Consider the following 109,962-nt stretch of genomic DNA (forward strand, 5'->3'; position numbering starts at 1 on the left):
CGCACCTCCAGCACGTCGCCGGGCTGGGCGTCCTTGACCGCGACCGGCCCAGTGCAGATGTGGACGCCGAATCCCTCGCCCGCGCCGCGGCCGAACACGCTGGCATCCATGGGACCGGCACCGCGGCGATCGACGTTCTTCTTGTCGGCCGTCCAGCCGAACACGCTTTCGGCGCCGGCATCGCCCGCGATCATCATCTCCGGCGCGTCGGAGGCGTGCTGGGTCAGCGTTTCGATGGTGATGGTATCGCCGGAGGCAATCTCGATCTGCGGCGACAGCGAGCGGCTGAAATAACCCCAATGGACGCGGCGGGCCTCGACCGGGAGGTGATGATGCCTCCGCTCCGACGTGGTTCGCTCCTCGCTGCCGGCACAAGTGACGCTGCTGCGGACCTCCACGCTCTGATGCGTGCGGAGCTGTGCCAGCGCCTCCTGTGGCCAGCCGCGCTGGCCGGCGACGCCATGCTGCGAGGTCGCCCGCTCCGCCTCCTGCTGGCGAAACTCGCGCGGCGGCAATCCGAAGCGATGACGGAAGGCGCGGCTGAAATGCGCGGAGTCGCCGAAGCCATAGGCGTAGGCGATCTCCGAGATCGAGCGATGCGCCTCGGCCGGATTGGAGAGATCGGCAAAGGCGCGCTGGAGTCGGCGCTCGCGAACGTAATGGGTAAAATTGTCGCCGACGGTTTCGAACAGCTTTTGCAAATAACGTTCGGAGATGCCCTCGGCCTGCGCGACGCGCGCCGGCACCAGATCGGGATCGTCGAGGCGGCGCTCGATGGTCTGACAGATTCTGTGGAGCAGCGCGGCCTGCGTCGCGCTCGATCCGGCATCGGAGGCCGATGATGCCAGCCGATGCGCGAGCGTCAGGAGAAGATCGACCAGAGACTGCGCGACCGAATTCCATTCGGCGTCGCTCAGGGTGTCGAGGATCCGTGCGGTCGTGTCGAGCAGACGGGAGAATACATCGGCAAAGCCGCCGGGTGGAACGACGCGGGGCCCACCGAGCCGTGGCTTGACCGAGAGTCGCCCGTGCAGCGCCTCCGAGGTCACCGACAGCGCGATGGCGCGCATGTCGCGCTGAAATACGACGCTCCAGTCGCCGGCTCGCGGCAGCAGCACGAGGTGGCCGACGGGAACGATGCGATGACCGCCGGCGCTTTTCAGCACCATACCGTCCTCGACCGGCAACAGCGCGATCGGAAGATCTTCACTCGCTTGCGCGAGAGGCCCGACACTCTGCGCGCCTGCGGCCATGCGGGTCAGTGCAACACCTGCGGTGTGGCGATGGGATGCGGTCGCGTGTCCGTCGAAAATGCCGTGACCGCCCGCTGGTTGCAGGCCGACCGCAGCCAGCACGTCCCGCCATGCTTCGGGGCGGTCGTCTTGCGCGTAGGACTCGCTCGTGAACGGGCGGAAGCTCATCGGATCGACCCAGATTGCAGTCGATCGAAGCAACCTCTGTGCCAGACGCACGCGATCCTCCGTCACAGCGACGGGCCGCAAATGAGGTTTGTCCTTCACGCGTTCATCCGGAATATTGAATGCACTTCAATGCATTAGTCGCACCGGAAGATGTTCTTGCGGATCGTGCCGTGAACGCCCCAATTGGCATCGACCACCTGGGTGACGCCGAAATCGGCGCCGACCGACATCAGCGAGATCGCCTCGTCCTCGCTGAGGCGATGCACGGTCATCAGGAACCGGCGCAGTTTTCTGAATGCGTCGCGCATCGCACGGTCGAGACTGGAGTGATTGGCAATCTCGGTTTGTGCGTCAGTGCCGAGGGCTGCGAGGTAGTTCGGATAGGTGAAGCCGTAGAACGACCAGGCGTGGTCAGTCTCGAGCATGGGATGGTCGAGGCCTTCGAGGCTGGTGCCGCCAAGGTCGACCTTCTTGTGCAGGATGAATTCGAAATCGCCGGTCAGCGAGGTCTCGATCGCGGTGCCGCCGAGCTCGCTGTCGCCTTGCGCGGCATGGGGGTCGCCGACCGAGAAATAGGCGCCGGGGACCGCGACCGGATAGAACATCCGCGCCCCCTTGCCGATGCGCCAGTCGTCGATGTTGCCGCCGGTATAGCTCGGCGGTATCGAGCTGACGAAATCGGCTTCCGACGGTGCGAGGCCCATGGTGCCGAAATGCAGCCGCGCCGGCACCCTCACGCTGGAGAGGATGTTCTCGCGCTTCCTGATCGTGGCGTGGTCCACGCGCACGCCGGGATAGTCGATGGTCGGATGCACGATACCGTCCGGGTCGATCTGCGGCGTCCACACGTAATTGTAGACGGCCTTCGCGTAAGGCTCACCCGAGGTGTCGAGCTCGAAGATGGTGACGACCTCGCGCGGCTTCGGCTCCTCGACCAGATCGTGGTAGTGAAAGCCCCAGTTTGCCGCGACGTTGGAGCCGAAGCAGCGGCCGGCATGGCAGGCGCTGCAGCTCGGCCGCGGTCGGACGTCGAGAATGCGAACCTCCAGAATGTCGCCGGGCTCGGCGCCTTCGATCGCGACGGGACCGGTAAGAAGATGCACGCCGATCCCCTCGCCTGCGCCGCGGATGAAGGGGCCCTCGACGGGGCCGGAGCCGCGGCGCGCCACGGCCTTGTGCTCGCGCGTCCACTGGAACACGCTCTCGGCGCCGGGATCGCCCTGGATCATGCGCTCGTAATCATCATTGGCATGATGGGTCAGCGTTTCGATGGTGGCGCGGTCTCCGGAACGTAGCGTCAGGGCCGGCGCGACGGTCTTGGAGAAATAGCCCCAGTGGACGGTCTTCGGCGAAACCGGCAGCGTGACATGCTTCATGAGGTGGCCTCTTCGGGGAACGCGGTCGTGAACCTTGTGGAGACAGTGCTCATCGCACGGTCTCCGGAGTCTTCTCGGCTTCCATCACGCTGAGGAAACGCGCCGTCAGCGGATTGCGGGGATTGGAGAGCACCTCGTGCGCCGGTCCGTCCTCGATGATCGCCCCGCCGCTCAGGAAAGCGACACGATCGGCGACCTCGTCAGCGAAACGGATCTGGTGCGTCGAGATGATCATGGTGAGGCCGTCGTCGATGGCGAGACGGCGGATCACCTCCAGCACCTCATTGACGAGCTCGGGATCGAGCGCCGAGGTCGGCTCGTCCAGCAGCAGCACGCTCGGATTCGGCGCGAGCGCGCGGGCGATGGCAACGCGCTGCTGCTGGCCGCCGGAGAGATGCCGCGGCAACGCGTCGGCGCGATGCGAGAGCCCAACGCGGTCGAGCAGCTCGGCGGCCCGACGATCGGCATCGATCCGGCTCATCCCGTGGACCCAGCGCAACGGGCCGGCGATGTTCTCCTTTGCCGACAGATGCGCGAACAGATTGAACTGCTGGAACACCATGCCGACGCCGACGCTGGCGCGTTCATTGGCAATCGCCCGCGGCGACAGCGGCTTGCCGTTCTCGCCAAAGCCGAGGCGGCGGCCGCCGACGCGCACGGTGCCGGCGTCCCAGTTTTCGAGATGGTTGATGCAGCGGAGCAGCGTGCTCTTGCCGGAGCCGCTGGGACCGAGCAGCGCGACGACCTCACCCACGCGCACCGTGAGGTCGAGGCTGTCGAGCACCTTCTGCGGGCCGTAGCTCTTGGTGAGATCGTTGGCATCGACCGCGACATTGTTGCGCGCGATCGTCGCGGCGCGGCGGCCGCGTTCCTCGCGCGTCAACGCCAGGGGCGCCGTGTCGGTGAGCGAGGGCTGTGCGGGCTCTCGATCGGTGACGGCCGCAGCGGCAAGCTCGAGCTTGGTGGCGAGATCCACGCGGCGCCAGGGCAGGTAATCGGCGAGCTTGCGCTCGCGGCGCGTCGTACGGTCGAGATCGAGCAGCCATTCGACGAAGAGCTGGATGGCGCTGATGGTTGCGCTCAGCACGAGATACAGAAGACCTGAGGCAAAGAAGATCGAGAAGAAGTCGAAGGTCGAGGACGCGAGCTGGGTCGAGCGCAAGGTCAGCTCCTGGACCGCGACGACGGAGGCGAGCGAGGAATTTTTCAGCGCACTCACTGCCTCGTTGCCGAAGGCCGGGATCATGGTGCGGATGGCCTGCGGCGCGATGACCCGGTGCATCAGCACCGACGGCGTCATGCCGAGCGCCTGCCCCGCCGTCAGCTGCCCGCGGTCGACGCCGAGCACGCCGGCGCGCAGCATCTCCGCGATGAATGGCGCCTCGTTGCAGGCGAGCGCGAGGCCGGCGGCGAGCACGGCCGGAAGCTTGATACCGATATGGGGCAGCGCGTCGTAGGCGAACACCATCTGCAGGATTAGCGGCGTGCCGCGGAAGATCACGGTGTAGGCCCTGGCGATCGCCGCCAGCGGCCAGAAGCGGGAGAGCTGCATGCCGGCGAGGATCAATCCGAGGATCAATCCGCCGCCGAGCCCGAGGGCTGTCACCTCCAGGGTGAGCTCGATGCCCTCGAGCAGATACGGCATGCTCAGATAATGGAGGAACAGCGACATCAGTCAGCCGTCAGGATGTCCGGCTCCTTGAAATTGTTCACGTCGAGCCCCCACTTCTTCAGAAGCTCCATATGCGTGCCGGCCTTCTGCACCTCGATCAGCGCGGCTAGCACCGCGTCACGGAATTTCGGCTTGTCCTTGGGCACGGCGATGCCGACGGAGTACGGGATGGTCACTGCGATCGCCTTCTCCAGCTTGTCCGGATAGGCCTTCACCGCGCTGTCGACGGTGTTGACGTCGTTGACATAGGTGTCGGCGCGGCCGGCGAGGATCGCCTGGATGCAGTTGGCGTTGTTGTCGTAGAGCTGGATGGTCGGCTCCGGCTTGCCGGCCTTCTTGCACTCCGGGATCAGTGCCTGGATCAGGGGCACCTCGACATAGCCGGTGTTTTCGGCGGCGGCGGCGCCGCACATCGACAGGTTGATGCCGTTGATGCCCTTCGGATTGCCCTTGGCGACCAGCACGCCGTCGAACACTTTCGAGTAGGTGATGAAGTCGGCGGCCTTGGCGCGCTCCTTGGTGGCGTAGATGTCGGAGATGACGATGTCCGCTTGCCCCGCGGCGAGCGTGGTGAGGAGCGCTGCGAACACGACCGGCTTGTAAGTCAGCTTGAAGCCGAGGCATTCGCCGATGGCTTCGCCGAGATCGATGTCGAAACCGATATATTTGCTGGGGTCCTTGGGATCGATGGTCTCATAACCCGGCGTGTGCGGGTTGATGGCATTGACGAGTGTCTTGCCCTTCCAGTCCGGGTACTTTTCCTGGAGCGCGGTGCAGGCGGGCGCTGCGGCCTGCGCACTCAGCGGTGCGGCGGCAACCATGCCGAATGCGATCGCTGCGCCAAGCATGAGCTTGCGCCACGGCAATGATGCGCGCGCCATTCCTTGCCGCGCCTGGGGCCAAACCGATTTCTCCATCTCGCCAGTTCCTCCGAAATGTCATGGCGCCTGCCATGGTCCAGTGATCGGGGAGGAAACGTGAGGGAGTGCGCCGAGAAAAGCTTGTCTGCAGGCGTACAAAAAATTGGATGGAGGCGCCCGGCATTTGGGCAAGCGGTTGCACAAAAACTGTTCGCCCGGTCGCCAACCGACGCAGGCGCCAATTCCGAATTCGGGAGAACGCAGCAATCTGCCGACCAGAGAATCATTCGGTAAAGCCGTTTGACAGAGATATGACGGCCCGCCGATGGAAATGTGACGCCAGAGTGGAGCATCTAGGGCCGCCTTCCCCAGCAAATCAACCGGACCTCCACAGTCTGTCCGCAGCATATTCACAAGTTGACCGTGCCGGATTCGTGAGCCTGTGCAAGCCACTTGCTGCGCACAAATCCACAGGACTACCCGCCGGCCTGGTCGAACACGCTGCGGAGGCTTCGCTCAGGCTGGCCCGGTTGCGCCGCAGGCACGCGGTGATGGCACGGACGTTGGGGATTTCGCCGGCGCAGAGGCGGTAGACGTCGGGCGTGCAGGCCCGGCGCTGCGCTGGTGTTCCCTGCGCATGGGCGGCGGAGGCAAACAGCGTCAGAAACAGCCCGACGGTCGAGGCGCGGCGCGCCCGGTTCTTCACACCTGCAAATCGCAAGAACCTCGCCTTCATGACTGCTCTCCCGTTCTGCCCTGCCCGCCCGGCTGCGTTGGCCGGCGTCGCAACAGACGGTGCGAGAAATAAACCTGCGGGGATGTGAGTTTATTCACAGTCCTCGCAAGCGGAGGAACCTAGAGTTCCTAAGGGGTCTCAGGAATCGCTAACCAATCGGGACCCGATTGCCGGATCGTTAAAATGCGAACGATCGGGTCAATCAGGAAACAAACCGGCTTTGCGACATTGCGCCATCCGCGTTCCGGAGGGTGTGATGAGCGAAGCCGAATTCAACTTGCTGCTGGATGCCGTCCGGGACGTCATGATTCACGAAGATTTCGCGCCCGCGCCGGAGGAGGAATTCGTGCCCCGCTCGTGGTCGTACGCCGCAACGCCCAAAGCCGCCAATGACAATGAGGGCGCTTGGCCCCTCCTGCCCTTTCCGGACGGCTGGTACGCAGCCTGCTGAGCCACCTTCGCTGAGAGTGGAAGCGCCCGCCTCGCGGGCGTTTTGCTATAGGCATGCGCAGCAAACCCGGCACAGCGACGATCAAGTCTTGACGCGCTCCTCACCGTCCTGCGGCACTCGGTCGGATGCGACCGGCGGAAAAATGCTGTCATAGATTGCGCGCGCCTCGCGAATGAGGCGAGCCCGTTCCAGCTCGGATTTCGGGACAAATCGGACGATGTCGCCCACGGCTTCTCCAACGCTCGGTTGATCGGATATCCCGCCCAACCGATGCGAACTCTATGCCAACGGGCCTGAATCGCGGGTTCCCAGCGGGCCCCGGGCAAAGCCGGTAGCAAGCCGCGCGAAAGCAATACTTGCGGAACCTGAGCCGAGGTGAGTTTATGCTGAAGAATCAGAGGCTTGATGGAGGCCACGACCAGAATTGAACTGGTGTACACGGTTTTGCAGACCGTTGCGTAACCACTCCGCCACGTGGCCCCGTAAGGGCGGAGCAATATAGGGGATGAAGGGTTTAGGCAACCGCCTTCGTCCCACTTTCCAGGCGACTTCCAACTCCTTGACAGAGACCTCGAGCGCTATGCTTTTGCTCCAGCCTGTCAGGCTCGCTTGCGACGCCGGAAGTCGCGGCGGCCGCGCTTCGGGGCAGGTCTGGGCGCCAATTCCGGCATCTCGGCCTGGACCTCGCGATAGCGCGCCAACAGTCGCTCAAAACTGGCGTGCAGGGTGTCAGCGATATCAGGACGCCGCTCGAGGCCCGCGAGGATCGTCGCCGCCGCCTCGATGGTCGAGAGGCCGTCGCGGCGTGGCTCCTTGCGCAGGCGCCCGTAGCGCGACGGGTGCGCCGGGTTCAGGATCACGCGCTGGCATTTCAGCATCCAGGGATTGCGCCACCACAGCGCCTTGGCCTGGCTCCAGGTGCCGTCGAGCAGCACCACGCCTTCGAGCTTGCCGAGGATCGCCCGCTGATTTTCTGCGATCTCGCCCTTGCGGTTGAGCGCGACGATCTCGCCTTCGGCGTCGAGAGCGGCGGCGCGGGCCGAGCCGAGATAGAGCACGGCCCAACGCGCGGCATTCTCGACCGGCCGGCCCAGCGCCTTGGACAGGCTCGGCCAGGACAGGCCGACGCGCACCGTGGCATCGGCGAAATGCTTCGCGAGCAGCCGGGCGGTGCCGAGCGCCCTGTCCTGCTCCTGCGGATGCTGGAGGATCAGGAGCGACAGCCGATTTTCAATGGGCGTGACGCTGTCGCAGATGCACAGCGGCATCGGCTTCTGGCAGTGCGGGCATTCGGGGATCGGCTCGGCCGGCGCGGCGGCGGTGTCGGGCGCGTTGGACATGGCGCCGCTATACGCTCGATGCGGCGCCTCAACAACCTATTCCGCCGGCGCGGCCAGCGGGCGCGGCGCGGTTCGCCGCCGCAGACGGTCGATCAGGAGGTAGATCACCGGCGTCGTGTAGAGCGTCAGGATCTGCGAGACGAACAGACCGCCGATGATGGTGATGCCGAGCGGACGCCGCAGTTCCGTGCCGGGGCCGGTCGCGACCACCAGCGGAATGCCGGCGAACAACGCCGCCATCGTCGTCATCAGGATCGGGCGGAAGCGCGCCTGGCAGGCCTCGAAGATCGCTTCCGCCGAGGACAGCCCGCGCTGGCGCTCGGCATCGAGCGCGAAGTCGACCATCATGATGCCGTTCTTCTTGACGATGCCGATCAGCAGGATGATGCCGACGAAGGCGATCACCGTCAGCGGCGTGTTGGTCAATTGAAGCGCAAGCAGCGCGCCGAGTCCGGCCGACGGCAGCGTCGAGATGATCGTGAGCGGATGGGCGAGGCTCTCATAGAGCACGCCGAGCACGATATACATCGCGACCAGCGCGCCGAGGATCAAGAGCGGCTGACGGCCACTGGTCCTGGCGAAATCACCCGCATTGCCGTCAAAGCTGCCGCGGATGCCTTCCGGCATGTGCAATTCCTCGACCGCACGCTGGATGTTCTGCGTCGCGGCCTGGAGCGGCACGTCGGGCAAGAGGTTGAACGACACCGTGGTCGAAGGGAACGACTGCGAGTGATAGACGGCGAGTGCGGCGAGGCCTCGCGTCGCATGGACCACGGCGGACAGCGGTACCTGCGCGTCGCCCGCGCCCGCGACATAGATGCGTTCGAGGTTGGAGGGATCAACCTGGAATTTCGGGTCGATCTCCAGCACGGTCATGTACTGGTTGCGCTGGGTGTAAATAATTCCGATCTGCCGCTGCGCGAAAGCATTGTTCAGCGCATTGTCGATGTCCTGCACCTTGACGCCGAGCGCCGAGGCCTTCTGGCGGTCGATCGACAAGGTCAGCTGAAGCCCGCCGGGATCGCGATCGCTGGAAATGTCGGTGATGCCTTCGACGCTCTCCATGCGTTTGGCCACGATCGGCGCCCATTTCTGCAGCAGGCCGAGATCTGTGCTGGTCAGCGTGTACTGGTAGTCGGAATCGCTTTGTCGTCCGCCGGCGCGCACGTCCTGGGCGGCGAACATGAAGAGGCGGATGCCGGGCACGGGATACAATGCGCGCCTGAGACGGTCGATGACGACCTGCGTCGAGACGTGGTCGCGCTCCTCCGGCGGCTTCAGGCTGATGAACATGGTGCCGCGGTTCGAGGTGGCGCCGCCGGGGCCGACGCCGCTGCCGACGGTCGAGCCGATGCCAGCCACGGCAGGATCCTGCATCACGATGTCGGCGAGCCGCTGCTGCAGGCCGAGCATCGACTGAAACGAGATGTCGGCCGAGGCGCGCGTCGCCCCGATCACGAAGCCGGAATCGTCGGTCGGGAAATAGCCCTTGGGGACCTTGATGTAGAGCGTCACGGTGAGAGCGATGGTGGCGAAGAACACCAGCAACGTCAGCAGCGGGAATTCCAGCGCGGTGCGCAGGGTGCGGGTATAGAAGGCGACGATGCGCGACAGTGAGCCCTCGATCAGGCGATCGAACAAGGTCGCGGTGCCGGACGTGGTCTGCCGGATGTAATGGGCGCAGATCATCGGCGTCACCGTGAGCGACACCAGCGTCGAGACCAGGATCGCGAAGGTCAGCGTCAGCGAGAATTCGCGGAGCAGCCGGCCGACGATGCCGTCCATGAAGATCAGCGGCGTGAACGCCGCGATCAGCGACAGGCTGATCGAGACCACGGTGAAGCCGATCTGCTTCGCGCCCTCCTGCGCCGCTCGGAACGGCCGCATGCCGTGCTCGAGATTGCGGAACATATTCTCGATCATGACGATGGCGTCGTCGACCACGAAGCCGACGGAGATCGCCAGCGCCATCAGCGACAGATTGTCGATCGAGAAGCCCGCGATCCACATGCCGGCACAGGTGCCAGCCAGCGCCAGCGGCACCGAGATGCCCGCCGCGATCGTCGGCGTCAGCCGCCGCAGGAACACGAACACCACGATCATGACGAGGAACGCGGTCGCCAGCAACGTCCATTGCATGTCCAGGACACTGGCGCGGATCGTGCCGGTGCGATCGACCAGCGTGGAGATCTCGACGCCGGCCGGGATCCACTGCTTCAGCGCGGGGATCAGCGCCTTGACCCTGTTGACGGTGTCGATGACGTTGGCGTCGCCCTGCTTGGTGATCTGGATCAGCACCGCCGGCTGCTTGTTGAACCAGGCGATCGAGCGGGCGTTGCGGACGGAATCCTCGATGTCGGCGACGTCGGAGAGCCGGACGAAATGGCCGTTCGAGCTCTTGATGACGATATCGCGAAACTCTTTCGCCGTGCGCATCTGCCGATTGAGCGCCAGCGTCTCGCTCTGGCGCTCGCCGTTGAAGATGCCGACGGGACCGAGCGGGTTGGCATTGATGATCGCGGTCCTGACGTCGTCGGTGGCGATGCCTGCGTTCGACAGCGCGACGGGATTGAGCTGCACTCGCACGGCCGGCTGATCGGCGCCGGAGACAGTGACGTCGCCGACCCCCGGCACCTGCGAGATGCGCTGCGCGATGACCGTGTCGGCGACGTCGTAGATCGCGCTGGCCGACAGCGTCTTCGAGGTCAGCGCCAGCACGAAGACGGGCGCGCCGGCCGTGTTGGCTTTGCGGAAGCGTGGCAGTGTCGGCAGGTCGCTCGGCAGATCGATGAGCGAGGCGTTGATGGCCGCCTGCACGTCGCGGGCGGCCTTGTCGATGTTGCGGCCGATGTCGAACTGGAGCTGGATGTTGGTCGTGCCGAGCGAACTCGTGGACGTGATCTGGTTGATGCCGGCGATCTCACCTAAGCGCCGCTCCAGCGGCGAGGCCACCGTCGCGGCCATCACGGACGGATCGGCGCCGGGCCGGCTGGCCGAGACGAAGATGGCGGGAAAGTCGACATTCGGGACCGAGGCGACGGGGAGGAACTCGTAGGCGACGACACCAAGCAGGAACAACCCGATCGACAGCAGCGTGGTCGCAACCGGGCGGCGGATGAAGGGCTCCGAGATCGACGCCATCACTGCATCCCCTCGGTCGCGCCCGCGACCGGCGGGCCGCCGGATTCGGCCGGCGGCAGCGCCTGCTCGAGGCGGCGGTTGATGCGGTCTAGTGCGAGGTAGATCACGGGGGTGGTGTAGAGAGTAAGCAATTGGCTCAGCAGCAGGCCGCCGATGATGGAGATGCCAAGCGGGAAGCGCAGCTCGGCGCCGGTACCGCTCTCGATCGCGAGCGGCAGCGCGCCGAACAGGGCCGCCAGCGTCGTCATCATGATCGGACGGAAGCGCAACAGGCAGGCCTGCACGATCGCCTCGTTCGGCGACATGCCCTGCCCGCGTTCGGCCTCCAGCGCGAAGTCGATCATCATGATCGCGTTCTTCTTGACGATGCCCATCAGCAGGATGATGCCGATCAGGCCGATCACCGAGAGATCCTGCCCGCACAGCACCAGGGCCACGATGGCGCCGACGCCGGCCGAGGGCAGCGTCGACAGGATCGTGATCGGGTGGATGTAGCTCTCATAGAGCACACCCAGCACGATGTAGATCGTGATGACGGCGGCGAGCAGCAGCCAGGGCTGGCCGGCCAGCGCCTTGGCGAACTCGGCGGCGTCACCGGCATAGACGCCGACAATGCTGTTGGGCATGCCGATCCGGGTCTCGATCGTCTTGACCGCCTCGACGGCATCGCCGAGCGCCGCGCCGGGCGCCAGGTTGAAGCTGAGCGACACGGAGGGGAATTGCGCCTGGTGCGAGATCGCAAGCGGCGCCGTGGTGCGCTTCAGCGTCGCCACGGCCGACAGCGGCACCTGGGCGCTCGGCGCACCGACGGTGCTGCTCGCGGCGCCCGGCAGATAGAGCTTCGACAGGATCGAGGGGTCGCGCTGGTACATCGGCAGCGCCTCCAGCACGACGCGGTACTGGTTGGCCTGGCCGTAGATGGTCGAGATCTGCCGCTGTGCAAACGCATCGTTCAGCGTGTCGGTAATTCCTTGCAGACTCACGCCGAGCTGACCGGCGCGGGTACGGTCGACATCGAGCTGTGCCCGCAGGCCGCCTTCCTGCGCCTCCGAGGAGACGTCGCGGAACAGCGGGTCGCGCCGCATCTCCGCCACCAGCTTGCCGGCCCATTCCGAGACCAGCGTCGCATCGGTGCCGGTCAGCGTGTACTGGTATTGCGAGCGGCTCGACTGGGTCGAGATCTGCACGTCCTGCACCGGCTGGAAATAGACGGTCATGCCGGGGATGCCTGACACCCTCTCCTTCAGGCGGATCACGACCGCCGCGACATCGTCACGCCGTTCACCGCGTGGTTTCAGGGTCATGACGAGGCGCCCGACATTGGTGGTCGGGTTGACCGAGCCGGCGCCGATGACTGAGACCACGCCGACCACATCGGGATCAGCCTTGATGGCAGCGGCGGCCTCGGCCTGCCGCTTCTGCATCTCCGCGAACGACACGTCGGGTCCGGCTTCCGTCACCGCCGTGATCGAGGCGGTGTCCTGAAGCGGCAGGAAGCCTTTTGGCGCGACGACATAGAGGACGAGGGTCGCAGCCAGCGTGGCGAAGGTCACGAGCAGTGTGGCGCGCTGACGCTCCAGCACCCACAAAAGCGTGCGGTGATAGAACTCGACGGTGCGGTCGATGAAGCGGCTGATCGCAGCGAGTCCAGGAACCGCCAGCTCCTCATGGGCGTGCTTGAGCAGCCGCGAGCACATCATCGGCGTCAGCGTCAGCGAGACCACCGCCGAGGTGACGACCGCGATGGTCAGCGTCAGCGCGAATTCGCGGAACATGCGCCCGACGAGGCCCGACATGAACAGAAGCGGGATGAACACCGCGATCAGCGACACCGTCAGCGAGATCACGGTGAAGCCGATTTCGCTCGCGCCCTTGAGCGAGGCTTCCATCGCACTCTCGCCATTCTCCATGTGGCGGACGATGTTCTCGATCATGACGATGGCGTCGTCGACGACGAAGCCGGTGCCGATCGTGAGCGCCATCAGCGACAGATTGTCGAGGCTGAAGCCGGCAAAATACATGATGCCGAAGCTCGTGATCAGCGACAGCGGCAGTGCCACGCCCGCGATCAGCGTGGCGCGCAGCGAACGCAGGAACAACAGCACCACCAGGGTCACCAGCACGACGCTCAGGATCAGCGTGAACTGGACGTCATGGACCGAGGCACGAATGGTGACGGTGCGGTCGGAGACGATGGTGAGGTTCACGCCGGCCGGAATCGCGCGCTGCACCTTGGGGATCTCGGCGCGGATCTGGCTGACGACGTCGATGACGTTGGCACCGGGCTGGCGCTGGATGTCGATGATGACCGCCGGCGTGCCCTGGTACCAGCCGCCGGTGCGGTCGTTCTCGAGACCGTCGACGATCTGCGCGACGTCGGCAATGGTGACGGGCGAGCCGTTGCGGTAGGCAATGATAACGGGCTTGTAGGCGTCCGCCGCGGCGATCTGGTCATTGGCCGCGATGATGTAGGATTGCTGCGCGCCGTCGAGCGAGCCCTTCGGCCCCGAGACGTTGGCATTGGCGATTGCGGTGCGCAGGTCCTCCATGGCGATGCCGTAGGCGGCGAGTCGCGCCAGGTCAGCCTGGATGCGCACGGCCGGCTTCAGCCCGCCGAGCACCGAGACCCGTCCGACGCCGGAAATCTGGCTCAAACGCTGCGCCAGAATGGTGTCGGCAATGTCGCTCATCACGCGCAGCGAGATGGTGTCCGAGCGCAGCGCCAGCGTCATCACCGGCGCGTCCGCCGGGTTCACCTTGGCGTAAGTTGGCGGATAAGGCAGCGTCTTGGGCAGCACGCCGGCCGCCGCGTTGATCGCAGCCTGCACGTCCTGGGTCGCGCCGTCGATGTCGCGGTTGAGGTCGAACTGGAGCGAGATCTGGCTGACGCCGAACGAGCTCGTCGAATTCATCGCCGACAGCGACGGGATCTGGCCAAGCTGCCGCTCCAGCGGCGCGGTGATCAGCGAGGCGATCACATCGGGGCTCGCACCCGGAAGCTGGGTCGTCACCTGCACGGTCGGGAAATCGACCTGCGGCAGCGCCGAGACAGGGAGCGCGAAGTAGCCGAGCGCGCCGCCGATCAGCAGCGCGATGCCGAGCAGCGAGGTTGCGATCGGTCGTCGGATGAAGGGTTCGGAGACACCCATGGGTTACGCCTGCCGCGTCAAGCGGCTGTTGTCGGGATCATGGCTGCTTGGCTCCACTTCCCGTTGCCCCCGGCCCCGGTGCTGGCCCGGTCTGTCCCTTCTGGTCGCCCTCGCTGCTCTTGCGCTTGGCGCGGAACTCGCCGTCTTTGCCCTGTCCGTCCTTCTGGCCTTCCTTGGCACCATCCTTCTTCTGACCGTCCGGCCCGCGTGAGCGCTTGCGCGGGGCAAGATCGGCCGAGGGGGTCTGGTCGTCGCGGCCGACCGTCACCTTGGAGCCGTCGGACAAATTGGCAAAGCCCGTGGTGACGACCTTGTCGTTCGGCGACAGGCCGCTGGCGATGACGGCGTCATGCTCGTTCTGCTGCGTGACCGTCACGGGCTTGGCCGAGACGATGTTGTCCTCGCCGATGACATAGCTGAAGGTCCCGATCGGACCACGCTGCACCGCAGAGGTCGGCACCACCAGCGCCTGCGTCAAGGTCTCGACCTTGAGGCGGACATTGACGAACTGGCCCGGCCAGAGCTGGTAGTTGGCGTTGGGGAATTCCGCCTTGAGCCTGAGCGTGCCAGTGGTCTGGTCGACCTGGTTGTCAATCCCAGTGAGCTTGCCGGTATCGATCACCGTGATGCCGTTATTGCCGAACACGTCGACAGCGAGCGCACCCTTCGCCGCCGCGGCATTGACGCGCATGATCTGCTGCTGCGGCAGGCTGAACCACACTGCGATCGGCTGCAACTGGGTGATGACGACAAGGCCGGTGGTGTCGGAGGCGTGGATGATGTTGCCCTGGTCGACCTGGCGCAGGCCGACGCGGCCCGAGAGCGGCGCCACGATCTTGGTGTAGCTCAGCGTCGCCGCCGCATTGTCGATCGCGGCCTGATCCGCCTTTATCAGGGCCTCGGTCTGCGCCACCAGGGCCCGCTGGGTGTCGGCCTGCTGCTTGGAGCCGGCATTGGTGGCGGCGAGCTGCTCGTAACGCGTAAGGTCGATGCGCTGGTTGGCGAGTTGGGCCTGATCCTGCGCCTTCTTGGCCACCGCCTGCTCGTACTGCGCCTGATAAATCGCCGGATCGATCTCGCCGAGCACGTCGCCCTTCTTGACGTCCTGACCTTCGGTGAAATTGACCGCGATCAACTTGCCGTCCACCTGCGAGCGCACGGTCACGGTATTGAGCGCGCGGATCGCACCGACGCCGTCGAGATAAACCGGCACGTCCTGGACGCGCGGGCTCGCCGCCAGCACGGGCACCGGCAGATCGGGCCGCTGGTTGCGGTTGTTCGCCTGCTGCTGATGCGTGACGGTCCAGCCGAGATAACCAAGGCCGCCGAGGATCGCGAGCGTGATCAGGGTCATGACCAGGCCGCGGCCGCGCGATTTTTTCGCCGTCCCCTCCTTCGCGCCTTGCTTCGTCTCCGGCTTAAAGAGCATTGACCGGTTTCTCCATCCTCGGCTCCCAACCGCCGCCGAGCGCCTGGTACAGGCTGACGATGGCGAGAAGCCGTGCGAGTTGGGCCTGCGACAGCGCGTCTTCGGCCTGGAACAGGGTCAGTTGGGTGTTGAGCACGGTCACGATGTCGGCAGTGCCGGCGCGCAATTGCTGCTCGGAGAGATCGAAGGCGCGGCGCGAGGCGGCGACGACATCGCGCTGCAATTGCAGCTTGATCGTGGTCTGCTTGATCGAGAACAGCGCGTTGTCGACGTCGGCAAAGGCCTGGACGATGGTCTTGCGGTAGGTCTGGAGCAGCTCGTCCTGTCGCGCCTTGGCAAGTTCGAAATTGCCGAGGATCCTGCCGCCGTCGAAGATCGGCTGCGTGGCGCTGCCGACGAGCTGGAAGAAGGCGGCATGCGGCTGGAACAGCGAGACCAGCGCCGAGCTCTGATAGCCGCCATTGCCAGTCAGCTGGATCGTCGGAAAGAACTGCGCGCGGGCATTCCCGATGTTTGCGGTGGCCGAGGCGAGCTGCGCCTCCTGCCGGCGGATGTCCGGCCGCTGCGTCAGGATCTCGGACGGCAGGCCGGGCGTGACGCGCGGGATCGCGATCCGGTCCAGCGAGCCGCCGAGCACGCGCACACTCTCCGGCGGGCGCGATACCAACACAGCCAGCACGTTGATGTTCTGGTCGAGCGTCTGGCGCAGTGGCGGCACCAAGGCCTTCTGGTTCGCGACCAGGCTCTCCTGCTGGGCGACGTCAAGATCGCTTCCGGTGCCGGCCTTACGCCGCTCCTTGACCGCATCGAGGATGCGTTGCGCGCTCGCGATGTTGCGCTGAGAGGTCCTGATGCGGTCCTGCGAGGCCAGTACCTGGAAATAGGCATTGGCGACGGCCGCCAGCGTCGTCAGCGCGACCGTGTCGCGATCGAAGCGGTTGGCGTTCGCCGTCTCCTCGGCCGTTTGCAGTGCATCGCGGTTCTGGCCCCAGAAGTCGAGCTGGTAGCTCGCGCTCAGCGAGGCCGAATAGTTGACGACCTCGCGTCCGCCGATGGACAGGCCCGAGGCGCTCGAGCCCGAGGTACGTGAATAGGTTTCCGATCCGGCCGTGGACAGGCTCGGCAGCAGCGCCGCGCCCGCCTGCCGCGCCTGGGCGTCGGCCTGGACGATGCGCGCCACCGCAGCGGCGATGTCGAGGTTGACGGTCTGCGCCTCCTGCATCAGCTGCGTCAGCTCCGCGGAGCGGAAACCGCGCCACCAATCCAGCGGCGGCGGCGCATCCCCTTTGCCGGCGTATTTGTACTGCGTGGGAACATCGAGCGCGGGATCGGGAAGATCCTGCGTCAGCACGCAAGCGCCCGAACTGGCCGCGAGGCACAGCGCCGCAAGCCAGCGCGCCGCGTGCCGCGTCCTGGACGCAGACCCCGGAGACCGCCGCATGGCGATCGCAGGAACAACTTGTGTCACATCCACCCCCCGCCGGGCAGATCGAGCCGCCACCGCGAAGCCGGATTAACCGATTCGCGGCGGCGCAGTCGGGGGGCGTTGGACGACTCGTTCACAGCTGTGATGCTTTCTGCGGAACCTGAGACCCATATTAGCCGGGCGCGGAACTGCGGGACAGTCCCGCAGGTGCGAGAGGCGCGCCGGAACGGACCGACATGAGGACCGCGCAAATGCAAGATGTCCTTGTCTTGCAGCGGCTTCTTGCATTTCAGCGCCGCACTGACACGTGCTCAAGCTTACTAAGATTTCATGTGATATTGCCGCAACACCGGGGCGGCTAGATCCTATCGCACGGCTTATCAGCACCCACGCGGCTTCAGCTCGATCTCGAGGTCCGGCCGGACCACTCTCACGAGATCGTCAATTGCCGAACACGAACGCGCCTCGCTCAGATATGCCTTCAAACTTCCAGGCGCCTTTCACCCAGCTCGACATCGAGACATGCCGCCGAAGGCGAAGATTGTCGCGAGGACCGCCCACGACGATCGTTATCTTCCGTGCTCGGACGAAGATCGCCCATATTCTCCTACCGATATCCCGCCTCGCGGCCAGCACATCATCGCCGGGTCTGTGCTCTCAAAAATATCCCTGCTGCGGCGGGGGCTTCGACCGGTTTCGCCGCAGCGCAAAAGCCTTCCCCTTTTGTCTTGCAAGCACTAGGTTCTGGCCAAGCTGATCAACCCCTTTGCCAGTGATTTCCCCCGATATGACCATCAAGAATGACGTTGTCGAAGCCATCGGCAACACCCCGCTCATCAAGCTCAAGCGCGCCTCGGAATTGACCGGTTGCACCATCCTGGGCAAGGCCGAGTTCATGAATCCCGGCCAGTCGGTGAAGGACCGGGCCGGCAAATGGATGATCCTGGAGGCCGAAAAGCGCGGCGAGCTGAAGCCGGGTGGTCTCGTGGTCGAAGCGACGGCCGGCAATACCGGCATCGGGCTTGCGGTCGTTGCGAGCGCGCGCGGCTATCGCACCCTGATCGTGATCCCTGAGACGCAGAGCCAGGAGAAGAAGGATTTCTTGAAGCTGTGCGGCGCCGAGCTGATCGAGGTGCCGGCCCTGCCCTATGCCAACCCCAACAGCTACCAGCATGTCGGCCGGCGCCTCGCCGACGAGCTGCGCAAGACCGAACCCAATGGCATGCTCTTCGCCGACCAGTGGAACAATCTCGACAACGCCAAGGCGCATTACGAATCCACCGGACCCGAGATCTGGGAGCAGACCGGCGGCAAGGTCGACGGCTTCGTCTGCTCGGTCGGCAGCGGCGGCACGCTAGCCGGCGTCAGCCGCTATCTCAAAGAGAAGAACAAGAACATCCGCATCGCCTGCGCCGATCCGCACGGCGCCGGCATGTACGAATATTTCAGGACCGGCGATCCCAAGGCTACGCCCGGCGGCTCGATCACCGAGGGCATCGGCCTCAACCGCGCGACCGCGATCGTCGAGACGGCCAAGGTCGATGACGCCTATCTCATTCCCGACGCTGAAGCCGTCAGCGCGATCTATGAGCTGCTCCAGCACGAAGGCCTGTGCCTCGGCGGCTCCACCGGCATCAATATCGTCGGCGCGATACGCCTTGCGAAGCAGCTCGGACCCGGCAAGACGATCGTCACCGTGCTCTGCGATTCCGGCAGCCGCTATCAGTCGAAGCTGTTCAACGCGGACTTCATGCGCGCCAAGAACCTTCCCGTGCCGGAGTGGCTGGAGAAGCGCAGCAACATCAAGCCGCCATTCGTCTGACTGCCGTAGGCTTCCTCACATCCGGAAAGCGCGCGCCCAAGGGGCCCGCGCGGCCGGCTGTTTACGCGACGTCGCCGCGCTCGGAGGCCGCGGCACAATGGTCGCGCCAGAACTGGCGATAGCCCGCCTCGACCCCGCGCGTATAGATCTCGACATTGCCGGCCGGGGAAGCTGCGATCCGAGCCGGCAACTCCGCGCGCAACTTCGCCAGCTGCGCAGGCTGCGCCGCATATTTGCACGCGATTGCGGCGTAGCCCTCGTCGTCCTCGGCGACCCAGTCGTCGAGCCCGACGGCAGCCACGATGGCGCCACCGGCGCGCGACGATGCGCCGTTGCCGAGCTTTGCGACGACCGGAACCCCCGCATAGAGGGATTCCCAGGTGCTGACGCCGCCATTTTGCGGGAACGTATCGAGGGAGATGTCGACCTGCGCGAAGGCCAACAGGTGCTCGTGGCGTGGGGTCGAGCCCATGCAGATGACGTTCTCTTTGGCGATACCCTGCGCCACGAACCGCGCGATCAGACTGTCGCGCAGCAAGGAATCATCGAGCAAAGTATGTTTGATGATGATCTTCGATCCGGTCGCCTCGCGCAACACTTTCGCCCATACGCGGATTGCCTGGTCCGAGATCTTGTAGATGCGGTTGAACACGCCGAAGGTGACATAGCCGTTGCGGAGCATGGGAAGCTCCGAAGGCGGCACATCCAGGATGGGATCGGTCGTGATCAGGCACGGCAGATCGTGAACCTTTTCGGCGAGCAGATGGCGCGCCGATTGCGGAATGAAGACCGGATCGGCGAGCACGTAGTCCATGGTCTGAAGGCCCGTGCCGGTCGCGTGGCCGAAGCCCGTGACCTGGATGGGAGCCGGCTTGCGGGCGAATACGGGCAGCCTGTTGCCGGTCGAATGCCCGGACACGTCGATCAGGATATCGACATTGTCGGCCTGGATACGATCGGCCAGCTCGTCGTCCGTAAGCTGCCAGGCGTCCACCCAGATATCCGCCGACGACTTGAATTCGGCGGTCATCTCGTCTCGTCGTGGCGAGCACGAATAGCAGACGATTTCGAATTTGGTGTGATCATGATGGCGCAGCACTGGCAGCAGGCCGAACGCCGCCGAATGGTACCAGAACTCGGCAGCGACATAACCGATCACGATCCGCCTGTCAGGATCGAGTTGCCGGGGTGAGAGCTTCCGTTGCGGCAACCTGGCGCCGATCGCGTCCCACCAATATTTTCGCGCGGCCTGCTGGACCGCGAAATCGGCGTCGGAAAGAAAATCCAGAAAGTGGATCTTCCGCGCGATCAAGTCCGCATGGTCCGGCGCGAGTGCCAGCGCGGCGTCGAGATGTTCGATCGCGGATGCGATCTCGCCCTGGTTTGCAAAACAGGCGCTGAGCAGCGTCATTGCGATCGCGGAGCGCGGATTTTCCTCGAGCAAGGTCTTGACGGCCGCAATCGCCTGCGCCGTGTTGCCCATGGCAAGCGCGACCTGCGCCTTTCCCTGCAAGGCCACCTCGAGCCTGGGCGAAAGCGCCAGCGCTGCATCAAAATCCGCTGCCGCCCGCTCCGACCGCGACAGCTCGAGATGGAGCCGTCCGCGGTGTGCCAGGGCCTTGGCCGAATTGGGCCTGATCGTCAGCGCCGCGCCGAGCGCGGCTTCCGCCTCATCGTAGTGCTTGAGCTCGATACTGACCACGGCTTTGCCGACGAGCGCTTCCACGTGACGCGACTGAAACACCAATGCGCGCTCGAAACTTTGCTTGGCGCGATCAAACTGGCGCAGCGTCAGCTCCGCCAAGCCTCGATTGCAAAGCGCATCGGCATGGTCCGGCTTCAGCCGAATGGCGCGGTCGTACGCTTCGATGGCCTGTTCGGGCAGGTTCAGGTGGAGCAGGGTATTACCGAGGCTGGTCAGGGCCTGCGGAAAATTCGGCTTCAGCGCGATCGCCTTCTCCTGACATGCGCGGGCGGCCTCAAATTGCCCGAGACCGGAGTGTACGGTCGCGAGATTGTTATAGGCCTCATGCGAACGCGGCTCGAGCGCGATCGCGCGCGCGAGCAGCTGTTGCGCCTCCTCCAGGCGGCCGCCTTGATGCGCGCACAGGCCGAGCAGGTGCGTGGCGTCGAAATGATCGGGAACGGCTTGCAGGATCTGACGGCACAGCGCCTCGCTCTCTGCATATCGTCCCTGGCCATGAGCACTTGCCGCGGCGGAGATGATGGCGTCCGCCTGCTTCTTCAATTTCTTCTGCAATCGCGCGTTCTGGAACGCGCGCGCGCCGGCGCCGCTGCTCTGCAAGGTGTCTCTCCGGAGAATGGCCCGGAAAGAGTCTAACTGATTCGCGGCCGGCGCCGCCCCGTGAGCTGGACCAGTAACGCCCTGGGGCGCAACCGACCTGCTTATGCCAGCTCGCCGCCGTCCGAGGCGGCGGCACAATAATCGCGCCAGAACTGGCGGTAACCCGCCTCGAGCTCACGCGTGTAGATCTCGACATTGCCGGCGGGCGAGGCTGCAATCTGAGCCGGCAACTGCGCGCGCAACTTCGCGAGATGATCGGGCTGCGTCGCAAATTTGCGCGCGATCTCGATATAGCCCTCGTCATCCTCGGCGACCCAGTCGCCGAGACCGACGGCGGCCACGATGGAGGCGCCGGCGCGCGACGACGCCCCGTTGCCGAGCTTGGCCACCACGGGAACACCCTTGTAGAGCGATTCCCAGGTGCTGATGCCGCCATTTTGCGGGAACGTATCGAGGGAAATATCGACCTGGGCAAAAGCCGCCAGGTGGTCGTTGCGCGAGGTGGTGCCCAGGCAGGTGATGTTCTCCTCGGCAACGCCCTGCGCCACGAAGCGCGCGACCAGGCTATCGCGCAGCAATTGGTCATCGAGCAGACCATGCTTGAGGATGATTTTCGATCCCGGCAGCTCTCGCATCAAACGCGACCACACCCGGATCGCATCGTCCGATATCTTGTAGATGCGGTTGAACACGCCGAAGGTGACGTAGCCGTTGCGGAGCATCGGCAGCTCGGAAGGCGCCAGATCCGAGACGGGCTCCATCGTGATCAGGCACGGCAGATCGTGGATCTTTTCGGCAAACAAATGCCGAACCGATGGCGGAATGAAAATGGGATCCGCGAGCACATAGTCCATGGTCTGCATGCCCGTGCCCGTCGCGTGTCCGAAGCCGGTGGCCTGGATCGGGGCCGGCTTCCGCGCGAAGACCTGCAGCCTGTTACCGGTCGTGTGGCCCGAAACGTCGATGAGGATGTCGACATTGTCGGCCTGAATGCGATCGGCGAGTTCGTCGTCCGATAGCTGCCAGGCGTCGACCCAGACGTCCGCCATTTGCTTGAACTTGGCGGTGTACTCGTCCTCTCCCGGCCAAGAGTCGTAGCAGATGATTTCAAATCTGGCGTGATCATGATGGCGCAGCACCGGCAGCAAAGTGAGCCCCGCCGAGTGCTGCCGGAATTCGGCAGCGACATAGCCGACCACGATCCGCTTTTCCGGATCAAGCGGCCGCTTCGGCAGCTCCCTTCGCGGCAGCTTGGAACCGATCAAGTCCCACCAGTCTCGTCGGACCGCCTGCTGGACCACGAAATCGGCCTCGGCACGGTAGTCCTGCAAGAAGATCTTGCCCCTGATCGCATCGCCATAGTCCGGTCGGATCGCCAGCGCGCGATCGAGATATTCGATCGCGGCGTCCATGTCCCCCTGGTTCGAATAAGCGAAGCCCATCAGCGCCAACCCCATCTCGGAGCGCGGATTTCGCTCGATCAAGGTCGTCGCGGCCGCCATCGCCTGCGCGGTCTTTCCCATGACGAGGCAGGCCTGCGCCTTCCCCCGGAGCGCCAGTTCGAGCTTGGGCGAAATCGCAAGCGCCGCCTCGAAATCCGCAAGCGCGGGCTCCAGGCGCTGCAGCTCGTAACTGAGGCGCCCGCGCTGGGCCAGGATCCTCGGCGCGCCGGGCTTGATCGCGAGCGCCATGGCAAACTTGGCTGCTGCTTCCTCGTGGTGCCGCAGCTCCATGCTGACCATGCCGCTGCCGACGATGGCCTCGGCGTGACGCGGCTGAAACAGCAGGGCGCGATCGAAACTTTCCTTGGCGCGAGTGACCTGTCCAAGCAAGATCTCGACCATGCCGCGATTGCAGAACGCATCGGCGTAATCCGGCTTCAACTTGATGGCGCGTTCGTGCAGCTCGAGCGCCTGTCCGTACAGCCCTAAATGCATCAGCGTGTTGCCGAGGTTGGTCAGCGCGACCGCGAAATTCGGCTTCAGCGCGATGGCCCTCTCCTGACACCGCCGCGCCTCCTCGTAATTGCCGAGGTCGAAATGCACGGTGGCGAGATTGTTATGGGCATCGTGCAGGCGCGGATCGAGCTCGATCACGCGCTCAAGCAGTTGTTGCGCCTCCTCCAGGCGCCGGCCGTCATGCGCGCACATGCCGAACAGGTGCATGGCGTCGACATGATCCGGAATCGCTTTCAGGATCTCACGGCAGAGCGCCTCGGTCTCGGCAAATCTGCCCTGGCCATACGCGGCGGCCGCGGCGGAGAGGATGGCATCCGCCTGCTTCATCAATTTTTTCTGCAATCGCGCGTTCTGGAATGCGCGCGCGCCGCCGCTGCTCTGCAAAGTGTCTCTCCGGAGGATTGCCCGGAAAGAGTTCTAACTGATTCGCGACCGGAGCCGGCCGATCAGCTGGAGCGGGGACGCCCCCGGGATTTCCCGGGGCTCAGCGCAGGATCTGGCTCAGGAAAAGCTTGGTGCGGGCGTGCTGCGGGGCGGCGAAGAATTCTTTCGGCGTGTTGGCCTCGATGATCTGGCCGGCGTCCATGAATACGACGCGGTTGGCGACCTCGCGGGCAAAGCCCATCTCGTGGGTGACGACCAGCATGGTCATGCCCTCCTCGGCGAGATCGACCATGGTGTCGAGCACTTCCTTGACCATTTCGGGGTCGAGCGCCGAGGTCGGCTCGTCGAACAGCATCACCTTCGGGTTCATGGTCAGCGCACGGGCGATCGCGACGCGCTGCTGCTGGCCGCCGGACATCTGGCCGGGAAACTTGTTGGCCTGGTGCGGGATCTTGACTCGCTCCAGGAATTTCATGGCGGCCTCCTCGGCATCCTTCTTGGGGATGTTGCGCACCCAGATCGGCGCCAGCGTGCAATTATCGAGGACCGTGAGATGCGGGAACAGATTGAAGCTCTGAAACACCATGCCGACTTCGCGTCGCACCGAATCGATACGCTTGAGGTTCGGACCGAGCTCGATGCCGTCGACGACGATCTCGCCCTCCTGGAATTCCTCGAGCGCGTTGATGCAGCGGATCAGCGTCGACTTGCCCGAACCCGACGGCCCGCAGATCACGATGCGCTCGCCCTTGTGGACCTCGAGGTCGATGTCGCGCAGGACGTGAAAGTCGCCGTACCATTTGTTGAGGCCGGAAATCTTGACGATGGGGTCGGACATGGTGAGCTCCATCAGTTGCGGCGGTGAACGTTGAGGCGGTGCTCGACGAACAGCGAGTAGCGCGACATTCCAAAGCAGAAGATGAAATAGATGACGCCGGCGAAGGCAAAGCCGGTGAACGCGGTCGACGGCGTCGACCATTTCGGATCCGAGAACGAGGCGCGCAGCGAGCCGAGGAGATCGAACAGCGCCACGATCGAGACCAGCGAGGTGTCCTTGAACAGCGAGATGAAGCTGTTGACGAGGTTCGGAATGACGTGGCGCAGCGCCTGCGGCAGCACGATCAGCGAGGTCGTCTTCCACCAGGATAGCCCCAGGGCCGCGGCCGCCTCGCCCTGCCCGCGCGGAATCGCGGCTAAGCCGCCGCGGACGTTCTCGGCCTGATAGGCGCCCGTGAACAGCGCAATCCCGATCAGGGCGCGCACGAGCCCGTCGACGGTGAAATTGCCGGGCAGGAACAAAGGCAGCATGTAGGTGGCGAAGAACAGCACGGTGATCAGCGGCACGCCGCGCCAGAATTCGATGAAGGCGATCGAGAAGATCCGGATCAGTGGAATGGTCGAGCGGCGGCCGAGCGCCAGCGCGACACCGATCGGCAGCGAGGTGACGATGCCGGTGACCGAGACCACCAGCGTCACCAGAAGGCCACCCCAGAGATTGGTTGCGACAACCGGCAATCCCCCACGGTCGAGGCCCATCAGATTGATGACGATCGCGATGCCGATGAAGGCGGCGATGCTGGATGCCAGAGCCCGCCCCCCGGTGCGAATGCCACCACCAAGCACGAAGGCGATCAGGCAGACAATCGCGGCCGTGATGGCGAAATCGGCCCAGACCGGCTGCCCCGTCTCCTGGATCTGATCGCGCAGCCAGGTGAGCGGAAAGATCAGCCAGGAGATCGCCGTGCCGACCAGCAGGATGAGGCTTCCGACGGCCCACAGCAGCGGTGCGATGGTTGACGTCTTGCTGAGATTGAGCAGCGCCTGCCCGGCACCGATGATGCTCTCGTCGAACAATTGCAGCAGGCCGGCCGTCCAGCTCAGGCCCAATCCCTTGATGCCGCCGCCGTGCAACAGGAAGAATGCCACCACCGGAAGGGCGATGAAGAACAGGCTGGCATTCAGCCCCTTCGCGGGCAGCCTGGGAATGAGCATCGGCGCCAGCAGGACCACCGCCAAGACGAACGTGAGATTGACCCGCCAGCGCTCGGCCTCGGGATAGAAGCCATAGATCAGTTGCGGCAGCTTGGCCTGGATGTAGGGCCAGCAGGCCCCGACCGCAAAGCCGGCGTTCTCGGCGAGGCAAGCCGTGCGATCCTTGCCGGTCCAGACCGCATCGACCATCAGGAACTTGACCGAGGGAACGATGGTGAACCAGAGCAGCAGCGCGCCCACGATCGTGAGCAGGATGTTGGTCGGCGAGTTGAACAGGCGGGTGCGCAGCACGCCGATGAAGCCCGTGGTCTTGACCGGCGCGGGACGCTCGGCGACCAGGTCCCGACGGACGAAGGCGGACGTCGCAATATCGCTCATGCGCCGAGGCTCCGGCTGACGCGCCAACCGTAGACGCTCATGATCGCGCTGGTGACGAGGGAGATCAGGAGGTAGACGCCCATCGTCATAGCGATGATCTCGATCGCCTGCCCGGTCTGGCTCAGCGAGGTGCCGGCGAATACCGACACCAGGTCAGGATAGCCGATCGCCACGGCCAGCGAGGAATTTTTCGTGAGGTTGAGGTATTGGTTGGTCAGCGGCGGCACGATGACGCGCATGGCCTGCGGCACGACGATCAGCCGGAGCGTGGTGCCGCGGCTGAGACCCAGCGAGGACCCCGCCTCCATCTGCCCCTTGTGGACGGACAGGATGCCGGCGCGCACGATCTCGGCGATGAAGGCGGCGGTATAGGTCGATAGCGCCAAGGTCAGCGCCACGAACTCCGGGATGATGCGCGAGCCGCCGGCGAAATTGAACCCTTTGAGCTGCGGCAACTCGACGGTGAAAGGTAAACCGAACACCAAGATGGTGACGAGCGGCAGCCCGAACAGCAGACCCAGCACATAGGGCCAGATCCGGATCATCCGCCCTTCCTGAAACAGCGCGCGCCGCGCATAGATGCGCAAGGCCAGCGCCGCGACGATGCCGAGCGCCAGCATCGCCAGGAACGGCTCGAGACCGCTCTCGCCGATCGGGCTGGGAACCACGAGGCCGCGATTGCTAAGGAAGGCAATGCCGAGCAGCGAAATGCTCTGCCGCGGATTGGGCAACGCCGCGAGCACCGCGAGGTACCAGAACAGGATCTGGAATAGCAGCGGCAGGTTGCGGATGATCTCGACATAGATCTCGCCGACGCGCGACAAGAGCCAGTTCGGCGACAGCCGGCACAGCGCGACGATGAAGCCGATCACGGTGGCGAAGACGATGCCGACCACCGAGACCACGAGCGTGTTCAGAAGCCCGACTACGAACACGCGCAGGAACGTGTCCGAGCCGGTGTAGGGAATCAGGGTCTGATTGACGTCGAAGCCGGCATTGTTGCGGAGGAAGCCGAACCCGGCGGCGATGTGCTGGTTTTCGAGGTTGGCGCGGGCGTTGGAGACGATCTCATAGCCGATCCAGCCCAAGATCGCCGCGAAGGCAAACTGGACGGCAATGCCGTTCCAGCCTGCCTTGCCGCCCAGCACACGCCTGATCTTCAGCGCGATCTGGGGCGGCGGTTTACGGGCCTCGGTGCTCATCGCCGCGAGCTGCGGATCAGGGTGATCAGCGGATCGGCGGCGCGTACTGGAGACCGCCCTTGTTCCAGAGATTGTTGAGCCCGCGATTGATGGCCAGCGGCGAGCCCGAGCCGACGTTGCGGTCGAACACCTCGCCGTAATTGCCGACCGCCTTCACGATCCGCACAACCCAGTCCTTGGTCAGGCCGAGCTGTTCACCGAAATTACCGTCGCTGCCGAGCACGCGCTTCAGCTCCGGGCTTTCCAGCTTCGCCTTCTCGTCGACGTTCTTCGAGGTCACGCCGAGCTCTTCAGCCGTGATCATCGCAAACAGCGTCCATTTCACGATGTCGAACCACTGGTCGTCGCCGTGGCGCACCATCGGCCCGAGCGGCTCCTTCGAGATGATTTCGGGGAGCACCATATGGTCGTTGGGATTGGCGAGCTTGAGGCGGTTGGCGTACAGGCCCGACTGGTCGGTGGTGAAGACGTCGCAGCGGCCGGCTTCATAGGCCTTGACCGTTTCGTCATTGGTGCCGAACGCGATCACCTCGTACTTCATGTTGTTGGCCTTGAAGTAGTCGGCGAGATTTTGCTCGGTGGTGGTGCCGGTCTGCACGCAGACCGATGCGCTATTGAGCTCGAGCGCGGAATTCACCTTGAGGGACTTCTTCACCATGAAGCCCTGCCCGTCATAATAGGTCACGCCGGTGAAGTTGGCACCGAGCGAGGTGTCGCGCGAGATGGTCCAGGTGGTGTTGCGCGAGAGCACGTCGATCTCGCCGGATTGCAGGGCCGTGAAGCGGTCCTTAGCGGACAGCGGCACGTATTTGACCTTGGTAGGATCGTTGAAGATCGCCCCGGCGATGGCGCGGCAGACGTCGACGTCGAGCCCGGTCCAGTTGCCCTTGTCGTCGGGCGATGAGAAGCCCGGCAGGCCCTGGCTGACGCCGCAGGACAGCATGCCCCGGTCCTTGACGGTCTTGAGCGTTTGCGCATCGGCGGCCTGCGCGGTGAGGCCCGTGGCGAGAGCCAGAGTGAGAGCCAGGGTTACGCGTTTCATGGGCTTTGGGCCTTTCAAAATCGTCTCAAGTGTCGGGAACGTTGTCTTTGGGGTCATCTCTGCCAGGGTCAATCGTACCAAGGCTAGCCTTGCAAGACTCATGCTGGCAAACCTAGCCGAACACCCGCCGATCTCGGGAGGCCATACCTTCATCCCCGCCGAAAGGCGCCCGCCGTTATGGCTGTAGCGCAAAGTCCGGTCAGGCGATGGATCGAAGGTCGCGGCAGGCCCCTCAACATGCGGCGACTGAATAGCACCTGCGCATCACAGAACGACTGGCGTGCCGGGTCAAGGGGTTGACGGGACTCTTCTGTGTTCTGTTATTAACGACAGCGGCCTTTCGGCCAGCCCGCGGGCGCGACGCGCCCGCTGCAAACGCGGTTTTGAAAGCAGACGCATGGATTCCTCGCACCCCTCCCAGCAGCAGGCCGAGACCCGGCTGGTCACCTCCGGCCGCGACACCAAGGCGCAGAAGGGGTTCGTCAATCCGCCGGTGTTTCACGGCTCGACCGTGCTCTATCCGACCGCCGAGGACCTGCACGCCCATCGCGGCGAGTTCACGTATGGCCGCCACGGTTCCCCCACCACGAAGGCCTTCCAGGAGACGCTGATGGCGCTGGAGGGGCCGCAATGTGCCGGCGTCGGCATCGTGCCGTCGGGACTGTCGGCGATCTCGACCACCCTGCTCTCGGTGCTGAAGGCCGGCGACCATCTCCTGGTCTGCGACAACGTCTATCGGCCCTCGCGCAATTTCTGCAACGGCATGCTCACCCGCTATGGCATCGAGACCACCTATTTCGATCCGCTGATCGGCGCCGGCATCGATAAGCTGTTCAAGCCCAACACCCGTGCCGTCCTGGTGGAGGCGCCAGGCTCGCAGTCGTTCGAGATGCCCGACATCCGCGCCATCGCCGAGGTCGCCCATGGTCGCGGCGCGATCGTCATCGACGACAACACCTGGGCGACGCCGCTCTATCACCGCTCGCTTGAACAGGGCGTCGACATCAGCATGCAGGCGGCCACCAAATATATCGGTGGCCATTCCGACATCATGTTCGGCACCATCTCGGCCAACGCCAAGGCCTGGCCGATGGTCGCCGAAGGCATCCGCCTGCTCGGCGTCTGTGCCGGCCCCGACGACGTCTTCCTGGCGCTGCGCGGTCTGCGCACGCTGTCGGTGCGGCTGGCCCAGCATCATCGTTCGGGGCTCGACATGGCGCGTTGGCTCGCCGCCAGACCCGAGGTTGCGCGCGTGCTGCATCCGGCACTCGAGACGGATCCCGGCCATGCGATCTGGAAGCGTGACTTCACCGGCGCGTCCGGCCTGTTCAGCATCGTGCTGAAGCCGGCGCCGCAGAAGGCGGTCGACACCATGCTCGACACGCTCAAGCTGTTCGGCATGGGCTTCTCCTGGGGCGGCTTCGAGAGCCTCGTGATTCCCTTCGACTGCGACAGCTATCGCACCGCGACCAAATGGGCGCCGGGCGGCCCGACTCTGCGCCTGCACATCGGGCTCGAGAGCGTCGACGACCTCAAGGCCGATCTCGACCGCGGCTTCGCTGCTCTCAAGGCGGCAACGTGAGCCTGCTCACAGGGCATCGTGCGCGAGGACGCGGCATCGCGCGCCGCGGGAACGTGCACGCGCCGTAAACGTTAACGGCGACGCGCCAACAAATGATTTGATCCGCCGACGTTTGGCGCTAGCCTCACCAATCGACTCCAATCCGGACACGGAGCATGGGAACGTTGGTTCTGCTTGATCTCATGGGCGGCGTTGCGCTGTTGTTGTGGGGCCTGCACATGGTCCACAGCGGGATCTTGCGCGCCTTCGGTCCCGACCTGCGGCGCCTGCTCGGCAAGGCGCTGAGCAACCGCGTCAGCGCCTTCGCCGCCGGCCTCGGGCTCACCGCCCTGCTCCAGAGCAGCACGGCGACCGCCCTGATCACCAGCTCGTTCGCCGCTGAGGGTCTCGTCAGCCTCGCCGCCGCGCTCGCCATCATGCTCGGGGCCAACGTCGGCACGACGCTGATCGTGCAGGTGCTGTCGTTCAACATCGCAGCCGTTGCGCCGGTGCTGTTCGTGCTCGGCCTCGTCGCCTTCCGCTCAGGCCCGCGATCGCGGATCAAGGACATCGGCCGTGTCTGCATCGGCCTCGGCCTGATGCTGCTCTCGCTGCACATTCTGCTCGACACGCTGGCGCCGGCGGAGAACGCGCCCGGCGTCCGCGTCGTGATGTCGGCCATAACAGGCGATCCCATTCTGTGCATCGTCATCGCGGCTCTCATCACCTGGGCGGTGCATTCGAGCGTCGCCAGCGTCCTGCTGATCATGTCGCTGGCCTATTCGCAGTTCGTGGCGCCTTATGCGGCCCTCGCACTGGTGCTCGGAGCCAATCTCGGCAGCGCCATCAATCCCGTGTTCGAGGGCGCCAGGCGCGACGATCCCGCGAGCTACCGCCTGCCGGTCGGCAATCTCGTCAACCGCGTGATCGGGATTGCCCTGGTCCTGCCCTTCCTGGGCGTGATCGCCGAGCACATGCACGCCTGGCAGCCCGATCTCGCCCGGATGACAGCCGCCTTCCACATCGCCTTCAACGTCGGCACCGCCGTCCTCTTCATCGGCCTGCTCGATATCATGTCGCGGCTGTTGACCCGGCTGCTGCCCGATCGCGTCAAGGAGGCCGATCCGGCCCGCCCCCGCTATCTCGATGAGACCGCGCTGGAGACGCCGTCACTGGCGCTCGCCGACGCCGCCCGCGAAACCTTGCGCATGGGCGATCTCGTCGAGGTCATGCTGCGCAAGGTGATGGCCGCGATGATGACCGGCGACCGCGCGCTGGTCGATCAGGTCTCGAAAACGGACAATCTTGTCGACGGTCTCGACGAGGCCATCAAGCTCTACGTGACCAAGCTCATGCGGGGCAGCCTCGACGAGAGCGAAGGACGGCGCGCGATGGAGATCATCTCCTTCGCCATCAACCTCGAGCATATCGGCGATATCATCGACAAGAGCCTGAGCGAGCTCGCCACCAAGAAGATCAAACGGCGCTTCCAGTTCTCGGCCGAGGGGGCCGAGGAGCTCGCCGCCTTCCACAAGCGCACGATGGATTCGCTGCGGATCGCCTTCGGCGTCTTCATGTCGGGTGACGCAAATGAGGCGCGCAAGCTGCTGGTGGAGAAGACGGCGCTGCGCAATACCGAGCTTGCCGCCGTCGAGCGCCATCTGGATCGGCTGCGCGAGGGCCGCCCCGAGACCATCGAGACCACGTCGCTGCATCTGGACGTGCTGCGTGATCTGCGCCGCATCCACTCGCATATCTGCTCGGTCGCCTACCCCGTGCTGGATGCGGCCGGCGAACCCTATCGCCGGCACGAGGCCGATCAAGCCGCCGTGCCGGCGTCAGGCGCGGCGTCGGCGTTGCCGCGCTAATCCAGCGCGAACGAGAACCGCGCCTCCCGAAAGCAGCAGGCCGGCGGCGCACAGCAGGGTCGGACTGATCCATAGCGTCAGGAACGATACGAGCCGCGCCTCTTCCGGCCACCGAGGATCGTAGGCGATCTTGACCCGCTCGCCGTCGGAATAGGGCTGATCGGTCGATCCTGACGAGGAGGTGAACGTCATCGAGCGGCCGTCGGTCGTCTGGAATCGAAACGTCGGATAGAGGAACGTTCCTCCGTGATTTCTGCCGCGTCGCGCGACCGCCCCTACAAAACGCGCTTCCGTCTGCTCGGCCCGCGCGAGGAATGCGATCGTGCTGCCGAGTTCGAGAACGCCGCGCGAGAGCAGCAGCAGGCCGGCCGCAACGACTGACACGAACAGAACAGTCGATAATTTGCGCATGCCGATCGGGGAGTCGGAGGGCCCGGGGCGCTGCCCCCCGCTCAGCGGTCCAGCGTCTTCGAGGCGCTGCCGCGGTTCTTCACGATCAGCATGATGTTGCGGATATAGATGATGGTCGCGAGCGCCTGTCCGAGGATGATGACCGGCTCGCGCTTCACGACGCCGTAGACCAGCGTCATCAGCCCACCGCCCATGGAGCAGAACCAGAACGCCATCGGCACCACGCTGTTGCCGGCGCGTTCGCTCGCGATCCACTGCACCAGAAAGCGCGCGGTGAAGAACAATTGCGCGACGAGGCCGAACGCGAGCCAGAAATCGAACTTGGCGACGAAGACGTCGTAGAGATAGTTGCTCAGCGCCTGACCGTATTGGATGATCATGCGTTCACCTCGGTCACATCTGGCGTCGTCTTCTTGCGGCGGATCAGCCACCACACGCCGGCGAGATCCATGATGCCGATCCACAGCCGGTCGAAGAAGCCATAATTCGACACGCCGGAACGGCGCGGCCGGTCGATCACGTCGACGTAGGCGATGTCGTAGCCTTCGCGGCGGACCAGCGCCGGGAGGAAGCGATGCAGCCCGTCGAAATAGGGCAGCATCAGGAACACGTCGCGCCGGAACGCCTTCAGACCGCAGCCGGTGTCGCGCGTGCCATCCTTCAGGATCGCGTTGCGAACGCCGTTCGCCACGCGCGACTGTAACTTCTTGAAGCCGGTGTCCTTGCGCCCGATCCGCTGGCCGGCGGCGAGCCCGACGCGCCCCGCTCCTTTTTCGACCGCCGCGATCAGGTCCGGCAGGAACGCCGGATTGTTCTGGCCGTCGCCGTCGAGCGTGGCCACGATCACCCCGCGCGCCGCACGCACACCACTGCGCACGGCTGCCGATTGGCCGCCTGATCTCGCATGGCGGAGCTGACGCAGATTGTCCCGCTGCTTCATGATGCCGGCAAGCCGCTCGCCGGTCGCATCCGTCGAGCCGTCGTTGACGTAGATGATCTCATAGGCCCAGCGGCCATCGAGCGCCGCCGTGATCTCCTCGATCAGGGGCGCGATGTTGTCGGCTTCGTTGCGCACGGGAACGACGATGGAAACCGATGGCTGGGACGTCGACAAATCAAGGCTCGTGGTTGGAATTGGCCTGCCTCCAAGGAACCGGCGCCCCGGCAGGCAGCCGCTTTTATGGGGCGGATGCCCCGTGGGCAACCCTTTTGAGACGGCTCGATACTGCCCCTGGAAGGGGCACGATCGTGCCGTCGGCGCGGATGGCAAAGCCCAGCCTTCGGGCCGCGAACCAATAGCGGACGGCCAAGGCGCCGACCGTGCCGACCATGGCGCCGGCCACGACGTCGCTCGGGTGATGCGCGAGCAGCACCAAGCGCGTCAAGAGGATCACGATTGCGTATGTGAACATGAACACGCGCAGGCGCGGCCACAATGCTGACACCGCAAACGCCAAGGCGAACGCTGCCACTGCATGGCCCGACGGCAGGCTGGTATAAGCCCCCGTCCCCTCGAACGGGATGAAGTTGAACGGGTTGGCTTGTCCGCCGACGAATGGACGTCCGCGTCCGATGAGATATTTCAGGATCTCGGCGACCAACGCTGATACGGCAACCGACAGAAACATGAATTGCAGCCGCGTGCCGAGGGCAAGCAGCAGCGCGCGGCGAGTCCCGTGCAGCCCTGCCGCAACGAATGCCACAGCCACGAGCGCAGCCCCCAGCACCAACAGCACATACTCGTCCTTGCCGAAATCGGTGAGGATGCGGATTGGCCACAGGCTTGGCGTGCCCCGCGCCGGCATCAGCTGGATCTCGGTCAGATCGAACGCGACCATCAGCACGATGACCAGGGCTGCGCCCGTTGCACTGAGCCAGAGCGAATGCCGCGCCAGCTTTCGGGCGGCCTCGGCGCGGCGCGAATGCGAGGGCGTGCGCACGAGCTGCGCCAGCGCATGCCAGGACACGGCGAGCAATTGCGCGGGATAGCCTGCTGGCGGCCCAATGTCGTTCGGGGCCCGCATCTATTCGGTGCCTTCCGAGCGGAAGATCGAGATCGCGATCGCGCGCCCTTGCGAAAAATTATAGCCCTCGATGCGCGTACCGACCTTGTAGCGCAGCCCGATCGCCTCGGCGCGCTGCACGAAGCTGCGCTCCGAGCGTTGCTCGATCAGCGCGAAGCGACAGCTGCCCTGCCGCAGGAAGTCGGCCGCGCCCGAGCCGTCGGTGAGCAGCGTCTGCGTGCCCGTCAGGAACACGAGGCTCGGTTCGTGATAGCCGGCAGCCGCCGCCTTCGGTCCGACGCAGGTGACGTTGCGAAGCGCGCGCGCGATCTCGATGCTCGGAAACAGCGGGGTCAGCGACGGCAGCACGATGCCATAGACCGTCACCGCCAGCATCAGCGCGGCGACCAGCGCGTTCAGCAGCGAGCGCTCGGCGCGATTGTTGTCGTAGAGCCACCAGGCGAACAGGCCGAAGATCAGCGACGCCGCGATGAACGGCCAGGCCACGAAGGCCGGCTGGCGCGTCAGCATCACCGCGCCGACCACCGCGATGACCGAGGCGGCCGCGGGGATCGCGAACCACCAGGCCGAGCCGCGCATCAGCCAGGACCGCGACAGCACACGCCGCTCCACCGCCCCCGCGGTGAGGATCGCAATCGCGGGATACAGCGGCAGCACATAGTGCGGCAGCTTGGTCAGCACGGCCTCGAACACGATCCAGGAGGGAACCAGCCAGGCCAGCAGGAACTGCGCGCCGGGCTCGCGGCGCGCCCGCCACACCGCGGGCGCCGCCATGGCCGCGAGCGGCGCGCCCGGCCAGAAGGTGATCCAGAACAGCGCGAGATAAAGCCCGGGCGGCGCGCCGTGGGATTCCTGGGCGCCTATCTTGCTCAGCATGTCGCCGCCGACGGAATCGGCGAAGAAGGCATCGCCCGCACGCCAGAAGATCGCGACGAACCAGGGCAGCACCAGCACCAGCATCCACATCAGGCCCCAGACCGGACGCAGCCGCCACAGCCAGGAGGCATCGCGGTCCTGGATCGCGAGCGCGACGATGGTCAGGCCCGCAAACATCAGGATCAGCGGACCTTTGATCAGGATACCGATGGCGAGCGCGCTCCAGAAGATCGCCGGCCAGCTCCAGGGCGGATGGGTCTCATCTTCCGCGCGCTGCCAGGACAGATAGGCCCGTGCCATCGCGCCCATCGCGGCGACCACGCAGAACAGCAGCATCGCATCGGTCTTGGCGAGACGCGCCTCGACACCGAGCAGCACCGAGGCGCACATCATCAGCGCCGCCAGCACCGCGGCGCGCCGCGTGACGAAGCCAAGCGCGGCCCAATAGGTCATGAGCACGGCGCCGATCGCTCCTAACAGCGACGGCAGCCGGTAGACCCAGATGCGCAATTCGGCCTTCGGCAATTTGAGCGCCGCTGCGGTTTCGACCGCGGCCGATTGCAGCCAGTAGATGCCGACCGGCTTCTTGTAGCGGACGTCCTCCTGGAAGCGGATGTCGACATAGTCGCCGCTCTCGACCATCTGCTTGGTGGCCTGGGCAAAGCGCGCTTCGTCGCGGTCGATCGGCGGGATGGTGAAGAAGCCCGGCAGGAATAGCAGCAGCGCGCACAGCACCAGGAAGCCGACCGCACGGGCGTGGCTGGCCGTGACGATATCGAGCATGCGCACGAGCCCGCTGCCTGGATTGACGGGCGATTTCGGCTCGCGGGGGGCTCCAAAACGGGGCGTTGGGTAGGTCTCGGCCATTGGTTCCGCTTACGCTGAAACCGCCATCGCCACAACCGCTTAAGCCGGCCTCATTGAATTCGAATGACAACTGTGTCCGCCGCGCCCGTGGCATCGATCACGGTGAGCCGCGCAAAGCCCGGGCCGGGCGGATCGATCAGCCGCTGGCGACGGCCGTCGATCTCGCCGAGCGCGGTTCCATTAACCATGACGGTCATGGGCAGAACGCCGCCGGCGACTTTGACCGGCATGGCTGCGCTCTCCCGACCACTCGATCGATCGACGTCGATCCGCGAGCCGTTGAGCGGAAACTGAATGTGCAGCGCCTGCTCGCCGCCGGTGCGCACCAGTTCCCCGACCGGACGGAACCTCTTCAGCGGCAGCGGCAACTTGCTGTTGCTGGCCACCAGGGTTCCCCTCGGGGGCTTCGGCAATGGAGCCAGCGTCTTGCCGGTCCGGGCGAAGGCGTCGAACAGGATCGGCGCGGCAGCGACGCGCCCGATCAGGCCGGGAACCGGCGCGCCGTCGGGCCGGCCGACCCAGACGCCGATGGTCATGCGGCCGTCGAAACCCATCGACCAGGCATCGCGATAGCCGTAGGAGGTGCCGGTCTTGAAGGCGATCCGGTTATGGGCGGCGTTCTCCGGGGGCGGGGTGCCCAAGAGCACATTGCCGACCTGCCAGGCCGCAACCTGATCCAGCAGCCGCAACGGCTCGCGGTCATCCCTGTCAGCCATGATCTCGCGCAGCGGCTTGGTGGTGCCGAGCCGGGCGAAACCCGTATAGAGCTGGACGAGGTCCTGGAGCGAGACGCCGACGCCGCCGAGACCCATGGCGAGCCCCGGCGCCTCGTCCTTGGGCAACACGAGATTGCCGCCAGCCTGCCGCAACCGCGAGGCCAGCCGGCTGGAGCCGACGCGATCGAGCAGCACGATGGCAGGCACGTTCAGCGACAATTGCAGCGCCTTCCTCACCGGCACCGTGCCCTGGAACGTCATGTCGAAATTTTCCGGCGCGTAGGAGCCGAAGCGGACCGGTCGGTCGTCGATCAGGCTCTCCGGATGGACGAAGCCATCCTCGAAGGCGAGGCCGTAGATGAAAGGTTTCAGCGTCGAGCCCGGCGAGCGGATGGCGCGGGTCATGTCGACCTGCCCTGCCCGGCTCTCGTCGAAATAATCGGCCGAGCCGACGCGGGCGAGCACGTCGCCGCTCTCATTGTCGACCACGATGATGCCGACCGAGATATTTGGCCCGAGCGCGATGGCACGATCACGCGCCAGCGGCTCCAGCACCTTTTGCAAGTTCGCATCCAGCGTCAGCTTGATGACCGGCGTGTCCTTCACGATCGAAAGCGCGGTGTCGGAGGCATGCGGCGCCAGGATCGGCATCGGTTTGCGCAGCTTCTGAATGGCAACGGCCTTGGCCTGCTTCGCATCTTCCGCGCTGACCTGATGCTCGGAGACCATGCGGTCGAGCACGCGGTCGCGCGCGATGCGGGCTGCCTCGGGATGGCGGTCAAGCCGCCGCGTCTCCGGCGATTGCGGCAGAGCCACCAGCAGCGCGGCCTCCGCCAATGACAGCCGCTTCGGCTCCTTGCCGAGATAGGCGATCGAGGCGGCCCGGATGCCTTCGAGATTGCCGCCGTAAGGGGCGAGCGCGAGATAGAGGTCGAGGATCTGCTCCTTGCTCAAGCTTCGCTCGATCTCGATGGCCCGCACCATCTGCCGCAGCTTGGCATAAAGCGAACGCTGCCGCCGCGGCTCCATCAGCCGCGCCAGCTGCATGGTGATGGTCGAGCCGCCCGACACGATGTGGCCGCGCGTTGCAAGCTGCAATGCGGCCCGGCCCAACGCCAGCGGGTCGATGCCGTCATGGGCGTAGAAGCGCTGGTCCTCATAGGCGAACAGCAGTTTTAGATAGGTCGGATCGACATTCGTCCTGGCATCGACCGGGAGCCGCCACCGCCCGTCCGCCATGGCATAGGCGCGCAGCAGCTTGCCATTGCGGTCGACGATGGTGGTGGAGACCTGCCGCGCCTCGTCGAGCGGCAAAGGACCGAGGGAGTAGACCCAGGCGACGAACCCGACGATGGCGAGGATGAGCATCAGCGCGAGGGCGGGGAGGACTTGAAAGCCCCTGCCCCCTGCTCCGTCATGGCCGGGCTTGTCCCGCCTGTGCGGCCGAAGCCGCTTCGGCGAGGCGGAGGCCCGGCCATCCACGTTCTTGCTCGCGGGGCCAAAGTCCGTGGATGCCCGGGACAAGCCCGGGCATGACGACGGAGGTTGTGGCCCGTTCGGAGCGTCAGTCATTCCAAACACTCACTTCGCCGCCCGCACCTCGACGGTCCCCGTCCCAGTGCGGCCGTAGCGCGAGGGATTATACATGTCCTCGACATAGGCCTGCGGCAGCACGTATTTGCCGGGCGAGACCGCGCGCACGACATAGGCGACGGTGAAGACCGATTTGGAATCCGAGGCCCGGTCGACCGCCGCGGTGAAGCGGTCGTCGCGGAATTCGGTGTCTTCAGGCTCCTCGCCATCCTCGATCCAGTCCAGCGTGCCGCTGTCGCCGGACGAGACCAGCTTCGGATTGTCGATCTCGAGGCCCGCTGGCAGATAGTCCGACACCATGATGTGGCCGTATTCGGGCTTCGCCTCGGTGATCTTCAGCACCACCGCAAAGCGCTGGTTCTGCTTGACCTTGCTAATGTCGGCGGGCTTGCCGTCGAGCGTGAAGTAATTGCGCTCGATCTTGAAGCCGTTCGACGCCGCCGGCTCCGGCGTGACCGGCGAGCCCGACACCGAGACCACCGCCTGCACCGGCGCATCGCCGGTGTTGGTGATCTTCAGCGGCCTGCCCTCCAGCGTCGCGGCCTTGTAGCTGCGATAGAGCGCGGTCTTGACCGGCTGGCCGTCCACTTCCATGGACAAGTTCTCCTTGGCCAGCGCCCGCGCCGCCAGCACCAGCCAAGCATTCTCCTGCGTGGAGGTGTAGGGCGTCAGCCCGCGCGCGGTCTCGACCCGCGATACCGCCTGCGTCAACGTTGCCTTCGGCGCGTTGCCTTCACTCGCGAGCGAAACCAGCGCCGCGGCATCGCGAAGCTGCGAGCCATAGTCGGTGCGGCCAAACTCCAGCACGGGTTTCGGCGCGAGGCTGTCGAGCGCGGCACCATAGACCCGCTCGGCGCGATTGCGGTCGCCGACCAGCGCCAGCGCCGCCGCAAGCTGCGACTTCGCGATTGGGGTTGCGAGGTTGCTGAGCTTAGTATCGGCGAGATAGCGGAGGTCGCCGATGGGAGCCGCGCCATTGCGTGCGAGCACGTAGAGGCCATAGGCGAGCTCGCGGCCACCGTCCTTCTCCGGCTCGTTGGCATTGACGACGGAGTTGCGGATGCGGTCGAGCGCGTTCTTGAACAGCACGTCCGGCACCGCAAAGCCCTTTTCGCGGGCGCGGGTCAGGAAGTCCGTCACATAGGCATCCAACCAGGCATCGTCACCGCCCGCCAACCACAGGCCGAACGAGCCGTTGGAGCCTTGCCGCGCCAAGAGCCGCTCGATCGCGTCGCGGATGCGCTGGTCAACCTCGGTGTCCATGGCGAGATGCGCGCCGGCGGCGAGATCGTTGACGTAGAGCAGCGGCATCGCGCGGCTCGTGATCTGCTCCGAGCAACCATAGGGATAGCGGTCGAGCGCTTTCAGGATCGTCGCGGCATCGAGCGCGGTTGACAGGCTCGCCGACACCGAGACGCTGCCGGTGCCCGGCACAAGGTCGGAGAACATGTCCGGCGTCAGCGTCAGGCTCTCGCCCTTCGCCAGCGTGCGGATCGAGCGCCGCGCCAGCACCTGCGTCGCCGCCTTGACGTCGAGCGCATAGTGACGCGCGAGCGTAAGGCCGTTCGGCCCCTTGATGTCGACGTCGAGCGTCGCCTGCCCCGCCGCGGTTGCGTCGATCGTGAGCGAGAACGCGTTGCGCTGCTTGGCGGCGAGCTTGACTGTGGTCGCGGGATTACCGGTCATCTTCACCGGCCCGCCCGTCGTCACGTTGATAACGTAGTCGCCGGCCTGGCCCTCGACATTGTCGATCTCGAGATTGACCATGCCGCGGTCGCCGTTGAGCAGGAAGCGCGGCAGGGTCGTCGTCAGCACCACCGGATCGCGGATCACGACATCGGTGTTGGCGTGACCGAGTTTCGTGGCGGTCCACGCCACCGCCATCACGCGCGCGGTGCCGGCGAACTCCGGAATGTCGAAGCTCACCTCGGCTGTGCCATCAGCAGCAACGGTGACGATGCCCGAATACAGGGCCAGCGGCTTCTGCGTGGGCGGCGAGCCCTGGAGCTCGCCCGCACCGGCATCGCCGCCGGACTTGAATTGGCCGCGCGTGCCCGACATGCCGTCGATCAGCTGGCCGTAGAGATCGCGGATCTCAGCGCTCAGGCGGCGCTGGCCGAGATAGTAATCATCCGGTGCCGGCGGCTTGTAATTGGTGAGGTTGAGGATGCCGACATCGACCGCGGCGACGACGACCTTGGCGTCCTCGCCCGGATTGAGCCCGTCAAGCTTGACCGGGATCTTCAGCGTCGAGTTCGGCCGGATCAGCGCCGGCGGCGTCAGCTTCACCTGCAACGTGCGGGTCTGCTTGTCGATGCCAAACCATTTCAGGCCGATCGCCCGGCCCGGCATGCGCTGGGCGGCCGCATCGAGCGGACGGCGCAGCGTCGCCACCACATAGGCGCCGGTGCCCCAGTCCTTGCCGATTGGAAGCTTCACCTGCGCCGTGCCTTCCTTGACGTCGATGGACTGCGTCGTCAGCAGGCGGTCGCCGAGCACGTTGATGGTCAGCTTGCCGGCGCTGCGCACATTCACGGACACCGTCATGGTGTCGCCGGAGGCGTATTGCGGCTTGTCGATCGAGGTCTCCAACAGGTCCGGCGTGTCGGCGCTACCGTCGGAATACCAGCCGACGTCGAACTGCACCGAGGTCACCGGGCCGTCGGCGTCGTTCGACTTCACATCGAGCCGATAGCGGCCGGGCTGGGGGTTCAGCGAAATCCGCGACGGCTTGTCGGCGGCGATCACGACATCACCATCGGCAACGCGCGAGGTGGACTTGACCGGCTCGTACTCCCAGTAATTGTTCTGGCGATACCACTGGTAGCGCGATTCCATCTTCAGGAGCTCGTAGCGCAGGCCATCGCGGGCGAGTGTCTTGCCCTCGGGCGAGACGAACACGACGTCGAACTCGGCCTTGTCGCCCTCGGCGACGTTCTTGTCGCCGAACAGCGGCTTGACGCCAATCATGGCGGTCGCCGGCGCGATCGGCAGCACGAGCTTGCGTTCGACGGCACGGCCGCCGGTCTCGACCATGCGGACGAAGATCTGTGCCTCTTGCGGCCGCGTCGAGGCCGGCTGCTTGTCCAGCGTCACCGGGAAGGTCGCAACGCCGTTGGCGTCAGCTTCGGGCAGGTTCTCCAGCGGCGTGCGCTCGTTCGAGGTGGTTTCCTCGTCGTCGACGCCGAACTGGTAGCCGGCAAAGCCCGGGCGCTGGCTCGCAGGGGCGACCAGCATATCACCTTCGAGCTGGAGGCCCGAAGCCGGCGCGCCATAAAGGAAATGACCGTCCGCCTTCAGCTCCACTGGAGCATTAGCTTTGATCAGCTTGTCCTTGGCGGACAAGTCGAATTCGATCCGATCAGGGACGTAATCCTCGACCATGAAAGTGGTCTCGCCGACCGATGTGCCCTTCGGATCGGTAAAGGCGCGCACCCGCCAGGTCCCGGTCGGGACCGCCGAGTTGAGCGGCACGGCGAGCGTGCGGCCACCGGCGCCCTGGTCGGACAGCACGGCGCGGCGGAATTCGACGCCGTCGGGGCGCTCGATCACCAGCGTCAGCGGCCCGCCGGTGACGGCGTTGCCCTGCCCGTCACGCAAGAGCGCAGTGAGATAGACGGTCTCGCTGGAGCGATAGACGCCGCGCTCGGCATAGACGAAGGCATCGGCGCCTGCCGGCACCGCGCGGCCCGAAACGCCACGGTCGGAAAGGTCAAAGGCGGAGGTCTTCAGGCTGAGGAAGGCATAATCGGCTTTCTCGCCCGTGACCGTCAGCAGCGCCGGCGACAGCCCGCCCTCGCCGCGCGCGAGGCCCGCCTCGAACAGCACATGGCCGCTGTCGTCGGTCTTGCGGGTGGCCAAAATCTCATTGTTGCGGGCAACCAGGCGCACCTCGGCCTTGCCGACCGGATCGGTTGAAGCCAGCGAGTTGACGAAGACGTGGATGCCGTCATTGCCGGAATAGGCCGACACGCCGAGGTCGGAGACAATGAACCATTGCGTGGCGAGCTGGTACTCGTTGTCGGAGCCTGGCCCCTTGGCCGCAGCGGTCATGACGTACACACCGGGCTGGAGCTCGCCGAGCGCCTGGTCGACCGGGAAAGCCGTGGTGACGTCCCGGTTCAGCGTCATCGCGGTCGCAAGCTCGCCGGACCAGACCTTGACGCCGCGCTCGTCGCCCAGATCTGAGAGCTGATATTTCGACAGCGTCTTCTGGAAGTCGCTGTCAACGACCGTGTTGATCAGATTGCGGTCGCCGATCCGGAACACGTTGATGCTGACCGCAGGCGTGTTGACGCTGACCACGGGAATGCCGCGCTGGCCGGTCCTGGGCAGCACATAGGCGCGGCTGGTGAAGCGCACGAAGGGTTTTCGGTCGCGCACATAGACGTTGAACTCGGCCGATTTCGGCAGGCTCTCCTTCACGGCTGACGGCAGGCCGGCGCGCAGGTTGATGTTGTAGCGCTCGCCGTGCTTCAGCCCGTCGACGCAGAGCTGCTTGCCTTCGGCCGACAGCGCCGGCTTGTCGGTGCCAGCCAGCGCCAGGAATGGCGCGAAGTCGGTGCGCTTGGCGAGCTCTTCCGAGAACTGGAAGCAGGCGCGTGGGCTCGCCGAATCCGAGTCCACGGTATAGTCGAACAGCCGAAAACCGTGCTCGTCGCGCAGCTTCTCATACTGCCCGCGGACGTCGGCGACCTCGCGCATGTCCAGCGACAGCCGCATCGCATCCAGCGCCGGCCGCCACAGCTTGCGTTCGGCCATCGACTTGCCGAGCACGGCGAGCGCGTCGGCCTCCTCGCCCGGATTGCCGGCGCGCTGGTAAGCGATATAGGCGGCAGTCGAGGCACGCTCCCAGAGGAACGTCTGCTCGCTCGACGTCTTCGGCGAGATCTGGAAGATGGCCTTGGCGAGCCGCAGCCAGTTGCCGGCATCCTCCGGCGTGGTCGCCGCGATCTGCCCGAGCACCGAGAGGCCGGTGCGATAGTCGTTGCGCCGGAAGGCGGCGTCGGCATCGGTACGCAGCGTCGCGCTGGTCTTGGCGACCGGGCCCGCTTCGCTCTTGATCTGGGCCTCCAGCTTGATCGCGGAATCGGCGAGATCGTCGCGCTTGAACGCCTTGTCGGCGGCCTGTGCTGCGCTAAGGCCGAGCGCCAGCGTGGCGCAGAGTGTGACGGCGCGGATCAGACCGATCATGATGGACTCCCGGAAATCGCGGACGAACGCCGCGGCGGTAAATGAAATGCGCGGAATGGTGACGGACTCAAGGCGATGGAACCAAAGGTGCAAATCGTCGCATTCGCCATGACAAGGCAAGCCCAGAGGAGACCGGTCAAGATACCGCCGCGCACGCCGTCCTGATGGCGCAGCAATACCAGACCGGTCGACCGGTGGCCGTGTCCCGGAAGCTAGCCAGCGCTCCCGGCGATGTGATCCATCGTCCAGTACACTGCCGCTCAACCCGGCACCCTGACGCCCCACCGTTCCGCTTTGTCGCGGCTCTGAGGAAAACGGTTCGGTTCAGACTTGGCGAAACGCCAGATTTTTCATATTGGCATGGTAGATGAACAGCCAGCCCCCGACTGGGGCGGCTGAAAACGGTCCCGTAGCTCAACTGGATAGAGTAGCGGATTTCTACTCCGCGGGTTGCAGGTTCGAGTCCTGCCGGGATCGCCAATAAATTCAGTAACTTAGTCCGGGATACGTCCTCCCATTTTGTGTTGCGCCTGTTGCGCAAAATTCCCCAACAATTCCAACGATTCCCCACAACTCCCGGCTACTCGGCGCGACACGGGGCGCGACAAGGGCTGTGAATACGTCGGATAGCTTTCAAGTAGCGTGCTGCGTGCGGCGAGGCTGTGCGACGATCGCTCGTTGATTCGTTCGGAGAGGACCCATGGCTGAGGAAGCCGCATCGATTCTTAAATTATCGGACGTCGTTATAGCAGCGTGCACGCTGCTCGGGCCGATCCTAGCTGTCCAAGCTCAGAAGTGGGTCGAGGGCTTCCGCGAAAAGCGAGACCGTCGGTTCAACATCTTTCGCACCCTCATGGCGACGCGGGCCACGAACCTGACGGCCGCACACGTCGAGGCGATCAATGCGGTGCCAATCGATTTCTATGGGGACAAACCCATCATCGACGCATGGGAAGAATACTTCGAACACCTGACGAAAAGCGCAGACACAGGTGCCTTGTGGGGCCAACGCAGAATTGATCTGTTCACTAAACTGCTGGCGGCGATCGGGCAGAGAGTTGGGTACGCATTCAGCGCCGCCCAGATGAATCGCATCTATTTCCCGAATGCCCACGGGAGAATGGAGGAGGATGCAGAGGCGATTAGGACTGGCATGGCAGCGTTGTTCAAGGGTGATTTCAACTTGCCATTGGCGATTAAAAGCGTTCCCGTTGATCCGACGACCGCCGAGCTACAGGCCACCCTAAACAAAAAGATGAATGCAGCATATGCGGACGATGGCTCGTTCCGAGTGACCATCCTTCCACAGCAGAGCGAATGAGATGACAAGGCGGCGATAGCGGAGCGCTTCTCACGCGTCAATGTGGACTCGCCCGACGCGGACTGGTCGCGTTCCATAACATCTATTCGGAAAATCAACGAGCTAATTATGACCGCAGACAATTCAGAAGCACCGTTTAATTTTACCAAGGCTGCAATTTGGATAGCAGGAAGCCTCAGTCTAGCCATTCTAGGTTCTGCACTCTGGGACTTCGCCTTTAAGCCTTTATTTTTGTGGATGGGCGAGCAGCTTGCCATACTCACAAATTTGGGCTCGACCGTCCTAAGTAACGCGATGTATCGCGAGATAGCGAAGGGCAGCTACGAGCGGGTTAGCCTGATTCTATTCCAGATGTTTCTGGGCCTTATGGCGGGTATCGCTACTGCGGCACTGATGCGGCGTCGTTCATCTGAAGTCTTGTCGACTCGAAAGAGGGTATCGCGACCAATCACATATACGATGGTTCTTATCGCAACTGCCACGTTGTTTTTGCAATCCGTACGCACTTCCTACATCGTACGCGCTGCAAATCACTTAGAACAACTGCAAGCGATCGTGGCTCCTTATGTGTCGGCAGATCAACGAATTCTGCTTAGATCGAAAATAGCGCAAATTCAGTCCAAAAACGAGTACGAGGCAGTTGTGGATGAGATGACCACCGTCATTCACAATAGGAACCTCATATTGCCGACGTTCGATGCGCTCAGATAGCTGGGCTGCTAGGTAGGCACTCTAAATCCGCAACTCTGTCACCGTGGTGGTGTGCTGCGGCCCGCTCAGCTCGGTCAGCGCCCACACCAGCGCGTCGACACGATCCGGCGAATAGCCGACCTTCGCCCGGTCAAAATCCGACGTGAATGCACACATCTGATCTTCGAGCACATCGAACCCGCCGACGTGATGAACCTTGCGCTGCTCGTATAATGCAGCGATCGGCTCGGCTCGAACCACCTTGCCGCGGCTTGCATGCACGGCCTTGAAGCTCACCCGCGAATCGAGCGCGCGGATCGTTGCTTCGACCATGGCGCCGCCGTTATTCACTTCGGCTAGGATCCGATCGGCTTTGTGGCGCCGGTAGGCGTCGATGGCCTTTGCCGCCCACTCGTGCGGAGCGTAGCGACCCGAGCAATCTTCGAGGACGTAGATTTTGTCATCTCTCGTCACGCCGGCAACGATAATACCCGTCTCATCCGATCCTTCGTTGTTGGAAACGGCCGGATCGATCGCAACGACGATGCGGCGCAGCTCCGGGGCGGCCGACACGCGATCGCGGTCCAGCCAGTCCAATTGCCACAGTGCGCCCGGGTTATCCGAAAGCAGCTCCGCGTTCAGCTCCTGTCGACCAAGGCGCGTGCCTTCGTATCGCTGCCGTACGGCGGCTAAGAACGTCGGCGCAAGGTTGGCTTCGTTCTCGAACGTCGAGCCGCGCGTCACGACGACGTCCCTACCCTGACGCGCCAATAGCTCTTTGAGCAGCTTGATCGGCCTCGGCGTCGTCGTCACCAGCCAGCGCGGGCGCTTCCCGAGGCGCAGGCCGAATTGCAGCATGTCCCAGGTGCCCTGCACGTCCGTCCATGCGGCCAGCTCGTCCGCCCATGCTGCGTCGTGCTCGGGGCCGCGCAGCCGGTCGGCCTCCTCGCTGGAAAACGTCGTCGCGACCGCCCCGTTCGGCCAGGTCAGCCGGCGTTTGCTCGATTCGTAGATCGGCCTATTCCACGGCGGCGCGGTGTTGAGCAGACCCGAGACGCCCTCGACCAGCGTATCGCGTGCGTCGGCGGCGGTGGCGGCTACCAGGGCGACGCGGCCGGCCTGACCCGTCTCGACGAGATCGTGCACCCACCCTGCCCCGGCTCGAGTCTTGCCGAAGCCGCGGCCGGCCAGGATCATCCACCCATTCCAATCACCGGGCGGCGGTAGCTGGCTCGGTCGGGCCTTTGCGCGCCAACCGCCGTCCTCCAGTGCGTCCGCGAGCGCGGCGGCTATGCTGGTCATCGGGGCGCCTCCGGCGGCGGCACCGGACACGGCAGCGGAAGCGCTACAGCGTCGATGACCACGGGCGCCCTGCCCGCGTCGGCCGTCTCGGCGTCGAGTTCGTGCAGGGCCGCCACAACGGCGGCGCGCGCCGCTCCATGGGGCGCCAGGGCTCGAAGGATGGCCGCCTGTACCTTCGCGAACTGCGGGCTGTTTACGATCGCCACATTGTTCTGAATGTTGATGGTGCCCTGCGCGATCGTAGCAATCTCGCCTGTCACCTTGCCGATCTTCTCCAGCACGCCGACGAGCTGCCCCGCGACGATCGCCGCACCGCGGGCGTCACCCGCCTCGGTGGTGGCGGCGAGCTGTGACATGAGCATGGTGCGCACGGCCCGGAAGTGGTCGAGCACGGAGGCGCCCTCGTCCGCCGCTTTGGCTGCCAGGTCGGCGAGCTGCGCCGGCCCGACAAGATAGGACGCCTTCATTTCGGCGCTGACGTGATTGTGCCAGTGTCGCCCGATCGCGTCTTTCGACAAGCCGAACTTCGTCGCCAGGCTATCGAGTGAGGCGCCGCCTGCACGCAACAGTTCGATCCGCCAACGCTCGTCGTGAGCGCAGACGGTGCATTTAGGTCCCGTTTTCATCCGCGATTTTCCATTGCGAATTGCGCCCTCGACCCGCATCACCGGCCAAGGGCGCAACATAGGCGCATCATGTTTTAGAAAGTGGTTCTAATTCAGTGCGTTAGAATGCGAGTAGAAGATATATAATCCGTTAATCACGCAACAAAGTGGCCGAAGCGAGCGCGAAACCGTTGGAAATCCGGCGCGAATCGAATGAGGTTTACGCCCATGACAGAGAAGCCCCGCTGCGATCACTGCGGCGAAGAGTTCACGCCGGAAGAACTTGTCGTGCTCTCGCCACCAATCGGCGAAGGCGAGATGATCTGCCAGCGATGTATCGAAATCCGGCTACGTCGAGCCATCGGGCAAATGCCTCGCGGCGACAATTGATGCGGATCGTTTCCCAGTTCACTTCCATGTTGACTACGCTCGTTGGTTCACTGGTTCACCTATAGGGATATGACTGAACCGAACCAGACGATGATGGGGCATGAATGCCCCCCATCGTATCGTCCGTGGTTCACGGAGTGGTTCAGGTGAACCAGTTTGATATTTAAGGGGTTTTTGCCTCTGTTGGTTCGGTTTTGGTTCGGCCGTTGGTTCGCTCAATTTGCCAGTGGAAATCGTGCTGGTGGAAGCGGTGCTTGGTTCAGCCCTGAACCATTCGAATCCATCGCGTTTAGCTCCCGCTCGCCCGCGCCGGTCAACGTCCAACCACTGCGTTCCGCACGGATGAGTTTCTGCTGTTCCAGCTTTTGCGCCACCCGGTACACGCGGCTGTCGCTCATTCCGATCAGCTTTGCCACCTCCCGACGGCTCTTGCGGGGGTGCTGATCGATAGCACGCAGCAAGGTATCTTCTTCGCGCTCGTTGGCTCGCTCACGCTCCGCGATACCGACTTCCGATACGGGCCGTGCGACTACAGTCGGAATGGGCCGCCCTTTGGTGTCCCGCAACTTCGGATGCTGCACGGTCGCCAGTTCGAAATGCACCGGCTCGAACGACGGACCACGGAATTTCCCCAAGGCTTCGAAGGCGATCAGTTGGCCGTTCCGACGCAAAGCCACGTTGCCGTCCACCTCGTTCAAGAATGCCCCGCCGCCCTTCGGGATTAGGTCGTCGTCCGCCGCCCGCTTGGTCGGATGCGCCAGTGCCAGCACGCACGGTCCGCCAGGGAGCTTCGTCATGGACCGCAGCAATCGGGCATAGTTGCCCATTTGGACGTTGTCGTTATCGTCGTCGCCCTCGAAATATGCCGCGACGGTGTCGACGATCACCAGGGCAGGCTTGATATCCTTGGCCGCGACTTCGTCCTCGATGTTGGCGACGTTCTCTGAAATCTTGACCACACCGTTGATGAAATGGACGTCCACGGTCTCGGGGTCGATACCCATCTCTTGGGTCACGCCGAGCCAACGCGCCTGAACGTCCGTCGGATTTTCGCCGGCCGCGTAGATCACCGTGCCTTTCTCGACTTCAATGTTCCCAATCGGGCGGCCTGTCGCCACGTGTACCGCGATGCGCATTGCCGCAGCGGTCTTGCCGCCGCCCGTCTTGGCGGTCATCGAGTAACAAAAGCGGCGCTGAAAGATCCGATCGACGACGTAGTCGGGCGGTACGAAATCGCGAACGAACTGCCCTGAGGACTGCATGAGGTCCGGTCTTTGCGCTTCCTCTTGATACCCGATGGGTAACGGCGGCTCCGGCAAATTCAACGGCGGTCCAGGCGGCAACACCAACTTGCCGTTGAGCACGTCCACGGTATCGCCGAACAACCAATCACTGTCCCGGTCCAGATACCAATGCAGCGTCCGATCGCCTTCCGAATATTCAGCCGGGAATTTGTCCCAGCGGCGTGCAGCCTGATCAGGATCGTGGCTCATGCGCTGAAACAATTCGAGGCCGTCGCTGCCAAAATGAAGTTTCAGCGCGGCGCCGAGCATCGTCCAGTCTAGTTGGGAAAGTGCTGTAGGATCCTCCTTCCATTCGCCCGCGACCTTGCGATCGATCCAACGCGCAACGCGGTCATAATTAAAACCGTCGAGCGATGGCGCAACGTCGCGGTGCTCGCGCTTTGGCCACGCGGGGCGGAGAATTTCCCCGTCGTAGAGTGTTTTATTGCCCAGCCATTCGTAAGGGCCGGCTTTTTTGCGTGGGTCCTTCTTCGAGTTGGCGAAGTAACTCGGCGGGAGCATTGCATTTGCGTTACCGACGAGGAGATCGCCCCAACCTGTCGTTTCCTGGCGCAAGGTCCAAAGTTCTGCGGCATCAACGAGACGAAAATAGGTATGGGTGCCGCCAGATGGGCTGCGCACGTGCGGGTCCGGAAGAGAATAGCCCGTGGTTTTTAGAAACCAGTCCGCGGCGATTTCTTGCTTGCCCGCCTCGATGTCAAGCACCGCGACTCGAGAAGCGCCAGGATGCAAGCCGATGTTGTAGCCTGCGGTCAGCCAACCTTGCCAAGTGACCGGGTTTGAAGAATGCCGATGCTGCCAGTCGTCGCCAATCGGTCTCTTGTCACCAGGGTGCACTTCGTGCAGAGCCAGGCCGTGCCGTTCGGCGAAATTGAAAAAATCAGTTGCCAAGGCAACGTTTTCGTGTACGGTACTCATTGCTACATCGTGCTCCTACACGGTGTTGAAGGAATTGGAGCCCGGCGCGTGCCACCGCGTTGGGCTCTTTCTTTTTGTCAGCGCATGATTGGTGGCGGCGGCGGATATTTCGGCGGAAGTGTCTTCGGCGTCCGTGGCAACCGCTGCTCCCGGCAGAAAATCAACCAGCTCAGATTCTCGGCCAGCTCTTTTGCTCGACGGTGCCAGTCGCCGGGTTCGCAGACGATCGCCTTACGATAAAGCTCGCAGTGCTGCTGAAACAGTTCGGTTGCGTGCCCGATGGCGAGATCGATTTCGCTGCTGCTCACGTCACACCATGCGCACGTTGGTGGCCTGCGGCTTGCCAGTGCGCGAGTTGATCTCGATGTCGAACTGCACATGCGTCCCGACTCCGAGCGCGTCCATTTCGGGCGGCAACGTGCTGACGTGGCAGAACACGTCGTGTCCATCCGTCCCGATGAAGCCGAAACCGCGTTCGGCATTCCACTTTTTGACCTGTCCGATCTTCATTTCCTTTTCCTTGGTTGAGAGGTTATGCGCAGGCGTGCGCGGGCACCGGCTACGCCGCTGTTTCGAACATTGAGAAGAAGATGCGGGGCTTGAATGCCCATCGACCGGCGACCTTTTGCGCGCCGGCAAGCTGCCCTCGTTCGAGCATTGCGAACGTGGCCTTTTCACCCTTGCCGATCACCCGTGCGATCGCGCGGGCACCCCAAACGACTTCTGGCTGATTGCTGTGCATCTGCGAGACTCCGATTGAGTGCTCGCTTTGCATGGATGCTAGGGCGAGCACAGATTTGTGCTGATCGCTCCCGCGCATCCCGCGCTTCGACTTTCACAGAACCGTTAAGGCGTCCCGCCTCCTGTTGCCATCCCGGCAACGGTCCCGCTGTTCGTCTGGAAACGACGGAATCCTACAACGTTCTAGTAAAAGTTGGCTTAATGGCGCAGATAAGCGGCTGCGCCAAAGCTTAACGCGCGCGTGTTCCAAAACCTGGAATCCTCAACCGTGCCGAACACACTGTAATTGGCCCCGCCAGCGTGAACCGGCGGGCCTGTTGGCCGCGAGAAGCGGGATTGCGTCAGCGACGATCTGGACGCGCCTGGAGGGGCACCACTTTGTCCATGTCGCTGTGACCGGAGCGCCGGCTTTGCAGCTTCACCACCTGCTCGAGTTCGAGAGCCTCTATGGCGAGCTCATCCGCCAAGCGTTCGAAAAGGGCGCGCTTTTGCGGGTCGCTCGTTCGCCTGCTCATAAGGGCCAAATCCGCGGCATCGGCACGGAGTTTGTCCAATTTTTCCCTGATGTCCGCCATGGTATCGGCCCCGTCCTAGACCCACCTCGTCGTGCGGTGACGAGATGCAGGTCAACGGCGGAACATCCTAGGGGGCCTCCGTTAACCGATTGTTAGGCCGGCATTCGTTAGTGCCGAGATGTGTGAACGAGCTTTGCCGAGGCGCTACTCCGCTCAATGCTTCAGTGCGCACACGTGGTCACGAACAGCATGGTCCGGTTGCATTGCCAATCGGATCCCAACATTGGTTCATGGACTCCACGAGGAGTACCGATGGCCATAGTGGTACCAGCCGCCACTAGAACGGCGGCGGTCAGCGCGAGCGTTCGATAGGTTACCAAGTTCCACTTCATTGCGCTTCCCTCCGGTGGAAGCGCGCACGCTACGCTCAGGGATACCTCCCGCTTGTGAACTACTTCACATGGTGTATCAACAGTCATCACAGTCGCGTGCATCAAGCCCGCTGCGTGAATAGGCGGCCTTGAGGCGCTAGGCCCCCGAGCGCAGTCATACGTGATGATGCAGTCCCCAGAAGGCGATCAGCAGAAGAGCTGCGGCCCCAATTCCCAGCAATAGGAGAATGGCTTCCAGCATGACGAATCAAGCTCCGCCCAGGCAAAATCATACACCGGGCTGAAACTTAGTCATCAGAGCCGGCCTGCCACTACACCAACCATAGGCAGTAGTTGACAGCCACTCTGGGCCGCTACCAATCGACAATTTGACTCTCGCGAGCGACGCGCTTCGATGCGGCATGCCTCGCCCGAAACGCCACACACCAACGCATGCCGACGGCCGGCCGCTCAAGATCACCTTCGGCGCGATGCGCGGTATGGGCGTGCGCGGTGTGCTGGTCTACTGCCACTGCGGCCATCATGTTGCGCTGGACGCCGACCGCTGGCCTGACGATGTACGGCTGTCTGATATCGAGCCGCAGTTCGTCTGTCAGGGGTGCGGCAGCCGCGGCGCCGACGTGCGACCTGACTTCGAGCGGGGTGACCCACGGCTGGCCATCAATGGCTACCGAGATGCGCGATAGCAGCAAAAAAACGGCCCCAGCGTTTGGCGGCGGCTGGGGCCGTTGTAACGCTCCGGCATCGCAGGGGACTTGGAGCCGGAGCACGGCACCAATCCAGACGCTTGCCACTAGTTCCTATAAAAGAGTCCCTGCGAGAACCGACCCATCGCCAAACGCGCGTTCGAACGATGGGCCGTCCCGGGTGGATGGCGGGACCTTAAGCCGGGTATCGCCACAGACCGAAATCTTAATTCTGTCCGCTGGAGAGTCGTTCCTTGCCAGTAGCTCCCAACGTGGGGCGGCAACAGAGCAAGCGCTTCTCGGCTTCTTCCGCGATCTTCAACCACTTCGCCGCAAGGCGGAGCCAGGTTGGCCCGCCAGCGTCAACTCGCGGATGCCGTGCTGTGCACCGCAGGACCGAGCCGCATCACAGATCAACAGGTGGCGTACCAGCCATCCGGAAACGGTAGCAGAGGCCAAGTGCCCGCGTTGTCATTCGCGACCTCGGGCATGACGTTGATGGTTCTCCGCCCACTCGAACCGCTCTCAGTAGGAGTGGAAGAGAGGCACGCAGCAGGCGCACGCCCGCGACCATGGGAGCGCTGCTCGGAAGGCTCTGGGCTGAAATGCGTCGACTCTGTCGACTCTATGGAGGGCATAAAGTGCAATCCGTGCGCTGAACGTCTGGCTCAGATCACGCCCACAATGATCAAAACTCCGACCTCGACCAGTAGGAGCGTACCCGTTGCTGCGGAAATGAAAAACAAATCACCTAATGACAGGAACTGCATGACTCGCCTCCCAATTTGCCAAAGAAGCGGCCCCTCATCCTTTGAACGGCGTAAGCAGGGGGTAGGATGATGGAGCCGCTTCCAGGAGGTCCTTGACGCGTGCGTCCGGCGCCAAGCATTCGCATTCTAATCCAAATTTAAATCTCGTCCATCATTTAAATGATTTAATGTCGGTTTATTATTTAATGATTAATCGGGCGACACTTGCAAGGATTGCAAGCCGCCGATCCCCAGTGAGCGAACCAGGGATTGGCTTTTTGGCGGCGAGCTATCTATCTGCTCGAGTATGATTAAGACGTACGAGCTGTGCCTGGCGACGGCAGGCAAGCAGGTCCCGTCCGGGCCAGACTGGATTCATGAGGTAAAGCATGATGGCTACCGGATGCTGGTCATCCGGGAGAACGAGCGCGTGCGCCTGCTCTCCCGCAACGGCACCGACTGGACCAAGCGCTATCCCTGGATCGCCGGGGCCGCGCTGAAGAACCGGCAGAAGCGCTTTGTGATCGACGGCGAGGCCGTGATCCTCGGCGTCGATGGCATCTCTGATTTCAATGCTCTGCAAAGCCGCAAGCACGACCAGGAGGTGCAACTCTATGCGTTCGATATTCTCGCTCTTGGCGGTGACGACCTTCGCGATTTGCCGCTGCACCTTCGTAAGACGAACCTGCAACGACTACTGGCGCGGCGACCGGACGGGATCACGGTGGCCCCCTTCGAGCGGGGCGAGATCGGGCCGGAGCTATATCGGGCGGCCTGCCGCATGGGCTTGGAGGGGCTGGTCTCCAAGCACCGGGACCGGCCGTACCGGGGCGGTCGCCAAAAGCATTGGTTGAAGGTGAAGAACAGGAAGCACCCGGCAATGGACCGCGAGCTTTGAGCCTTCGAGGCATCAATTTCAGGGCTGTCGCCGATCTCTGGGGCGTCCTGTGGCAGGTCCGCTTGTACCCCGAACAGCGTCGAAGAGCGCACGTTGATTGATGTCGCAGAAGGGCCACATCCGGACTCATGCAGCGCAGCATCATTCGATCACCTCGTCGGCGCGGCTGAGGATTGACGGTGGGATCGAAAGACCGAGCGTCTCGGCGGTCTTGAGATTTATCCTCATCTCAAATTTGGTCGGTGTCTGAACCGGAAGCTCTGCTGGGTTCGCGCCGTGGAGAATGCGGTCAACGTAGAGAGCGGCACCAAGAAACGTGTCCTCGTCGACGGGACCATACGAGAGCAGCCCACCCTGTTCAGTAGGGAGCGTTCGATCCGAGACAGTAGGCACTTTGTGTTGGGTCGCCACCGATATGACCTTTGCGCGATGGGCAAACATAAACCCATCCGACTCGACGACAAGGCCTCCTCCCGGCTGGTGTCCAAGCATCGTAATCGCCGTTTCAATTTCCGCCTCACTGTGAACGAATGCTGGGACCGGCGCGACGTTAAGGGATCGCGCGGCAGCCTCGAATGATGGCAGGAAATAGGATCCGCCTCCGGGCGCCGTATCGGGGTTGAACATGATGGCGGCCCGCTTAACGCTGGGCGCGATCTCCTTGAGAAGCTCTAGCCATTTGCCTCCCATTGTCGGTTCTAGGTTGACGAACCCGGTGATATTCGCGCCGGGGCGAGACAGGGTTGCGACGAACCCAGCGCCTACGGGGTCGGAGACGTTTACAAAGACAATTGGAAGCGTTCGCGTCTCCCGGTGGAGTGCTGCGGTTGCTGGCGTCGTGGATGCGAGGATCAGGTCGGGTCCCAACCCAACCAACTCTTTCGCGAAGTCCTTCATCCGATCAACACTTCCTGCCGCCCAGCGCACGTCCAGTCGGATGTTGCCGCCGTCTGTCCAACCCAACTCGCGAAGCCGCTGTGTCAACTTGGAGAGAAGGAGCTTTGCTACAGGATTGTTTTCGTCCCATCCCACTAGGATGCCGACTCGCCGCATGCGCCCCTGCTGCGCGTACGTTTCGAGTGGCCACGCAAGGGCAGCCGCCGATCCACCTAGATTAACAATGAATTCCCGCCGCCGCATGTGTCCTCCTGTAAGGGCCACGCCTCTGGGAATTGGAGACTAGCACTTCGTCGCCTTGCTGTGAGGGTTATTGAGGAGCCCGCCCGCTCCCGTAGCCGCCGAGAAAGAAACGGACCGCGTGTCTGGCCGCTTAGGGTCGCATGCGGGCGTGGCGGCACTATAACTCCATGATCCGCTCGCACCCCGCGAGCAGACGTCAAGGCGTAGCAGCAGAGAGGCAGCTTCGGGCCAGAAGCTGACGTTAGCTCGGCTCATCACGGAAAGGCCCCGTTAGGAGAGAGCACACTCCCATGCACACCGCTCCAGCCAAAACGAGGGGAGCCGATATGGACTGTCCTCTCGTTATCGAGAATAAGAGAAAAGCCACAGTCGCCGCGCCAACGGTTGCACTTAGAGGTGCCCTGATCTGGAGGGGCATGAAATGCGCGAGATAACCGTCAACCGGCCCGGTAACGATCGAGACAACAAGCGAGAACATGAAGGCCCAGACTACGCCTTCTTCAGGAACTCTTCCGGCAGCTAGTTCGATCACGACGGCCGATGCTACACAAAGCGTGGGGCCGAGGAGCGAGAACACGAGAGTTCTCCTCATTGTAACCGACCGCTGCGGACCCAACATCCTGTACGTCATGAACAGCGCGAACGCGATCATCACGACAAATAGTATCGATGTCACTGGCACGGTGAGTCCTCACTGCAAACTGCGGCTTATCGTAGGCCAGCCAGGTCAACTAGACACCGAGCCAAATGCTAAAATTTGAGGAACAGGTCGGCTTCGGGTCAACAGTGCCCGTTTTGGCCGCGGGCAGTCAGGTCCGGTCTACCCTCAACTTCGGAAACGCCAGGCATCGGTCAGAAGGTCGCGAAGGCCAGGGCGACATGTTGGATCCGGCTCCAAGTGCCCGCTTGACGACCGAAAGCGGATATGCCGAAGATCCACGATTAAAGGATGGCTTCGATCTCTACGGATTGATGGTCACGAACCCCGACGTGCACGTCACCTTGACGCCGTGCCGCTGAATCGGAGGAAAGGCCGACCACGAGAGCGCACCCGACGGGAAAGTCACCGTCGAGTTGGCGGAGACAGTCACGGCCGGATAGTTGAACGTGTTGTCATCGGACGAGATGACTGCCCCACAGCCGGCGCCCGCCTGAACGACGAGCTTGGCAGCGCCGTTGTTGTTGAGTTCGAAATAGGTGGAATCACCCGCCTGCAGGCGAACAGCGTTCCAGTCCTTATTCTCGGTGGTGCGGTACTTCACGGCTTGAACTCCTCGATTTGACGATCCGACAGCGCGACGGCTCGGTCGTGCCAGTCACTGACGATGATGCGAGGTGCGAACTCAAAATGTTGCAGAGCGCGCAACCCGTCCTCCAACCGATTGCGCGAGGCGAAATGCCAAGAGCGGATAGCTTCGCCCTGGCAAACATTCTGATTCATCAAAGTGCGATCAACCGCCGCCAGGCGCGCCCACGCCTCACGGAATGCGCCGAGTGCTTCGACGTAGGCCGCGCCGGCCGCCTCGCGCTCTGCCTGAAGCTGCTGACGGTTCACGGCGTTTTCCGCGGCTGGTCGATCCCGAGCGATTTCTTGAGCGGCGCGGGCATCGGCTTCTGAACCGGCGGCGCCTGGCGCGGATCCTTCGGCTCGACGATGCGGAAATCAGGGGCAACTTTGGTCATAGGGATCCTCTCGGTTTACGCGGCGAGCGCCGTTTCGCGCTCGACGTCGGCGACGATGTGCCGCTGATCAGGCACGGTCTGATTCAGGAAATCGTTCAGGGCATGGGAATTCGGCAGTTCGGCCAGGTCGCATGCGGCCTTGCTCAGTTCGGCTGTGGCGTTCGTCAGAAGCCGCACCGCGTCGCGCTCGGCGTCCAAGGCCGCCGTGGCGCCGGGCTGCACGAGATCGATTGCGCGACTGCGCGCGGCTTCGACGGTCTCGGCGTCGGCACCGACGAGTTCGGGCGCTTCGAGGAGTGTCTGCAGATAGAGCGCCGACATTGTCGGGATTTGAGCGCGCAGCTCTTTGCTCGACTTTGGCAGTCTGTCACGCACCTGGCCGCGCAGCACGGCGCCGGCCGCGTCGGTCTTGTCGATCGCCGGCAACTGGATCTTGGAGCGCTTCTCGTCGATCCGAGCGGCGAGCCGCTGCACCGTGGCGCTCGCGCGGATCAATTCCCATGCGCTCTTGCCGAGAAAGGAACGTGCCTCCTTCGTCCGGCCCTGCGCGCTCAAATCGGGGTTGCCGCGGACGTTAGCCGTGGTCGCGAGGATATCGCGATGAAGCTTCACGACGCGGGTGATTGCGCCGCGCACCGCGACGTCAGAAATGCTGGCGGCCTGGCCTTCGAGGAAGTCAAAGTAACGAGCGTGCATATTCGGTGTCCTGAATGTTGGAGATCAGCGTCGGATGTTGACAATCAACATCAGGCCGCGTTTGCGCGCGGCGTTGCGGTGGGTTGGAAGCTGGCGAGGAAGGTGGGCACGTGCAGGCCCCATCGACCGGCGATATTTCGCGCGCCAGGCACGCGACCACTTTCGAGGGCGTGAAATGCGCCCTTCTCGGTGCGGCCGATCATTTTGCTGATGGCCGCTGCACCCCAAATGAATTCGTTCTCGATGCTGTCGAGTTTCACGACGCGAGTCTCCGTAAGGCTCGCCGCGGACATGAAAAAGCCGGGAGGCGAGCACCTGTGTGCTTGCTTGCTCCCGGCAGCGTCCCGCTGTCGTAAAGGACCGCTAGGCGTCCCGCCCTGGTCCCGTAGAGAGTGTCTTGCTGACCAATCCTGCCATATACTCCCTTAAAAATTCGTTTACCTAACCAAACTTCCCTTCGGCCGCGGCCAGTTCTTCGGCGTGATCGGCGCGCGGGATCAGATGGGCGTAAGTGTCGATCGTGATCTGAATGGAGGCGTGCCCGATTCGCTCAGAAAGCTCTTTGAGGTTCAAACCGAGTCCAACCGGCGGCCGGGCGAGACACCAACTCGCGAAGTAATGCCGCAAGCTGTGTGCGCCCGTGTATTTTGCTTTTGCGACGGGCCTGCCCTCCTCGTCTCGCTGCGGCTTTCCGCTTGCGTTCAGCACCGGCACCGTGATGCCGGCCTTTTCCCAGGCTGGAATGAGGCCGCGCTCGATGATGTTCGAGTGGGTTTCAACCTTTCCAGATCCATTCGGGAAAACGAGATGCTGTTGCCCATCGTCCTTCGGACATTGCAGCTTCCAAGCCTTGAGTGCCGCCAGGGTCTTCGGCGGGATCGGCACATTCCGTTGGCTATCCGCAGATTTCGGGTTGCCGATTGTGTTGTAGCGATCCGCCCGCTGGCGAACATGCAGCTCGCTCTTTTTGAAGTCGACGTCCTGCCATTTGAGCCCACGTAATTCGCTCGCGCGGAGTCCACAGCGAATCGCCGTCAGGAAGAAAGCTCGCCACCGCTCACTGTCCGTTTGCTGCAACAAAGCGTCGACTTCGCGCGGTTCCGGGATGTCTCGTCCGATGACCAGCTTGCGCTTTTGTCGGCGCTCGACCTTCCGTTTTCGGCGGCGGTTGGCCGTCATGGAGCGGACGACGTTGTGCCCTACCTTCCCGCGCTCCAAAGCGTCGCTGAGCAGGCTGGAGAGCGAGGTCGTGACCTTCTTGACCATCGCCGCCGAGCGCGGCTCTGCTTCGCTTTGGCCCGGTGCGGGAATGCCGTTTCGTAGCTTGTCCTGCCAGTCACGCACGATCGCAACCGTCAGCGCGGCGAGTTTCAGGCCGCCGAGATACGGATTGATGTGGAATTTCAGGTGCTGACGGTACTGATCGACGGTCGACCGTTCGAGATCGCCACACCCGTCAATCCAAAGGTCGCCGGCCTCCTCTACTGTGATGCTCCGGCTGGCCGGCGTATGGACGCCCTTTTTCACGTCGATCCGGACTTGCGCCTGGAAATCCTCGGCGTCCTTCTTGCGATCGAACGTCTTGATGTGGCGCGTGCGCTTTCCACGGGCGTCCCGCTCGGCGGTTGAATATTGGACCACGTAGGCTGACCGCTCCTCTTCCGCTTCGGTCTTCCACGTCCTTTTCCTGATCGACATGTTGCGGGCGCCTACTCTACGACCTTGAAATTAGTCCGGAGGTCACTGAGCGCCTGGGCGTATGCTCGATCGACAAGATCGTGAAGTACCTTTCTCCCTACATCGTGATCAAGGCCGCCCGGACCCACCACCCTCGCTTTAAAGAAATTGAGAGCAGCGGCCGTGAGCGCCTTTTCGGCCACATCACCTTCGCATTTCCGGCTGCACGTTTCCCCGGCGTGACTGATTGGTCCGCCGCAATTCACACAATGCTTGATCGACATGTTGCACCCTGCCCTTGAGACCTGCCGGGAGGATACGGTAGGCGCAACAAAAGCGCAACATGAAATCAAATTATTCAAGAAAATCAGTTCTTGATAGCGGATTTCTACTCCGCGGGTTGCAGGTTCGAGTCCTGCCGGGATCGCCAGCCTTGTTCATCTTCCAACCTCAGCCTGATGCATCGTCCACCACCGGGCGATGGCCGCGGCCAGATTATTCCACAGCTCCGTCGGCAAATCCGGCACGGCCACCCGGACGCTATACTGGTCCGTGGTCGCATCGTGAAACCACTCGGTCGCGGCGAAGTCGAAACCGAAGCTGCCGGCGTGACGGATGGGGAAGCCCTCGCCGCGCAGTTCGTTGCTCATGTCTTCGGCGGCCTGTCGCGCGCTCGCCTCGTCGAGCGGGCGTCTGCTCCGAAGCGTCACGTAGAGGCCGTGGGTGAAATGGAGCTCGGCCGACAGCGCCGGGAGCTTCGCGGCAAAATATCGGGCCGTGCTTCGTCCGTTGCGCAAGATCGCCGCAACGCGCCTTTTGGTCAGAGCCCAGTAGGTCGCACTGCCCGCAAAGGGCGGGAAGTGTGCCGGCAACGCCGCGCCGCCGAGAAGCCGCACCGCTTTACGCGTTTCGGCGGCGAGCCCTTTGCAGTCAAGGCGCCCCGCCCGCTGCTCGTGCTCATTGCCGTGCACGAAAACCGCCGAGCCGAGCCGGCCATATTCCGCTCCGAGCGAATCGAGCTTGTTGTGGCTTCGCACCAGCACCAGCGGAATTCCGTATCGCCGGGCCCACCGCAGGACACGCCTGATGCGACCCGATCTGCCGGCGAAACAGGTCGTGTCGAAAACCAGGAGATCGAGCCCCGAGCCATCACTACGCAGCGCGGCCTCGAAAGCGCCGGCAAAGGAGCAGGAATCCAGCATAAGCATGCGCGGAGAATTCGCCCTGGCAAACCCATCGCCTAGCGGAAGCTTCAAGCTCACGAGCTGCAGATGAGGGACAAAGCTCCGGATCAGCTCCAGCGTCTCGCCGTAGGAGCCTGGGAGCACGATAATGTCAGACTTGTCGACGATCTGCGCGGAGGCAAGGAGCACGGCGGAGAGCGCGGCCATGCCTGACGCGGTGTAGATCGCCGTACTCGTACAGCCGCACTCGAGCTCATAAAACGAAGGACCGCGTACCCTGAGATCGGCGCGCTGGTAGTCGTAACTGAACTCGAACGGCCCGCTGGAAGGATCGGCCGCATGCGACCAGGCCGTCTCCGTCGCCTTCCACTCATGCAGCTCATGCTCTGCCCTCAGCGCCGCAGTGATCTGGAATTTGGACCTGACGACCTCGTCGACGGATCGTGGACGTGCCAAATCGAGCCGGTTCCTCAGACAATCATTCAACAGCCTGAGTTCCTGATGCTTTCGTTCCAGATAGGCTGCAAGCGTCTCCATGCGGATCTTGGATAGGTGCCATCTGCAACGTCAACGTCCGGGCCTTGCGTTGGGTCCAGCATCTGCCCGCGCGGTCTGCAACGAAGGCCGCTCTTCGCAGTTAAAGACTGTGCAAGGAGGACATCATGGCTGATATCAGAGAGCACATGAAAATCATCGGCAAGGACGGCGCCCATGTCGGCACCGTCGACCGCGTCGAGGGTAATCGCATCAAGCTGACCCGGAAGGACAGCCCCGAGGGTCACAAGGACCATCATCACTATATCGACATGAAATATGTCGGCGCGGTCGAGGGCGACGTCGTCAAACTGTCGATGAATGCCGACGCCGTGCCGAAGACGGAAGCGGCATAAGACAATAAGCCCCTTCCGGGGCTTTTTCTTAGTTCATGGAGCCGCTTCGAGCCTCGCCGATTCGAGGGGCATTCCGATCTTGTCGCAGTTCAAGAAAGCGTGCGCAGGCCTGTTCGGCTGCCCGGAGAGCCCTACCTATCCGGCATGCAAAAGGGCCGTCGAAGGATATTGTGATGCCGCCATCCGATTGGACAAGAATGGCCATCACATCCGGGGTTGCCGCCACCGCCATGGCGTTTTTGGCGATTGACGCTGCCGTGGATGTGAGCCCGGGCGGCATCGCAAAGCGCCTTGAAGTGGTGCAAGCTTCTCTTACGGACGCCGCAGTCGGTCACCATCAACTGGCCTTCGCCGTTCGGGCCTGGGCGCGTGGAAGCGACCAGACGCATCGTCCGGCCGCCTATCAAACATGCATCGAGCGTCACGAGCACAGGCCGCAGCCGGGAGGCATCGATCGCGGCGTTTGACGGCAGCAGTTGGCGCTGCTGCCCGCGCAGCATCATGCGGTCGATCCTGTTCAGGATGAAGCGGGCTGAATCCCCGTGAAAAATTCTGTGCGTCGTGGAACGAGACCACCACCGGCACGTTGGATGTGGCGAAATAAGGTGGTGCCGACCTACCAGCCCCGGTCGGCTTTGAAGGACCCCGTGCTTGTCCCCCGAGCACGGGGTTTTTCTCGTCGCGAATGAGGCTGCCGGCCGCAATGCGGCTAGTCCGTCCGCTCCTCACGCCGATCGCGGGCGAGCTGGTGCCAGGCCAGGGCCAGCTGGATCAGGCGTTGCCGATCGGCGCCTTCGGACGCTGCGGCCCGCCTCATCGCGGCCTCGGCCTCGTGCTGTGGATCGTACTTGCTGCACATGAGGCTGACCGTATAACCGGCCGATCTGGACAAGCGCATGGCAATTTCGCCCGTATGATTGCGGGGTACTTTCCTCGGCATCCAAGGCACGTTTGAGGGTCTGTGAACTGCGTCACAGCCTGCACCCCGTATGTCCGCTAAACAGCGCTCCAACGCTCCACGGTGGTGTTCAGGTCATGGCACACAAAGCAGCAGCCGAAGTGGTCGTCCCGACGCAACGACAAAGGTCCGACCTGCTCGGCATCGCCTATCTCGGCACCATCACCATCGTGATGCTGGCCTGGATCGGCGGCCTGGTCTGGGCCGCGATGGCGTTCTTCAACTGGCTGGTGTCTTGACGCGCAAGGCGCCGAGCCTGCCGCGAGTGAGCGCGCGACGCCGATCGCGCGCTAGAACAAATGGGGCAACATCTGCGAGAGTTTGATCCCGCCGCAAACGATGATGGCCCACAACGCCACGCTGATCTGGATGGCATCCAGCATGTCCCACATCCCCCGCGAATTGTCCCGACGTTTTTTCTTTTGAGACTTGCGCGAGGCGGCAACGAGTGCCAGCGCTAATTTGAAGCCATCGCCGGCGCGTAAAAAAAGAGGCAGGCCTCGGCCCGCCTCTGCTGCTTCAGATCCAGCTTGGAAAGCTCAATAGCACGCGCGGGGATCGGCCTGCACATACTGGCCGTTCGGATAGCGGTAATAGCAAGTGTCCTGCGCCCAGTAATAACCGGGCTGAGATGCGGCCGTAGCGCCGGCAATTGCTCCCGTCGCCCCGCCGAGAACCGCGCCTGCGGCAGCTCCCGTTGCGTTGCCCGAGAGCAGGCCACCCAGCACGCCGCCGACGATGGCGCCGCCCAGCGCGCTCGCGCCGGGATCGGCCGGCGGCGGAGGCGGAGGTGGCGGCGAATATGCGACCGGAGGTGGGGCATAGGCCACCGGCTCATCGTCGATGTAGTCCTCTGAAATGTAGGCCGGCGGGCCCGCCATCCGCTGCGGATAATAATACCAGACGCCGCCAACGTCCCACCACCAGCCGGACCGACCGTTGCGGACTTCGTGACGCCAGCGCCCGCCGTCCCAGGCGAGATTGCCGCGATAGGCGTGTCCGCCCCAGTCACGCGCCGGAGCGGGACCGCGCGCATAACGTCCCGGCGGCGGACCGCCGGCGTTGCGCGGGCCGGGACCGGCATGGGGCTGCAGCGCGGGCCGGGCCGCCTGCCGCGGCGGAGGCTCCTTGCGCATGTTCTGATTGGTCTGGGCCGGCGCGCCTGCGGCCGGCCTTGCCGGCAGTTGGCCGGCGTCCCTCGTCGGCCTGGCCTCCTGCGCCTGCGCCTGCGCCGACAGCGCGAGCAGCGACATGGCCGAAACCAAGGGAATGATGATCTTCACGCGGCTGGACGCACTCATGCGTGCTTGCCCCCCTACTCTCGATTGCCGTGGTCCATGGCGCGATAGACGATTCGCTTCACGCCGGGCTGATGCCGGCCGACATAACTGACCTGCTTGATCGGCTAAGTCCCGTTACAAATGATTAAGATCAGAGCAATTTTTTGGCCCCAAAAGGGCTGCATGCAGAGGGTCGCGCCGGACCGCTCCTAGCGCGCCGGCTCGATCACATTGCAATTGGTCCGCCCCGACATCAGGCAGTCCTGCATCTTGCTGGCCGAAGTGAGGTCGCGGGCAAGCCACCAGCCGACGCCGAGGATCAGAAGCGCGATGATCAAGCCGGCCACCGCGCCGCGGCGGCTGTCAGGGGGTAGAGGTCTTCTAGGAGATGTGGGCTTCTGGCCCGGTTCAGGCTTGGACATGGCTACCTGATTGCGCAACCGGACTGGCTTTATCACCTCTGCGGCAGCCCGTCACATCCCGGTCAGCCTCGCGCGCTCAGCCCCGGGTCTGCCGGATCGCGTCCTTGCGCGAGGTCTCGACGGCCGGAATTGCCTCCTGGACCCGCGGTGCACAGGTTGTGAGCACGAACGCTGTTTGGGTGCATTCCCAATCCGCACCGAGAACGGCGCTCTCGATTGGCTGCGGACGGGCTAGCAGCAACGCGGCGCAGGCCAGCGCCGCCACCACGAAGGTGGCTGCGAGCGCCTTCAGGCTCAGTCGGAAGATCGTCATGCCCGTGCTCCGTCTCGTTGGGGGCGGACGCTAGGCGCCGCTCCGCATGCTCCCCTATGAGGGACATCACAATTCGGCAGTTTTTCCGGGCTACGAGATCGTCGGGGCTGGCGATTTTTCGTTGACCTGGTCGGCTGCGATTATGGGTGGCTTCGCGACGCGCGCCGATGTACACGCTTCTGCGTCGCGTGGCGCCTGCTATGCCCAGCCGACGTACCAACAGGCACTGATGTAGGATTGAAAGCGAGGAAGACAAGGCTCGTAATGAGTGGATTCAGGGAACCCGGCTTCGCAGACCGGCAAAAGGCGGCACAGGACGCCCGCAAAAATCTTTTGAACAAGTTCAAGTCGCAGCCGGGTCCCGATGATCCGGCCGTTGCGGCACGCCGCGCCGAGCGCGAGGCCCTCGCGGCCAAGCGCGCCGACGCCAAGGCTGCGCGCGAAGCCGAAAAGGCCGAGCAGAAGCGCCTCGAGGAAGAAGCCAAGGCCGCCGAGGCCTCGCGAATTGCACGCGAGGCCCAGGAAGCCGCCGAAAGGCAGGCAGCCCTGGAAGCCGAGCAGAAGGCCAAGCGCGATGCCCGCTACGCGGCCCGCAAGGCCAAGCGCAAGTAACGCTCAAAAGTAACGTTCAATTGAAATTGAACCACTCCGGGGCGGTCCGTGGGGGCCGCACCCGGAATTCGAAATCGCGCGGCTCGCCTCAGGCGAGCGTTGCGCGACGAGGACGAGGATCAATTCTTCTTCATCATCCCGTCGTCTTTCTTCATTCCGTCCTTCGACATGTGATCCTTCTTCATGCCGTCGTCCTTGGACATGGTATCCTTCTTCATGCCGTCCTTGGACATCGTGTCCTTCTTCATCATGCCGTCGTCCTTGCCCATCTTGTCCTGAGCAAAGGCGGCCGGCGACAGCGCGAGGCCAAGCGACAGAGCGGCAGCCGAAACGCCGAGCACGATGCGGGTGCGAATGGTCATGAGCAGTCTTCCCTTCGAGATGGTGTTGGTCAGCGACGGATGCCGCTATCCTGTCTCGACGGATTGCCACGCGGCGTTGTTACGCGCTCGCCGATAAATTTCCGCGATATCGCGCCATCCTTTGGTGCAGGCCCGCGCGGATCGGAAGTGTGCAGCGCAGCACGACCGGCACTTGCCGCGACATTCGGTCTCGAACTATCAGATGAGAGATCATCGGGTGAAAGACCGGCTAGGATGGGCCTACGCGCCGGTCTCAAAGACCAGACCCGACCCAAATCACCAAACAAGAACGTCCAAGGGGATCACACCATGCTTACGCGCCGTCATCTGATCGCGACTGCCGTCGCCGCACCCGCCATTCTTCGTTTCGGCACCGGTACGGCGCAGGCCGCCACCACGCTGAAGATCTCGCACCAGTTCCCGGGTGGCACCATCGACAAGGGCGATTTCCGCGACCGGCTCTGCCGCATGTTCGCCGCCGAGGTCGCCAAGCGCAGCAATGGCGATATCGCCGCCGAAATCTATCCGAACTCCTCGCTGATCAAGACCAACGCGCAGTTCTCCGCGATGCGCAAGGGCGCGCTCGACATCAGCCTCTATCCGATGCCCTATGCCGGCGGCGAGTTGCCGGAGACCAATATTGGTCTGATGCCGGGCCTCGTGACCACCTATGACCAGGGCCTGCGCTGGAAGAAGGAGCCGGTCGGCAAGGCGCTGACCGACTTCCTCGCCGACAAGGGCATCATCCTGCTCACCTGGGTCTGGCAGGCCGGCGGCGTCGCCAGCCGCTCCAAGCCGATCGTCGCGCCGGAAGACGCCAAGGGCATGAAGGTGCGCGGCGGCTCGCGCGAGATGGACATGGTGCTCCAGACCGCCGGCGCCTCGGTGCTGTCGGTGCCTTCGAACGAAATCTACGCAGCGATGCAGACCGGCGCCTGCGATGCTGGCATCACCTCCTCGACCAGCCTGATCTCGTTCCGTCTCGAAGAGGTCGCGAAGTCGCTGACCTCAGGCGCGGGCACCTCCTACTGGTTCATGCTCGAGCCGCTGATGATGTCGAAGGCGATCTTCGACAAGCTGCCGAAGAACCATCAGGACATCCTGCTGGCGGTCGGCACCGAGCTCGAGGCCTTCGGCCGCAAGGGCGCGCAGGACGACGACATCGAGGTCGCCAAGGTCTATGAGAAGGCCGGCGCCAAGGTCTCGGTGCTCGACGCCGCGACCGTCGGCAAGTGGCGCGACATCGCCCGCGACACCGCCTGGAAGGACTACAGCGCCAAGACCGCGACCGCTGCGAACCTGCTCAAGCTCGCCACCGACGTCGCGGCATGAGCCACGGTCCGCTTCCGGATCGTGATGACCTGCCGAACGCTGCCGCAAGGACAGGCCTTGCGGCAGCGATCGATCGCGGTCTCGCCGTCCTCAACAGCATCATCATCGTGTTCGCCGCGATCGCGTTGGTCGCGGCGTGTACCATCCTGAGCTACAGCGTGCTGAGCCGCGCCCTGTTCAAGGCCGCCAATTACTGGCAGGACGAGGCCGCGGTGTTCCTGCTGGTCGGCGCGACCTTCATGACGGCGGCCTACGTGCAGCAGAACCGCGGCCACATCGGCATCGAGGCCTTCGTCGGCCTGCTCTCGCCGTTCGCGAACAAGGTCCGCCTCTGGCTGGTTGACGCCGCAACGTTCCTGTTCTGCGCCTTCTTCACCTGGAAGTCCTGGACGCTGGCCCATGAAGCCTATGTCGACGGTCAGGTCTCGAACTCGATGTGGTCGCCGCCGCTCGCCATCCCCTATTCGCTGATGGCGCTCGGCATGAGCCTGCTTTGCGTCCAGATCATCGTGCAGCTTGCGCTGCCTTTCGCAGGAGCCAAGCGTCCATGAGCGTTTTCGGTATCGGCCTCGCCTACGGCATCGCGACGCTGCTCGTGATGTTTTCGGGCATGCCGATTGCGTTCGCGCTTGGCGCGGTCGCAGTCGTGTTCATGGGCATCTACATGCCCGCAGCTTCGCTCGATACGGTGACGCAGAACGTCTACGAGGAAATGGCTTCGATCACGCTCTTGTCGATCCCGCTCTTCATCCTCAAGGGTGCCGCGATCGGCAAGTCGCGCGCCGGCCAGGATCTCTATTCGGCGCTGCATGCCTGGCTGCATCGCGTGCCCGGCGGACTTGGCGTCGCCAACGTGTTCGCCTGCGCACTGTTTGCGGCGATGGCGGGCTCTTCGCCTGCGACCTGCTCGGCAATCGGCTCGGCCGGCATCCCCGAGATGCGCAAGCGCGGCTATTCCGGCGGCTTTGCTGCCGGCATCATCGCTGCCGGCGGCACGCTTGGCATCCTGCTGCCGCCCTCGATCACCATGATCCTGTTCGCGGTCGCCGCCGAAAAGTCACTGGGGCGGCTATTCCTCGCCGGCATTGGGCCCGGCCTGCTGCTGGTCACCCTGTTCGGCGTGTATGCCGTGATCCGCTTCCGCCGGGAATACAAGGCGGCCGAAGCGATCTACAAGAACGGCGGACCGCAGGCCGCGATCCTCACTCGCGACGAGTATACGCTCGCCGAACGCTTCAGCCTGCTGCCGCGCGTCATTCCCTTCGTGCTGCTGCTCACCGGCGTCATGATCGCGCTCTATGGCGGCTACGCCACGCCGTCGGAAACCGCCGGCCTCGGCGGCCTCCTGGCGCTGGCGCTGATCGCGGCGATCTACAGCGTGTGGCGGCCGAGCGATCTTGCTCCGATCATGCGGTCGACGATCCGGGAATCGACCATGCTGATGATGATCATCGGCATGTCCCTGCTCTACTCCTACGTGATGAGCTATCTGCACATCTCGCAATCAGTCGCCGAATCCATCGTCGCGATGCACCTGCCGCGCTGGGAGTTGCTGTTCGCGATCCTCGTCATGGTCGTGGTGCTCGGTTTCTTCCTGCCGCCGGTCTCGATCATCCTGATGACGGCGCCGATCATCCTGCCGCCGCTCCGCGCCGCCAATTTCGACATCATCTGGTTCGGCGTGGTCATGACCATCGTGATGGAGATGGGGCTGATCCATCCACCGGTTGGCCTCAACATCTTCGTCATCCGCAACGTCGCGCCCGACATTTCCCTGAGCGAGGTGATCTGGGGCACGCTGCCCTTCGTGCTCCTAATGATGGCCGCCGTGCTGCTGCTCTGCTTCGTGCCGGAGATATCGACCTGGCTGCCCGATCTGGTGATGGGGCCGGACGGGAGCAGGTAGAGACATTCGCAACTGCCGTAGGGTGGGCAAAGCGCAGCGTGCCCACCATCTATCGCAGACGTTGAAGGGGTCTGGTGGGCACGGCGCAAATGCACCTTTGCCCACCCTACGAATTCTCCTTCCGGCGTTGCTTCGGCGCGATCGCGACCACCTGCAACAGATCCTTGCGCACCGCCTCGATGTGCCGCTCCAGGAAGCGGCAGGCCTCCTCGATCTTCTGCGCACGGCACAGCGCGATCAGCTCGGCGTGCTCCTTCTCGGCGATCCCCATCGCCTTGGTGTTGGAGAGCTGGAGGCGAGTGTAGCGGTCGCTGGTCTGGAGCAGTGACAGCACGATCGCGCGGGTGCGCGGCTGCGGGGCGTGAACGTAGAGCGCCATGTGGAAGTCGGCGTTGAGTTGCCCCCATTCGCTGACGTTCCTCGCCTTGATCGCCTTCTCGAAGCTCCGGTGGATGTCGGCAAGCCCGTCGAAATCATCAGCGGTGAAACGCGGCGCGGACTGCGCCAGAAGGCGCGGCTCCAGGATCCGGCGCAAGTCGAACACGTCGTTGATCTCATCCAGTGACAGTTCGGAGACGATGGCGCCCTTTTGCGGCACGATGCGCACCAGCCCCTCGGCCTCGAGCTGGAATAGCGCCTCGCGAACGGGGATACGGCTGACGCCATAGGCCTCGCCAAGCGCATCCTGCCGCAGCTGCGATCCCGCCGGATAAGTGCCGTCGAGGATCGCCTGCCTGAGCTGGTCGACGATCGCAGCCGACAGCGTGCGATGCTTCAGAGGCTGTTTCATCTGACCTTCTGTCTTCCTTCGCGACTCATCCGACCGAAGCGGTCCCTCTCTTGCATGTTGAAGGGCCCAGCAAAAGCCGTTGCAAGAGCGCGGACTGCCGCCGAAATGACCGCAATCTCCGTTTGACACCTCGAATGTATAAATTATACATTTGAGGATAGCACGACAAATCTCGGGGTTGGGGCCTCCATGATCGAGCAGACGATGCCGGCCACACGCGCATTCAGCGTTCGACGCTTCATCGTGCGCGCGTCCAGCGCCCTGCTCGCGGTCGAGCGCCTCGCGCTGATGGGCCTGATGTACCTGCTCACCGGATTGATCCTGGTGAACGTCGTCACCCGCTACTCGCATTTCCCGATCTATTGGATCGACGAATCCGCGGTCTATTGCGTGGTCTGGCTGACCTTCATCGGCGCCTCCGCGATGACGCGGCTGCGGCTCGATTTCGCGGTGACCATGCTGACGGAGCGGCTTTCGCCGCAGCACCAGAAGCTCGCCAAGGTGATCTCGACCGGCCTCGTCGTCGTGTTTGGCGCCGCCTTGATCGTCACCTGCGTGCTCTGGATGGACCCGGTAGGTCTCGCCCGCGCCGGCTTCGACGGGCGCAAGCTCGCGGCCGAAACCTTCAACTTCCTCTATACCGAGCACACCCAGACGCTGAACTGGCCGACCTGGATACTCTATCTGACGCTGCCGATCTTCGCGGTGTCGATGACCATTCACGGCCTCGCCAATTTGCTGGAAGATCTCGGGCTGGTCCCGCGCGTCACACCTAAGGGCTTTCAGCTCTCCGAGCTTGACGGGGTCAACTGATGATCACGTCAGCAGCCTTCATGGCGTTCATGCTGGTCGGCGTGCCGATCGGCCTCTGCCTGTGCCTCGCCGGCCTCGTCTACATCGCCGCATCCGGCAACCCGGTGCTGTTCCAGTCTTACCCGCTCCAGCTGTTCGGCGGCGTCGACAGCTACGGCCTGATCGCCATTCCGCTGTTCATCCTGATCGGCGAGATCATGAACGGCGGCGGCATCACGAGGCGCATCGTCGACATGGCTATGGCATTCGTCGGCTCGTTCAAGGGCGGATTGGCCTACGTCAACATCCTCGCCAATATGTTCATCTCCTCGATCCTGGGCTCTGCGACCGCGCAGGTCGCGATCATGGCCCAGATCATGGTCCCGGAGATGGAGAAGAAGGGTTACGACAAGACCTTTGCGGCGGGCCTCACCGCCTATGGCGGCATGCTCGGCCCCATCATCCCGCCATCGGTGATGTTCGTGGTCTACAGCGTGCTGGCGCAGGTCTCGGTCAGCGACATGCTGATCGCCGGTATCGTGCCGGGCGTCATCCTCACGGTGATGTTCTGCCTCGTCATCGCGCTGATGGGCTACGTCTACAACTATCCCCGCGCGGATTATCAGACGCCGCGTCAGCGCATCATGACGATCCTGCGGACGTCTCCGACACTGCTGATTCCCATCGTCATCGTCGGCACCATTCTCGATGGGCTCGCCAACGCGACCGAATCCGCCGCCGTCGGGGCCGTCGCAGCAGCACTGGTCGGAAAATTCTGGACCAAGGAGTTCGAGTTCTCCCAGCTGCCGCAGATGATGCTGCGCAGCGCCATCTATTCGGCGATCGTGCTGTTTCTGGTGGCGGCCGCGGCGGTGTTCTCCTGGGTCCTGATCTTCGGCAAGGTGCCGCAGGAAACCGCCGCCTGGATCCAGACCGCCGCCAAGGATCCCGTCAGCTTCATGCTGATCTGCAACGTCATCCTGCTGGTGATCGGCACGGTGATCGACGGCATTCCCGGCCTGATCATGACGGTGCCGATCCTGCTGCCGGTGGCGACCGACGTTTATCACATCGACCCCCGGCATTTCGGCGTCGTGGTGGTGATCAATCTCGTGCTCGGCCTGCTGTCGCCGCCGGTCGGCCTTTGCTTCTTCGTCGCGGCCGCAGTCACCGGCGCCAAGCCCGGCAAGATGTTCATGGTGACGCTGCCCTTCTTCGTCATCGCCTGCGTCCTCCTCGTGCTGCTTTCGCTCTACCCGTCGCTCTCGCTGATCCTCGTCAAATAGGCCCATCCAAAAGGAGCCCGACCATGCCGCTTTCACGTCGCCGCTTTCTCGCCGCCAGTGCCGCCGCATCGGTGTTCGCGCCGTCGCTGGCGCTCGCCCAGGCCAAGGAATTCCGCCTCGGCCTGATCACGCCCAACGGCCATTCCTGGAACAAGGCCGCGCTCAAATTCGGCGACGATCTCAAGGCCGCCACCAGCGGCCGCCTGACCGTGAGCGTGTTCCACTCCGGCCAGCTCGGCAACGAGCCGGCGATGATGCAGCAATTGCAGTCCGGCGCGCTCGACATGGGCTTCATCCAGGCCGCCGAGCTCGGCTCGCGCGTGCCGCACATCGCCGCGATCAACGCGCCCTACATCGTCCGCTCGACGCCGGCGGTCGCAAAATTCGTGCGGCATCCGGCAGCGGTCAAGCTGTTCGAGGTGCTGCCGCAGGAGACCGGCACGATCGGGCTCGGTTGGGGCATCACCGGCATGCGCGCCGTGTTCTCGTCCAAGGACCTGAACACGCTGGCCGACATTCGCGGCATGAAGCTGCGCATCAATCCGACGCCGGTCTATCGCGATTTCTATTCCTCGCTGGGCGCAGCGCCGACGCCGATCCCGACGCCGCAGGTGTTCGACGCCATGGCCAACGGCCAGGTCGACGGCCTCGAGGCCGATCTCGAATTCTCCTGGAACCAGCGCTTCGACAAGGTGTCGAAGGTGATCCTCCAGATGAATGCCGTCTTCATGCCGATGGCGGCGGTCGTCTCCGGTCGGGTCTGGCAGTCGCTGCCCGCAGCTGACCGCGAGCTGATCACCAAGACGATCAGGTCGACGCTGGACGTGCAGATCGACGAGCTCGCCGGCAATGAGCCAGCGCTGATCGAGAACTTCAAGAACGCGCCGATCCCGATCCGCCAAGTCGATGCCAAGGACACCGAGGCCGTCATTGCCGAGTTCGACAAGATCTGGCTGCCCAAAGCCCCCGTCCTCGCTGAGCTGCGCAAGGTCGGCGCGACGCTCTGATCTTAGCCGCCATCCTCTTCACAGTACCCGGCGGATCCAGCCCCCCGCCGGCCCAATCTACCTTGCAAATCTACTTGGAGTGAAATCATGAGCCGCCGCGTTTCCTGGGAAGGCGTCTTCCCTGCCGTCACCACGCAATTCAATGACGACCTGTCGCTCAATATCGATGCGACCGCCAAGGTCATGGATGGCCTGATCCGCGACGGCGTCTCCGGCCTGATCGTCTGCGGCTCGGTCGGCGAGAACACTTCGCTGGAGCGCAAGGAGAAGGTCGCGATCATGGAGGCCGCGAAGTCGGTTGCGGCCGGCCGCGTGCCCGTGTTGTGCGGCATCGCCGAATTCACCACGGCCTTTGCGGTCGAGACTGCCAAGGAAGCCGCGCGCGTTGGCATTGACGGCGTGATGGTGATGCCGGCGCTGGTCTATTCCTCCAAGCCGCACGAGACCGCCGCGCATTTCCGCGCCGTCGCCTCCGCGACCGACCTGCCCGTGATGCTCTACAACAATCCGCCGATCTACAAGAACGACGTCACCCCGGACATCCTGGTCTCGCTCGCCGACGTCGACACGGTCGTCTGCTTCAAGGATTCCTCCGGCGATACGCGGCGCTTCATCGATACCCGCAACATGGTCGGCGACCGCTTCGTCTTGTTCGCAGGCCTCGACGACGTCATCGTCGAGAGCGTCGCCATGGGCGCCGTGGGCTGGGTCTCCGGCATGTCGAATGCCTTCCCGCGCGAGGGTGAGACGCTGTTCCGCCTCGCCAAGGCGGGGCGCTTCGCGGAGACCATGCCGCTCTACGAATGGTTCATGCCGCTCTTGCATCTGGACGCACGTCCGGACCTCGTCCAGTGCATCAAGCTGTGCGAGCACATCATGGGCCGCGGCACGGCACTGACGCGCCCGCCTCGCCTGGCGCTGCTGCCGCAGGAGAAGGCCGAGATCGAGGCCATGATGGCCAAGGCGCTGAAGAACCGGCCGCGCCTGCCGGATGTGGGCTTGAAGGCGGCCTAGGCGAAAGCTCTCTCCGTCGTCATTGCGAGGAGCTCTTGCGACGAAGCAATCCAGAATTTTTCCGCGGAGGGACGCTGGATTGCTTCGCTACGCTCGCAATGACGAGGACTAGGAAACAGCGCGCTTCCGCTTGGCGTTCAGCGCGGACGCGACGCGGCTCACGGGCGGCTTGCCCAGCACGCCGCTCATCTCGTTGGTCGCCGCCAGCAGCTTATCCATATCGACGCCGGTCCTGATGCCCATGCCTTCGAGCATGTAGACGACGTCCTCGGTCGCGACATTGCCGGTCGCGCCGGGCGCGTAGGGACAGCCGCCGAGGCCGCCGGCGGCAGCGTCGATGATACGGACGCCCTCCTCCATCCCCGCATAGAGATTGGCGAGCGCCTGACCGTAAGTGTCGTGGAAATGCATCGCGAGATTTGCGGGCGGGATGTTGGCGGCTACCGCGCGCAGCATCTGCTTCGCTTTATCAGGCGTGCCGACGCCGATGGTGTCGCCGAGCGAGATCTCGTAGCAGCCGAGCTCCCAAAGCGTAGTGGCGAGATCGGCGACTGCCTTCGGCTTGATCTCGCCGTCGAAGGGGCAGCCGAGCACGCAGGAGATATAGCCGCGCACCCTAACGCCGTCGGCCTTGGCGCGCGCGAGCACGGGCTTGAACCGCTCGATGGACTCCGCGACCGTGCAATTGATGTTGGCGCGCGAAAAGCCTTCCGAGGCTGCCGCAAACACCGAGACGACCTGCGCGCCCGCGGCGCGGGCGGCGTCGTAGCCCTTCTCGTTCGGCACCAGCACATGGAATTCGGCATCCGTCAGGTGGCTGACGCCGCGTAGCACGGCGTCCGAGCTTGCCATTTGCGGGATCGCCTTGGGCGAGACGAAGGCACCGACCTCGACTGTATGGAGGCCGGCCTCTACCAGCGCCTCGACGAAGGCGATGCGCGCCTCGACACTCACGGGCGTCTTCTCGTTCTGGAGCCCGTCGCGCGGTCCCATTTCGATGATGCGGACTTGATCGCTCATCTCACTCTCCCGAAGGCTCGACCACAGCGAGCTCGACGCCCTCCTGCACGATATCGCCGACCTTGCATTTGATGGACTTCAGCACGCCGGCATAGGGCGCCCGCAGCGTCTGCTCCATCTTCATCACTTCGAGCGTGAGGATCGGCGCGCCCTTGTCGAGCTTGGCGCCCTCCTCGGCCAGCACGGCGACGACGGTGCCCGGCAGCGGCGCCGCGATCTTGTCCTCGCCGGCATGCTCCTCGCTCTCGCCGCCGAACGGATCGACCCAGTGCAGGTCGAAGCGGCCGTTGCGCGTGCGCAAATACAGCTCATGGCCGTCGATCACGGCCGCAACGGAAGATTTCAAGCCATCAAGCGTCAGATCGAATCCGCCGTCGTGCGGCGCAATCGTGAACGCCAGCTCGCGTTCGCCGATCAGCAGCGTCGAGGGGCCACTGCCGTAGTTCAGCGTAATCTTCTGCTCCGCCCCGTGGCCGACGCGGAAGGCAAAACTGCGCTGGCGGCGGCCGACCGGCTGCCAGCCGAAGGTCTGCCAGGGCGAATTCGCCTGCGCACGTGCGGCCTGTTGCTCCTCGTTGATAACAGCGGCCACGGCGGCGCACAGCTCGAGTTCGCCGGGCGCCGGTGCGGCCTGCGTCAGGACCGCCAGCTCGCGCTCGATGAAGCCGGTGTCGACCGCATTGGTGCGCACTCTTGGATGCGTCATCAGCGCCGACAGGAATGGAATGTTGGTGACGATGCCGCGGACGTCGGATTCCTCCAGTCCCCGGTTCAGCCGCTCGATCGCAACGTCCCGCGTCGGCGCCCACGCGATCATCTTGGCGAGCATCGCATCGTAATAGGGCGACACGCTGTCGCCCTCGCGATAGCCGGCATCGATGCGCAAGCTCCCGGTCTCCGCCGGCAGGCGCCAGGTCGAGATCTTTCCGACTGACGGCATGAAGTTCTTGGTCGGGTTCTCGGCGTAGACGCGCGCCTCGACCGCATGGCCGTTGAGCCGGATCTCGTCCTGCTTCAAAGGCAGCGCTTCGCCGAAGGCGACGCGCAGCTGCCATTCGACGAGGTCGATGCCGGTGATCAGCTCGGTCACGGGATGCTCGACCTGGAGGCGCGTGTTCATCTCGATGAAGAACACATCCTTGCCGTCGGAGACGAATTCGATGGTGCCGGCGCCGACATAGTTCACCGCGCCCGCCGCTTTTCGCGCGGCGGCGCAGACGGTCTCGCGCTGGGCAGGATTGAGCGTCGGCGACGGCGCCTCCTCGATCACCTTCTGATGCCGGCGCTGAAGCGTACATTCGCGCTCGAACAGCGACAAGAGATTGCCGTGGCTGTCGCCGATCACCTGCACCTCGATATGCCTGGGATTGTCGACATATTTCTCGATCAGCATGCGGTCGTCGCCGAACGCGGCCTTGGCTTCGCGCTTGGCGCTGACGATCGCGGGCTCAAGTTCGGCGGCCGAACGCACGATGCGCATGCCGCGGCCGCCGCCGCCGGCCGACGCCTTCACCAAAATGGGGAAGCCAATCCTCTCGGCGGCCTTCGCAAGCGTTGCCTCGTCCTGGGCTTCGCCGTGATAGCCGGGCACCAGCGGCACGCCGGCCTTTTCCATCAACTCCTTCGAGCCGGATTTCGAGCCCATCGCCGTCATCATACCAGCGGTCGGGCCGACGAAGACCAGCCCCGCATCGAAGCAGGCCCGCGCGAATTCGGCATTCTCCGACAGGAAACCGTAGCCGGGGTGCACGGCTTCCGCTCCGGTCTTGCGAGCGGCCTCGATCAGCCGCTCGACATTGAGATAACTGTCGCGGGCACGCGCCGGCCCGAGCAGCACGGCCTCGTCGGCGAGCGCGACATGCATCGCGTCGCGATCGGCCTCGGAATAGACCGCGACTGTGCGGAGGCCCATGGCCCGCGCAGTGCGGATGACGCGGCAGGCGATCTCGCCGCGGTTGGCGATCAGGAGCGTGCGAAATCGCCGGTAGAGCTTTGAGCGGTCCATCGCATCACATCCTGAACAGGCCGAATTTCGTCGGTTCGATCGGCGCATTCGACGCTGCCGAGAGGCCAAGGCCGAGCACCAGCCGCGTGTCGGCCGGATCGATCACGCCGTCATCCCAGAGCCGCGCGGTCGCGTAATAGGGATGCCCCTGGCTCTCATATTGCGCACGAATGGGGCTGCGGAATTTCTCTTCCTCTTCCTTCGACCAGCTATCGCCTTTGGTCTCGATATTGTCGCGCCGGACCTGGCTCAGCACCATCGAGGCCTGTTCGCCGCCCATCACCGAGATGCGCGCATTCGGCCACATCCAGAGGAAGCGCGGCGAGTAGGCGCGGCCGCACATGCCGTAATTGCCGGCGCCGTAGGAGCCGCCGATCACGACGGTGAATTTCGGCACCGAGGCGGTCGCAACCGCCGTCACCAGCTTGGCGCCGTCGCGCGCGATGCCGCCGGCCTCGTATTTCTTGCCGACCATGAAGCCCGTGATGTTCTGCAGGAATACCAGCGGAATGCCGCGCTGGCAGCACAGCTCGATGAAATGCGCGCCCTTGAGCGAGCTCTCGCTGAAGAGAATGCCGTTGTTGGCGATGATGCCGACCGGAAAGCCCCAGATATGGGCGAAGCCGCACACCAGCGTCGTGCCGTAGAGCTTCTTGAACTCATCGAATTCGGAGCCGTCGACGATGCGGGCGATGATATCGCGCACGTCGAACGGTTTGCGGCCATCGACGGGGACGACGCCATAGATTTCCTCGGCCGCAAACAGCGGCTCGCGCGGCGGATGCATATTGAGGTTCGGTCGCGTCGGTGGCTTCAGCGTGCCGACGATACGCCGCGCGATGCCGATCGCGTGCGCATCGTTCTGGGCGTAGTGATCGGTCACGCCCGACTGGCGCGAATGTACGTCGGCGCCGCCGAGCTCTTCCGCGCTCACCACCTCGCCGGTCGCAGCCTTCACCAGCGGCGGGCCGCCGAGGAAGATGGTGCCCTGGTTGCGGACGATGATGCTCTCGTCCGACATCGCCGGGACGTAGGCGCCGCCGGCGGTGCAGGAGCCCATCACGATCGCGATCTGCGGAATCCCCTGTGAGGACATCTGGGCCTGGTTGTAGAAGATGCGGCCGAAGTGCCGCTCGTCCGGGAAGATCTCGTCCTGCAGCGGCAGGAAGGCGCCGCCGGAATCGACCATGTAGACGCAAGGAAGGTTGTTCTGCCGCGCGATGTCCTGCGCGCGCAGATGCTTCTTCACGGTCATTGGATAATAGGTGCCGCCCTTGATGGTGGCGTCGTTGGCGACAATCACGCATTCGCGGCCCGAGATGCGCCCCACTCCCGTGACGACGCTCGCCGAATGCACGTCGCCGCCATAGAGGCCATAGGCCGCGAGCGGCGATAACTCCAGGAATGACGTCCCGGGATCGACCAGCAGGTCGACGCGCTCGCGCGCCAGCATCTTGCCGCGTGCTGTGTGGCGGTTGCGCGAGGCCTCACCGCCGCCGCCGGCGACTTGGCTCAGCTTTTCACGCAAGTCCGCGACGAGGTTGCGCATGGCCTCGGAATTGCGCGCAAAGTCTTGGGAAGACGGATCGATGCTGGAATGGAGCGGCATGGTGATTCCAATGAGGTGAACGCTTTAAGCCGTCTCGGCCATCAGCTCGCGGCCGATCAGCATGCGGCGAACCTCCGAGGTGCCGGCGCCGATCTCGTAGAGTTTGGCGTCGCGCCACAGACGTCCGACCGGGAATTCGCTGGTGTAGCCGACCCCGCCGAGCGCCTGGATCGCCTCGCCCGCCATCCACGTCGCCTTCTCCGCGGAATAGAGGATCGCGGCAGCCGCATCCTTGCGCAAGCTGCGCGCGTGGTCGGCGCGGTCGCAGGCGCGCCCCACGGCGTAGACATAGGCGCGCGTGGCCTGCCAGGTCGAATACATGTCGGCGAGCTTGCCCTGCATCAGCTGGAAATCGCCGATCGGCTGGCCGAACTGCTTGCGTTCGTGCATGTAGGGCACCACCGCGTCCATGCAGGCCGCCATGATGCCGAGCGGACCGCCTGACAGCACCGCGCGCTCATAGTCGAGGCCGGACATCAGCACCTTGACGCCCTCGCCCACCTTGCCGAGCACGTTCTCCTCCGGCACCTCGCACTCGTCGAAGAACAAGGGATAGGTGTTGGAGCCGCGCATGCCGAGCTTGTCGAGGTGCTGGCCGTGGGTAAACCCCTTGAAGCCTTTCTCGATGAGGAAGGCGGTCATGCCGCGCGGACCGGCCTCCGGATCGGTCTTGGCATAGACGACGAGGACGTCGGCATCGCCGCCATTGGTGATCCACATCTTCGAGCCGTTGAGCACGTAGCGGTCGCCGCGCTTGTCGGCGCGCAGCTTCATCGAGACCACGTCGGAACCGGCGCCGGGCTCGGACATCGCGAGCGCGCCGACATACTCTCCGGAGATCAGCTTCGGCAGATAGCGCTGGCGCTGCGCGTCGTTGCCGTTGCGGCGGATCTGGTTGACACAGAGGTTGGAATGGGCGCCGTAGGAGAGCCCCACGGCAGCCGAGCCGCGCGAAATCTCCTCCATGGCGACGATATGGGCGAGATAGCCCATGTTGGAGCCGCCATATTGCTCCGGCGCGGTCATGCCGAGCAGGCCGAGGTCGCCGAAGCGCTTCCAGAGGTCTGCGGGAAACAGATTGGCTTTCTCGATGTCGGCAGCGCGCGGCGTGATCTCCGCCTCCACGAAGGCGCGAAGCGTGTCGCGCAGCATGCCGATGTCTTCGCCCAAATCGAAGTCGATGCTCGGGATGTTCAAGGCGATTCCTCCCTATTTTTGGCATCCGAACCTAGCGGGGCCCTGGCGCTCTTGCGGTCGAAAAGGTTGCATTTTCCGCCAAACTTGGCGAGGATTTTCCGAGGGAATTCCGATGCCTTTTCAAGCCGCCACCGCGATCCCGCGCCGCGCCATGACCCCTGCCGCCTTCGTCCGCGGCGTGGTCGCCGCTTATGAACGATACGGCCGCGATCCGGCGGAGGCGCTGAGCCGGGGTCAGGTAGCGCCGGAGCTTGTCAATTCTCCGGACGGGCGGATCACGGCCGCCCAGTTCGAGGCCCTGGCGGGCCATGCCATGCGCGAGCTCGACGACGAGGCGCTCGGCTGGTTCTCGCGCCGGCTGCCATGGGGCACTTATGGCATGCTGTGCCGCGCCTCGATCACGGCGCCGACGCTTCAAGTCGCGCTCAAGCGCTGGTGCCGGCATCACCGCCTGCTCACCGAGGATGTCGTGCTCGATCTCGCAGTTGGCGAGGAGACTGCGGTCGTCTCCATCCGGGAGCTGCGCGATCTCGGCGGCTTACGCGAATTCTGCCTGGTGACCCTGCTCCGCTACGTGCTCGGCTTCTCCTGCTGGGCGGTCGATTCCGCGATCGCCTTGCGCGCGGCGGAATTTCCTTACCCCCAGCCCAGCCACGTCTCGGTCTACCCGACCATCTTCTGCCGCAATATCCGCTTCGACGCGGACCGCGCCGCGATCATCTTCGACAAGCACTATCTCTCGCTGCCGCTCGCGCGCAGCGCCGCCGACCTCGATAACATGCTCAAAGGCGCCTTGCGGCTGACGGTGCTGCCCTATCGGCGCGACCGGCTTCTTGTCGAGCGCGTGCGCCGGGTGCTCCGCAATGCGCGCGGACGCAGTCTCGGCGCCGAGGATGTCGCGCGCGAGCTGGCGCTGTCCACCCGCACCATGCATCGGCGCCTGCGCGAGGAGGCCACCTCGCTGCGCGAACTCAAGGAAGAGGCAAAGTTCGAGCTTGCGAAGCAGGAGCTGATGCGCGGCCGCACGCCGATCAAGCGGATCGCGGAAATTGCCGGATTCCGCAACGAGAAGAGTTTTTCGCGTGCCTTCCGGACCTGGACCGGCGCCTCCCCGCGCGAGTTTCGCGGGCGGTATCGCTGAGGGACTGTCGCCTCACTGTCATAAAATGACGGCCTCCGAGATGACTCCCGGAGGCCGTGTTTTTCGAAACCGGTTCGAATTCAGGCGTTAGTTCGAGTTGGTCTGCGCGCCCGGGCGAAGCTTGGTACGCGACCGCGTCTGCTTCGGCTGGTAGGCCAGCGCGTCATTCGAGGTCTTCGCACCGCCGCTCTGCGAGCAGGTGCCGCCGATGCCGCCGGCAGCGGCCCGGCAGGCTTCCATGGTCGGATAGCCGCAACCGTGAGCGGCCTGGGCACCGTTGGTAATGCAGAAATCGTCTGCACGCGCGGCGGGTGCGGTCATCATGAGAAACGCGGATGCAAACAGCGTCGCAGCGGATGCGACAAACGTCTTCGAGGTCGAGGTCATGGTGTCTTTTCCTGGCTCAGGGTCCCACAAAAGAGGCCTCGGCACGCGACGCAGGCCGAGGTTCACACCTTGGATCTAGGCGGCGGCCCCGAACCGACAATCACGGTTCAGCGCATCGCAGGACTTCCGAAATCACATGTCACAGTTAGGTGATTTAGTCAGCATCATGCCTGGCGGTGACGGCGCCTGGAACGCAGCGTCCCTATCCCGCAAATACCGCCGCGACCTCCTGCAACGGCAGAGGCACGTCCTTCGCGACACCCAGCACTGGAAAGCTGCGGACGTTCTTCACGTTCGGCATCGCGGCGAAATGCAGGAGCTGCTGGCGCATGCTCTCGACGCTCGGCGCCACACATTTGAGGAGATAGTCGGTGTCGCCCGAAATCCGCCAACACTGCTGGATGCGCGGGATCGCGGCGATCGAGCTCTCGAACGCCTCCAGCACGGGCTGGGCCTGGCTGCCGAGCTGGATCGAGACGAACGACACCACCTCATAGCCGAGCCGCCGCTCGTCGATGACCGCGCGCACCGCCCGGATCACGCCGCGGCTGAACAACGATTTCAGCCGCCGCAGGCAGTTGGGTGCAGACACCCCGACCCGCAGCGCCAGCTCATTGTTGCGAATCCGCCCGTCCTGCTGCAGTTCGGATAGTATCTTCAGATCGACGCCGTCGAGCTGGTCACGCCCCGCCATACCCACCTCGCCCATGAGCTCGTCATGCGAGGCAGCGAAGCACGCGGCGGAATAGCTGCCAAGGGCCAGAGCCGGCGTGGTAGCTGATCCGTGACGTGGGATGGTCGGATGCGAGGTTTATAGTGTGTGGGCGGAATATCTCCCGCCGTCGTGGCCGGGCCTTGTCCCGGCCATGACGGAAGTCTTTGGCGCCGGGTTGGCCCCTCAATGCGTCCAGGGCTCGCCGCGGCGGAACGAGAAATTGTCGGCATAGGCGGCCGGCCGGCGTACCGACTCCTGCGGCTCGATCACCTGGTAGGCGATGCCCTTGCGCTCGCAATAGGCGACCGCCTCTTCCTTGCTGTGGAAGCGCAGCGTGATCTGCTGCTTCATGTCGCCGGACGAGGTCCAGCCCATCAGCGGCTCGACCGAACGCGGCTGCTCCGGCTCGTAATCGAGCTGCCATTCCTTCGTCTTGGACCGGCCGGATTGCATCGCGTTCTTGGCGGGCTTGAAAATGCGTGCGGTCATGGGTGGTCCGGGCCTCTTCGTCTTTTCGTTCGAACTGGATGCGTCACGGTGGCAGTTGGTGGAAATCTCAGGGATAGTATAGAGACACCGTTCGGGAAGTGTTCGGTGATTCCGGCTCCCCGGGTGCCCTACCTACGGGTATAGTCATTATGCTGCACCGTGACAATTGCGTACCCGCCTTCCGCGCCGGGACCCCGCCCGGCGGCACTGGCTCCCCGACATCAGCGTATTTGTTCCTTCCGAAAGCTCCCGTCGCATGGCCTTCCTGAACATCAGCGCAACGCTTCCCGAAAAGGGGCGCGACCTCCGACTCGACCTGTTTCGCGGTGTTGCGAACTGGGCGATCTTCCTCGACCATATCCCCGACAACGTCGTGAACTGGGTCACGACGCGCAATTACGGCTTTTCCGACGCCGCCGACCTGTTCGTCTTCATCTCCGGCTACACCGCGTCCTTCGTCTATGCGCGGATGATGCTGGAGCGCGGCTTCGTCGTCGGCGCCACACGGCTGACCAAGCGGGTCTGGCAGCTCTATGTCGCCCACATCATCCTGTTCGTGATCTACATCGCCTCGATCAGCTATCTCGCGCTGCGCTTCGGCGATTCCGAGATGATCAACGAGTTCAACGTCGCCGGTCTCGTCGACAACGCCACCGAGACGCTGCGCCAGGGTCTATTCCTGCGCTTCAAGCCGCTCAATCTCGACGTGCTGCCGCTCTACATCGTGCTGATGGGACTGTTCCCGCCAGTGCTTTGGTTCATGCTGCGCAAGCCCGACGTGACGATGGCGCTGTCCATCGTGCTGTGGCTGGCCGCGCGCCATTTCGGCTGGAATCTGACGGCCTATCCGGCCGGCCAGTGGTATTTCAACCCGTATTGCTGGCAGGTGCTGTTCGTGTTCGGCGCCTGGTGCGCCATGGGCGGCGCGCGGCGCTCGATGACGCTGATCAATGCGCCGATCACGCTCTACCTCTGCCTCGCCTATCTCGCTTTCGCGCTGATCATGACCATGGCTGGCCGCTTTCCGACCTTGGGCGGCATGCTCCCGCAATGGCTGTTCTCGGCGTTTAACCCGAACGACAAGACCAACCTCGCGCCCTACCGCTTCATCCACTTCGTCGTGATCGTGATCCTCGTGATCCGCTTCGTGCCGAAGGAGTGGCCGGGCCTGGAGTGGAAGGTGTTCGATCCGCTGATCGTCTGCGGCCAGCAGTCGCTCGCGGTGTTCTGCGTCGGCGTGTTCCTATCCTTCGTCGGCCATTTCGAGTTGTCGATGAGCTCGGGCTCGCTGTTCGCGCAGCTCTTCGTCAGCATCGCCGGCGTGGCGATCATGACGACGGTGGCCTATTACATCTCGTGGTCGAAGAAGCAGGACAAGCCGTTGAAGCCGCCGCCGTCAAAGCCGGCTGCGGCGAAGACGGCCTGATGGTGATGCGGCGCCGATGCCGCGTCAGGCCGCCTCTTCGCCGTCGAACTCGGTAAACTTTTTGTAGATCCAGTCGCGGCCGTCGTGGCGGCGCCAGACCTTGCCGTAGACGAGCTGTCCGTTGATCGAGCGGCGCGGCACGATCACGGTCCAGAGATGCCAGATCTCGGTCCAGCTCGACTGCGGACCGGCGGTTTTGGAGTTGCGATCGGAAGACATGGCAGAACTCACTGGCGCAGAACTCGGCTGATACGCGCGCTGCCACGAACTGTGATCTTGTGTGAGCACGGATGTCAGGCAGCCCATCACGAGCCGTGCCCGATCTGATAACAGTCACTTAGGCGGCCGCAACAACCGCTCGCCCTTAACCTAACCGATCAACCTTACTTCTCGTGCGCAAACGGCGAGATTGGTTGAAAGCCGGCGTCGACTTTTCTAGAGTGCGCGCGTGATTTGAGAGCGCGCCGTTTTGAGGACGCGCGGTGTTTTTGAGCCGACACGTATTTTCAAAAGAATTGACTGGCCAGGACGACCACAATGAATTTGCAATGTGCATGTCTGCGCTTGGCGCTGCGATCGACAACGCCTGTCCCGATCGCAAAGACACCGTCCCAGCAGCCGCCGAAGGCCGCCAACGACAACGAGACAGTCTGGCCGTTCGTGCCGTTTCCGGCCGGCTGGCACGCCTCGAGCTGATGGGCCAGATCTGAAAAAGTGACGCCTGAAAAGCGCAACGCCGCGCAAGCGGAGTATCATCGCTTGGCGGCGTCCGTTTAGGCATTGGGCGCTGAAATCCCCAACACGCATATGTCTATGGCGCCGCGCAGAAGGTTCGATGAGCGTCCGGCAATTCTGCGCCCTCGGAAGGCCGCAATAGCTTGAAACATCGCGCCAAAGTCGCGCGGCGAGGAGAATGTGCGCCAAGGCTTCCGCAGCGCCTTTCGGCCAGACGATGGCAACCAATCACTACGCCACGCGTTGCAGCTTTTTCCCGCCTGTCCGGGGCATCCGAGAGTGTCCGCGATCAGCGTGCGCCCGCCTGCACGGACGGCGTCTCACGTCCCTGTGAGCTGGAGCGCAGCCGGTGAATTTCCATGAACGAGCAGAGATCAATGAACGGCAGAAGGCAAGGCCAGCGGACGCCGTGAGCCAGGTCGATACGCCTGAGGAACTCGTCGAGACGCCGGAGGCCGGAAGCTCGCTGCTCGCACTCGGCGGGCTCGGCCTCGCGGCAATCGCGATGCTGGGCTGGATTTGCGCCCTCGCCTGGTTCGCCTGGGGCCTCGTCGACTGGCTGTTGTTCTGAGGCGCCCCCCGAATCCCTAGGCAAGAGACTTGGGCATCGGTCTGGGGAATTCTTGGGGGTACATGTCGGAACTGGTCGGGGCAGCTGGATTCGAACCAACGACCTGCAGTACCCAAAACTGCCGCGCTACCAGGCTGCGCTATACCCCGAATGTCCGGCGAGCCCCGTCGATACACGCTTCCCGGCGCGCCAGCAAGGCGCCAATGACGCCGTTCCCGGGCGCCTATTTGCTGCCGAACAGCGGGTGGGCGACCCGGTCGCCAGGACGGATGCCGTATTTCTGCGCCGTTCCCGCCACCACCTCCAGCACCGCCCGGGCCGGCCCCTGGGACGAGATGATCTTGGTCGACATCGGCTCGGTGTTTTCGGCGATGCGCAGGATGCGGCCGTCGGCGCGGATGAAGATCATGTCGAGCGAGACGTAGGTGTTCTTCATCCACATCGACACTTCCTGCTCGGGATTGAAGTCGAACAGCATGCCTTTGCCGTCGGCCAGTTCCTTGCGATACATCAGGCCGGTCTGCTTCTCCTGCTCGGTCGTCGCCATCTCGACCGAGAACACCTGGACGCCGTTTCTGGTGACGATCTCGAGCGGCTGGAAGCTCGCGGCGCGAACAGATCCGATTGCGACTGCCATGCCGGCAACGACGAGGATGGCGGCAAGCCAGCCCTTCGCAACGGACCAGACGGCCTTTCGATCAGAATTCATGGGGGCACTCGCGGCGTGGGACTGGAACAGTCCTTACGCAACGGTCGTCGGAAAAGCCAGAGGCGCGCTGGCTGGCCGGCGCGCCTCTGCTCACGATTGCGGGAATGGGGTGCCTTAGTGCGACTGCAAGCCCGGCGACCCGGTCTCGGGATGGATCTCAGCCGCCATCATGCCCTTGGAGCCGGGCCCGAACCGGACCAGCACATATTGGCCGGGGCGCAGCTCAGTCATGCCGAAGCGGCGCAGTGTCTCCATGTGCACGAAGATGTCGGGCGTGCCCTCGCCGCAGGTCAGGAAGCCGAAGCCGCGCAGCCGGTTGAACCATTTGACTTGGGCCCGCTCCAGGCCGCTGGTCGGCGTGACCGTGACGTGGGTGCGCGGCGGCAGCATCTGCGCCGGATGGATCGCGGTGGATTCGTCCATCGAGACCACGCGGAATGCCTGATAGCCCTTGGCGCGCTGGACGCACTCAACGACGATGCGGGCTCCCTCGTAAGCAGTCTGGAAGCCGTCGCGCCTGAGTACGGTGACGTGCAGCAGCACGTCGGGCCAGCCATTGTCGGGCACGATGAAGCCGTAGCCCTTTGAGGCGTCGAACCATTTGATGACGCCGTGAACCTCGACGAGGTTGGCGCTGCCCTCACCCAGTCCGGTGAAGGGGCTGAGCGCGCTGTCGCGACCGCTGCCGTGCTCGCCCACGGGAACTCCGACCTTCTTGGACTCAAATCCGTCCGACGACCCCATAACCCCGGACCCCACACTGCCATGCAACCCGCCACTTTGGCGGCGCTCGAATCACGCGTCTTAAGAGAATGTTCTCAATTCGACGCGACGCGAATCTTTCGACTCAAAAGATAACACTCCCGGTTGCGAGGCATAGACAAAAAAGAGATTCGCCGGAACCTATGAACAGCTTGCACAGCCGCGAATCAAATTGATGCCTCAATTGCCGGCAAAGGGCCCGAGCGCTTCGCCGATGTCGTGATGGATCACGAGGTCGGCGATGTCGTCCTGCTCGGTGGGCTCGCGATTGATGATCACAAGACGTGCGCCGGCGTTCTTCGCCATCATCGGAAAGCCCGCCGCCGGCCACACCACCAGCGAGGAACCGATCGCGATGAAGAGGTCGCAGGTCTGCGACAGCGCAGCTGCGCGCTGCATTTCGTCCTCGGGCATCATCTGGCCGAACGAAATCGTGGCGGTCTTCACCGGCTCGTCGCACATGGTGCAATTGGGCGCGGCGCCCTCCTCGTCGAAACGGCGCTTCACCCAGTCGAGCTGATAGGCCTGCCCGCATCCGATACATCGCGCATAGGTAGTATTTCCGTGAAGTTCAATCACGTGCTCGGCGGCCAGCCCCGAGGCCTGGTGCAGATTGTCGATGTTCTGGGTGATGACGGCGGGAACCTTGCCGGCGCGGTAGAGTGAGGCCAAAGCGCGGTGACCGCGGCCCGGCTTTGCCGCCGCGAACACCTCCTCCATCGCAAAGCGCCGGCGCCAGGATTCGTCGCGCGCCTCCTGGCTCGCCACGAACTCTTCGAACGGGATTGGACGGTTGCGCGTCCAGATTCCGCCCGGCGAGCGGAAGTCAGGGATGCCGCATTCGGTCGAGATGCCGGCACCGGTGAACGGCACGATTCGCTTCGCTTCGGCGATCATGTCGCCGAGTCGTTCAACGCCGCTGCGAAGATCCGATGCTATCACGCGCTGCTCCCGATGTGTGTTGCCCTCGCTGCAAGACGCACAAGCGGCAAGATTATTGACGGTCTTATCCACCGTGATGAAAAGAGCGAACAGAAACAGACTCGGCAATTCCTGCCGCCCATCGCATATCACAATCCTGCAATGCCTCCTCCCCATTGACGCCCCATTCGGGAGCCCCAATGGATGTATCGAATCCGACTCGCAGCGCGATGCGGCGGCAGTGCTCGAGGTCAGTGGAAACAGGTGCGAACAGAGGGGATGGATATGACCGAAGATGAAGAACGCAAAGCTCGCGAACGCGAGGAGATCGCCACCCGTGTTGCCGCCTTCCGCGCCACCCAGGAGAAGTTCAAGCGGGAGCGCGAGGAATATTTCGTGTCGACGCTCGAGAATGCCCGCAAGGTCGAACGTCCCTCGCTCTGGCCGTAGGGCGTGACGTCACGCGCATACGAACGAAAAAAAAGCCCGGAGCCTCGCTCCGGGCTTTTCGCTTCTAACTCGCTACCAGTGCCGCCAGTAGTGGTGCCGGTAGTACGGTCCGCCGCCGTAATAGGCGTAGGGACCCGGTCCGTAATAGTAGCCCGGGCCGTCATAATAGCCGTAGCCCGGCCCGTAATAGCCATAGGGATGCGATGCTGCGACTGCGCCCGCCGTAATTGCGCCGGCGGCAAGGCCGAATGCGAGGCCCGGACCAATGCCGCGGCCGCGCGCCTCGGCTGGCGCAGGCGCCGCGACCGCGGTTACGCCGACGGCTGCGACGGTGGCCAGAACTGCCAGTATCTTCTTCATGATTATCCTCCTTCGCGCGTCTCGCGGGACAACGGCGAGGGCCTGCGATGGTTGCGCGCAGCGCGGAACCGAAAACGGTCAAAAAACAATGAACCGGCGGGAACGAACGCTCGCCGCGCGGATTGACATCGTAAGTGCGGAAGCCTCCGCCATCCGGGTTGAGGCGACAGCACGAAGACCTCGTCAGCATCCTCCGCGGTGCTGGCGGGGTTTTTTAGTTTCGCGGGAGAGATGCAGCAGACCATAGCGGCGGCCAGCGTTGCGGCCTTCGGCGGGCAGTTCGATCCTTCGTCGCGGCACCGAACGACGTTTCTTTTTGTGAGCGCGGAACAAGATTTTCGCGCACACGTTGAGGTCGTCTTCAGGCAGAAGAGGCCCGACATGCCCGCGTGGCTCGAAGTCCTGCTCAACCTGTCCGGCTATGCCGGTTTCGTGGCGCTCGCGACGCGCGGCGGCACGTTCCGGGATAGGTCCGCGGACGACCGGATCTGCGGCGAGAAGCGCTAGTTTGCGTGCAGGGCTTGCCCTGCCGTGCGCACCAGCCGATCGGCCTTGACCGCGACACGCGTGTCCTCGGCCTGCGGCCGCAGCGAAAAGCTGATCACCACGAAAGCGAGACAGAAGAGCGTGCCGACGATGGCGACGCGCCGGTAGGTGTGGCGATCGCCTTGATGAAAGGACGGCTCTGAAAATGGCGTCATGACAAAATGGCTTCTTCGCAAAATCGCTTCTTGATTGTCGTTGCCACACACCTATCCCAAGTAGCGGCAAGCGCAACGCGATTGGGCTTTTAACCTAACCGAATAGGGTTATCGGCTTTCGCGGAAGCTTTCGTTAGGCGTTGCGCCGCCCCTGGCTCGCCGCGCGACGACCGCCTTTGTTCCAGCTTCGACTCCCTTTCGTTCGCGAAGAACGAATCGGACTCGAAGAAATCGGCGCGGAGCAACTCTTAACAAGTGGTGTGAACGCGCGCGGTGAGCGCCCGATCACGTGAGGTCGATCGCTGCGGCACCGACAGTTTGTCTTGGCGCAGCCGCGAGTCGCGGTCGCAACAAACGACTGCCTGCGAAAGCCTGCCGTGACCGACATGTCCCGCATCGATACAGAAGGCACGGCTTGTTCTGCATCCGACTCCATTTCGTTCGCAAAGAACGAATCGGAGTCGGAAAAATCAGAGAGACGCGAATCCTAACGATCGATGAAAGCGGGCGCCGTCACCCTCGGTGCAAGACTCTTCGGCGGCAAAATTTTCGGCGACACGGATTTCGAGGCGACTGTGAACACGATGACGATCTCGCGGCACGGCTCGCACCGAAAGCTGTTGGCTGAGTTTGCCGTCATCGGCTTGGCGCATTGCGGGCAACGTCATGCTGCGCGAACGCGTTCCGTCACACCTTCGTTCCGTCACACGTTCGTTTCAAAGGCATCAGCGTCGACGCCCGCCGATCCACTCACGCCGCCCGCTTTGCTTTTCCCTTCTCCGAAAACATTCCAGGATCTGGATGCGCAGCTCTTCTGCGGCCGGGCCCTCCAGCTTCCTGAGCTCGTTCCAGAGCCTGATCACTTCGCGCTGTTTCTCGACGGTCATGAATCACCTCCAAGGGAAGATGACTGACTAGAACAAAATGAGAACGACGTGTCCAGCCCCTCCCCGAAATTCCACAGGGCGTAGCGGCTTGAACCTTTTCCGCGCTGCGCGGACCCATGGAGGCTGGGGATTTCAGGGCCCAGTCATACGGCAGCGCCGCTTGACGAACATACTCCGTCATCGCGGCGCTGTTGCATTTTGGATTTTCAACCTTACGTTACGAGCATGGTTGGCGGCTAGGCGCTGAAATCCCAACGCCGTCAGCCAAGAGAGCCCCGTGCGAAAGCGCGGGGTTTTTCTTGTCAGCGCCGGCGCCTTAGACGGCGTCCTTGGCCACCTTCAGCGGCGAGGCCTTGACCGACTTGCTCGCCGGCTTGGCCGCAAACTGCATCGGCTCCTTGGTGAAGGGATTGATGCCCATCCGGGCTTCGGTCGCGGGCTTGTTCACCACCGACATCTTGACGAAGCCGGGGATGACGAACTCGCCGGACTCGTTGAGCTCCTTGTAGCCGACCGTCGCCATGTATTCGATCACCGACTTCACGTCGTTCTTCGACAGCTGCGTGCCTTCCGCAATTGCATCGATCAATTGGGTCTTCGTCATCTTCGCCATGTTCTGAATTCCTTTGAAGGGATGCGCGTGCGTAAACTCTGCTGTGGACGCGGCCGGACCGCGGAGGCGCGCTTCTAATTCATGCCAGAGGTCATGAAGTGACCGGGCTTAGAGCCTATCGAGGCCCAAAACGCAAGCAGGGGTTCTCTAGGGTTCCCGACTTCCTGTGAAAGATGTTGCAGCATTTGCCGATTCTTCTTGAACCATTTGCCGCCTGGCGCGTCTTACTTATTGAAGTCCCTAAGCTTCACCCCACCAGAAAGCCCCGCTTCCCCCAAGCGGGGTTTTCGCTTTTGCCGGCCTGGTAGCGCGCCGCGGCTGCTATATGGTCGAAAGGTTTCTCGTGGGGACTCATGAAGGTCGCTATCGTCATCGCCGGCTTGATCGTTGTTGTAGTTGCCGCCCTCGTCGCCATCCAGCCGAGCTTCTTGAAGCCTGCGTCCCTGGCCCTCGTGAAGAAATCCGACATCTTCGGTTTCTCGCCGGGGATGACGTTCGAGGAGACCAGCAAGCTCGTCAGTCAACGTCGCCTCCTCTGCCGCCAAATCCGGGGCTCGTACACCCTCGAATGCGAGATCAATGCCGCCAAGGTCACGGTCCACAGTGACGACGCTGACGCCAAGCATCCGATCTGGCGTGTCCGTGCGGAGTTGAACAATCCGGGGCCGCAGGACGCCGCCGTCAAATCGATCTCCGACCAGTTCAACGCCCAGCCGATCAAGGTCCACGCGGGATGGACATGGATCGTCGGCCGTGAGCTCAAGCTGAGCTATGACGGCCTCGCCTTGAACCTCGTGGACGAAGCTGCGGAGGCCAAGCTTCGCAAAGACGAAGCCAAGCGCTAGCGAGCACGACGAGTCACCTCATCGTGAAACTTGTGGCTCGGCACGCCTTGTTGAGACTTCGGTAACCTAACGCCTCCAATCTCGCATCAGTATCGTTGCGTTGGAGTATCCTCACAGTGCTGGATTTTAACGAGCTGCGTGAACTCGCGGCTGATGTACGCGTTTTTGTCGATATCGCCGAGGACAAGGCCGAAGCGCTGCGAGCCGTCATCGCAGCTTATGACGTCGTGCTCGCGATCTTCCCTTCTGGTGACGGCATGGGCCTCCACGTCATCAAAGGCAAAGAGATCCTGGACAAGATCGCAAACTCTCGGAGCCATGCGATGTACAGCCACACGGCCATCGCGGTCCCTGACCTCGAGCACGCAGAAGTGCTCAAATACCTGACGGCGCCGGTCGAGCAACGGATCGCAGCCTGAAGCGGATGCGTTTTGATTGAATCGGTGCGGGCCGTGAGCACCTCTCCCATAGGGAGAGGTCGGATCGCATCGCAAGATGCGATCCGGGTGAGGGGTTACAGCCCCAGTGATCGCTGCGGCCCCTCACCCGGATTGCACCGGACGATGCTTCGCATCGCCAAGCGCAATCCGACCTCTCCCCGCTGGGGAGAGGTGACTCTCGAACGAACGAGCGAAGCCAGCTTCATCACGAGCCGGAAGGTACTTCGGGAAGTTATCCGCGGAGTCGGTTGAAGATCCGGAGCGGGAGCCGTGATCCCAGCACCATGAGGATCGCGATGGCTGCAACCAGCACATATTTCAGCGGGTGTTGCGACGACGCGAGCGAGCCTTGCCACGTTCACTGGCCGCCCAGCAAATAGACCGTGAAGCCAATCACGATACAGCCAAGCCCGAAGACCGCCGTCACGATTTCGGCGACGTTTTCCAGACCGAAGAATCTGACGATGGCGGTCCATGCGGCAGACAGGAGCATCTCCGCGATCGCGCTGAGCAGGCCTTGAAGCATGGCAATAGGTCGCGTCGGTCGTCAGCGGGGTTCAACCGCCGTAACCGCTCGGCCTGTCCCGCAGTAGAACCGCCCCTCACCGAAGGTCCCCGGCCTTCCGGCTCTCACCAATTGAAACCGGCTTGTTCAGGAAATACTCGCGATTACCGGTCGCAGCTTCCGCGTACTGGTCGATGGCCACGATGATGGCCTGGACGTGGGCATAGCACCACCCTTCCCGCGTCGCTCTTCGGCGAACGTCCTCGAGCGCGGTCAGGAAGGGCGATAGCTCTCTCTCATCGTCGAACCAACGCCTGCTCACCATGTCCTCCCGCCGAGCACCCTGCCCTTGGTCTGGCGCGGCGGCGCGCTCTTTAGCGCGTCCCGCTGGGCGCAAAGACTTTCAATCTTCGCCTCCATCCGCGACAGCAGCGCTTCGGACGAGGCCGTCCCGACACCCGCCCGCTGCAATTGGAGGATCTCCTTCCTCTGCCTTCCCATCCGGATGCGCATCCGTTCGATCTCCCGCCTGACAACGTCCAGGTCCGGCATGTTCAGCCCCGCGATTTTGAATATGGTCCATGAGAACAAAAACGGAACGACGAGTCGAGTCCGACGTTGGACGGAGAAGGAGAATTGTGATGGCAGACAATACCGAGAAGGACCCGAAAGACTGGGTATCCGGAGACGACCCGATGACGGGGGCCCAGGAATCCTACCTTAAGACCCTCGCCGAGCAGGCGCATCAGAACCTGCCCGAACAAAAGCTGACCAAGGCCGAGGCGTCGGAGTTGATCGACAAGATGCGGGAGAAGGCCGGGCTGGACGAGTGACCCCAATGATTGCGGGGAAGCCCGGCCCGCCCAGAACGGATGCACGCGTGCGAGTGCGCGGGTAGAGAGGCCAACCAAATTCGAGTTGGTGATCAACTTGAAGACTGCAAAGGCGCTCAGCCTCACCGTGCCGCCCTCGTTGCTCGTCCGCGCCGACGATGTGATCGAATAGAGATGCCGTTTGCTGCGATGCATGAGTCTGCTTGTGGCCAAAAAGCTGCCTCTGTTTCTACGCTCTAACGTCGGCTTGCGGGGTGCGAACGGGCCAAGGTCGAATATGGCCGCGACGTCCCCATGTGTGAAGGGTTTCGGATGCCGGCCGCATGACTGATGGCGCGGCACATTCGGCGGCCGGCGTCCGAAAGCCTCCAAGGGAGGAAACCGCGCATGGTGGGCAGGAAGGGTGCGGCGGGCTCTATGGGGATTTGAGCTCTGCGGGCGAACTGGCCGATGGAGTTCGAAGCAATGCAGCGAGCTGCGCGAGGGTAGCGGGGCTGGTGAATGATGGGTAGATGGCTTCGAACGTGATCAATCGTCGGCGGATTGGCGACGACAGCTGACCGTTGGGGCGTATGCCGTTGTGGCCGGTCGATGAGCGGCGGGCATGGCGAACTGCTTTGCAGAGCGACGGTTGCGCGCTCATGAGGTATCGATCCTGATGGCGCTGGTTGGCGGGGTCGCTTGATGGCGAGGCGTTGTGCCTTGTTCGAAGACCTCGATGACGATCATGCGGCCGCCGCAGCATGGACACGGCGGCCTGCCGCTGTCGACGACAGTCTCGGTCGGCTCATCCTTACGATCCTTGACGACGAGCAGTTCGCGCGCGCGTGCAACGTTGTCGGCGCAGGCGCTCCGCGCGAGCAGACCGTAGTGGCGGATGCGGTGGAAGCCCTTTGGCAGCACGTGGATGAGGAAGCGGCGGATGAACTCGTCTGCAGCGATCGTCATCCGCTTTTGACGGTCGTAGCCTTCGACCCGGTAATCCTTCCAGCTGAAGGTGACGCCGTGCCGGCCGAGGGCGATCAGGCGGCTGTTGGCGATAGCGACGCGGTGGGTATAGCGCGACAGATAGGCCAGCACGGCCTCGGGACCGCCAAACGGACGCTTGGCATAAACGACCCATTCCGTCTTGCGCGACGCTGTGAGCAACGCGGCGAATGATTGTGCTCCGGCGAGATGAGCGTCGTTGCCGAAGAAGCTCAGGCGCCCGGCCTGGTGGAGGGCGGCAAGGCGCTCGAGGAACAGCCGCCGAAACAGGCGTGAGAGCACACGCACCGGCAGGAAGAACCCTGGCCGGCAGGCCACCCAGCGCTGGCCGTCGGGCGAGATGCCGCCGCCCGGCACAATCATGTGGACGTGCGGGTGGTGGGTCATGGCCGAGCCCCAGGTGTGCAGCACGGACGTAATGCCGATCCTGGCGCCGAGATGCTTCGGGTCGGCGGCGATCGTCAGCATGGTCTCGGCCGAGACCTTGAACAGCAGATCGTAGATGGTGGCCCTGTTGTGATAGGCGATGTCGGCGATCCGGGCCGGCACCGTGAACACAACGTGATAATACGGCACCGGCAGCAGTTCGGCCTCACGGTCGGCGAGCCACTGCTTCGCCGCGGCGCCCTGGCACTTCGGGCAGTGCCGATTGCGGCAGGAATTGTAGGCGATGGACGTGTAGGCACAGTCCTCGCAGCGCGCGACATGGCCGCCGAGAGCTGCCGTGCGGCAACTCTCGATCGCCGACATCACCTTCAACTGGTCGAGGCTGACATGGCCGGCATGGGCGTGACGCCATGCCGGGCCATGGCTGCGGAAGATATCCGCAACCTCCAGAGCCGGGCGAGACATAGGTGCCCAGCGTCAGCCGGGCGGCCGCGCCTCCTTGAGCTTGAGAGCGATGTGCTCCAACGGGCTCATGACCTCGCTGATGGTCTTGGTGGCGACGCGGGTGTAGAGCGCGGTGGTATCGAGCTTGGCGTGGCCGAGCAGCACCTGGATGACGCGGACGTCGACGTTCTGCTCCAGGAGGTGAGTAGCGAAGCTGTGGCGCAATGTGTGCAGCGACACGCGCTTTTTGATCTCCGCCATCTGCACGGCGGCATGACAGGCACGATTGAGCTGGCGCGTCGTCATCTGCTGCGCCGGATCGCGGCCCGGGAACAGCCAGCCTTGCGGCCGAGCCATCTTCCACCAGGCCCGTAGCAGCGCGAGCAGGCTGGGCGACAGCATGACATTGCGGTCCTTGCCGCCCTTGCCCTGCTCGACGCGGATGATCATCCGCTTGCTGTCGATATCGGAGACCTTGAGCGAGACGACCTCGTTGGCACGCAGCCCGGCACCGTAGGCCACGCTGAGAGCCGCCTTGTATTTGAGCCCCGGTGCGGCATCGAGCAGCCGTGCCACTTCCTCCACGCTCAGTACCACCGGCAGCTTGCGTGCCTCGTGAATGAATTGAGTGTGCTCGATGATATCGTGGCGCTTCAAGGTGACTTTGAAAAAGAACCGCAACGTCGAGACAGCCTGGTTGATGGTCGGCACGCCGGCGCCGCCCGTCGCCAGATGCAGCTGATAGCGACGCACGTCCTCGAAGGTCGCAAGATCGGGTGATTGCCCGAGAAACGCGGCGAAATGCTTGACCCGTTGAACATAGTCATGTTGGGTCTTGGCTGCGAACTTCCGGATCGTCATGTCTTCGATCATGCGCCGGCGCAGTGGGCTTACTGCCTCGTCGGTCATGGGGGGCTCCTGTCTTGGGTGAAGGTTGCGAACCCCTCATCTCAAGACAGGACGCCTCGTCGCGCTATCCTCTCAGCTGCGCTGCCAGCTACCATGCCCTACCGCGCGAGCGGTTTAGTCCATTGACCTCCAGCAGACGTTCGCTGGGTCGACTTTTGTTCTGGCGTCGCGCCGGTTCCGGGTGCACACTGGTTCTATCACCGCACGGCGCTGTGCTTTGATCGGTGATGAGAACGCCGTTTTGCGCTCCCTCCCAATTCACGCAGGGAAAGGAGAGTGCCATGGGAAGACACTCACAATCCCACATTGACGACAACCTGAACGCGGAACGTGCCCGCATCATAGCGGAACTGGAAAATACGCAGCCGGGACCACAGCGTGATCTTCTAGAAAGCAAACTGCGCCAGCTCGAAACCGCTTCTCATATAGATGAATGGCTGACGTCATCGGGTCTGCAACCCCCCGAGGAATAAGGCGTCTCAGGCCGACCGAGCGCGTAGGGGTCAGCAGAGAGCGAGAGGTCTTTCGATGACTATCACCCTCAACCACACCATCGTCCCGGCCCGCGACAAGAGGGCAGCGGCACAATTTTTTGCGCGCATTTTTGGCCTCCATGCCGATCCGAAAGACGGCCATTTCGCGCCGGTACGTATCAACGACACGCTCACGCTGCTCTTCGACGACGACGAGGCGTTCGAGAGCCACCACTACGCCTTCCACGTCAGCGATGCCGAGTTCGATGCCATCTTCGGCCGCATTCGCGAGGCGAACCTCGCCTATGGCAGCGCACCGTGGAGCCTCGACGACGGTAAGCTCAACGACTGGAACGGCGGCCGCGGCGTCTATTTTCGCGACCCTGACGGCCACGTGCTAGAACTCATGACCGTACCGCAGTGAGCCGCTACAGCGACGAGGCGATCGAGGAAATTGTTGTTGTGTCGTGTGTAAGATCGTCTGGTATTAGGGTGACAGTGCACAAATTCATTCGCCAGATGTCCTGCTCCCCGCGCCTTCGATCAACGCTAGCGGCGCCTGTCAATTGAGTGGACTGTCACCGTACCCCGCCCCCTGCCCCTCCTCCCCAATTCCTGCTATCTCTCCCTCCCGCCGGCTCCGCCGACCCAAAACCCTCCATCCGATCCAGGGAGCAAGAAACATGCGATATCTCCACACCATGCTGCGCGTGCGCAATCTCGATGTCGCGCTGAAGTTTTACCAGGATGCGCTGGGCTTGAAGGAGGTGCGGCGGATCGAGAACGACAAGGGGCGTTTCACGCTGGTGTTTCTGTGCTCGGCCGATGATCTCGAGGCGCTGAAGAAGCAGCCATCGAGCCGCGGCGCGCCGCTGGTCGAGCTCACCTATAATTGGGACGAGGAGAAATACGGCGAGGATCGCTTCTTCGGCCATCTCGCCTATGAGGTCGACGACATCTACGCCACCTGCGAGAAGCTGATGAAGGCCGGCGTCACCATCAACCGGCCGCCGCGCGACGGCAACATGGCGTTCGTCCGCTCGCCCGACCTGCACTCGATCGAGCTGTTGCAGAAGGGCGAGCCGAAGCCGCCGCAGGAGCCGTGGTCGTCGATGCCGAATACCGGCCACTGGTAAGGCACTCGGCAGGAACAAGGCCCCTCGCCCGCCGTTCTCTTCGCAACGAAGCCGATTGGAGGAGGATGCGATGGCGAGAGGGCTGTTGCTGTGGCTGCTTGGCGTGCCGATCCCGGTGATCATTCTGTTGTGGCTGTTCTTCGGCCGCTGAGCGTCGCGTTGAATTTGCAATGAAGGCTCCGCCCTGGGCGGAGCTTTTTGCATGAGGGGCTCGGCGCAATCGCGCATCGCTCGACGAGGCGAATTCCGCTATCACCCGCGCAAGCGACAACGCCGCGGGAGACGCCTCGTGCCTGACACCAAGCTGACAATCTGGGGCCGCGCCAACTCGGTCAACGTGCAGAAGGTGCTCTGGTGCCTCACCGAGCTCGGTCTGGCTTACGAGCGCATCGACGCCGGCATGCAATACGGCAAGACTCGCGAGGCCGAGTATCTGTCGATGAATCCCAACGCGCGGATCCCGACACTGGTCGAGGGCGAGTTCGTGCTGTGGGAATCCAATTCGATCATGCGCTATCTCTGCCTCGCGCATGGGCGCGGCACGCCGATCTACCCCGAGGCGCCGAAGCTGCGCGCCAGCGTCGACCGCTGGCTCGACTGGACGCTGTCGACGGTGCAGCCGGTCGACCGCCCGGTGTTCTGGGGCATCGTGCGCACCACGCCCGCCGAGCGCGACATGATCCAGGTGCAGCGCGATGCCGATGCCGCCGCCGAGGTCTGGACCATCGCCGACCGCCTGCTCTCGTCGCGCCGCTTCATAGAAGGCGATGCGTTCACGCTCGCCGACATCGCGGTCGGGTCCTATGCGCGGCGCTGGCTCGGCGTCGAAGGCATCAGCCGGCCGGCGCAGCCGCACCTCACCCGCTGGCTCGCCGAGCTCGGCAAACGACCTGGATTTGCACAATTCGTCGCACCGCCGATGTCGTGACCGCTGGCGCGGCGTAAGCTGCGATGATCACGGGAGGAATCGCCGTTGTGGCGCAACCGTCCGGCGTCACGGCAGCGCTTGACGGCTACTGTGCATGGGGTTGTTTTCGCATATTTTGTTGTGGCGCTAGAGCGTTTTCGAGCGAAGTGGATACCGGGTTCGCGTGAAGAAAACGCGTCAAAACAAGAATCTTGAGCTTCGGTTCTGATTCAATCAGAACCGATAATGCTCTAGAGCCAGCCGCGCTCGACCAGCAGCACGCAGATGATCAGCACCAGCGTCACCGCCGCGGTGGCGAGCCGCGCGGTCCAGCTGAGGCCGCGGCCGACCCATAACAACAGCGCGCCATACATCAGTACGGGGATGAGGATGTCGAGCCGCAACAGGTCCGGCGCCATGGACGTTCAGCGCCGGATGCTGGTGTCGATGCTGACCGAGCCGCCGATCTTGACGCAGGTCCCGGTGCCCTCGACCATGACGAAGCGCGGGCCATAGGAGGCGCAGGAGCCTGCCTTCGCCGCGCCGGCCGTGCCCTTCAGCGGCAGCGCCTTGCCGGTCTCCTTGCCCGCCTGCGGCCGCTCGGCGGGCGGTAGGCGCAGGCTCTCAGCCGCGGTGGCGGAGGTGGCCAGCAACGAGATCAGGATAAGGAACGGCGCGCGCATGGCCGCCTTGTAGCCCGGACCGGCCCCGCGCGCCATCCGGGTTGGCGGACCGCGATGTCAGAGGAACTTGATGCCGGCCGACTTGCCGCGGCGCCAGACCACTTGGCAGCTCCGCCCGGTGCGCGCATCGCGGGCAAAGGCCATCCGGATCACGCCAGGAAGCTGGCTCGCATCCTCGTCCATCGTGATCTTCGCGCCCGTCGCCGAGATGTCCTGGACCAGGCAATGCCGCGCCGCGAATCCGCCGTCGAGCGTGATCCAGGCGTGCCGCGACAGCAGCTTGCGCTCTGCGCGCTTCTTGGGCGGTGGCATAGGAAAATCTCCTACTCCAGCGCTACCCAGGGAACCCTAAGAAATCGTTGAATTCGCCCCCGAATGATTCCGGGGCCGACGCTTGTCCACCGGGGCAAAAGACCGTTCCCGAACGGCTTGCCCGGGAGCGCAAAGGCCACTATACGTTCGCCCGCTGCAAGCCGCCGGGCACTGTTCGGCCGGCCAGCGGCCGTGCCGCGGAAAGCGGCGGGGCCCTGCGTTTGCTCCCTTCGTCTATCGGTTAGGACGCCACCCTTTCACGGTGGAGAGAGCGGTTCGATTCCGCTAGGGAGCGCCACCCGCCAAAGCGGCTATTGATTTTCTTACGAAATTTTGCGCTTTTGGCTGGAAGGGGCGGTTTGCAACTTTTGTTCGCGACCCACCCTCCTCGCCTGGCCTTGTGCTGTACGTCCTAATTCGCTGGCGCGGGACCCTTTGCTTGGTCAAGAGCAAGGAGCGCCAAAGGTGCTAATGGCCCCATCAGGAAGGCTATCCAGAACCAAGCTCTGGGCGATCTGCGTAGCGAGCGGCAATTGGGTCGCAGTCCGTCGGGCTAAGCATCGGCAAACCTGGTTTCAGCGGACCGCCATCACGGGACGAGATCTTCTGAAAAATGCTTCGACGGTAAAGTAGCTAGTCGTTGCAAGGAGCATCGAAGAGATCGTCACCGTCAAGAATGCTGGCAAGAAATCCAACCTGTCGCGCAAGAGCAATGCCAACGGGAAATGCCAGAGATACATTCCATACGATATTCTTCCGACGGTCACTGCTGCCCAGTGAGCGAGCAATTTCAGAATAGTGACCGACGCTCGGCGACGAACGACAGTTCCAATCAGGATCGCTGCAGAGATTTCTGCTGCTGTCCCCCCGAATATCAGCGACCTATCGCTTCCGAAGCTCGCTGTTGCGAACACGAACAACAATATTCCAGCGGCGTAGATCGAAAGGAGAGGAGTAAGCACGTCATCCAATGAAGCCTGCTCAAGCCGAAATGCTAACAATGATCCGAGCATCAGACCAGTAATCCGGGTGTCAAACCGGTAATAAGCCTCGTCAAATGAACCAGCCGCAAGCGCCGCGACCTTCCAAGCGAAGGCTGCGGCAAGGGCGATCGCCAGTAGCCGCTCTGGATTTCGCGCCTTCCCTAGTCCCAACATTACCAAAGGCCACAACACGTAAAAGTGCTGCTCTACGGAAAGAGACCATGTGTGTCGAAGGATGTCGGGGGCATTCCAAAAAGCCCTCGAATAATCCGATAAATAGAGGCCCGCTAGAATGACGTCTCTCAAGTGCGCTGTTATCCCAATGTCCGGGGTCAGGAGCGGTTCGAACAGCAGATAAAAGCAGAGAAACAGCAGCAGCGCTGGTGCCAGTCTTGCCATCCGGCGAGTGTAGAACGACCAGATGTCGATAGAGCCAGTGGTCTTCTTCTCTTCCCTCAACAGAGTAGTGATCAAGAAGCCGCTCAAGACAAAGAAGACGTCAACTCCAAGAAACCCGCCGCTCATGAGGCCCGATGAATGCCCGGTATGAAAGGCGATAACAGCCAGAACGGCTATCGCGCGGAGGCCGTCCAAGGTCGGTTCGTATCGCATCTGACGTGCGGAAGCCCTTCTGTACCGGTCAGGCTACCACCGAGACTGTGAAATGGCAGTAAACACCCTTTGGAGTTGTATGCGACTGGGTCCATGATGCGGCGTTGTTCCCGGCGGGGGGCCCGGCGAGCGCAGTTTAAGACCTAAATTCCTCTGGATACCGCACGGCTTTGATTTGGTTTCGCTTTTTTCACGCTTGGCAAACCAGTACCCCCGCTCAAGACGCGCGGTTGAGGAAGATCGGCAGCCCCCGCTTGTTGGAATAGAGAGGACGGTACCGCTCCGTGTTGTATGTACTGGCGACGTCCAGTTTGCGCGGCCCGAGCTTGGCGTCAGGGATAGGCACAAGGTCATAGCGGCCCTCGACCAGTGCTGACATGAGGCCGGACTTGCCCTCCAGAATGGCATCATAGGCCATGTTGCCGAAAGTCAGGGCGACGAGCTTGTCGATGAAGTCAGGATCGCCCGATCGCAGATCGTAAGTGAGATCAGAGACGATGGTCTCCTCGCCGGCGCGCTCCTTGATCTCGTCGGCAAGGGCTTCGGCCACGTTCCTCCTTTTGCGATGACCGTAGGCGTCCGGTTCGCCGTATTCCTGCATCTTGTAGCCCTCCCACTGGGCGCCTTCGCTCAGCACGATCAGCGCGTAGTTGCTTGGGTTGGCGCGTTTCTCCTCGAGCAGCAAACGGATCAGCTTGTCGAGATTGACTTTGTACTCCGGGATCAAGCATCGGATCGAGGTCGCGTACGCAGTGTAGAGTGCCGTAAATCCGGCATCGCGGCCAAAGATGCGGAAAATACCAATTCGCTCGTGCGAGCCGACAGTGGTGCGCTGGCGCTGGACGGCATCGCTGGCGCGGGTGATCGCGGTCGAGAAGCCGATGCAATATTCGGTGTTGCGGACGTCGTTGTCCATCGTCTTCGGGATGGCGATGATCTTCACGCCGAGCCCGCTGAGCTTGTCCGCATAACTTAGCGTGTCGTCACCGCCGATGGCGATGAGGTGTTCGATGCCGAGCCCCGACAGGTTCGCCAGGACCCGGCTCGTGACGTCCCAGCTCTTGGTTGCGACGCCGCCCTTGGTACTCTCCGACATTGGAATGTCTTGGCCAGCCAGATGATCCGGCAGCTTTTTCATTTTGGAGGGATTGGTGCGGCTCGAGTGCAGCACGGTGCCGCCGCGTCGATCGATGATGCGCGTGTTTTCGCGGTTGAGTGGGATGAGGTAGTGGGATTTGCTGGCGGGGTCGTCGAGGTTCAGGTGTGTGAGGGCCTCCCAGCCGCGGCGGAGGCCGATGACCTCGATGTCGTCCTCGGTCCCGCGATAGGTCACCGTCTTGATGATTGCGTTGAGACCGGGGACGTCGCCGCCGCCGGTGAGAATGCCGATACGTTTCCTCGTCACGCCCCACCTCCCAGTATGGCATGTCGCAATAGCGCCTGCGTCACACGTTCTCTACGCGGCCGCCTCCGGCTTGCGCTCCTCGCGCAGGCGGAAACGCTTCAAGAGTGCGGATACGGTGTCGCGGAAGCCGCCATACTCCAATTCGGAATAGGGCAGCATTGCAGCGCCGGACCAGCCTTGGCTGCGCATCTCGATTGCCTTGCTTTGCGCGCGCCGGCGTACCTCGTCCCACGCCGGATTGTCGAAGAAATCGGTATAGGACTCGGAAAAGCGGCCTTCCTTGTCGATCGAAAAACCGACGCAGGAAACGATCGGCAGGCAGTACATGCCAGTCACCGGTGTATTGAGCGGGACGGGCATCAGCGGCATCACATGCGAGCCGCGCGCATCGCCACCCACGAAGTGTGCCTTGGCGAAGGGAGAGACGATTTCCTCGGGCGCGGGAAAAATTCCCTGGTTCCTGATGATCGCGACCGGATCATCCTTGCCGGTGTATTTGCCTGCGATCGCGTGAAGACGCTGCGCCGATACGGCGGCGGCAACCTCGCCATAGGTTTGAGAAACGATGCGGTCAATGCCAAAGCGCTCGTTGTCGCGAAGCAGCGCGGCAATGTGGTAATTGTCCGCGGGCGCGTCGAGTTCGATCACGCTGTCGCCAGCGGTGTGATCCATGTCGATGACATGGAAGCGGAAGCCCTTGATCATCGGCGGCAGCATCAGGCCAGCGCAATACATGGGATCGGCGAAGGCGAGGTAGAGCGGCAGGTTGTAGGCGCCGGGGCCGCACTTGTCGGCGGCGAACACCATGAAGGACTCTGCGGGTCTCGGACTCGAGAGGCTGTGGTCGAAGCTGAGCTCGGCGACGCCCGGCCCGGCACCGCGAATGTTTCCTGATGGTGCATCTGCGAGGAGATCCTGGCCGGCGCCGTAGAGACCGGAAGTCTTCGCAACCGAAGTGGCCGCGAGAAACGCCTTCCAGGCGAATTGATGGATCTCGGAGCTCCCCTCGCCCCGTGTGTGCGTCATGATGATCGCAATGTCGTCGCCGGTGTGGCAGACAAAACCATCGATCAACAGACCATTGCAGATCGCCTTGGCGACCTCGCCCTCGACGGCCGCCATCATGCGTGTCGACGGCTTCGTATGTCCGCCGACGGAGCCAATGTCAGCCTTGATGACTGAAAGGGTAAGTCTCATGAGCGTTCTCCCCGCGCAAGCTCAACACCCGGCCTCGGCGCTTGCTGCGCCGGGGCGACGGCGCTGCTCATTCCCGGAAACGAACGCCTAATGTCGGGATTAGGTTCCAGCCCTAGGTCAAATAGCGCTCCGCACTGCGTGCGCGACCTCGCCCTTTTTCGTTGTGAATTTGCGCAGCGACTTATCGTATCGGCGCGATCCGCGCGTTTACCGGAAATTTACCCCTGCTCCTGAGTGCCGGTATCATTTGCTTAGAATTTGACTGCTACCGTGGAACTACGGAAGCAATCCCCCAACATCATTGGCACTTCATGTCCGTCGCAGAGTTCCTCAGGCAGCGTGCAGTGGATGTCACCGTGAGCGGCAGCTACTCGCTGCCGCGCTGGTATGATTGCGAGGGCAAGCTCCGCAGCTTCGCCTGCCGGACCAAGCGCGTTTCGCCCTTCCGCATGATCGTGGACGTGCCTGTCGTCGGCAAAGTCGGCGAGCGCGTCACCTCCTACTTCGAGGATTTCGGCGAATTCCAGTGCACGATCAGCGCGACGCTGAAGTCGGGCTTCCTGATGGAGCTCGACATGACGCGGGCACGGCGCGCCTGGATGTCTGAAAAGCTGACCTGGCTCGAGAAGAAGCAGAAGGACGCCAGCGTCCAGGAGCTGCGGCGCGATGCGCGTTTCGTTCCGCAGGTCTCACATACGTTCCTGACGCTCGCCGACGGCAGCACCCATCCGTGCTTCATCATCGACGTCTCCACGGCCGGCGTCGCGATCTCATGCGAATACGACCCGCCGCTCGGAACCCCGCTTGCGGTCGGTGCCTGCGTCGGTCGCGTGATCCGTAAGTTCGGCCACGGCTTTGCGGTCAAATTCGCCGACAAGCAGTCCCGGGACGACCTCGTCCGGCTGATTGTCCGCACGCCGTTGCTGCAGTCGGCCTGAGAAAAATCGCTGCCCTATCGCGGCCCCAATGCGGGATCAGCTTTACGGGTCTGCGCCTCGCGCCTGATGTCATCTTTTGCAGACTTGCGATCGGGGGACCGAATGGCAGTCGACAAGATCACAGTTGATAAGATCACTTGGGACAGGGTCGGCCGGGTCACCGAGCCCGGACGCTACATGTATACCTTCGGCTGGCTCACCATCACCGCCGGCGATCTCGAGATCTGGAAGCAATATCCGCAGGCCGCGTTCACGCTGCTGGAGCAACCGGCGGAGCCGGACGCCCCCATCGGCGGCGAATTCCATCTCGGAGCCTTCGATATCGCCCCCAGCGCGCTGCCGTTCAGCACCCACTGAACGCGGGAAACGCCGTTGCCGGGGGCGATGGTCGCCTTCGCGGCCACGCGTGCATGTGAATCGAAGAAACCTCCGCATTCCCTTCATCTGGCTTATCAATCAGTCCAGATGACGACGCCCGACCGTTGCCATTGGTGACGAACCGATTCTGTCATGCAATTGATTGCCCTCGTCTTTAACGTTCGCCAGCCGCCCCGATGAACGCTGGCTGTCGCGCTTGTTAAGCGAAGCGACAGCAGGCGCATGACACATGGTCGCATCGGTGGACGTAGATTAGCGGATCAAGGGAACCTATTTTCGGCGCCGATGTACCTGATTGAATCATTACCCACCGTCATCGGAACTGCCGCCATTGCCCCGGCGCTGCTGATGCTGTGGCTCGTTATTGCCGCCGAGGAGCGCCCAGGGCCACCCGCCCAGGTCTGGACCGCCTTCCTGCTCGGCGCGGCCAGTATTTCGCTGCTGGGCCTTGTCCGCGCCCCCTTCTCCAGGATGATCGCAGCGCCCGCCGACCCCTGGGCCGCGCTCGCCATGCATTCGGTCTTCGGCGTCGCGCTGCCCGAGGAAGCCGTCAAGGTGATCGCCATCGTGGTGGTCTCCTCGACCAAGCGGCGGACTTTCGCCAATCCGATGGACACCGTGGTCTATGGCGCCGCGGTCGGCCTCGGCTTTGCCGCTTATGAGAACCTCGCCTACCTCGTGCAGCATGCCGAGATGTGGCGCTCGCTGGCCGCCCTGCGCAGCGTGCTGACGGTGCCCTTCCATGGCGCGCTCGGCATCATCGCGGGCGCGTACCTCACCATCGCCCGGGCCGGCACGGCGCTGGGCGCCAACCGCCACAATCGCGACTGGGCCCGCCTGTCGAGCCGCCTGCTGATCTTCGCGGGCCCGCTCGCGTTGCATTCGGCGTTCGATTTCCCGCTGCTGACCCTCCAGCGCATGCCGGATCTGGACCCCACGCTCCGGATGTGGCTCGGCGCGGCCAGCCTGTTGATCGGCTTCAGCTCGATCGCCTTCGCCATCCGTCTGGTCCGGCGGGTCGCGCGCCACCATGCGCCCCGGACAGATATTGCGCGGGAGCGGCTCAGCCAGCTGCGCCGGATGTGGGCGCTGCTGCTTGCCGGCGGCGGCATCGGCTTTCTCGGCCTCGCCTTCGTGCTGACCTCGATCCATCACTGGCTGATTAATCCCGAGCGCAATCTGACGCTGGCCCTGATCCCGATCGGCTTCGTCTCGATCCTGCTCGGTCTTGCACTTCTGATTGCCACGACCGCAATCTACATTCTCGGCCGCAACCGCATCCGCACCAGCGCGGAAGGTTTTTCATCGGCGCCCGGCGGCGGGTGAGCTTGCGGGATGGCGAGCGCGCCGCGCGCATACTAGATTGAACCCAGTCCTCTCGCTCTGGAGCCTGCCGATGACATCGCCCGAGGAGTTTTCACGGATGCAATCCGCGATGAGCCAGGCGGTCAAGGCGCATTGGAGGGCCTTTCTGTTCGAAGGCATCCTGCTCGCCGTTCTCGGCATTGCCGCGCTGATCCTGCCGCCGCTCGCGAGCCTTGCGACCGCGATCTTCCTCGGCTGGATGTTCCTGATCAGCGGCATCGGCGGATTGATCGTGACCTATTGGGCGCGCAGCACGCCCGGCTTCTGGTGGTCGCTGATCTCCGCCGCGCTGGCGGTGCTCGCCGGCGGAATTCTGCTGGCCCGGCCGATCCAAGCGGTGCTGACGCTAACCATCGTGCTCGGTGCCTACTTTCTCGCCGAAGGCGTCGCCACCATCATGTATGCGCTGGAGCACCGCCGCGAGCTGAGCAGCCGCTGGTCGTGGCTCCTGATCGCGGGCTTCGTCGACATCGCGATCTCCTTCATGGTGATCGCCGGCCTCCCGAGCTCGGCGGAATGGGCGATCGGCGTCCTCGTCGGTATCAACCTGCTGTTCGGCGGCGCCACCCTGATCGGCATGGCGCTGGCAGCACGCAAGAGCAACACTTGAGACGCCTCGTCGCATCTTGTGCCGTTTGGGGGGTGACAACCCGCCAACGGCGCGCTATATGGCCTGCCATGATCACCGTCGCCACCAGCTATTTTTGGTACTTTAGCTACGACAGCTCGCTGGCGGCGGGAGGATCGCGCTCAATCTGACACATTGCAGCAAACGTCCGAACAAGCCGCCAGACCTGGCGGCTTTTTTATTGGCCGGCAGGTTCTAAACAAACAGGAGCCCGCCGTGCTGAGCACGACCGACGATCTTCGTATCCGTGAACTGAAAGAGCTGAACACGCCGGAAGAGGTGATGCGGGAAGTCCCCCGCACGCTCACCGCGACGCGTGTGGTGATGGCGGCGCGTAACGCCATCCATGCGATCCTCAACGGCCAGGACGACCGCCTGCTGGTCGTGGTTGGCCCGTGCTCGGTGCATGATCCCAAGGCCGCGCTCGACTACGCCGAACGCCTCGCACATTTGCGCGAGGACCTCGCCGACCAGCTCGAGATCGTGATGCGGGTCTATTTCGAGAAGCCCCGCACCACGGTCGGCTGGAAGGGCCTGATCAACGATCCCGATCTCGACGGCAGCTTCGACATCAACAAGGGCCTGCGGCTGGCGCGCAACGTGCTGTCGGCGGTGAACAATCTCGGCCTGCCCGCCGGCACCGAATTCCTGGACATGACGACGCCGCAATACATCGCCGACCTCGTGTCATGGGCTGCGATCGGCGCGCGTACGACCGAGAGCCAGATCCATCGCGAGCTGGCGTCGGGACTGTCCTGCCCGGTCGGCTTCAAGAACGGCACCGACGGCAACGTGCGGATCGCGGCGGACGCGGTGAAGTCGGCCTCGCATCCGCATCATTTCATGGCGGTGACCAAGCTCGGCCGTTCGGCGATCGCCTCGACCGCAGGCAACGAGGACTGCCACATCATCCTGCGCGGCGGCAGCAAGCCGAACTATGACGCGGCAAGCGTCGCGGCCGCCTGCAACGAGCTGACCAAATCGGGCGTCGCGCCGCTCGTGATGGTCGATGCGAGCCACGCCAATTCGAGCAAGAAGTCGGAGAACCAGCCGCTGGTGATGACCGATATTGCCGGCCAGATCTCAGGCGGCGAGAACCGCATCATGGGCGTGATGATCGAGAGCAATCTCGTCGCCGGCCGTCAGGACGTGGTGCCGGGCAAGCCGCTCACCTATGGCCAGAGCATCACCGACGGCTGTATCGACTGGGCGACGACGGCGGCTGTGCTCGAGCAGCTCGCCGACGCGGTCGAGATCCGGCGCAACACCCAGCGCGCAGGGCTGCACGAACGATCGGCCTGAGGCGTGACGAGGCGAAGTGTCAGTCGCTTGCTCAGTTCCTCACCTCTCCCTTCGGGAGAGGTGAAAGAGATCAGCAGCCGCGGCAGATGCTCTTGATCTTGCGATCTAGCTCAGCGTCTTCCTTGTTCGCGGGAGTGTTCGGATTGCTCAGATTCTTCTCGCTCGGCACATCGGCCGCGCGCGGCTGGCGGTGACCGACGGGGGCCGGCAACACCGTTCCAGGGGTCGCGCCGCCCGATGTCGATCCTTTGGAGCCGCCGGTCTGTGCAACCGCCCCGCCCCCGAGCAAGACCACGAGCGATGCTGCCACCATGATCTTTTTCATGTCCGCTTCTCCATTCTCAACCGGCGCACGCTCCAACACCGCTCAGGTTTCGGGCGGATAGAGATGAACGTCGCCGCAATAGTCCACGATACGATAGCGCGTTTCGGCTCCCGCTTCACGCGCATCACCTGCGGTATTTTGTGCCACCGACACATAATTCGGTCCGACCGGCGACTTGCCGGCGCCGCCGGGAATATCGATGACATAGTCAGGCTGACACAACCCTGACACCCGCCCGCGCAACTGCCGCATCAACTCCTGTCCCTGCGCCAGCGTCGTTCGCAGATGCGCAGTGCCCGGTGCGAGATCGCCGTGATGCAGGTAATAGGGCTTGATCCGGCATTCGACGAAAGCTCGCATCAAATCCGACAGAGCGGTGATGTTGTCGTTGACACCGCGCAAAAGCACGGACTGGCTCACCATGGGAATGCCGGCGTCGACGAGCCGCGCGCAGGCGGCACGCGCCGTAGTGGTCAGTTCCCGCGCATGGTTGGCGTGCAACGCGACCCAGGTGGTCGCTCCCTCGACCTTGAGCGCGGCGATCATCTCGTCGCTGATGCGCACGGGATCGGCCACGGGCACGCGGGTGTGAAGACGGATGATCTTGACGTGATCGATCGCGGCCAGATCGGCCATGATCTCGCTCATGCGGCGCGGCGACAGCATCAGGGGATCGCCACCGGTCAGGATCACCTCCCAGATTTCGCGATGCGCGCGGATGTAGTCGATCGCCGCACGATAGGCGCTGTCCGAGAGTGCGTTCTCCTTGCCGGGCCCGACCATCTCGCGGCGGAAGCAGAAGCGGCAATAGACCGCACAGACGTGAACGAGCTTGAACAGCACGCGATCGGGATAGCGGTGCACGATTCCGGGAACCGGCGAGTGCGGATGATCGCCGATCGGGTCGGCGTTTTCGCCCGGCTGCGCGTCCAGCTCGGCTGCGGTCGGAACGAACTGCCGTGCGATGGGATCCTCGGGATCGGCGGTGTCGATCAAATCGACCAGCGCCGGCGTGATCGCCACCGCATAGCGCGCAGCAACGCGTTCGAGCGCAGGCAGCGTCGCTGCGGGCGCCAGACCTTCGGCGACGAGCTCGGCCGGCTCGCGCAAGGTGCGTGCAAGGTTTGTCGTCCTCATGTCTCACTTAGCGTTTCATTTGCAGGCGGTGTCCAGACCACCTGATCAATTCGCGATGCGCCACTCGCCAGCATGACCAGCCGGTCGAAACCGAGCGCGACGCCGCTCGCCTCCGGCATTGCGGCGACTGCGGCCAGAAAGTCCTCGTCCAGAGGATAGGCCTCGCCGTAGCGGCGCTGCTTCTCCGCCATCGATTCCGTGAAGCGCTTGCGCTGCTCCTCGGCGTCGGTGAGTTCGCCAAAACCGTTGGCGAGCTCGACGCCGCAGGCATACACCTCGAACCGCTCGGCGACCCTGGGATCGTCCGCCTTCACCCGTGCCAGCGCCGCCTCTGGAGATGGGTATTCGAACAGAATGGTCAAACGGCCCTGCCCCAGATGCGGCTCGACATGCTCGACCAGAACCTTGCTGAAGATGTCGGACCAGGTGTCATCCTCGGCCACACGGACCTTCCCGCCGGCGGCCACGGCAAGTGCGGCGCGGTTACCCTCGCCGCCCGAGATTGTCGACAGCAGGTCGATGCCGGCGAAGCGCTCGAAGGCGCCGGCGACCGTCACAAGCTCCGGCTCGGCGAAGGGATCGGCGGTCCGGCCCCGGAACGAGAAGGTTCCGATGCCGGTCGCCTGCGCCGCCCGGGCGATGATGACGACGCAATCGGCCATGATCGCGTCATACGGGGCGCCTGCCCGGTACCATTCCAGCATGGTGAATTCGGGTAGATGCAGGTCGCCGCGCTCGCGGTCCCGGAACACCCGGGCAAACTCGAAAATCCGCGTCTCACCCGCCGCCAGCAGCTTCTTGCAGGCGAATTCCGGCGAGGTTCGCAAGTAGCGGTTGGCACGGCTGCCGTCCGGCCGCATGATCTCCGTCCGGGGGGCGTGCAGATGGGTCTCATTGCCGGGGGAGACTTGGAGCACGGAGGTTTCGACCTCGACGAAGCCCTGCTCGGTGAAAAATCCCCGCAGAGCCCCGGTAATGGCCCCCCTGGCCTGGAGGAACGGCCGCCGGTCGAGGTGCCGCTCGGGCGACCAGAACGGCGAGATCGGCTTGTCCCCAGCCATTAACGGATCGCCCCTCGGAACAGC

The 109,962-nt window shown here is 63.5% G+C and carries 111 protein-coding genes, 5 tRNA genes and 1 pseudogene (1 of these 117 running past the window's edge); 42 read left to right on the plus strand and 75 right to left on the minus strand.

The annotated features are described in order from the left end of the window. The 5 genes and pseudogenes from ACR9YP_RS25495 to ACR9YP_RS25515 all read right to left on the minus strand — a co-directional run. A protein-coding gene (locus tag ACR9YP_RS25495) for an acetamidase/formamidase family protein (protein ID WP_474221116.1) crosses the window boundary here: on the minus strand, positions 1–1,421 show its 5' portion. It extends 910 nt beyond the left edge of the window; 1,421 of the gene's 2,331 nt are visible here — the first part of the coding sequence; it begins with the start codon at positions 1,419–1,421; its stop codon lies beyond the left edge, outside the window. Between the two features lie 134 nt (positions 1,422–1,555). Beyond that, entirely contained in the window at positions 1,556–2,797 is a 1,242-nt protein-coding gene (locus ACR9YP_RS25500; RefSeq protein ID WP_438108439.1) for an acetamidase/formamidase family protein, read from the minus strand. Positions 2,798–2,846: 49 nt separating this feature from the next. Continuing rightward, positions 2,847–4,469: an amino acid ABC transporter permease/ATP-binding protein gene (locus ACR9YP_RS25505; RefSeq protein WP_474217431.1), complete on the minus strand. Its 1,623-nt coding sequence runs from the start codon at positions 4,467–4,469 to the stop codon at positions 2,847–2,849. Beyond that, positions 4,469–5,350 carry an ABC transporter substrate-binding protein gene (locus ACR9YP_RS25510; RefSeq protein ID WP_370987358.1) on the minus strand — a complete coding sequence of 294 codons (882 nt, stop codon included), beginning with the start codon at positions 5,348–5,350 and terminating at the stop codon, positions 4,469–4,471. The genes ACR9YP_RS25505 and ACR9YP_RS25510 overlap by 1 nt, the downstream gene beginning before the upstream one ends. Before the next feature lie 455 nt (positions 5,351–5,805). Next, a pseudogene (locus tag ACR9YP_RS25515) lies at positions 5,806–6,065 on the minus strand (hypothetical protein). A gap of 256 nt (positions 6,066–6,321) precedes the next feature. Here ACR9YP_RS25515 and ACR9YP_RS25520 point away from each other — a divergent pair. Continuing rightward, positions 6,322–6,516 carry a hypothetical protein gene (locus ACR9YP_RS25520; RefSeq protein WP_438108441.1) on the plus strand — a complete coding sequence of 65 codons (195 nt, stop codon included), beginning with the start codon at positions 6,322–6,324 and terminating at the stop codon, positions 6,514–6,516. 81 nt (positions 6,517–6,597) lie between these two features. On the opposite strand, the gene ACR9YP_RS25525 is transcribed toward ACR9YP_RS25520, so the two are convergent. From ACR9YP_RS25525 to ACR9YP_RS25555, 7 genes are all read right to left on the minus strand, one after another. After that, a complete protein-coding gene (locus ACR9YP_RS25525; protein ID WP_438108443.1) occupies positions 6,598–6,744 on the minus strand; it encodes a hypothetical protein in 147 nt (48 codons plus the stop codon). A gap of 178 nt (positions 6,745–6,922) precedes the next feature. Next, a tRNA-Cys gene (locus ACR9YP_RS25530) sits at positions 6,923–6,996 on the minus strand. 119 nt (positions 6,997–7,115) lie between these two features. Further along, a complete protein-coding gene (locus ACR9YP_RS25535) occupies positions 7,116–7,856 on the minus strand; it encodes a tRNA-uridine aminocarboxypropyltransferase (RefSeq protein WP_474217432.1) in 741 nt (246 codons plus the stop codon). 36 nt (positions 7,857–7,892) lie between these two features. Further along, positions 7,893–10,997, minus strand: a complete 3,105-nt coding sequence (locus tag ACR9YP_RS25540) for an efflux RND transporter permease subunit (protein WP_474217433.1) — start codon at positions 10,995–10,997, stop codon at positions 7,893–7,895. After that, positions 10,997–14,146: an efflux RND transporter permease subunit gene (locus ACR9YP_RS25545; RefSeq protein WP_474217434.1), complete on the minus strand. Its 3,150-nt coding sequence runs from the start codon at positions 14,144–14,146 to the stop codon at positions 10,997–10,999. The genes ACR9YP_RS25540 and ACR9YP_RS25545 overlap by 1 nt, the downstream gene beginning before the upstream one ends. A gap of 37 nt (positions 14,147–14,183) precedes the next feature. Continuing rightward, positions 14,184–15,575, minus strand: a complete 1,392-nt coding sequence (locus ACR9YP_RS25550; protein ID WP_474217435.1) for an efflux RND transporter periplasmic adaptor subunit — start codon at positions 15,573–15,575, stop codon at positions 14,184–14,186. After that, positions 15,565–17,049 (minus strand): efflux transporter outer membrane subunit, encoded by a 1,485-nt coding sequence (locus tag ACR9YP_RS25555; protein ID WP_474217436.1) that lies wholly within the window; start codon positions 17,047–17,049, stop codon positions 15,565–15,567. Before ACR9YP_RS25555 ends, ACR9YP_RS25550 begins: the two co-directional genes overlap by 11 nt. A 739-nt stretch (positions 17,050–17,788) precedes the next feature. Here ACR9YP_RS25555 and ACR9YP_RS25560 point away from each other — a divergent pair. Next, positions 17,789–18,823, plus strand: coding sequence for a cysteine synthase A (locus tag ACR9YP_RS25560; RefSeq protein ID WP_474217437.1), 1,035 nt, complete (start codon positions 17,789–17,791; stop codon positions 18,821–18,823). A 61-nt stretch (positions 18,824–18,884) separates the two neighbouring features. Here ACR9YP_RS25560 and ACR9YP_RS25565 read toward each other — a convergent pair whose 3' ends face one another. The 6 genes from ACR9YP_RS25565 to ACR9YP_RS25590 form a co-directional block, all read right to left on the minus strand. Further along, positions 18,885–21,128 (minus strand): O-linked N-acetylglucosamine transferase, SPINDLY family protein, encoded by a 2,244-nt coding sequence (locus ACR9YP_RS25565; RefSeq protein WP_474217438.1) that lies wholly within the window; start codon positions 21,126–21,128, stop codon positions 18,885–18,887. A gap of 101 nt (positions 21,129–21,229) precedes the next feature. Beyond that, positions 21,230–23,470: an O-linked N-acetylglucosamine transferase, SPINDLY family protein gene (locus ACR9YP_RS25570; protein WP_474217439.1), complete on the minus strand. Its 2,241-nt coding sequence runs from the start codon at positions 23,468–23,470 to the stop codon at positions 21,230–21,232. A 100-nt stretch (positions 23,471–23,570) separates the two neighbouring features. Further along, on the minus strand, positions 23,571–24,308 hold the full coding sequence (locus ACR9YP_RS25575; protein ID WP_474217440.1) for an amino acid ABC transporter ATP-binding protein: 738 nt from the start codon (positions 24,306–24,308) through the stop codon (positions 23,571–23,573). A gap of 11 nt (positions 24,309–24,319) precedes the next feature. After that, complete coding sequence (locus ACR9YP_RS25580) at positions 24,320–25,840, minus strand: amino acid ABC transporter permease (RefSeq protein ID WP_438108452.1); 1,521 nt, start codon at positions 25,838–25,840, stop codon at positions 24,320–24,322. Continuing rightward, positions 25,837–27,042, minus strand: coding sequence for an amino acid ABC transporter permease (locus ACR9YP_RS25585; protein ID WP_474217441.1), 1,206 nt, complete (start codon positions 27,040–27,042; stop codon positions 25,837–25,839). Before ACR9YP_RS25585 ends, ACR9YP_RS25580 begins: the two co-directional genes overlap by 4 nt. Before the next feature lie 25 nt (positions 27,043–27,067). Continuing rightward, positions 27,068–28,084 (minus strand): amino acid ABC transporter substrate-binding protein, encoded by a 1,017-nt coding sequence (locus tag ACR9YP_RS25590; RefSeq protein ID WP_370987374.1) that lies wholly within the window; start codon positions 28,082–28,084, stop codon positions 27,068–27,070. Positions 28,085–28,481: 397 nt separating this feature from the next. On the opposite strand from ACR9YP_RS25590, the gene metC reads away from it, so the two are divergent. Both metC and ACR9YP_RS25600 read left to right on the plus strand, forming a co-directional pair. Beyond that, the gene (gene metC, locus ACR9YP_RS25595; protein ID WP_370987375.1) at positions 28,482–29,666 is read left to right on the plus strand and encodes a cystathionine beta-lyase; all 1,185 of its coding nucleotides are present in this window, start codon (positions 28,482–28,484) and stop codon (positions 29,664–29,666) included. A 155-nt stretch (positions 29,667–29,821) separates the two neighbouring features. Next, a complete protein-coding gene (locus tag ACR9YP_RS25600) occupies positions 29,822–31,513 on the plus strand; it encodes a Na/Pi cotransporter family protein (RefSeq protein WP_438108457.1) in 1,692 nt (563 codons plus the stop codon). On the opposite strand, the gene ACR9YP_RS25605 is transcribed toward ACR9YP_RS25600, so the two are convergent. The 7 genes from ACR9YP_RS25605 to ACR9YP_RS25635 all read right to left on the minus strand — a co-directional run bounded on the left by ACR9YP_RS25605 (position 31,484) and on the right by ACR9YP_RS25635 (position 43,193). Further along, the gene (locus ACR9YP_RS25605) at positions 31,484–31,897 is read right to left on the minus strand and encodes a DUF3592 domain-containing protein (RefSeq protein WP_474217442.1); all 414 of its coding nucleotides are present in this window, start codon (positions 31,895–31,897) and stop codon (positions 31,484–31,486) included. The genes ACR9YP_RS25600 and ACR9YP_RS25605 overlap by 30 nt on opposite strands. 68 nt (positions 31,898–31,965) lie before the next feature. Then, complete coding sequence (locus ACR9YP_RS25610) at positions 31,966–32,304, minus strand: lipid-A-disaccharide synthase N-terminal domain-containing protein (RefSeq protein WP_091894846.1); 339 nt, start codon at positions 32,302–32,304, stop codon at positions 31,966–31,968. Beyond that, positions 32,301–33,038, minus strand: coding sequence for a glycosyltransferase family 2 protein (locus tag ACR9YP_RS25615; protein ID WP_438108461.1), 738 nt, complete (start codon positions 33,036–33,038; stop codon positions 32,301–32,303). The genes ACR9YP_RS25610 and ACR9YP_RS25615 overlap by 4 nt, the downstream gene beginning before the upstream one ends. A 64-nt stretch (positions 33,039–33,102) precedes the next feature. Next, positions 33,103–33,948, minus strand: coding sequence for a phosphatase PAP2 family protein (locus tag ACR9YP_RS25620; protein ID WP_474217443.1), 846 nt, complete (start codon positions 33,946–33,948; stop codon positions 33,103–33,105). Next, a complete protein-coding gene (locus ACR9YP_RS25625; RefSeq protein ID WP_438108465.1) occupies positions 33,949–35,691 on the minus strand; it encodes an ArnT family glycosyltransferase in 1,743 nt (580 codons plus the stop codon). It abuts the gene before it with no gap. A 50-nt stretch (positions 35,692–35,741) separates the two neighbouring features. Then, complete coding sequence (pbpC, locus tag ACR9YP_RS25630) at positions 35,742–37,979, minus strand: penicillin-binding protein 1C (RefSeq protein WP_474217444.1); 2,238 nt, start codon at positions 37,977–37,979, stop codon at positions 35,742–35,744. A 9-nt stretch (positions 37,980–37,988) separates the two neighbouring features. Next, a complete protein-coding gene (locus ACR9YP_RS25635) occupies positions 37,989–43,193 on the minus strand; it encodes an alpha-2-macroglobulin family protein (RefSeq protein ID WP_474217445.1) in 5,205 nt (1,734 codons plus the stop codon). A gap of 403 nt (positions 43,194–43,596) precedes the next feature. On the opposite strand from ACR9YP_RS25635, the gene ACR9YP_RS25640 reads away from it, so the two are divergent. The 3 genes from ACR9YP_RS25640 to ACR9YP_RS25650 all read left to right on the plus strand — a co-directional run bounded on the left by ACR9YP_RS25640 (position 43,597) and on the right by ACR9YP_RS25650 (position 45,225). Beyond that, positions 43,597–43,673, plus strand: a tRNA-Arg gene (locus ACR9YP_RS25640). Positions 43,674–43,893: 220 nt separating this feature from the next. Continuing rightward, positions 43,894–44,514: a DUF6680 family protein gene (locus tag ACR9YP_RS25645; RefSeq protein ID WP_474217446.1), complete on the plus strand. Its 621-nt coding sequence runs from the start codon at positions 43,894–43,896 to the stop codon at positions 44,512–44,514. Between the two features lie 108 nt (positions 44,515–44,622). Beyond that, a complete protein-coding gene (locus ACR9YP_RS25650; RefSeq protein WP_474217447.1) occupies positions 44,623–45,225 on the plus strand; it encodes a hypothetical protein in 603 nt (200 codons plus the stop codon). 21 nt (positions 45,226–45,246) lie between these two features. Here ACR9YP_RS25650 and ACR9YP_RS25655 read toward each other — a convergent pair whose 3' ends face one another. Continuing rightward, entirely contained in the window at positions 45,247–46,506 is a 1,260-nt protein-coding gene (locus ACR9YP_RS25655) for a DNA-packaging protein (protein WP_474217448.1), read from the minus strand. Next, the gene (locus ACR9YP_RS25660) at positions 46,503–47,192 is read right to left on the minus strand and encodes a hypothetical protein (protein ID WP_474217449.1); all 690 of its coding nucleotides are present in this window, start codon (positions 47,190–47,192) and stop codon (positions 46,503–46,505) included. Before ACR9YP_RS25660 ends, ACR9YP_RS25655 begins: the two co-directional genes overlap by 4 nt. A gap of 147 nt (positions 47,193–47,339) precedes the next feature. On the opposite strand from ACR9YP_RS25660, the gene ACR9YP_RS25665 reads away from it, so the two are divergent. Then, positions 47,340–47,501 carry a hypothetical protein gene (locus ACR9YP_RS25665; protein ID WP_474217450.1) on the plus strand — a complete coding sequence of 54 codons (162 nt, stop codon included), beginning with the start codon at positions 47,340–47,342 and terminating at the stop codon, positions 47,499–47,501. A gap of 215 nt (positions 47,502–47,716) precedes the next feature. Here ACR9YP_RS25665 and ACR9YP_RS25670 read toward each other — a convergent pair whose 3' ends face one another. The 5 genes from ACR9YP_RS25670 to ACR9YP_RS25690 all read right to left on the minus strand — a co-directional run bounded on the left by ACR9YP_RS25670 (position 47,717) and on the right by ACR9YP_RS25690 (position 51,039). Further along, entirely contained in the window at positions 47,717–49,723 is a 2,007-nt protein-coding gene (locus tag ACR9YP_RS25670; RefSeq protein ID WP_474217451.1) for an AAA family ATPase, read from the minus strand. A 77-nt stretch (positions 49,724–49,800) separates the two neighbouring features. Beyond that, the gene (locus ACR9YP_RS25675) at positions 49,801–50,031 is read right to left on the minus strand and encodes a hypothetical protein (RefSeq protein ID WP_474217452.1); all 231 of its coding nucleotides are present in this window, start codon (positions 50,029–50,031) and stop codon (positions 49,801–49,803) included. Between the two features lies 1 nt (position 50,032). After that, complete coding sequence (locus ACR9YP_RS25680; RefSeq protein ID WP_474217453.1) at positions 50,033–50,233, minus strand: cold-shock protein; 201 nt, start codon at positions 50,231–50,233, stop codon at positions 50,033–50,035. 49 nt (positions 50,234–50,282) lie between these two features. Beyond that, a complete protein-coding gene (locus tag ACR9YP_RS25685; RefSeq protein ID WP_474217454.1) occupies positions 50,283–50,465 on the minus strand; it encodes a DNA-binding protein in 183 nt (60 codons plus the stop codon). 340 nt (positions 50,466–50,805) lie between these two features. Beyond that, entirely contained in the window at positions 50,806–51,039 is a 234-nt protein-coding gene (locus ACR9YP_RS25690) for a hypothetical protein (protein ID WP_474217455.1), read from the minus strand. A gap of 733 nt (positions 51,040–51,772) precedes the next feature. Here ACR9YP_RS25690 and ACR9YP_RS25695 point away from each other — a divergent pair. Beyond that, positions 51,773–52,057 (plus strand): hypothetical protein, encoded by a 285-nt coding sequence (locus tag ACR9YP_RS25695; protein ID WP_474217456.1) that lies wholly within the window; start codon positions 51,773–51,775, stop codon positions 52,055–52,057. 1,056 nt (positions 52,058–53,113) lie between these two features. Continuing rightward, a complete protein-coding gene (locus ACR9YP_RS25700; RefSeq protein WP_474217457.1) occupies positions 53,114–53,704 on the plus strand; it encodes an ATP-dependent DNA ligase in 591 nt (196 codons plus the stop codon). A 141-nt stretch (positions 53,705–53,845) separates the two neighbouring features. On the opposite strand, the gene ACR9YP_RS25705 is transcribed toward ACR9YP_RS25700, so the two are convergent. From ACR9YP_RS25705 to ACR9YP_RS25735, 7 genes are all read right to left on the minus strand, one after another. Next, positions 53,846–54,757: an ABC transporter substrate-binding protein gene (locus ACR9YP_RS25705; RefSeq protein WP_474217458.1), complete on the minus strand. Its 912-nt coding sequence runs from the start codon at positions 54,755–54,757 to the stop codon at positions 53,846–53,848. A 1,049-nt stretch (positions 54,758–55,806) separates the two neighbouring features. Then, entirely contained in the window at positions 55,807–56,106 is a 300-nt protein-coding gene (locus tag ACR9YP_RS25710) for a hypothetical protein (protein ID WP_474217459.1), read from the minus strand. After that, a complete protein-coding gene (locus tag ACR9YP_RS25715; RefSeq protein WP_474217460.1) occupies positions 56,103–56,399 on the minus strand; it encodes a hypothetical protein in 297 nt (98 codons plus the stop codon). The genes ACR9YP_RS25710 and ACR9YP_RS25715 overlap by 4 nt, the downstream gene beginning before the upstream one ends. Next, on the minus strand, positions 56,396–56,527 hold the full coding sequence (locus ACR9YP_RS25720; RefSeq protein WP_474217461.1) for a hypothetical protein: 132 nt from the start codon (positions 56,525–56,527) through the stop codon (positions 56,396–56,398). Before ACR9YP_RS25720 ends, ACR9YP_RS25715 begins: the two co-directional genes overlap by 4 nt. A 15-nt stretch (positions 56,528–56,542) precedes the next feature. Beyond that, positions 56,543–57,163, minus strand: a complete 621-nt coding sequence (locus ACR9YP_RS25725; RefSeq protein ID WP_474217462.1) for a hypothetical protein — start codon at positions 57,161–57,163, stop codon at positions 56,543–56,545. 110 nt (positions 57,164–57,273) lie between these two features. Then, on the minus strand, positions 57,274–57,483 hold the full coding sequence (locus ACR9YP_RS25730) for a hypothetical protein (protein WP_474217463.1): 210 nt from the start codon (positions 57,481–57,483) through the stop codon (positions 57,274–57,276). Between the two features lie 181 nt (positions 57,484–57,664). After that, on the minus strand, positions 57,665–58,921 hold the full coding sequence (locus ACR9YP_RS25735; RefSeq protein WP_474217464.1) for a tyrosine-type recombinase/integrase: 1,257 nt from the start codon (positions 58,919–58,921) through the stop codon (positions 57,665–57,667). A 324-nt stretch (positions 58,922–59,245) separates the two neighbouring features. On the opposite strand from ACR9YP_RS25735, the gene ACR9YP_RS25740 reads away from it, so the two are divergent. After that, positions 59,246–59,330, plus strand: a tRNA-Arg gene (locus tag ACR9YP_RS25740). A gap of 7 nt (positions 59,331–59,337) precedes the next feature. Here ACR9YP_RS25740 and ACR9YP_RS25745 read toward each other — a convergent pair. Continuing rightward, positions 59,338–60,621, minus strand: coding sequence for a hypothetical protein (locus ACR9YP_RS25745; RefSeq protein ID WP_438108471.1), 1,284 nt, complete (start codon positions 60,619–60,621; stop codon positions 59,338–59,340). Positions 60,622–60,746: 125 nt separating this feature from the next. On the opposite strand from ACR9YP_RS25745, the gene ACR9YP_RS25750 reads away from it, so the two are divergent. Together ACR9YP_RS25750 and ACR9YP_RS25755 are read left to right on the plus strand one after the other, a co-directional pair. Then, complete coding sequence (locus ACR9YP_RS25750) at positions 60,747–60,974, plus strand: DUF2171 domain-containing protein (protein WP_438108472.1); 228 nt, start codon at positions 60,747–60,749, stop codon at positions 60,972–60,974. 197 nt (positions 60,975–61,171) lie between these two features. After that, complete coding sequence (locus ACR9YP_RS25755; protein ID WP_245473792.1) at positions 61,172–61,441, plus strand: hypothetical protein; 270 nt, start codon at positions 61,172–61,174, stop codon at positions 61,439–61,441. Positions 61,442–61,683: 242 nt separating this feature from the next. Here ACR9YP_RS25755 and ACR9YP_RS25760 read toward each other — a convergent pair whose 3' ends face one another. Further along, a complete protein-coding gene (locus ACR9YP_RS25760) occupies positions 61,684–61,872 on the minus strand; it encodes a hypothetical protein (RefSeq protein ID WP_438108476.1) in 189 nt (62 codons plus the stop codon). A 137-nt stretch (positions 61,873–62,009) separates the two neighbouring features. Here ACR9YP_RS25760 and ACR9YP_RS25765 point away from each other — a divergent pair, with 137 nt between their 5' ends. Continuing rightward, positions 62,010–62,171, plus strand: a complete 162-nt coding sequence (locus ACR9YP_RS25765) for a hypothetical protein (protein ID WP_474217465.1) — start codon at positions 62,010–62,012, stop codon at positions 62,169–62,171. Between the two features lie 300 nt (positions 62,172–62,471). On the opposite strand, the gene ACR9YP_RS25770 is transcribed toward ACR9YP_RS25765, so the two are convergent. The 3 genes from ACR9YP_RS25770 to ACR9YP_RS25780 all read right to left on the minus strand — a co-directional run bounded on the left by ACR9YP_RS25770 (position 62,472) and on the right by ACR9YP_RS25780 (position 63,947). Then, positions 62,472–63,233, minus strand: coding sequence for a hypothetical protein (locus ACR9YP_RS25770; RefSeq protein WP_474217466.1), 762 nt, complete (start codon positions 63,231–63,233; stop codon positions 62,472–62,474). Between the two features lie 188 nt (positions 63,234–63,421). Further along, positions 63,422–63,634, minus strand: a complete 213-nt coding sequence (locus tag ACR9YP_RS25775; RefSeq protein WP_474217467.1) for a membrane protein — start codon at positions 63,632–63,634, stop codon at positions 63,422–63,424. Between the two features lie 76 nt (positions 63,635–63,710). Further along, positions 63,711–63,947 (minus strand): hypothetical protein, encoded by a 237-nt coding sequence (locus ACR9YP_RS25780; RefSeq protein ID WP_438108483.1) that lies wholly within the window; start codon positions 63,945–63,947, stop codon positions 63,711–63,713. Positions 63,948–64,211: 264 nt separating this feature from the next. Between ACR9YP_RS25780 and ACR9YP_RS25785 the strand changes: the two genes are divergently transcribed. Beyond that, the gene (locus tag ACR9YP_RS25785; RefSeq protein WP_438108485.1) at positions 64,212–64,559 is read left to right on the plus strand and encodes a DUF6481 family protein; all 348 of its coding nucleotides are present in this window, start codon (positions 64,212–64,214) and stop codon (positions 64,557–64,559) included. Between the two features lie 119 nt (positions 64,560–64,678). Here ACR9YP_RS25785 and ACR9YP_RS25790 read toward each other — a convergent pair whose 3' ends face one another. Next, positions 64,679–64,921 (minus strand): pentapeptide MXKDX repeat protein, encoded by a 243-nt coding sequence (locus ACR9YP_RS25790; RefSeq protein ID WP_028150975.1) that lies wholly within the window; start codon positions 64,919–64,921, stop codon positions 64,679–64,681. Positions 64,922–65,230: 309 nt separating this feature from the next. Here ACR9YP_RS25790 and ACR9YP_RS25795 point away from each other — a divergent pair, with 309 nt between their 5' ends. Genes ACR9YP_RS25795 through ACR9YP_RS25805 form a run of 3 tightly spaced genes read left to right on the plus strand, consistent with a single transcriptional unit; the run spans position 65,231 to position 68,159 of the window. Next, the gene (locus ACR9YP_RS25795; protein ID WP_370987388.1) at positions 65,231–66,253 is read left to right on the plus strand and encodes a TRAP transporter substrate-binding protein; all 1,023 of its coding nucleotides are present in this window, start codon (positions 65,231–65,233) and stop codon (positions 66,251–66,253) included. Continuing rightward, the gene (locus ACR9YP_RS25800; protein WP_474217468.1) at positions 66,250–66,804 is read left to right on the plus strand and encodes a TRAP transporter small permease; all 555 of its coding nucleotides are present in this window, start codon (positions 66,250–66,252) and stop codon (positions 66,802–66,804) included. Before ACR9YP_RS25795 ends, ACR9YP_RS25800 begins: the two co-directional genes overlap by 4 nt. Next, on the plus strand, positions 66,801–68,159 hold the full coding sequence (locus ACR9YP_RS25805; RefSeq protein ID WP_474217469.1) for a TRAP transporter large permease: 1,359 nt from the start codon (positions 66,801–66,803) through the stop codon (positions 68,157–68,159). Before ACR9YP_RS25800 ends, ACR9YP_RS25805 begins: the two co-directional genes overlap by 4 nt. A gap of 106 nt (positions 68,160–68,265) precedes the next feature. On the opposite strand, the gene ACR9YP_RS25810 is transcribed toward ACR9YP_RS25805, so the two are convergent. Further along, on the minus strand, positions 68,266–68,949 hold the full coding sequence (locus ACR9YP_RS25810; RefSeq protein WP_474217470.1) for a GntR family transcriptional regulator: 684 nt from the start codon (positions 68,947–68,949) through the stop codon (positions 68,266–68,268). A gap of 204 nt (positions 68,950–69,153) precedes the next feature. On the opposite strand from ACR9YP_RS25810, the gene ACR9YP_RS25815 reads away from it, so the two are divergent. The 4 genes from ACR9YP_RS25815 (at position 69,154) to ACR9YP_RS25830 (ending at position 73,048) form a co-directional block, all read left to right on the plus strand. After that, on the plus strand, positions 69,154–69,762 hold the full coding sequence (locus ACR9YP_RS25815; RefSeq protein ID WP_128941721.1) for a TRAP transporter small permease: 609 nt from the start codon (positions 69,154–69,156) through the stop codon (positions 69,760–69,762). Continuing rightward, positions 69,762–71,027: a TRAP transporter large permease gene (locus ACR9YP_RS25820; RefSeq protein ID WP_474217471.1), complete on the plus strand. Its 1,266-nt coding sequence runs from the start codon at positions 69,762–69,764 to the stop codon at positions 71,025–71,027. Before ACR9YP_RS25815 ends, ACR9YP_RS25820 begins: the two co-directional genes overlap by 1 nt. Before the next feature lie 23 nt (positions 71,028–71,050). Beyond that, the gene (locus ACR9YP_RS25825) at positions 71,051–72,034 is read left to right on the plus strand and encodes a TRAP transporter substrate-binding protein (protein WP_128941629.1); all 984 of its coding nucleotides are present in this window, start codon (positions 71,051–71,053) and stop codon (positions 72,032–72,034) included. A gap of 87 nt (positions 72,035–72,121) precedes the next feature. Next, positions 72,122–73,048 carry a dihydrodipicolinate synthase family protein gene (locus tag ACR9YP_RS25830; protein ID WP_474217472.1) on the plus strand — a complete coding sequence of 309 codons (927 nt, stop codon included), beginning with the start codon at positions 72,122–72,124 and terminating at the stop codon, positions 73,046–73,048. Positions 73,049–73,156: 108 nt separating this feature from the next. On the opposite strand, the gene ACR9YP_RS25835 is transcribed toward ACR9YP_RS25830, so the two are convergent. The 4 genes from ACR9YP_RS25835 to ACR9YP_RS25850 are packed head-to-tail and all read right to left on the minus strand — an operon-like array spanning position 73,157 to position 78,834. After that, positions 73,157–74,068 (minus strand): hydroxymethylglutaryl-CoA lyase, encoded by a 912-nt coding sequence (locus tag ACR9YP_RS25835; RefSeq protein ID WP_474217473.1) that lies wholly within the window; start codon positions 74,066–74,068, stop codon positions 73,157–73,159. A gap of 1 nt (position 74,069) precedes the next feature. Beyond that, positions 74,070–76,073 carry an acetyl/propionyl/methylcrotonyl-CoA carboxylase subunit alpha gene (locus ACR9YP_RS25840; protein WP_474217474.1) on the minus strand — a complete coding sequence of 668 codons (2,004 nt, stop codon included), beginning with the start codon at positions 76,071–76,073 and terminating at the stop codon, positions 74,070–74,072. 4 nt (positions 76,074–76,077) lie between these two features. Further along, the gene (locus ACR9YP_RS25845) at positions 76,078–77,682 is read right to left on the minus strand and encodes a carboxyl transferase domain-containing protein (RefSeq protein ID WP_474217475.1); all 1,605 of its coding nucleotides are present in this window, start codon (positions 77,680–77,682) and stop codon (positions 76,078–76,080) included. A 24-nt stretch (positions 77,683–77,706) separates the two neighbouring features. Then, positions 77,707–78,834 carry an isovaleryl-CoA dehydrogenase gene (locus ACR9YP_RS25850; RefSeq protein ID WP_128941720.1) on the minus strand — a complete coding sequence of 376 codons (1,128 nt, stop codon included), beginning with the start codon at positions 78,832–78,834 and terminating at the stop codon, positions 77,707–77,709. 157 nt (positions 78,835–78,991) lie between these two features. Between ACR9YP_RS25850 and ACR9YP_RS25855 the strand changes: the two genes are divergently transcribed. Further along, entirely contained in the window at positions 78,992–80,020 is a 1,029-nt protein-coding gene (locus ACR9YP_RS25855) for an AraC family transcriptional regulator (RefSeq protein ID WP_474217476.1), read from the plus strand. An 87-nt stretch (positions 80,021–80,107) separates the two neighbouring features. On the opposite strand, the gene ACR9YP_RS25860 is transcribed toward ACR9YP_RS25855, so the two are convergent. From ACR9YP_RS25860 to ACR9YP_RS25870, 3 genes are all read right to left on the minus strand, one after another. After that, the gene (locus tag ACR9YP_RS25860; RefSeq protein WP_128933978.1) at positions 80,108–80,407 is read right to left on the minus strand and encodes a DUF3551 domain-containing protein; all 300 of its coding nucleotides are present in this window, start codon (positions 80,405–80,407) and stop codon (positions 80,108–80,110) included. Between the two features lie 202 nt (positions 80,408–80,609). Then, positions 80,610–81,101, minus strand: coding sequence for an Lrp/AsnC family transcriptional regulator (locus tag ACR9YP_RS25865; protein ID WP_438110778.1), 492 nt, complete (start codon positions 81,099–81,101; stop codon positions 80,610–80,612). A gap of 204 nt (positions 81,102–81,305) precedes the next feature. Further along, on the minus strand, positions 81,306–81,611 hold the full coding sequence (locus ACR9YP_RS25870; RefSeq protein ID WP_249761404.1) for an ETC complex I subunit: 306 nt from the start codon (positions 81,609–81,611) through the stop codon (positions 81,306–81,308). 256 nt (positions 81,612–81,867) lie between these two features. On the opposite strand from ACR9YP_RS25870, the gene ACR9YP_RS25875 reads away from it, so the two are divergent. Beyond that, positions 81,868–83,037: an OpgC domain-containing protein gene (locus ACR9YP_RS25875; protein ID WP_474217477.1), complete on the plus strand. Its 1,170-nt coding sequence runs from the start codon at positions 81,868–81,870 to the stop codon at positions 83,035–83,037. Between the two features lie 24 nt (positions 83,038–83,061). Here the strand turns inward: ACR9YP_RS25875 and ACR9YP_RS25880 are convergent, their stop codons facing one another. Next, positions 83,062–83,256: a hypothetical protein gene (locus tag ACR9YP_RS25880; protein WP_091894901.1), complete on the minus strand. Its 195-nt coding sequence runs from the start codon at positions 83,254–83,256 to the stop codon at positions 83,062–83,064. 263 nt (positions 83,257–83,519) lie between these two features. Between ACR9YP_RS25880 and ACR9YP_RS25885 the strand changes: the two genes are divergently transcribed. After that, positions 83,520–83,747 (plus strand): hypothetical protein, encoded by a 228-nt coding sequence (locus ACR9YP_RS25885; RefSeq protein WP_474217478.1) that lies wholly within the window; start codon positions 83,520–83,522, stop codon positions 83,745–83,747. A 374-nt stretch (positions 83,748–84,121) separates the two neighbouring features. Next, positions 84,122–84,343, plus strand: coding sequence for an RNA-binding protein (locus ACR9YP_RS25890; RefSeq protein WP_474217479.1), 222 nt, complete (start codon positions 84,122–84,124; stop codon positions 84,341–84,343). A gap of 72 nt (positions 84,344–84,415) precedes the next feature. Here the strand turns inward: ACR9YP_RS25890 and ACR9YP_RS25895 are convergent. The 4 genes from ACR9YP_RS25895 to ACR9YP_RS25910 all read right to left on the minus strand — a co-directional run bounded on the left by ACR9YP_RS25895 (position 84,416) and on the right by ACR9YP_RS25910 (position 86,756). Continuing rightward, a tRNA-Pro gene (locus ACR9YP_RS25895) sits at positions 84,416–84,492 on the minus strand. A gap of 74 nt (positions 84,493–84,566) precedes the next feature. Next, complete coding sequence (locus tag ACR9YP_RS25900; protein WP_128944356.1) at positions 84,567–85,052, minus strand: DUF192 domain-containing protein; 486 nt, start codon at positions 85,050–85,052, stop codon at positions 84,567–84,569. Positions 85,053–85,166: 114 nt separating this feature from the next. Next, positions 85,167–85,796 (minus strand): cold-shock protein, encoded by a 630-nt coding sequence (locus tag ACR9YP_RS25905; protein WP_164935008.1) that lies wholly within the window; start codon positions 85,794–85,796, stop codon positions 85,167–85,169. Between the two features lie 198 nt (positions 85,797–85,994). Continuing rightward, entirely contained in the window at positions 85,995–86,756 is a 762-nt protein-coding gene (locus ACR9YP_RS25910; protein WP_370987403.1) for an SIR2 family NAD-dependent protein deacylase, read from the minus strand. Between the two features lie 264 nt (positions 86,757–87,020). Between ACR9YP_RS25910 and ACR9YP_RS25915 the strand changes: the two genes are divergently transcribed. After that, the gene (locus ACR9YP_RS25915; protein ID WP_164935006.1) at positions 87,021–87,185 is read left to right on the plus strand and encodes a hypothetical protein; all 165 of its coding nucleotides are present in this window, start codon (positions 87,021–87,023) and stop codon (positions 87,183–87,185) included. A 72-nt stretch (positions 87,186–87,257) separates the two neighbouring features. On the opposite strand, the gene ACR9YP_RS25920 is transcribed toward ACR9YP_RS25915, so the two are convergent. Continuing rightward, on the minus strand, positions 87,258–87,545 hold the full coding sequence (locus tag ACR9YP_RS25920; RefSeq protein WP_370987404.1) for a hypothetical protein: 288 nt from the start codon (positions 87,543–87,545) through the stop codon (positions 87,258–87,260). A gap of 231 nt (positions 87,546–87,776) precedes the next feature. Between ACR9YP_RS25920 and ACR9YP_RS25925 the strand changes: the two genes are divergently transcribed. Beyond that, positions 87,777–88,052: a hypothetical protein gene (locus tag ACR9YP_RS25925; RefSeq protein ID WP_474217480.1), complete on the plus strand. Its 276-nt coding sequence runs from the start codon at positions 87,777–87,779 to the stop codon at positions 88,050–88,052. Here ACR9YP_RS25925 and ACR9YP_RS25930 read toward each other — a convergent pair. Then, positions 88,049–88,246: a hypothetical protein gene (locus ACR9YP_RS25930; protein WP_091887818.1), complete on the minus strand. Its 198-nt coding sequence runs from the start codon at positions 88,244–88,246 to the stop codon at positions 88,049–88,051. The two genes, ACR9YP_RS25925 and ACR9YP_RS25930, sit on opposite strands and share 4 nt — an antisense overlap. A 497-nt stretch (positions 88,247–88,743) precedes the next feature. Here ACR9YP_RS25930 and ACR9YP_RS25935 point away from each other — a divergent pair, with 497 nt between their 5' ends. After that, positions 88,744–89,160 (plus strand): hypothetical protein, encoded by a 417-nt coding sequence (locus ACR9YP_RS25935; protein WP_474217481.1) that lies wholly within the window; start codon positions 88,744–88,746, stop codon positions 89,158–89,160. Positions 89,161–89,449: 289 nt separating this feature from the next. On the opposite strand, the gene ACR9YP_RS25940 is transcribed toward ACR9YP_RS25935, so the two are convergent. Further along, on the minus strand, positions 89,450–89,746 hold the full coding sequence (locus ACR9YP_RS25940; RefSeq protein ID WP_008558895.1) for an HU family DNA-binding protein: 297 nt from the start codon (positions 89,744–89,746) through the stop codon (positions 89,450–89,452). Between the two features lie 353 nt (positions 89,747–90,099). On the opposite strand from ACR9YP_RS25940, the gene ACR9YP_RS25945 reads away from it, so the two are divergent. Further along, positions 90,100–90,591 carry a hypothetical protein gene (locus ACR9YP_RS25945; protein ID WP_474217482.1) on the plus strand — a complete coding sequence of 164 codons (492 nt, stop codon included), beginning with the start codon at positions 90,100–90,102 and terminating at the stop codon, positions 90,589–90,591. Between the two features lie 116 nt (positions 90,592–90,707). Further along, positions 90,708–91,010 (plus strand): hypothetical protein, encoded by a 303-nt coding sequence (locus ACR9YP_RS25950; RefSeq protein WP_091887822.1) that lies wholly within the window; start codon positions 90,708–90,710, stop codon positions 91,008–91,010. 379 nt (positions 91,011–91,389) lie between these two features. Here the strand turns inward: ACR9YP_RS25950 and ACR9YP_RS25955 are convergent, their stop codons facing one another. From ACR9YP_RS25955 to ACR9YP_RS25965, 3 genes are all read right to left on the minus strand, one after another. After that, positions 91,390–91,557, minus strand: coding sequence for a hypothetical protein (locus ACR9YP_RS25955; RefSeq protein ID WP_474217483.1), 168 nt, complete (start codon positions 91,555–91,557; stop codon positions 91,390–91,392). A gap of 76 nt (positions 91,558–91,633) precedes the next feature. Further along, the gene (locus ACR9YP_RS25960; RefSeq protein WP_474217484.1) at positions 91,634–91,861 is read right to left on the minus strand and encodes a hypothetical protein; all 228 of its coding nucleotides are present in this window, start codon (positions 91,859–91,861) and stop codon (positions 91,634–91,636) included. Continuing rightward, positions 91,855–92,088: a hypothetical protein gene (locus ACR9YP_RS25965; RefSeq protein ID WP_474217485.1), complete on the minus strand. Its 234-nt coding sequence runs from the start codon at positions 92,086–92,088 to the stop codon at positions 91,855–91,857. Before ACR9YP_RS25965 ends, ACR9YP_RS25960 begins: the two co-directional genes overlap by 7 nt. A gap of 89 nt (positions 92,089–92,177) precedes the next feature. On the opposite strand from ACR9YP_RS25965, the gene ACR9YP_RS25970 reads away from it, so the two are divergent. Further along, positions 92,178–92,369 carry a DUF3072 domain-containing protein gene (locus ACR9YP_RS25970; RefSeq protein ID WP_370987412.1) on the plus strand — a complete coding sequence of 64 codons (192 nt, stop codon included), beginning with the start codon at positions 92,178–92,180 and terminating at the stop codon, positions 92,367–92,369. Between the two features lie 639 nt (positions 92,370–93,008). On the opposite strand, the gene ACR9YP_RS25975 is transcribed toward ACR9YP_RS25970, so the two are convergent. Both ACR9YP_RS25975 and ACR9YP_RS25980 read right to left on the minus strand, forming a co-directional pair. Then, complete coding sequence (locus ACR9YP_RS25975) at positions 93,009–94,208, minus strand: IS91 family transposase (RefSeq protein ID WP_438104195.1); 1,200 nt, start codon at positions 94,206–94,208, stop codon at positions 93,009–93,011. Positions 94,209–94,220: 12 nt separating this feature from the next. After that, a complete protein-coding gene (locus ACR9YP_RS25980; protein WP_438104197.1) occupies positions 94,221–95,096 on the minus strand; it encodes a tyrosine-type recombinase/integrase in 876 nt (291 codons plus the stop codon). A 281-nt stretch (positions 95,097–95,377) separates the two neighbouring features. Between ACR9YP_RS25980 and ACR9YP_RS25985 the strand changes: the two genes are divergently transcribed. From ACR9YP_RS25985 to ACR9YP_RS26000, 4 genes are all read left to right on the plus strand, one after another. Next, positions 95,378–95,569, plus strand: coding sequence for a hypothetical protein (locus ACR9YP_RS25985; protein ID WP_128942208.1), 192 nt, complete (start codon positions 95,378–95,380; stop codon positions 95,567–95,569). Positions 95,570–95,624: 55 nt separating this feature from the next. Continuing rightward, positions 95,625–95,993, plus strand: a complete 369-nt coding sequence (locus ACR9YP_RS25990; RefSeq protein WP_027576603.1) for a VOC family protein — start codon at positions 95,625–95,627, stop codon at positions 95,991–95,993. 259 nt (positions 95,994–96,252) lie between these two features. Further along, complete coding sequence (locus ACR9YP_RS25995; protein ID WP_091887845.1) at positions 96,253–96,705, plus strand: VOC family protein; 453 nt, start codon at positions 96,253–96,255, stop codon at positions 96,703–96,705. 289 nt (positions 96,706–96,994) lie between these two features. After that, the gene (locus ACR9YP_RS26000) at positions 96,995–97,633 is read left to right on the plus strand and encodes a glutathione S-transferase family protein (protein WP_438108536.1); all 639 of its coding nucleotides are present in this window, start codon (positions 96,995–96,997) and stop codon (positions 97,631–97,633) included. Between the two features lie 230 nt (positions 97,634–97,863). On the opposite strand, the gene ACR9YP_RS26005 is transcribed toward ACR9YP_RS26000, so the two are convergent. The 3 genes from ACR9YP_RS26005 to ACR9YP_RS26015 are packed head-to-tail and all read right to left on the minus strand — an operon-like array spanning position 97,864 to position 98,607. Next, the gene (locus tag ACR9YP_RS26005; RefSeq protein ID WP_370987417.1) at positions 97,864–98,031 is read right to left on the minus strand and encodes a hypothetical protein; all 168 of its coding nucleotides are present in this window, start codon (positions 98,029–98,031) and stop codon (positions 97,864–97,866) included. Positions 98,032–98,037: 6 nt separating this feature from the next. Then, positions 98,038–98,295, minus strand: a complete 258-nt coding sequence (locus tag ACR9YP_RS26010) for a hypothetical protein (RefSeq protein ID WP_474217486.1) — start codon at positions 98,293–98,295, stop codon at positions 98,038–98,040. Between the two features lie 57 nt (positions 98,296–98,352). Further along, positions 98,353–98,607 (minus strand): PilZ domain-containing protein, encoded by a 255-nt coding sequence (locus tag ACR9YP_RS26015; protein ID WP_091887851.1) that lies wholly within the window; start codon positions 98,605–98,607, stop codon positions 98,353–98,355. A 223-nt stretch (positions 98,608–98,830) separates the two neighbouring features. Between ACR9YP_RS26015 and ACR9YP_RS26020 the strand changes: the two genes are divergently transcribed. After that, a tRNA-Glu gene (locus tag ACR9YP_RS26020) sits at positions 98,831–98,905 on the plus strand. A gap of 277 nt (positions 98,906–99,182) precedes the next feature. On the opposite strand, the gene ACR9YP_RS26025 is transcribed toward ACR9YP_RS26020, so the two are convergent. The 3 genes from ACR9YP_RS26025 to ACR9YP_RS26035 form a co-directional block, all read right to left on the minus strand. After that, positions 99,183–100,184: an acyltransferase family protein gene (locus ACR9YP_RS26025; RefSeq protein ID WP_474217487.1), complete on the minus strand. Its 1,002-nt coding sequence runs from the start codon at positions 100,182–100,184 to the stop codon at positions 99,183–99,185. A 235-nt stretch (positions 100,185–100,419) separates the two neighbouring features. Next, complete coding sequence (locus tag ACR9YP_RS26030) at positions 100,420–101,607, minus strand: 6-phosphofructokinase (RefSeq protein ID WP_474217488.1); 1,188 nt, start codon at positions 101,605–101,607, stop codon at positions 100,420–100,422. 51 nt (positions 101,608–101,658) lie between these two features. Then, complete coding sequence (locus ACR9YP_RS26035) at positions 101,659–102,804, minus strand: fructose 1,6-bisphosphatase (RefSeq protein WP_474217489.1); 1,146 nt, start codon at positions 102,802–102,804, stop codon at positions 101,659–101,661. 311 nt (positions 102,805–103,115) lie between these two features. Between ACR9YP_RS26035 and ACR9YP_RS26040 the strand changes: the two genes are divergently transcribed. The 5 genes from ACR9YP_RS26040 to ACR9YP_RS26060 all read left to right on the plus strand — a co-directional run bounded on the left by ACR9YP_RS26040 (position 103,116) and on the right by ACR9YP_RS26060 (position 107,415). Continuing rightward, positions 103,116–103,742, plus strand: coding sequence for a PilZ domain-containing protein (locus tag ACR9YP_RS26040; RefSeq protein WP_370987420.1), 627 nt, complete (start codon positions 103,116–103,118; stop codon positions 103,740–103,742). 102 nt (positions 103,743–103,844) lie between these two features. Further along, positions 103,845–104,099, plus strand: a complete 255-nt coding sequence (locus tag ACR9YP_RS26045) for a hypothetical protein (protein ID WP_370987421.1) — start codon at positions 103,845–103,847, stop codon at positions 104,097–104,099. A gap of 306 nt (positions 104,100–104,405) precedes the next feature. Continuing rightward, positions 104,406–105,446, plus strand: coding sequence for a PrsW family glutamic-type intramembrane protease (locus ACR9YP_RS26050; protein WP_474217490.1), 1,041 nt, complete (start codon positions 104,406–104,408; stop codon positions 105,444–105,446). Between the two features lie 70 nt (positions 105,447–105,516). After that, entirely contained in the window at positions 105,517–106,095 is a 579-nt protein-coding gene (locus ACR9YP_RS26055) for an HdeD family acid-resistance protein (RefSeq protein ID WP_474217491.1), read from the plus strand. Between the two features lie 234 nt (positions 106,096–106,329). Continuing rightward, positions 106,330–107,415, plus strand: a complete 1,086-nt coding sequence (locus ACR9YP_RS26060) for a 3-deoxy-7-phosphoheptulonate synthase (RefSeq protein ID WP_474217492.1) — start codon at positions 106,330–106,332, stop codon at positions 107,413–107,415. A 70-nt stretch (positions 107,416–107,485) separates the two neighbouring features. On the opposite strand, the gene ACR9YP_RS26065 is transcribed toward ACR9YP_RS26060, so the two are convergent. From ACR9YP_RS26065 to epmA, 3 genes are read right to left on the minus strand one after another with little or no spacing between them, the layout of a single operon-like run. Further along, positions 107,486–107,740, minus strand: a complete 255-nt coding sequence (locus ACR9YP_RS26065) for a hypothetical protein (RefSeq protein ID WP_128934044.1) — start codon at positions 107,738–107,740, stop codon at positions 107,486–107,488. 42 nt (positions 107,741–107,782) lie between these two features. Then, positions 107,783–108,877: a lysine-2,3-aminomutase-like protein gene (locus ACR9YP_RS26070; RefSeq protein WP_474217493.1), complete on the minus strand. Its 1,095-nt coding sequence runs from the start codon at positions 108,875–108,877 to the stop codon at positions 107,783–107,785. Next, positions 108,874–109,938: an EF-P lysine aminoacylase EpmA gene (gene epmA / locus ACR9YP_RS26075; protein ID WP_474217494.1), complete on the minus strand. Its 1,065-nt coding sequence runs from the start codon at positions 109,936–109,938 to the stop codon at positions 108,874–108,876. Before epmA ends, ACR9YP_RS26070 begins: the two co-directional genes overlap by 4 nt. Positions 109,939–109,962 lie beyond the last annotated feature (24 nt).

Source organism: Bradyrhizobium sp. BR14999 (assembly GCF_056106085.1).

Coding starts and splice junctions, on each gene's coding strand:
- ACR9YP_RS25800 (WP_474217468.1), top strand. CDS start 66,250: ATGAGCCACGGTCCGCTTCCGGATCGTGATGACCTGCCGAACGCTGCC.
- ACR9YP_RS25625 (WP_438108465.1), bottom strand. CDS start 35,691: ATGGCCGAGACCTACCCAACGCCCCGTTTTGGAGCCCCCCGCGAGCCG.
- ACR9YP_RS25650 (WP_474217447.1), top strand. CDS start 44,623: ATGACCGCAGACAATTCAGAAGCACCGTTTAATTTTACCAAGGCTGCA.
- ACR9YP_RS25645 (WP_474217446.1), top strand. CDS start 43,894: ATGGCTGAGGAAGCCGCATCGATTCTTAAATTATCGGACGTCGTTATA.
- ACR9YP_RS26040 (WP_370987420.1), top strand. CDS start 103,116: ATGTCCGTCGCAGAGTTCCTCAGGCAGCGTGCAGTGGATGTCACCGTG.
- ACR9YP_RS25590 (WP_370987374.1), bottom strand. CDS start 28,084: ATGAAACGCGTAACCCTGGCTCTCACTCTGGCTCTCGCCACGGGCCTC.
- ACR9YP_RS25900 (WP_128944356.1), bottom strand. CDS start 85,052: ATGAATTCTGATCGAAAGGCCGTCTGGTCCGTTGCGAAGGGCTGGCTT.
- ACR9YP_RS25870 (WP_249761404.1), bottom strand. CDS start 81,611: ATGACCGCACGCATTTTCAAGCCCGCCAAGAACGCGATGCAATCCGGC.
- ACR9YP_RS25550 (WP_474217435.1), bottom strand. CDS start 15,575: ATGCTCTTTAAGCCGGAGACGAAGCAAGGCGCGAAGGAGGGGACGGCG.
- ACR9YP_RS25755 (WP_245473792.1), top strand. CDS start 61,172: ATGGCCATCACATCCGGGGTTGCCGCCACCGCCATGGCGTTTTTGGCG.
- ACR9YP_RS25965 (WP_474217485.1), bottom strand. CDS start 92,088: ATGCCGGACCTGGACGTTGTCAGGCGGGAGATCGAACGGATGCGCATC.
- ACR9YP_RS25835 (WP_474217473.1), bottom strand. CDS start 74,068: ATGAGCGATCAAGTCCGCATCATCGAAATGGGACCGCGCGACGGGCTC.
- ACR9YP_RS25860 (WP_128933978.1), bottom strand. CDS start 80,407: ATGACCTCGACCTCGAAGACGTTTGTCGCATCCGCTGCGACGCTGTTT.
- ACR9YP_RS25795 (WP_370987388.1), top strand. CDS start 65,231: ATGCTTACGCGCCGTCATCTGATCGCGACTGCCGTCGCCGCACCCGCC.
- ACR9YP_RS25695 (WP_474217456.1), top strand. CDS start 51,773: ATGCCTCGCCCGAAACGCCACACACCAACGCATGCCGACGGCCGGCCG.
- ACR9YP_RS25840 (WP_474217474.1), bottom strand. CDS start 76,073: ATGGACCGCTCAAAGCTCTACCGGCGATTTCGCACGCTCCTGATCGCC.
- ACR9YP_RS25685 (WP_474217454.1), bottom strand. CDS start 50,465: ATGCACAGCAATCAGCCAGAAGTCGTTTGGGGTGCCCGCGCGATCGCA.
- ACR9YP_RS25575 (WP_474217440.1), bottom strand. CDS start 24,308: ATGTCCGACCCCATCGTCAAGATTTCCGGCCTCAACAAATGGTACGGC.
- ACR9YP_RS25990 (WP_027576603.1), top strand. CDS start 95,625: ATGACTATCACCCTCAACCACACCATCGTCCCGGCCCGCGACAAGAGG.
- ACR9YP_RS25610 (WP_091894846.1), bottom strand. CDS start 32,304: ATGATCATCCAATACGGTCAGGCGCTGAGCAACTATCTCTACGACGTC.
- ACR9YP_RS26070 (WP_474217493.1), bottom strand. CDS start 108,877: ATGAGGACGACAAACCTTGCACGCACCTTGCGCGAGCCGGCCGAGCTC.
- ACR9YP_RS25830 (WP_474217472.1), top strand. CDS start 72,122: ATGAGCCGCCGCGTTTCCTGGGAAGGCGTCTTCCCTGCCGTCACCACG.
- ACR9YP_RS25960 (WP_474217484.1), bottom strand. CDS start 91,861: ATGGTGAGCAGGCGTTGGTTCGACGATGAGAGAGAGCTATCGCCCTTC.
- ACR9YP_RS25805 (WP_474217469.1), top strand. CDS start 66,801: ATGAGCGTTTTCGGTATCGGCCTCGCCTACGGCATCGCGACGCTGCTC.
- ACR9YP_RS25540 (WP_474217433.1), bottom strand. CDS start 10,997: ATGGCGTCGATCTCGGAGCCCTTCATCCGCCGCCCGGTTGCGACCACG.
- ACR9YP_RS25585 (WP_474217441.1), bottom strand. CDS start 27,042: ATGAGCACCGAGGCCCGTAAACCGCCGCCCCAGATCGCGCTGAAGATC.
- ACR9YP_RS26010 (WP_474217486.1), bottom strand. CDS start 98,295: ATGCGCGCGCCGTTCCTTATCCTGATCTCGTTGCTGGCCACCTCCGCC.
- ACR9YP_RS25510 (WP_370987358.1), bottom strand. CDS start 5,350: ATGGCGCGCGCATCATTGCCGTGGCGCAAGCTCATGCTTGGCGCAGCG.
- epmA (WP_474217494.1), bottom strand. CDS start 109,938: ATGGCTGGGGACAAGCCGATCTCGCCGTTCTGGTCGCCCGAGCGGCAC.
- ACR9YP_RS25620 (WP_474217443.1), bottom strand. CDS start 33,948: ATGCGGGCCCCGAACGACATTGGGCCGCCAGCAGGCTATCCCGCGCAA.
- ACR9YP_RS25930 (WP_091887818.1), bottom strand. CDS start 88,246: ATGACGCCATTTTCAGAGCCGTCCTTTCATCAAGGCGATCGCCACACC.
- ACR9YP_RS25635 (WP_474217445.1), bottom strand. CDS start 43,193: ATGATCGGTCTGATCCGCGCCGTCACACTCTGCGCCACGCTGGCGCTC.
- ACR9YP_RS25875 (WP_474217477.1), top strand. CDS start 81,868: ATGGCCTTCCTGAACATCAGCGCAACGCTTCCCGAAAAGGGGCGCGAC.
- ACR9YP_RS25760 (WP_438108476.1), bottom strand. CDS start 61,872: ATGCGCTTGTCCAGATCGGCCGGTTATACGGTCAGCCTCATGTGCAGC.
- ACR9YP_RS25995 (WP_091887845.1), top strand. CDS start 96,253: ATGCGATATCTCCACACCATGCTGCGCGTGCGCAATCTCGATGTCGCG.
- ACR9YP_RS25520 (WP_438108441.1), top strand. CDS start 6,322: ATGAGCGAAGCCGAATTCAACTTGCTGCTGGATGCCGTCCGGGACGTC.
- ACR9YP_RS25850 (WP_128941720.1), bottom strand. CDS start 78,834: ATGCTGCGCGACACGCTTCGCGCCTTCGTGGAGGCGGAGATCACGCCG.
- ACR9YP_RS25905 (WP_164935008.1), bottom strand. CDS start 85,796: ATGGGGTCGTCGGACGGATTTGAGTCCAAGAAGGTCGGAGTTCCCGTG.
- ACR9YP_RS25925 (WP_474217480.1), top strand. CDS start 87,777: ATGCAGCAGACCATAGCGGCGGCCAGCGTTGCGGCCTTCGGCGGGCAG.
- ACR9YP_RS26065 (WP_128934044.1), bottom strand. CDS start 107,740: ATGAAAAAGATCATGGTGGCAGCATCGCTCGTGGTCTTGCTCGGGGGC.
- ACR9YP_RS25845 (WP_474217475.1), bottom strand. CDS start 77,682: ATGCCGCTCCATTCCAGCATCGATCCGTCTTCCCAAGACTTTGCGCGC.
- ACR9YP_RS25975 (WP_438104195.1), bottom strand. CDS start 94,208: ATGTCTCGCCCGGCTCTGGAGGTTGCGGATATCTTCCGCAGCCATGGC.
- ACR9YP_RS25580 (WP_438108452.1), bottom strand. CDS start 25,840: ATGAGCGATATTGCGACGTCCGCCTTCGTCCGTCGGGACCTGGTCGCC.
- ACR9YP_RS25865 (WP_438110778.1), bottom strand. CDS start 81,101: ATGGCGGGGCGTGACCAGCTCGACGGCGTCGATCTGAAGATACTATCC.
- ACR9YP_RS25985 (WP_128942208.1), top strand. CDS start 95,378: ATGGGAAGACACTCACAATCCCACATTGACGACAACCTGAACGCGGAA.
- ACR9YP_RS26015 (WP_091887851.1), bottom strand. CDS start 98,607: ATGCCACCGCCCAAGAAGCGCGCAGAGCGCAAGCTGCTGTCGCGGCAC.
- ACR9YP_RS25660 (WP_474217449.1), bottom strand. CDS start 47,192: ATGTTGCGCCCTTGGCCGGTGATGCGGGTCGAGGGCGCAATTCGCAAT.
- ACR9YP_RS25940 (WP_008558895.1), bottom strand. CDS start 89,746: ATGGCGAAGATGACGAAGACCCAATTGATCGATGCAATTGCGGAAGGC.
- ACR9YP_RS25790 (WP_028150975.1), bottom strand. CDS start 64,921: ATGACCATTCGCACCCGCATCGTGCTCGGCGTTTCGGCTGCCGCTCTG.
- ACR9YP_RS26005 (WP_370987417.1), bottom strand. CDS start 98,031: ATGGCGCCGGACCTGTTGCGGCTCGACATCCTCATCCCCGTACTGATG.
- ACR9YP_RS25970 (WP_370987412.1), top strand. CDS start 92,178: ATGGCAGACAATACCGAGAAGGACCCGAAAGACTGGGTATCCGGAGAC.
- ACR9YP_RS25785 (WP_438108485.1), top strand. CDS start 64,212: ATGAGTGGATTCAGGGAACCCGGCTTCGCAGACCGGCAAAAGGCGGCA.
- ACR9YP_RS25665 (WP_474217450.1), top strand. CDS start 47,340: ATGACAGAGAAGCCCCGCTGCGATCACTGCGGCGAAGAGTTCACGCCG.
- ACR9YP_RS25820 (WP_474217471.1), top strand. CDS start 69,762: ATGATCACGTCAGCAGCCTTCATGGCGTTCATGCTGGTCGGCGTGCCG.
- ACR9YP_RS26045 (WP_370987421.1), top strand. CDS start 103,845: ATGGCAGTCGACAAGATCACAGTTGATAAGATCACTTGGGACAGGGTC.
- metC (WP_370987375.1), top strand. CDS start 28,482: ATGGATTCCTCGCACCCCTCCCAGCAGCAGGCCGAGACCCGGCTGGTC.
- ACR9YP_RS25815 (WP_128941721.1), top strand. CDS start 69,154: ATGCCGGCCACACGCGCATTCAGCGTTCGACGCTTCATCGTGCGCGCG.
- ACR9YP_RS25880 (WP_091894901.1), bottom strand. CDS start 83,256: ATGTCTTCCGATCGCAACTCCAAAACCGCCGGTCCGCAGTCGAGCTGG.
- ACR9YP_RS25915 (WP_164935006.1), top strand. CDS start 87,021: ATGACCGAAGATGAAGAACGCAAAGCTCGCGAACGCGAGGAGATCGCC.
- ACR9YP_RS25955 (WP_474217483.1), bottom strand. CDS start 91,557: ATGCTTCAAGGCCTGCTCAGCGCGATCGCGGAGATGCTCCTGTCTGCC.
- ACR9YP_RS25680 (WP_474217453.1), bottom strand. CDS start 50,233: ATGAAGATCGGACAGGTCAAAAAGTGGAATGCCGAACGCGGTTTCGGC.
- ACR9YP_RS25980 (WP_438104197.1), bottom strand. CDS start 95,096: ATGACCGACGAGGCAGTAAGCCCACTGCGCCGGCGCATGATCGAAGAC.
- ACR9YP_RS25855 (WP_474217476.1), top strand. CDS start 78,992: ATGCCTTTTCAAGCCGCCACCGCGATCCCGCGCCGCGCCATGACCCCT.
- ACR9YP_RS25500 (WP_438108439.1), bottom strand. CDS start 2,797: ATGAAGCATGTCACGCTGCCGGTTTCGCCGAAGACCGTCCACTGGGGC.
- ACR9YP_RS25920 (WP_370987404.1), bottom strand. CDS start 87,545: ATGAAGAAGATACTGGCAGTTCTGGCCACCGTCGCAGCCGTCGGCGTA.
- ACR9YP_RS25935 (WP_474217481.1), top strand. CDS start 88,744: ATGAAAGCGGGCGCCGTCACCCTCGGTGCAAGACTCTTCGGCGGCAAA.
- ACR9YP_RS25505 (WP_474217431.1), bottom strand. CDS start 4,469: ATGTCGCTGTTCCTCCATTATCTGAGCATGCCGTATCTGCTCGAGGGC.
- ACR9YP_RS25770 (WP_474217466.1), bottom strand. CDS start 63,233: ATGAGTGCGTCCAGCCGCGTGAAGATCATCATTCCCTTGGTTTCGGCC.
- ACR9YP_RS25560 (WP_474217437.1), top strand. CDS start 17,789: ATGACCATCAAGAATGACGTTGTCGAAGCCATCGGCAACACCCCGCTC.
- ACR9YP_RS25945 (WP_474217482.1), top strand. CDS start 90,100: ATGAAGGTCGCTATCGTCATCGCCGGCTTGATCGTTGTTGTAGTTGCC.
- ACR9YP_RS25825 (WP_128941629.1), top strand. CDS start 71,051: ATGCCGCTTTCACGTCGCCGCTTTCTCGCCGCCAGTGCCGCCGCATCG.
- ACR9YP_RS25765 (WP_474217465.1), top strand. CDS start 62,010: ATGGCACACAAAGCAGCAGCCGAAGTGGTCGTCCCGACGCAACGACAA.
- ACR9YP_RS25670 (WP_474217451.1), bottom strand. CDS start 49,723: ATGAGTACCGTACACGAAAACGTTGCCTTGGCAACTGATTTTTTCAAT.
- ACR9YP_RS25810 (WP_474217470.1), bottom strand. CDS start 68,949: ATGAAACAGCCTCTGAAGCATCGCACGCTGTCGGCTGCGATCGTCGAC.
- ACR9YP_RS26035 (WP_474217489.1), bottom strand. CDS start 102,804: ATGAGACTTACCCTTTCAGTCATCAAGGCTGACATTGGCTCCGTCGGC.
- ACR9YP_RS25735 (WP_474217464.1), bottom strand. CDS start 58,921: ATGTCGATCAGGAAAAGGACGTGGAAGACCGAAGCGGAAGAGGAGCGG.
- ACR9YP_RS25780 (WP_438108483.1), bottom strand. CDS start 63,947: ATGACGATCTTCCGACTGAGCCTGAAGGCGCTCGCAGCCACCTTCGTG.
- ACR9YP_RS25655 (WP_474217448.1), bottom strand. CDS start 46,506: ATGACCAGCATAGCCGCCGCGCTCGCGGACGCACTGGAGGACGGCGGT.
- ACR9YP_RS25700 (WP_474217457.1), top strand. CDS start 53,114: ATGATTAAGACGTACGAGCTGTGCCTGGCGACGGCAGGCAAGCAGGTC.
- pbpC (WP_474217444.1), bottom strand. CDS start 37,979: ATGACTGACGCTCCGAACGGGCCACAACCTCCGTCGTCATGCCCGGGC.
- ACR9YP_RS25720 (WP_474217461.1), bottom strand. CDS start 56,527: ATGACCAAAGTTGCCCCTGATTTCCGCATCGTCGAGCCGAAGGATCCG.
- ACR9YP_RS25535 (WP_474217432.1), bottom strand. CDS start 7,856: ATGTCCAACGCGCCCGACACCGCCGCCGCGCCGGCCGAGCCGATCCCC.
- ACR9YP_RS25705 (WP_474217458.1), bottom strand. CDS start 54,757: ATGCGGCGAGTCGGCATCCTAGTGGGATGGGACGAAAACAATCCTGTA.
- ACR9YP_RS26055 (WP_474217491.1), top strand. CDS start 105,517: ATGACATCGCCCGAGGAGTTTTCACGGATGCAATCCGCGATGAGCCAG.
- ACR9YP_RS25545 (WP_474217434.1), bottom strand. CDS start 14,146: ATGGGTGTCTCCGAACCCTTCATCCGACGACCGATCGCAACCTCGCTG.
- ACR9YP_RS25750 (WP_438108472.1), top strand. CDS start 60,747: ATGGCTGATATCAGAGAGCACATGAAAATCATCGGCAAGGACGGCGCC.
- ACR9YP_RS25745 (WP_438108471.1), bottom strand. CDS start 60,621: ATGGAGACGCTTGCAGCCTATCTGGAACGAAAGCATCAGGAACTCAGG.
- ACR9YP_RS25775 (WP_474217467.1), bottom strand. CDS start 63,634: ATGTCCAAGCCTGAACCGGGCCAGAAGCCCACATCTCCTAGAAGACCT.
- ACR9YP_RS25690 (WP_474217455.1), bottom strand. CDS start 51,039: ATGGCGGACATCAGGGAAAAATTGGACAAACTCCGTGCCGATGCCGCG.
- ACR9YP_RS25600 (WP_438108457.1), top strand. CDS start 29,822: ATGGGAACGTTGGTTCTGCTTGATCTCATGGGCGGCGTTGCGCTGTTG.
- ACR9YP_RS26050 (WP_474217490.1), top strand. CDS start 104,406: ATGTACCTGATTGAATCATTACCCACCGTCATCGGAACTGCCGCCATT.